Source organism: Sanguibacter sp. Leaf3 (genome assembly GCF_001425965.1).
Lineage (GTDB): Bacteria > Actinomycetota > Actinomycetes > Actinomycetales > Cellulomonadaceae > Sanguibacter > Sanguibacter inulinus.
In genome coordinates this window covers 1-114353 of the sequence record NZ_LMRH01000004.1, presented here as the reverse complement: position 1 = coordinate 114353, position 114353 = coordinate 1, and the positions used below count along the sequence as shown (strand labels likewise).

At 71.0% G+C, this 114353-nt stretch carries 100 protein-coding genes, 4 tRNA genes and 1 riboswitch (1 of these 105 running past the window's edge); of the genes, 28 read left to right on the top strand and 76 right to left on the bottom strand.

What is annotated here, in order from left to right; all coding sequences use genetic code 11:
• Window positions 1–250 carry the start of a Ykof family thiamine-binding protein gene (locus ASG53_RS17990; RefSeq protein ID WP_235533992.1) on the bottom strand. Its footprint begins 650 nt before the window's first position, so the window shows 250 of its 900 coding nt (coding positions 1–250); the start codon lies at window positions 248–250; its stop codon lies off the left edge, out of view.
• A riboswitch (TPP riboswitch) is annotated at window positions 219–319 on the bottom strand. Its footprint overlaps the gene before it by 32 nt.
• Before the next feature lie 229 nt (window positions 320–548).
• Between ASG53_RS17990 and ASG53_RS17985 the strand changes: the two genes are divergently transcribed.
• The 7 genes from ASG53_RS17985 (at window position 549) to ASG53_RS17955 (ending at window position 9763) form a co-directional block, all read left to right on the top strand.
• Window positions 549–1478 (top strand): M15 family metallopeptidase, encoded by a 930-nt coding sequence (locus ASG53_RS17985; RefSeq protein ID WP_056136656.1) that lies wholly within the window; start codon window positions 549–551, stop codon window positions 1476–1478.
• Between the two features lie 131 nt (window positions 1479–1609).
• Complete coding sequence (locus ASG53_RS17980; RefSeq protein WP_082544200.1) at window positions 1610–2494, top strand: pentapeptide repeat-containing protein; 885 nt, start codon at window positions 1610–1612, stop codon at window positions 2492–2494.
• A 468-nt stretch (window positions 2495–2962) separates the two neighbouring features.
• Window positions 2963–4249 carry an extracellular solute-binding protein gene (locus ASG53_RS17975; RefSeq protein WP_056136653.1) on the top strand — a complete coding sequence of 429 codons (1287 nt, stop codon included), beginning with the start codon at window positions 2963–2965 and terminating at the stop codon, window positions 4247–4249.
• A 9-nt stretch (window positions 4250–4258) separates the two neighbouring features.
• Window positions 4259–5278, top strand: coding sequence for a carbohydrate ABC transporter permease (locus ASG53_RS17970; protein ID WP_082544199.1), 1020 nt, complete (start codon window positions 4259–4261; stop codon window positions 5276–5278).
• A complete protein-coding gene (locus tag ASG53_RS17965; RefSeq protein WP_056136652.1) occupies window positions 5278–6153 on the top strand; it encodes a carbohydrate ABC transporter permease in 876 nt (291 codons plus the stop codon). The genes ASG53_RS17970 and ASG53_RS17965 overlap by 1 nt, the downstream gene beginning before the upstream one ends.
• 45 nt (window positions 6154–6198) lie before the next feature.
• Window positions 6199–8646, top strand: coding sequence for a glycoside hydrolase family 3 N-terminal domain-containing protein (locus ASG53_RS17960; protein ID WP_056136650.1), 2448 nt, complete (start codon window positions 6199–6201; stop codon window positions 8644–8646).
• A gap of 118 nt (window positions 8647–8764) precedes the next feature.
• Window positions 8765–9763 carry a LacI family DNA-binding transcriptional regulator gene (locus tag ASG53_RS17955; protein WP_056136647.1) on the top strand — a complete coding sequence of 333 codons (999 nt, stop codon included), beginning with the start codon at window positions 8765–8767 and terminating at the stop codon, window positions 9761–9763.
• Window positions 9764–9790: 27 nt separating this feature from the next.
• Here the strand turns inward: ASG53_RS17955 and ASG53_RS17950 are convergent.
• From ASG53_RS17950 to ASG53_RS17910, 9 genes are all read right to left on the bottom strand, one after another.
• A tRNA-Leu gene (locus tag ASG53_RS17950) sits at window positions 9791–9867 on the bottom strand.
• Between the two features lie 181 nt (window positions 9868–10048).
• Window positions 10049–11530 (bottom strand): NAD(P)/FAD-dependent oxidoreductase, encoded by a 1482-nt coding sequence (locus tag ASG53_RS17945; protein WP_056136645.1) that lies wholly within the window; start codon window positions 11528–11530, stop codon window positions 10049–10051.
• Window positions 11531–11669: 139 nt separating this feature from the next.
• Window positions 11670–12695, bottom strand: coding sequence for a Ppx/GppA phosphatase family protein (locus ASG53_RS17940; protein WP_082544197.1), 1026 nt, complete (start codon window positions 12693–12695; stop codon window positions 11670–11672).
• Window positions 12696–12751: 56 nt separating this feature from the next.
• Entirely contained in the window at window positions 12752–13273 is a 522-nt protein-coding gene (locus ASG53_RS17935; RefSeq protein ID WP_056136643.1) for a DUF501 domain-containing protein, read from the bottom strand.
• A 79-nt stretch (window positions 13274–13352) separates the two neighbouring features.
• The gene (locus ASG53_RS17930) at window positions 13353–13709 is read right to left on the bottom strand and encodes an FtsB family cell division protein (RefSeq protein WP_156382886.1); all 357 of its coding nucleotides are present in this window, start codon (window positions 13707–13709) and stop codon (window positions 13353–13355) included.
• A 470-nt stretch (window positions 13710–14179) separates the two neighbouring features.
• Window positions 14180–14452, bottom strand: coding sequence for a YHS domain-containing protein (locus tag ASG53_RS17925; RefSeq protein ID WP_056136641.1), 273 nt, complete (start codon window positions 14450–14452; stop codon window positions 14180–14182).
• A 55-nt stretch (window positions 14453–14507) separates the two neighbouring features.
• Window positions 14508–16769, bottom strand: a complete 2262-nt coding sequence (locus ASG53_RS17920; RefSeq protein WP_056136639.1) for a heavy metal translocating P-type ATPase — start codon at window positions 16767–16769, stop codon at window positions 14508–14510.
• A 45-nt stretch (window positions 16770–16814) separates the two neighbouring features.
• Window positions 16815–17783, bottom strand: a complete 969-nt coding sequence (locus ASG53_RS17915) for a hypothetical protein (protein WP_056136637.1) — start codon at window positions 17781–17783, stop codon at window positions 16815–16817.
• Complete coding sequence (locus ASG53_RS17910; RefSeq protein WP_056136635.1) at window positions 17780–17992, bottom strand: heavy-metal-associated domain-containing protein; 213 nt, start codon at window positions 17990–17992, stop codon at window positions 17780–17782. Before ASG53_RS17910 ends, ASG53_RS17915 begins: the two co-directional genes overlap by 4 nt.
• 265 nt (window positions 17993–18257) lie before the next feature.
• Between ASG53_RS17910 and ASG53_RS20460 the strand changes: the two genes are divergently transcribed.
• A complete protein-coding gene (locus ASG53_RS20460) occupies window positions 18258–18404 on the top strand; it encodes a hypothetical protein (RefSeq protein ID WP_235533991.1) in 147 nt (48 codons plus the stop codon).
• Between the two features lie 9 nt (window positions 18405–18413).
• On the top strand, window positions 18414–19853 hold the full coding sequence (locus ASG53_RS17905) for an MFS transporter (RefSeq protein WP_235533990.1): 1440 nt from the start codon (window positions 18414–18416) through the stop codon (window positions 19851–19853).
• Between the two features lie 3 nt (window positions 19854–19856).
• Here ASG53_RS17905 and eno read toward each other — a convergent pair whose 3' ends face one another.
• The 7 genes from eno to ASG53_RS20195 all read right to left on the bottom strand — a co-directional run bounded on the left by eno (window position 19857) and on the right by ASG53_RS20195 (window position 30954).
• Window positions 19857–21137, bottom strand: a complete 1281-nt coding sequence (gene eno / locus ASG53_RS17900) for a phosphopyruvate hydratase (RefSeq protein ID WP_056136632.1) — start codon at window positions 21135–21137, stop codon at window positions 19857–19859.
• A 135-nt stretch (window positions 21138–21272) separates the two neighbouring features.
• Entirely contained in the window at window positions 21273–22064 is a 792-nt protein-coding gene (locus ASG53_RS17895; RefSeq protein ID WP_082544196.1) for a MazG family protein, read from the bottom strand.
• A gap of 115 nt (window positions 22065–22179) precedes the next feature.
• Entirely contained in the window at window positions 22180–23598 is a 1419-nt protein-coding gene (gene pntB, locus ASG53_RS17890) for a Re/Si-specific NAD(P)(+) transhydrogenase subunit beta (protein WP_056136631.1), read from the bottom strand.
• 1 nt (window position 23599) lies between these two features.
• Window positions 23600–25159, bottom strand: a complete 1560-nt coding sequence (locus ASG53_RS17885; protein WP_056136628.1) for a Re/Si-specific NAD(P)(+) transhydrogenase subunit alpha — start codon at window positions 25157–25159, stop codon at window positions 23600–23602.
• Between the two features lie 326 nt (window positions 25160–25485).
• Window positions 25486–29124, bottom strand: a complete 3639-nt coding sequence (gene mfd / locus ASG53_RS17880) for a transcription-repair coupling factor (RefSeq protein WP_056136626.1) — start codon at window positions 29122–29124, stop codon at window positions 25486–25488.
• 199 nt (window positions 29125–29323) lie between these two features.
• Window positions 29324–30052, bottom strand: coding sequence for a hypothetical protein (locus ASG53_RS17875; RefSeq protein ID WP_156382885.1), 729 nt, complete (start codon window positions 30050–30052; stop codon window positions 29324–29326).
• Window positions 30053–30135: 83 nt separating this feature from the next.
• Window positions 30136–30954, bottom strand: a complete 819-nt coding sequence (locus ASG53_RS20195) for a phosphotransferase family protein (RefSeq protein WP_056136623.1) — start codon at window positions 30952–30954, stop codon at window positions 30136–30138.
• 175 nt (window positions 30955–31129) lie between these two features.
• On the opposite strand from ASG53_RS20195, the gene ASG53_RS17865 reads away from it, so the two are divergent.
• A complete protein-coding gene (locus ASG53_RS17865; RefSeq protein ID WP_082544195.1) occupies window positions 31130–31663 on the top strand; it encodes a septum formation family protein in 534 nt (177 codons plus the stop codon).
• Between the two features lie 160 nt (window positions 31664–31823).
• On the opposite strand, the gene ASG53_RS17860 is transcribed toward ASG53_RS17865, so the two are convergent.
• Together ASG53_RS17860 and ASG53_RS17855 are read right to left on the bottom strand one after the other, a co-directional pair.
• Window positions 31824–32528, bottom strand: coding sequence for an SDR family oxidoreductase (locus tag ASG53_RS17860; protein WP_235534004.1), 705 nt, complete (start codon window positions 32526–32528; stop codon window positions 31824–31826).
• A gap of 47 nt (window positions 32529–32575) precedes the next feature.
• Window positions 32576–33568, bottom strand: coding sequence for a DMT family transporter (locus ASG53_RS17855; RefSeq protein WP_056136619.1), 993 nt, complete (start codon window positions 33566–33568; stop codon window positions 32576–32578).
• Between the two features lie 72 nt (window positions 33569–33640).
• Here ASG53_RS17855 and ASG53_RS17850 point away from each other — a divergent pair, with 72 nt between their 5' ends.
• Complete coding sequence (locus tag ASG53_RS17850; RefSeq protein ID WP_056136617.1) at window positions 33641–33967, top strand: winged helix-turn-helix domain-containing protein; 327 nt, start codon at window positions 33641–33643, stop codon at window positions 33965–33967.
• A gap of 82 nt (window positions 33968–34049) precedes the next feature.
• On the opposite strand, the gene ASG53_RS17845 is transcribed toward ASG53_RS17850, so the two are convergent.
• Both ASG53_RS17845 and ASG53_RS17840 read right to left on the bottom strand, forming a co-directional pair.
• Complete coding sequence (locus ASG53_RS17845) at window positions 34050–35237, bottom strand: UDP-N-acetylmuramate dehydrogenase (RefSeq protein ID WP_056136616.1); 1188 nt, start codon at window positions 35235–35237, stop codon at window positions 34050–34052.
• A gap of 101 nt (window positions 35238–35338) precedes the next feature.
• Window positions 35339–36712 (bottom strand): MFS transporter, encoded by a 1374-nt coding sequence (locus ASG53_RS17840; RefSeq protein WP_235533989.1) that lies wholly within the window; start codon window positions 36710–36712, stop codon window positions 35339–35341.
• A gap of 260 nt (window positions 36713–36972) precedes the next feature.
• Here ASG53_RS17840 and ASG53_RS17835 point away from each other — a divergent pair, with 260 nt between their 5' ends.
• Window positions 36973–38052, top strand: coding sequence for a LacI family DNA-binding transcriptional regulator (locus ASG53_RS17835; RefSeq protein ID WP_056136614.1), 1080 nt, complete (start codon window positions 36973–36975; stop codon window positions 38050–38052).
• 490 nt (window positions 38053–38542) lie between these two features.
• Here the strand turns inward: ASG53_RS17835 and ASG53_RS17830 are convergent, their stop codons facing one another.
• From ASG53_RS17830 to ASG53_RS17810, 6 genes are all read right to left on the bottom strand, one after another.
• Window positions 38543–38977: a MaoC family dehydratase gene (locus ASG53_RS17830; RefSeq protein WP_056136611.1), complete on the bottom strand. Its 435-nt coding sequence runs from the start codon at window positions 38975–38977 to the stop codon at window positions 38543–38545.
• Window positions 38974–39480 carry an FAS1-like dehydratase domain-containing protein gene (locus ASG53_RS17825; RefSeq protein ID WP_056136610.1) on the bottom strand — a complete coding sequence of 169 codons (507 nt, stop codon included), beginning with the start codon at window positions 39478–39480 and terminating at the stop codon, window positions 38974–38976. Before ASG53_RS17825 ends, ASG53_RS17830 begins: the two co-directional genes overlap by 4 nt.
• Before the next feature lie 23 nt (window positions 39481–39503).
• Window positions 39504–39674: a 50S ribosomal protein L33 gene (gene rpmG / locus ASG53_RS19665; RefSeq protein WP_082544193.1), complete on the bottom strand. Its 171-nt coding sequence runs from the start codon at window positions 39672–39674 to the stop codon at window positions 39504–39506.
• An 85-nt stretch (window positions 39675–39759) separates the two neighbouring features.
• A tRNA-Met gene (locus ASG53_RS17820) sits at window positions 39760–39836 on the bottom strand.
• Between the two features lie 64 nt (window positions 39837–39900).
• Window positions 39901–39972, bottom strand: a tRNA-Thr gene (locus tag ASG53_RS17815).
• A gap of 405 nt (window positions 39973–40377) precedes the next feature.
• Window positions 40378–40459: transfer RNA gene (locus tag ASG53_RS17810), tRNA-Tyr, on the bottom strand.
• Between the two features lie 176 nt (window positions 40460–40635).
• On the opposite strand from ASG53_RS17810, the gene rarD reads away from it, so the two are divergent.
• The 3 genes from rarD (at window position 40636) to ASG53_RS17795 (ending at window position 43227) form a co-directional block, all read left to right on the top strand.
• Complete coding sequence (rarD, locus tag ASG53_RS17805; RefSeq protein WP_082544247.1) at window positions 40636–41652, top strand: EamA family transporter RarD; 1017 nt, start codon at window positions 40636–40638, stop codon at window positions 41650–41652.
• A gap of 190 nt (window positions 41653–41842) precedes the next feature.
• Window positions 41843–42340, top strand: coding sequence for a YajQ family cyclic di-GMP-binding protein (locus tag ASG53_RS17800; RefSeq protein ID WP_200945532.1), 498 nt, complete (start codon window positions 41843–41845; stop codon window positions 42338–42340).
• A 2-nt stretch (window positions 42341–42342) separates the two neighbouring features.
• Entirely contained in the window at window positions 42343–43227 is an 885-nt protein-coding gene (locus tag ASG53_RS17795; RefSeq protein ID WP_082544192.1) for a Cof-type HAD-IIB family hydrolase, read from the top strand.
• Between the two features lie 102 nt (window positions 43228–43329).
• Here ASG53_RS17795 and ASG53_RS17790 read toward each other — a convergent pair whose 3' ends face one another.
• The 25 genes from ASG53_RS17790 to ASG53_RS17670 form a co-directional block, all read right to left on the bottom strand.
• Window positions 43330–44931, bottom strand: a complete 1602-nt coding sequence (locus ASG53_RS17790; protein ID WP_056136606.1) for a methyl-accepting chemotaxis protein — start codon at window positions 44929–44931, stop codon at window positions 43330–43332.
• Between the two features lie 140 nt (window positions 44932–45071).
• Entirely contained in the window at window positions 45072–45974 is a 903-nt protein-coding gene (gene htpX, locus ASG53_RS17785; protein WP_056137090.1) for a zinc metalloprotease HtpX, read from the bottom strand.
• 196 nt (window positions 45975–46170) lie between these two features.
• Window positions 46171–47544, bottom strand: coding sequence for an FAD-dependent oxidoreductase (locus ASG53_RS17780; protein WP_056136604.1), 1374 nt, complete (start codon window positions 47542–47544; stop codon window positions 46171–46173).
• Between the two features lie 126 nt (window positions 47545–47670).
• On the bottom strand, window positions 47671–48150 hold the full coding sequence (locus ASG53_RS17775) for an LpqN/LpqT family lipoprotein (RefSeq protein WP_056136602.1): 480 nt from the start codon (window positions 48148–48150) through the stop codon (window positions 47671–47673).
• A complete protein-coding gene (locus ASG53_RS17770; protein ID WP_056136600.1) occupies window positions 48150–48845 on the bottom strand; it encodes a hypothetical protein in 696 nt (231 codons plus the stop codon). Before ASG53_RS17770 ends, ASG53_RS17775 begins: the two co-directional genes overlap by 1 nt.
• A 109-nt stretch (window positions 48846–48954) precedes the next feature.
• Window positions 48955–50667: a serine/threonine-protein kinase gene (locus ASG53_RS17765; RefSeq protein WP_056136598.1), complete on the bottom strand. Its 1713-nt coding sequence runs from the start codon at window positions 50665–50667 to the stop codon at window positions 48955–48957.
• Window positions 50664–52871: an FHA domain-containing protein gene (locus ASG53_RS20455; protein ID WP_056136596.1), complete on the bottom strand. Its 2208-nt coding sequence runs from the start codon at window positions 52869–52871 to the stop codon at window positions 50664–50666. Before ASG53_RS20455 ends, ASG53_RS17765 begins: the two co-directional genes overlap by 4 nt.
• 97 nt (window positions 52872–52968) lie before the next feature.
• Complete coding sequence (locus tag ASG53_RS17755) at window positions 52969–53769, bottom strand: PP2C family protein-serine/threonine phosphatase (RefSeq protein WP_056136595.1); 801 nt, start codon at window positions 53767–53769, stop codon at window positions 52969–52971.
• A 323-nt stretch (window positions 53770–54092) separates the two neighbouring features.
• On the bottom strand, window positions 54093–55106 hold the full coding sequence (locus tag ASG53_RS17750) for a polyprenyl synthetase family protein (protein WP_056136592.1): 1014 nt from the start codon (window positions 55104–55106) through the stop codon (window positions 54093–54095).
• A gap of 117 nt (window positions 55107–55223) precedes the next feature.
• On the bottom strand, window positions 55224–57029 hold the full coding sequence (gene nuoN / locus ASG53_RS17745) for an NADH-quinone oxidoreductase subunit NuoN (RefSeq protein ID WP_082544191.1): 1806 nt from the start codon (window positions 57027–57029) through the stop codon (window positions 55224–55226).
• Window positions 57026–58735, bottom strand: coding sequence for an NADH-quinone oxidoreductase subunit M (locus ASG53_RS17740; RefSeq protein WP_056136590.1), 1710 nt, complete (start codon window positions 58733–58735; stop codon window positions 57026–57028). Before ASG53_RS17740 ends, nuoN begins: the two co-directional genes overlap by 4 nt.
• Before the next feature lie 13 nt (window positions 58736–58748).
• The gene (nuoL, locus tag ASG53_RS17735) at window positions 58749–60662 is read right to left on the bottom strand and encodes an NADH-quinone oxidoreductase subunit L (protein ID WP_056137085.1); all 1914 of its coding nucleotides are present in this window, start codon (window positions 60660–60662) and stop codon (window positions 58749–58751) included.
• 28 nt (window positions 60663–60690) lie between these two features.
• Window positions 60691–60990, bottom strand: a complete 300-nt coding sequence (gene nuoK, locus ASG53_RS17730) for an NADH-quinone oxidoreductase subunit NuoK (RefSeq protein WP_012865773.1) — start codon at window positions 60988–60990, stop codon at window positions 60691–60693.
• Window position 60991: 1 nt separating this feature from the next.
• The gene (locus ASG53_RS17725) at window positions 60992–61867 is read right to left on the bottom strand and encodes an NADH-quinone oxidoreductase subunit J (RefSeq protein ID WP_056136588.1); all 876 of its coding nucleotides are present in this window, start codon (window positions 61865–61867) and stop codon (window positions 60992–60994) included.
• A complete protein-coding gene (nuoI, locus tag ASG53_RS17720) occupies window positions 61864–62667 on the bottom strand; it encodes an NADH-quinone oxidoreductase subunit NuoI (RefSeq protein ID WP_082544189.1) in 804 nt (267 codons plus the stop codon). The genes ASG53_RS17725 and nuoI overlap by 4 nt, the downstream gene beginning before the upstream one ends.
• Complete coding sequence (nuoH, locus tag ASG53_RS17715) at window positions 62660–64048, bottom strand: NADH-quinone oxidoreductase subunit NuoH (RefSeq protein ID WP_056136586.1); 1389 nt, start codon at window positions 64046–64048, stop codon at window positions 62660–62662. The genes nuoI and nuoH overlap by 8 nt, the downstream gene beginning before the upstream one ends.
• Entirely contained in the window at window positions 64048–66699 is a 2652-nt protein-coding gene (locus ASG53_RS17710; protein ID WP_056136584.1) for an NADH-quinone oxidoreductase subunit G, read from the bottom strand. Before ASG53_RS17710 ends, nuoH begins: the two co-directional genes overlap by 1 nt.
• On the bottom strand, window positions 66699–68048 hold the full coding sequence (gene nuoF / locus ASG53_RS17705; RefSeq protein WP_056136582.1) for an NADH-quinone oxidoreductase subunit NuoF: 1350 nt from the start codon (window positions 68046–68048) through the stop codon (window positions 66699–66701). Before nuoF ends, ASG53_RS17710 begins: the two co-directional genes overlap by 1 nt.
• The gene (nuoE, locus tag ASG53_RS17700) at window positions 68045–68998 is read right to left on the bottom strand and encodes an NADH-quinone oxidoreductase subunit NuoE (protein ID WP_056136581.1); all 954 of its coding nucleotides are present in this window, start codon (window positions 68996–68998) and stop codon (window positions 68045–68047) included. The genes nuoF and nuoE overlap by 4 nt, the downstream gene beginning before the upstream one ends.
• On the bottom strand, window positions 68995–70377 hold the full coding sequence (locus tag ASG53_RS17695; RefSeq protein WP_056136578.1) for an NADH-quinone oxidoreductase subunit D: 1383 nt from the start codon (window positions 70375–70377) through the stop codon (window positions 68995–68997). The genes nuoE and ASG53_RS17695 overlap by 4 nt, the downstream gene beginning before the upstream one ends.
• Window positions 70374–71168, bottom strand: a complete 795-nt coding sequence (locus ASG53_RS17690) for an NADH-quinone oxidoreductase subunit C (protein WP_056136575.1) — start codon at window positions 71166–71168, stop codon at window positions 70374–70376. Before ASG53_RS17690 ends, ASG53_RS17695 begins: the two co-directional genes overlap by 4 nt.
• The gene (locus tag ASG53_RS17685) at window positions 71165–71716 is read right to left on the bottom strand and encodes a NuoB/complex I 20 kDa subunit family protein (RefSeq protein ID WP_056136574.1); all 552 of its coding nucleotides are present in this window, start codon (window positions 71714–71716) and stop codon (window positions 71165–71167) included. Before ASG53_RS17685 ends, ASG53_RS17690 begins: the two co-directional genes overlap by 4 nt.
• Before the next feature lie 111 nt (window positions 71717–71827).
• On the bottom strand, window positions 71828–72190 hold the full coding sequence (locus ASG53_RS17680; RefSeq protein WP_056136572.1) for an NADH-quinone oxidoreductase subunit A: 363 nt from the start codon (window positions 72188–72190) through the stop codon (window positions 71828–71830).
• On the bottom strand, window positions 72187–73482 hold the full coding sequence (locus tag ASG53_RS17675; RefSeq protein ID WP_056136570.1) for a geranylgeranyl reductase family protein: 1296 nt from the start codon (window positions 73480–73482) through the stop codon (window positions 72187–72189). The genes ASG53_RS17680 and ASG53_RS17675 overlap by 4 nt, the downstream gene beginning before the upstream one ends.
• 398 nt (window positions 73483–73880) lie before the next feature.
• The gene (locus ASG53_RS17670) at window positions 73881–74576 is read right to left on the bottom strand and encodes a demethylmenaquinone methyltransferase (protein WP_056136568.1); all 696 of its coding nucleotides are present in this window, start codon (window positions 74574–74576) and stop codon (window positions 73881–73883) included.
• Between the two features lie 60 nt (window positions 74577–74636).
• Between ASG53_RS17670 and ASG53_RS17665 the strand changes: the two genes are divergently transcribed.
• Window positions 74637–76112 carry an isochorismate synthase gene (locus ASG53_RS17665; protein WP_056137081.1) on the top strand — a complete coding sequence of 492 codons (1476 nt, stop codon included), beginning with the start codon at window positions 74637–74639 and terminating at the stop codon, window positions 76110–76112.
• 247 nt (window positions 76113–76359) lie between these two features.
• Here the strand turns inward: ASG53_RS17665 and ASG53_RS17660 are convergent, their stop codons facing one another.
• The 4 genes from ASG53_RS17660 to ASG53_RS17645 form a co-directional block, all read right to left on the bottom strand.
• Window positions 76360–77967, bottom strand: a complete 1608-nt coding sequence (locus tag ASG53_RS17660) for a S1C family serine protease (protein WP_056136567.1) — start codon at window positions 77965–77967, stop codon at window positions 76360–76362.
• Between the two features lie 124 nt (window positions 77968–78091).
• The gene (gene menD / locus ASG53_RS17655) at window positions 78092–80047 is read right to left on the bottom strand and encodes a 2-succinyl-5-enolpyruvyl-6-hydroxy-3-cyclohexene-1-carboxylic-acid synthase (protein ID WP_056136565.1); all 1956 of its coding nucleotides are present in this window, start codon (window positions 80045–80047) and stop codon (window positions 78092–78094) included.
• On the bottom strand, window positions 80044–81039 hold the full coding sequence (locus ASG53_RS17650; protein ID WP_056136563.1) for an o-succinylbenzoate synthase: 996 nt from the start codon (window positions 81037–81039) through the stop codon (window positions 80044–80046). Before ASG53_RS17650 ends, menD begins: the two co-directional genes overlap by 4 nt.
• 9 nt (window positions 81040–81048) lie before the next feature.
• Window positions 81049–81753 (bottom strand): TetR/AcrR family transcriptional regulator, encoded by a 705-nt coding sequence (locus ASG53_RS17645; RefSeq protein ID WP_056136561.1) that lies wholly within the window; start codon window positions 81751–81753, stop codon window positions 81049–81051.
• 79 nt (window positions 81754–81832) lie between these two features.
• Here ASG53_RS17645 and ASG53_RS17640 point away from each other — a divergent pair, with 79 nt between their 5' ends.
• Complete coding sequence (locus tag ASG53_RS17640) at window positions 81833–82798, top strand: 1,4-dihydroxy-2-naphthoyl-CoA synthase (protein WP_056136560.1); 966 nt, start codon at window positions 81833–81835, stop codon at window positions 82796–82798.
• Window positions 82799–82887: 89 nt separating this feature from the next.
• On the opposite strand, the gene ASG53_RS17635 is transcribed toward ASG53_RS17640, so the two are convergent.
• Together ASG53_RS17635 and ASG53_RS17630 are read right to left on the bottom strand one after the other, a co-directional pair.
• A complete protein-coding gene (locus ASG53_RS17635; RefSeq protein WP_056136558.1) occupies window positions 82888–83148 on the bottom strand; it encodes a hypothetical protein in 261 nt (86 codons plus the stop codon).
• A gap of 116 nt (window positions 83149–83264) precedes the next feature.
• A complete protein-coding gene (locus ASG53_RS17630) occupies window positions 83265–84353 on the bottom strand; it encodes a DUF3048 domain-containing protein (RefSeq protein WP_056136556.1) in 1089 nt (362 codons plus the stop codon).
• Window positions 84354–84472: 119 nt separating this feature from the next.
• Here ASG53_RS17630 and ASG53_RS17625 point away from each other — a divergent pair, with 119 nt between their 5' ends.
• Window positions 84473–85693 (top strand): AMP-binding protein, encoded by a 1221-nt coding sequence (locus ASG53_RS17625; RefSeq protein WP_056136554.1) that lies wholly within the window; start codon window positions 84473–84475, stop codon window positions 85691–85693.
• A gap of 10 nt (window positions 85694–85703) precedes the next feature.
• Window positions 85704–86573: a 1,4-dihydroxy-2-naphthoate polyprenyltransferase gene (locus ASG53_RS17620; RefSeq protein ID WP_056136552.1), complete on the top strand. Its 870-nt coding sequence runs from the start codon at window positions 85704–85706 to the stop codon at window positions 86571–86573.
• Here ASG53_RS17620 and ASG53_RS17615 read toward each other — a convergent pair.
• The gene (locus ASG53_RS17615; RefSeq protein ID WP_056136550.1) at window positions 86544–86936 is read right to left on the bottom strand and encodes a DUF4229 domain-containing protein; all 393 of its coding nucleotides are present in this window, start codon (window positions 86934–86936) and stop codon (window positions 86544–86546) included. The genes ASG53_RS17620 and ASG53_RS17615 overlap by 30 nt on opposite strands.
• Window positions 86937–86966: 30 nt before the next feature.
• Here ASG53_RS17615 and ASG53_RS19660 point away from each other — a divergent pair, with 30 nt between their 5' ends.
• Window positions 86967–87509: a PLD nuclease N-terminal domain-containing protein gene (locus ASG53_RS19660; protein ID WP_082544187.1), complete on the top strand. Its 543-nt coding sequence runs from the start codon at window positions 86967–86969 to the stop codon at window positions 87507–87509.
• A gap of 179 nt (window positions 87510–87688) precedes the next feature.
• Here the strand turns inward: ASG53_RS19660 and ccsB are convergent, their stop codons facing one another.
• The 6 genes from ccsB to ASG53_RS17580 all read right to left on the bottom strand — a co-directional run bounded on the left by ccsB (window position 87689) and on the right by ASG53_RS17580 (window position 93224).
• Window positions 87689–88717 carry a c-type cytochrome biogenesis protein CcsB gene (gene ccsB, locus ASG53_RS17605; protein ID WP_056136547.1) on the bottom strand — a complete coding sequence of 343 codons (1029 nt, stop codon included), beginning with the start codon at window positions 88715–88717 and terminating at the stop codon, window positions 87689–87691.
• Entirely contained in the window at window positions 88714–90465 is a 1752-nt protein-coding gene (gene resB / locus ASG53_RS17600; RefSeq protein ID WP_056136545.1) for a cytochrome c biogenesis protein ResB, read from the bottom strand. The genes ccsB and resB overlap by 4 nt, the downstream gene beginning before the upstream one ends.
• Window positions 90465–91286, bottom strand: coding sequence for a cytochrome c biogenesis CcdA family protein (locus ASG53_RS17595; protein ID WP_082544246.1), 822 nt, complete (start codon window positions 91284–91286; stop codon window positions 90465–90467). Before ASG53_RS17595 ends, resB begins: the two co-directional genes overlap by 1 nt.
• A gap of 8 nt (window positions 91287–91294) precedes the next feature.
• A complete protein-coding gene (locus tag ASG53_RS17590) occupies window positions 91295–91873 on the bottom strand; it encodes a TlpA family protein disulfide reductase (protein WP_056136542.1) in 579 nt (192 codons plus the stop codon).
• Window positions 91874–92049: 176 nt separating this feature from the next.
• Complete coding sequence (locus tag ASG53_RS17585) at window positions 92050–92694, bottom strand: histidine phosphatase family protein (protein ID WP_056136541.1); 645 nt, start codon at window positions 92692–92694, stop codon at window positions 92050–92052.
• A 50-nt stretch (window positions 92695–92744) separates the two neighbouring features.
• On the bottom strand, window positions 92745–93224 hold the full coding sequence (locus ASG53_RS17580; protein ID WP_056136539.1) for a MarR family winged helix-turn-helix transcriptional regulator: 480 nt from the start codon (window positions 93222–93224) through the stop codon (window positions 92745–92747).
• Window positions 93225–93475: 251 nt separating this feature from the next.
• Here ASG53_RS17580 and ASG53_RS17575 point away from each other — a divergent pair, with 251 nt between their 5' ends.
• Entirely contained in the window at window positions 93476–94021 is a 546-nt protein-coding gene (locus ASG53_RS17575) for a YceI family protein (protein ID WP_056136537.1), read from the top strand.
• Window positions 94022–94229: 208 nt separating this feature from the next.
• On the opposite strand, the gene ASG53_RS17570 is transcribed toward ASG53_RS17575, so the two are convergent.
• Window positions 94230–94946, bottom strand: a complete 717-nt coding sequence (locus ASG53_RS17570; protein ID WP_056136535.1) for a redox-sensing transcriptional repressor Rex — start codon at window positions 94944–94946, stop codon at window positions 94230–94232.
• A 70-nt stretch (window positions 94947–95016) separates the two neighbouring features.
• On the opposite strand from ASG53_RS17570, the gene ASG53_RS17565 reads away from it, so the two are divergent.
• Window positions 95017–96243 (top strand): FUSC family protein, encoded by a 1227-nt coding sequence (locus ASG53_RS17565; protein ID WP_156382884.1) that lies wholly within the window; start codon window positions 95017–95019, stop codon window positions 96241–96243.
• Here ASG53_RS17565 and ASG53_RS17560 read toward each other — a convergent pair.
• Entirely contained in the window at window positions 96233–96478 is a 246-nt protein-coding gene (locus ASG53_RS17560) for a glutaredoxin family protein (RefSeq protein ID WP_056136531.1), read from the bottom strand. The genes ASG53_RS17565 and ASG53_RS17560 overlap by 11 nt on opposite strands.
• A gap of 59 nt (window positions 96479–96537) precedes the next feature.
• On the opposite strand from ASG53_RS17560, the gene ASG53_RS17555 reads away from it, so the two are divergent.
• Complete coding sequence (locus tag ASG53_RS17555) at window positions 96538–97455, top strand: HAD family hydrolase (RefSeq protein WP_082544186.1); 918 nt, start codon at window positions 96538–96540, stop codon at window positions 97453–97455.
• A 59-nt stretch (window positions 97456–97514) separates the two neighbouring features.
• Here ASG53_RS17555 and arfA read toward each other — a convergent pair whose 3' ends face one another.
• Window positions 97515–99077 (bottom strand): arabinosylfuranosidase ArfA, encoded by a 1563-nt coding sequence (gene arfA / locus ASG53_RS17550; protein ID WP_056136529.1) that lies wholly within the window; start codon window positions 99075–99077, stop codon window positions 97515–97517.
• A gap of 464 nt (window positions 99078–99541) precedes the next feature.
• Between arfA and ASG53_RS17545 the strand changes: the two genes are divergently transcribed.
• Genes ASG53_RS17545 through ASG53_RS17535 form a run of 3 tightly spaced genes read left to right on the top strand, consistent with a single transcriptional unit; the run spans window position 99542 to window position 102805 of the window.
• A complete protein-coding gene (locus tag ASG53_RS17545; RefSeq protein ID WP_082544185.1) occupies window positions 99542–100930 on the top strand; it encodes an extracellular solute-binding protein in 1389 nt (462 codons plus the stop codon).
• Between the two features lie 28 nt (window positions 100931–100958).
• Window positions 100959–101915 (top strand): carbohydrate ABC transporter permease, encoded by a 957-nt coding sequence (locus ASG53_RS17540; RefSeq protein WP_082544184.1) that lies wholly within the window; start codon window positions 100959–100961, stop codon window positions 101913–101915.
• A complete protein-coding gene (locus ASG53_RS17535) occupies window positions 101912–102805 on the top strand; it encodes a carbohydrate ABC transporter permease (RefSeq protein ID WP_056136527.1) in 894 nt (297 codons plus the stop codon). Before ASG53_RS17540 ends, ASG53_RS17535 begins: the two co-directional genes overlap by 4 nt.
• 136 nt (window positions 102806–102941) lie before the next feature.
• On the opposite strand, the gene ASG53_RS17530 is transcribed toward ASG53_RS17535, so the two are convergent.
• The 5 genes from ASG53_RS17530 to ASG53_RS17515 all read right to left on the bottom strand — a co-directional run bounded on the left by ASG53_RS17530 (window position 102942) and on the right by ASG53_RS17515 (window position 106750).
• Window positions 102942–103538 carry a dienelactone hydrolase family protein gene (locus ASG53_RS17530; protein ID WP_056137071.1) on the bottom strand — a complete coding sequence of 199 codons (597 nt, stop codon included), beginning with the start codon at window positions 103536–103538 and terminating at the stop codon, window positions 102942–102944.
• A 142-nt stretch (window positions 103539–103680) separates the two neighbouring features.
• The gene (locus ASG53_RS17525) at window positions 103681–104727 is read right to left on the bottom strand and encodes a LacI family DNA-binding transcriptional regulator (RefSeq protein ID WP_056137069.1); all 1047 of its coding nucleotides are present in this window, start codon (window positions 104725–104727) and stop codon (window positions 103681–103683) included.
• Window positions 104728–104826: 99 nt separating this feature from the next.
• Complete coding sequence (locus tag ASG53_RS19655) at window positions 104827–104925, bottom strand: 30S ribosomal protein bS22 (RefSeq protein WP_003792170.1); 99 nt, start codon at window positions 104923–104925, stop codon at window positions 104827–104829.
• 190 nt (window positions 104926–105115) lie between these two features.
• Window positions 105116–105322, bottom strand: coding sequence for a helix-turn-helix domain-containing protein (locus tag ASG53_RS17520; protein WP_056136525.1), 207 nt, complete (start codon window positions 105320–105322; stop codon window positions 105116–105118).
• 216 nt (window positions 105323–105538) lie between these two features.
• Window positions 105539–106750 (bottom strand): acetoin utilization protein AcuC, encoded by a 1212-nt coding sequence (locus ASG53_RS17515; protein ID WP_056136523.1) that lies wholly within the window; start codon window positions 106748–106750, stop codon window positions 105539–105541.
• An 87-nt stretch (window positions 106751–106837) separates the two neighbouring features.
• Here ASG53_RS17515 and ASG53_RS17510 point away from each other — a divergent pair, with 87 nt between their 5' ends.
• Window positions 106838–108214, top strand: a complete 1377-nt coding sequence (locus ASG53_RS17510; protein ID WP_056136522.1) for a TrkH family potassium uptake protein — start codon at window positions 106838–106840, stop codon at window positions 108212–108214.
• Window positions 108207–108905, top strand: a complete 699-nt coding sequence (locus ASG53_RS17505; RefSeq protein WP_056136520.1) for a potassium channel family protein — start codon at window positions 108207–108209, stop codon at window positions 108903–108905. The genes ASG53_RS17510 and ASG53_RS17505 overlap by 8 nt, the downstream gene beginning before the upstream one ends.
• Before the next feature lie 775 nt (window positions 108906–109680).
• Here ASG53_RS17505 and araA read toward each other — a convergent pair.
• From araA to araB, 3 genes are all read right to left on the bottom strand, one after another.
• On the bottom strand, window positions 109681–111189 hold the full coding sequence (araA, locus tag ASG53_RS17500; protein ID WP_056136518.1) for an L-arabinose isomerase: 1509 nt from the start codon (window positions 111187–111189) through the stop codon (window positions 109681–109683).
• Window positions 111190–111282: 93 nt separating this feature from the next.
• Window positions 111283–111984: an L-ribulose-5-phosphate 4-epimerase gene (locus tag ASG53_RS17495; RefSeq protein WP_056136516.1), complete on the bottom strand. Its 702-nt coding sequence runs from the start codon at window positions 111982–111984 to the stop codon at window positions 111283–111285.
• Complete coding sequence (gene araB / locus ASG53_RS17490) at window positions 111981–113759, bottom strand: ribulokinase (RefSeq protein WP_056136514.1); 1779 nt, start codon at window positions 113757–113759, stop codon at window positions 111981–111983. Before araB ends, ASG53_RS17495 begins: the two co-directional genes overlap by 4 nt.
• Between the last annotated feature and the right edge of the window lie 594 nt (window positions 113760–114353).

Below are 114353 nucleotides of genomic sequence, written 5' to 3'. Positions count from 1 at the left end.
CGTAGTCGGAGCTCATCACCGAGAGGGTGACGCGCGCGCCGACGCCCAGCTCGGCCGGCGTGGGGCTCGGCTGCTGGTCCGGCGTGGGGACCGGCTGCTGCGCCTGGGTGGGTGCGGATGAGGTGCGGTGCGTGGTGGTGTGCACTGTCGTGCCCTTCTCGTCTCGAGGTGGGGCACGGGCGTCACCGACGCACGCCCGCTGCTGCAGGCGTGCGTGGGTGACGTAAGAGATGCCTCCCTGCGCTGGCATGATCCAGATCAGGTTCGACGGTCGAAGGTTGAGAACCTTCCTCTCAGCCCGGCTCACCGGACTCCCGTGTTCAGGCACCACCCTAGGGGGCACCCGGGCTCGCTGACCAGCCAGGCCGTGGGTCGAGACAGGCTCAGCCCGGCACAGCGTCAGGTCCTCGCGGCGTCGGCTCGGCCGAGCATCAGCCCCAGGGTGGACCCCGGCCCCTCCCGCAGGACCGCCCGCACGCGCGGGCACCGGCGCAGATCAGCCCGCGGGCTGATGCCCTGCGGTACGTGCCGACGGGAGGATCGTCACCATGACCTCCTCCCAGGCGACGAGCCGGCCCCGCATCCCCCGGCGCGGCGCTGCCGAGAGCGCGCCGGCTGCGCAGGTCGACGGACCACCACGGCGGCGCACCCACGTCCGGGCCAACGCACCGCACGTGGTGCCCTTCGACACCCTGCGCGAGGTCGGCATACCCGCGCGCCCCCGCGCGTCGTCCGGCACGCCGGCCGTGTCACCACCCGTCCCGTCCTCAGCCGAGCGGGCCGCCAGCCCCGAGGTCCGCCCGGCTGTCCGCGTCGTGCCGTCGCCGCCTCCCCCTCCCGCCGCTCCTGCCCCTCCCGCCGCCGGGCCGCCGACCTCGAGGCCGCTGCCCGACGAGGGATCGCCCGAGCACGCGGTACGCAGCCCACGACGCACAGCCCTCCTGGTCGCCGTCCCCGTGGCCGTCGTCGTCCTCGGTCTCGCAGCCGTCGCCCTCGGCGTCTCAGGCCGCTCCGACGCACCGCAGGGAGACGGCTCGGGCAGCGGCACGGCCTCCGCACCGCAGGACGGCGGCGTCGCGGAATCTCCGGCGACAGGTCTCGACCCCGAGCTCGAGCGGCGGTTCGCGCTGGCCGTCGAGGCCGCGGCCGCCGACGGTGTCGCGCTCACGCTGACCTCCGGGTGGCGCTCTACTGAGGACCAGGCCGCTCTCGTGGAGTCGGCCGTCGAGCGCTACGGCTCGCTCGAGGAGGCCCGGCGGTGGGTGCTGCCGCCGGAACGCTCTGCGCACGTCGCCGGTCGTGCGATCGACGTCGGCCCGACAGACGGAGCCCTGTGGCTCGAGCAGCACGGAGCCGACCTCGGCCTGTGCAGGGTCTACGCGAACGAGCTGTGGCACTTCGAGCCGGTGATCGAGCCGGGCGGTGCGTGCCCGGCCCTGCTCGACGACTCGTCGAGCGGCTGGGACGGGCTGGGCTGACCGGCAGGCGCGGAGCCAGCGGGCAGGCGCGCAGCCAGCGGGCAGGCAGGCCAGCGGGCACAAAGAAGGAGACCCTGGCACGAGGGCGGTGCAAGACTGGGACCCCACATCCCCCGTCGGAGCCCCCACCCGTGACCGCTGATCGTCCACGCCCCCTCCTCCCGCTGGCCCAGACCGGCACGAGCGTCGGCCCCCGCCCCGCCGCCTCGGGCGATGCCGAGGCTCTGCGTGCCGACTGCTCACGCTGTGCTGGTCTGTGCTGCGTCGCCCTGCCCTTCGCACGGTCGGCAGACTTCGCCTTCACCAAGGCGGCCGGCGACCCCTGCGGCAACCTCACGGAGGGCTTCGGCTGCGGCATCCACACCCGGCTGCGCAGCTCGGGCATGCGCGGGTGCACGGTCTACGACTGCTTCGGTGCCGGGCAGCAGGTGGTGCAGGGCACCTACGCCGGGAAGACCTGGCGGGACGGTGCCCCCGCCGCCGAGATGTTCGAGGTGTTCCCGGTGGTCAAGAACCTCCACGAGCTGCTCTGGTACCTCACCGACGCGCTGTCCCACGAGGCTGCCGAGCCCGAGCACCCCGCCCTGCGCGCCGAGGTCACGCGCACGCAGTCGCTGACCCGCAGGACCCCTGCCGAGCTGCTGGCGCTCGACGTCGACGCCGAGCGCCAGCGGGTCAACACCGTCCTGCTCAGGGCGAGCGCCCTGGTGCGCGGCCAGGCACCCGGGAAGCCCCGAGACCACCGAGGAGCCGACCTCCTCGGGGCCAGGCTCCGCGGTGCGCGGCTGGCCGGGGCGAACCTGCGAGGCACCTACCTCATCGGTGCGGACCTGCGCGGTGCAGACCTGCGCTGGGCCGACGTCATCGGTGCGGACCTGCGCGGTGCAGACCTGCGGGGGGCGGACCTCTCGACCACGCTGTTCCTCACCCAGGCCCAGGTGGGCTCCGCACGCGGCGACGCGAGCACCCGGCTCCCGGCCCGCCTCGACGAGCCCGACCACTGGACCGCCTCCTGACCCACGGGGGCCTCGCCCACCGACCCGGACGTCTGACGCCCGGGGTGCGCTCGTCGACCGCTAGGGTGCGCACGTCGACCGCGAGGGTGCGCACGTCGACCGCGGCAGCGCGCGACAACCGCCCCAGCCCAGTCTGGCCCTGCTGAGCAGCCCCCTCCCCTGAGGGGCGTCAACCCGTGTCTCGACCGACCAGCACCGTCGATCTGCGTCAACTACTAAAACGTTATCAATAACGTTTGACACGACGCCGTCGCGCTTGCCAGACTCAACCCCACGCACCCCTGAGGGGCACCACGACAGGTCTCGACGACGACGACCGAGCAGCAGACGACGACAGTCCGCTGCACCTGTGGCACCACCGGGGAGCACGGCCGACCAGGACGCGGGACACCGCACCCGGCGGTCACCAGCGGTCGGCCTCGTGCGAGGCCCCGTCCACCGTGCAGCTCAACGAAGAGGATGAGTCTCATGAAACTACGGAAGATCCTGGCGATCTCAGCGGCCATGGCTGTGGGTGCCGGAGCGCTCGGCGCCTGCGGAAGCGACGACTCCGGTTCTGGGTCCGACGACTCGAGCATGACGTTCTGGCACAACTCGACCACCGGCGAGGGCAAGGCCTACTGGGAGAGCACGGTCGCCGACTTCGAGGCCGCCAACCCGGGCGTGACCATCTCGATCCAGGCGATCCAGAACGAAGACATGGACGGCAAGCTCCAGACCGCCCTCAACTCCGGTGACGCCCCTGACATCTTCATGGCGCGCGGCGGCGGCAAGCTCGCCGACGTGGTCGAGGCCGGACAGGTCAAGGACATTTCCGACGCGATCGACGACACCACCCGTGCCGCCCTCGGCGACGCCGCGCTCAACGCCTTCAGCGTCGACGGGAAGATCTACGGCATGCCCACGGCGATCCTCCCCGGAGGCGTCTACTACAGCCAGGACCTCTTCGACCAGGCCGGCATCACGGCAGCACCGACCACCATGGACGAGCTCGACACCGCGGTGAGCGCGCTCAAGACCGCGGGGATCTCACCTGTCGCCCTCGGCGGCAAGGACGCGTGGCCCGCCGCGCACTGGTACTACTTCTTCGCGCTGCGCGAGTGCTCGCAGCAGACCATCGAAGACGCCGCCAAGTCCAAGAGCTTCGACGACCCGTGCTGGCTCGCCGCCGGTGAAGACCTCCAGGCCTTCGCCGACACCGAGCCCTTCAACGACGGGTTCCTCACCACGACCGCGCAGCAGGGTGCTGGCTCCTCGGCCGGTCTCATCGCCAACCACCTCGCGGGCATGGAGCTCATGGGCGCCTGGAACCCCGGGGTCATCGCCAGCCTGACACCCGACGAGAAGCCCCTCGCCGACCTCGCCTGGTTCCCGTTCCCGGCCGTCGAGGGCGGTGACGGCGACCCCGGCGCCATGATGGGCGGTGTCGACGGCTTCTCCTGCTCCGTGGACGCCCCGGACGCGTGCACAGACTTCCTCAACTTCTTCATGCAGAAGGAGTACCAGGAGGGCTACGCCAACGCCTTCCACACCCTCCCGGCCAGCAAGGACGCCCAGGGCGTCGTGAGCGAGCCCGCGCTCCAGTCGATCCTCACCGCGTACAACGAGGCACCGTACGTCACGGTCTGGATGGACACCCTCTTCGGCCAGAACGTCGGCAACGCGCTCAACAGCGGGGTCGTCGACCTCCTCGCCGGCAAGGGTGACCCTGCAGGGATCGTCCAGGCCGTCGCCGACGCAGCGGCCAAGGGGTAGTCGACCACCATGAGCGAATCCTCGGACAAGGACGTCCTGACTTCGAGGACCTCGCCCGGCGCGATCGCGACGGTGGGGGACGAGCGTCCCTCGTCCCCCACCGTCCGGCCCGCTCAGCGGCGACGTCCCGACTGGCGCAAGCGGCTCGAGATCCTCCTCCTGTCGGGCCCCGCCATCTTCATGTTCCTGGCCTTCGTCATCTTCCCCGTGGTGATGGCCGCCTACTACGGGTTCTTCAGGTGGAAGGGCTACGGGGCGCCGACAGACTTCGTCGGTCTGGACAACTACCTCATCATCTTCAAGGACAGCGCCTTCCACGAGGCGCTCATGCACAACGGCTTCATCCTCGTGATGTCGCTCGTGCTCCAGGGGCCCGCTGCCGTGGCGCTCGCGCTGCTGCTCAACCAGAACATGCGCGGACGCTCGCTCGTGCGGGTGCTGATCTTCGTGCCCTACGTCATCTCCGAGGTGATCGTCGGGACCGGCTGGAGCCTCATGCTCCAGACCAACGGCGCCGTCAACGGCATGCTCGTCAAGATGGGCCTGCCCGGCTGGACCGTCGACTGGTTGTCCGACCCCAAGGTCGCCATCTGGTCGCTCATGGTGATCATCACCTGGAAGTACGTCGGCTTCGCCGTGATCCTCTTCCTCGCCGGCCTGCAGAGCATCCCCACCGAGCTCTTCGAGGCGTCCGCGATCGACGGCGCGACCTACTGGAAGACCCAGCGCTACATCACCCTCCCGCTGCTCGGCCCGACCATCCGCATCTGGGCCTTCTTGTCGATCATCGGGTCGCTCCAGCTCTTCGACCTCGTCTACATCGTCTGGGGCCAGTACGTCGCGTCGACCGCAGGGACGTCGACCATGGCCACCTACATGGTCACCAACGGCCGCATGGCCGGGAACTACGGCTTCGGCAACGCCGTCGCGGTCGTGCTCTTCTTCATCTCGCTCGCCATCGCGCTCGTCTACCAGCGCTTCGTGCTCCGCCGCGACACCGAGGGTGCGCTCACAGAAGGGAAGAAGTGATGACCACCATCGCAGCCCGACGGTCCGTCGCCCCCGTGCGACCCCGCAAGCACTCGTCGATCGACAGCGCGAGCCCGACCACCTACCTCATCGCACTGGTCTTCGTGACGGTCTGCATCGCGCCGGTGCTCTACATCATCCTCGGCGGGTTCAGGACGAACGCGCAGATCACCACGGACCCCGCAGGCTTCCCGAGCCCGTGGCAGCTCGGCAACTACGCCGACGTGCTGGCGAACTCGATCTTCTGGCGGCAGGTCGGCAACTCGGCGATCAGCGCGATCTTCACGACAGTCGGCGTCGTCGTCCTGGGAGTCATGGCCAGCTACGTCATCGCGCGGTACACGTTCAAGGGGCGCGGGGCGATGTACTCGCTCTTCGCCGCCGGTCTCATGTTCCCGATGACCGTGGCCATCACGCCGCTGTACATCCTCATCAAGAACCTCGGGCTCATGAACAGCCTCGCGGGGATCATCCTGCCGCAGATCGCCTTCGCGCTGCCCACGACCATCATCATCCTCGTGCCCTTCCTGCGGGCGATCCCCAAGGAGCTCGAGGAGGCCGCCGCGATCGACGGGACGAGCCGCCTCGGCTTCTTCTTCCGCATGGTCGTGCCGCTCTCGGTCCCCGGTGTCGTGACGACAGGGATCCTCGCCTTCATCGGCAGCTGGAACAGCTACATGCTCCCGCTGTTCATCCTCAACGACGAGTCCACCTACACGCTGCCGCTGGGCGTGCAGGCCTTCGCCTCGCAGTACTCCGTCGACACTGCGAAGGTCCTGGCCTTCACCTCGCTGTCGATGATCCCTGCGCTGGTGTTCTTCTCGCTGTTCGAGCGCCGGATCGTCGGCGGCCTCACCGGAGCGGTCAAGGGCTGAGGCCCTCGGCGCCCACCGCACGTCCCCAGATCAAGGAGAAGTACCGTGCCCGACCCCTCCCCCACGCTCCCCGAGGTCTCCGAGCAGGTCCGCGCGCTCCACGCCCGGATGACCCTCGAGGAGAAGCTCGCCCAGCTCGTGGGCTACTGGCTCGACCAGAGCGGCACCGTCGCACCGATGCAGTCCGAGATGGCCTCGGGCCAGAAGGACCCCGGTCGGCTCGCGGAGATCACCGAGCACGGGCTCGGGCACTACACGCGGGTCTACGGCACCCGGCCGGTCGACCCTGTCGAGCGGGCGGGGTGGTTGTGGTCGGAGCAGCGGCGGCTCCAGAAGGAGACCCGCCTCGGCATCCCCGCCCTCGTCCACGAGGAGTGCCTGACGGGTCTGGCCGCCTGGAAGGCCGCGACCTTCCCGACGCCGTTGGCCTGGGGGGCGTCCTTCGACCCTGACCTCGTCCACGAGATGGCCCGGCTCATCGGCACCTCGATGCGCCAGCTCGGGATCCACCAGGGCCTCGCCCCGGTCCTCGACGTCGTGCGCGACCCGCGCTGGGGACGGGTCGACGAGTGCATCGCCGAAGACCCGTACCTCGTGGGGACCGTGGGCACGGCCTACGTCCGAGGCCTGCAGGACGCCGGCGTGCACGCGACCCTCAAGCACTTCGTCGGGTACTCGGCCTCGACCGCCGGGCGCAACCACGCCCCCGTGAGCGCCGGGCCTCGGGAGATCGCCGACGTCTTCCTCCCGCCCTTCGAGATGGCCGTCCTCGACGGCCGGGCCCGGTCCGTCATGAACTCCTACACAGACATCGACGGGGTCCCCGTCGCGTCGACCCCTGCCTACCTCACCGAGATCCTGCGGGAGCGCTGGGGATTCGACGGCGTGGTCGTCGCCGACTACTTCGCTGTCGCCTTCCTCGAGGTCATGCACGCCGTCGCGGCAGACCGGGGCGAGGCCGCAGCCCTCGCGCTCCAGGCCGGCATCGACATCGAGCTGCCGACCGGCGACGCGTACCTCGAGCCGCTCGCGGCGAAGGTGCGTGACGGCTCGCTCGACGAGGCCTTCGTCGACAGGGCTGTGCTGCGGGCTCTGGCGCAGAAGGACGACCTCGGTCTCCTCGACCCCGCGGCCTTCGACGACGGTCCGCCCGAGGAGGTCGACCTGGACTCTCCGGCGCACCAGGAAGTCGCCAGGCGCCTGGCCGAGGAGTCGGTCGTGCTGCTGTCCAACGACGGTGTGCTGCCGCTGCTCCGCGACGGGGCCGCCCCAGCGCGGGTCGCTGTCGTGGGACCGAACGCGCACCGGGCGGAGGCCCTCATGGGGTGCTACTCCTTCGCCAACCACGTGCTCGCCCACCACCCCGGGCTGCCGCTCGGCTTCGACATCCCGACGGTCTTCGAGGGGCTGGCGGCCGCCTTCGCGGGGGACGGTGTCGAGCCGCCGGAGCTGCGCTTCGTGGAGGGCTGCTCGGCCGAGGGCGACGACACGTCGGGCTTCGCCGACGCCGTCTCCGCGGTCGAGTCCTCCGACGTCGCCGTGGTCGTGGTGGGTGACGACGCCGGTCTGTTCGGCCGCGGGACCGTGGGCGAGGGCAACGACACGGAGTCGCTCGAGCTGCCGGGGGTCCAGCGCCGGCTGGTCGACGCGCTGCTCGCCACGGGCACTCCCGTCGTCCTCGTCCTGCTCACAGGTCGTCCCTACGCCGTCGGCTGGGCCCTCGACGGACCTGACGGCACCGATGGTCTCGACGCCGCGGGCCCGCGCCCGTCCGCCGTGGTGCAGGCCTTCTTCCCCGGGGAGGGTGGAGGACTGGCCGTGGCCGACGTCCTCGTCGGCCGGGTCAACCCCTCCGGTCGCCTGCCCGTGTCCATGCCGCGAGCCGCCGGGGCCCAGCCGTACTCCTACCTGCACCCGCGGCTCGGCGGGCCCTCCGACGTCACGTCGACAGACCCGACACCGGTCCGTCCCTTCGGTTTCGGGCTCTCGTACACCACCTTCGACTACACAGACCTCGAGGTCAGCCCCTCGGTCGTGGCCGGTGAGGCGTTCACGGCGGCAGTCACCGTGACCAACACCGGGGCTGTCGCCGGGGTCGACGTCGTGCAGCTCTACGGGCACGACGTCGTCGGGTCGGTCGCCCGCCCGCTCGTCCAGCTGCTCGGTTATGCACGAACCGCCCTCGAGCCTGGAGAGTCCCGCCGGCTCGAGCTCACGGTGCCCACGGCACGCCTGGCCTTCTCCGACCGGCGGATGGTCCGTGTGGTCGAGCCCGGCGACGTCGAGGTCTGGTTCGGGGCGCACTCGGCCGCCTCACGCCGGGTGACCAGCACCGGGGACTCGACAGGGGGCGCCATCACGAACGTCCGGGCGACCGGCACCGCCGAGCTCCCCGGCGCGGCGACGGAACGCCACAGGCTCGCGGTCACGGGAGACGTGCACGAGGTCACCCCGGCCGACGCTCGGCTCGTGAGCGTGCGGGTCGTCGGATGAGCGACCTGGCTCAGACGTGCCCGGCGCGGTCGCTGGCACGGGGACAGGCCCCGGCCCGGACGCCTGCGGCCCAGGCCCGTCGGCACGGCACGGCCGTGATCGGGGCTACGATCCGCCTATGAAGAGCCGGGTCACGATCGTCGACGTCGCCGAGGCCGCAGGGGTCTCCGTCGCCACGGTCTCCAAGGTCGTCAACGAGAGGTACGGCGTCGCTGCAGCGACCCAGGTCCGCGTCCAGGGGGTGATCGAGACGCTGGGCTACGAGTCCAGCCTCGTCGCGCGCAGCATGCGGGCGCACAAGACGCACGTGATCGGCGTGCTGGTCGCCGAGTTCGAGCCGTTCAGCGCGGAGATCCTCAAGGGCGCCGCCTCGGCCCTCGCCGAGACCGACTACGAGCTGCTCGCCTACACGGGCGCGCAGCGCAGCCGGCGCGAGGGCTGGGAGCGTCGCTACCTGTCAAGGCTCAGCGGGACGCTCATCGACGGCGCGCTCCTCGTGACCCCGACGGTGAGCGATGCGAGCACCTCGGTGCCCGTGGTCGCGATCGACCCGCACACAGGACCCCTCGGCCTGCCGACCGTCGACTCGGACAACGTCACCGGGGCTCGCGCCGCGACAGAGCACCTCGTCGCCCTCGGGCACCGCCGGATCGCCTTCGTGGCCGGGCGGTCCGACCTCGCGTCGTCGGCCCTGCGCGAGAAGGGCTTCCGCGACGCCATGGCCGAGGCCGGTCTCGTCGTCGACCCTGACCTCGTCCGCGTCGGTGAGTACTCGAAGGAGTCGGCGCGCGCGGCGGCCACCGAGCTGCTGACGCTGCCGGCACCCCCGACGGCGATCTTCGCGGCGAACGACCTGTCGGCTCTCGAGACGATCAAGGTCGCGCACGAGCGCGGGCTCGACGTCCCCGGGGACCTGTCGGTGGTCGGCTTCGACGACATCCCTGAGTCCACGGGCGGCATCCCGCCCCTGACCACGGTCCACCAGCCGATCCAGGAGATGGGCGCCGCAGCGACCCGGCTGCTCGTCGCGCTGATGAACGGCACACCCGTCGACAGCACCTACGTCACGCTGCCGACCTCGCTCGTCGTCCGGGGGACGACGCGGAAGCTGGGCTGAGGGCGGCTCGGCTGTCCGGCGCCGAGCTGGTGCCCCCGCAGGGGTTCGAACCCTGACTGTGCCGATTTTAAGTCGGCTGCCTCTGCCAGTTGGGCTACGGGGGCCACGCTGCCCGGCCGGTCACGACCTGCACGGCAGGTGTCGGACGATACAACACCGGGCGCTGCGACGGGGGCAGGCAGACCGGAGCCGCGCCTCAGCAGACGACGACGGGGACGCACCGTCACGGTGCGTCCCCGTCGGGGTCGGGCGCTCCGCCTCAGCAGAGCACCCCGTGAGGCGTCGTCAGGACTTCGACGCGTCCTCGGTGTTGTTGGTCTCCGTCGGAGCCATCGGGGTGGTCTTCGCGGCCTCGGCCGGAGCCTCCTTCGGCTTGGCCGGCACGGAGACCGCGCGGAACTCGGCGCGCGGGTCGTGGATCGAGCCGAGGGAGACGACCTCGCGGCGCAGGAAGTACGTCCCGAACCAGTTGGTGAGGATGCGGATCTTGCGGCTCGCGGTCGGCATCGCGGCGACGTGGTACGCGCGGTGCATGACCCAGGCCGGGAAGCCCTTGAGCTTGATCGAGCCGAAGAGGATCGCGACACCCTTGTGCAGACCGAGCGAGGCGACGGTGCCGAGGTTCTTGTGCTTGTACTCGGTGACCGGGCCCGACTTCAGCGACTGGAAGAGGTTGTCGGCCATGACCTTCGCCTCACGGATCGCGTGCTGGGCGTTCGGCGGGCAGAACTTGCCCGGGTTGTAGAGGTCGGGGACCGCTGCGCAGTCACCGGCGCCCCAGGCGCCCTCGACGACGTTGCCGTCCTCGTCCGCGACCTGGAGGGTCGGCAGGACCATGAGGCGGCCCATCTTGTCGAGCGGCAGGTCCGAGGTGCCGAGCACCGGGTTGGCCTTGACGCCAGCGGTCCAGACGATGGTCTCGGAGTCGAACTCGACACCCGTCGAGGTGACGACGTGGCCGTCGACGCACGAGCTGAGGAAGGTCGAGAGGTGGAACTCGATGCCGCGCTTCTTCATCTCGGCGAGGGCGTAGTTGGCCATCTCGAGGGTGAGCTCGGGGAGGATGCGGTCCGTGCCCTCGATCATGACGAAGCGGATGTCGTCCTGCGAGACGCCCGGGAGGTTCTTGGCGGCCGCGCGGGCCATGTCCTCGGTCTCGGCGAGCGCCTCGATGCCGGCGAACCCACCACCCACGAAGGTGAAGGTGAGCATGCGGCGGCGGAGCTCGGGGTCCCAGGTGGACGACGCGAGGTTGATGCGGTTGAGGATGTGGTTGCGGAGCGCCACGGCCTCTTCGACGTTCTTGAAGCCGATGCCCTGCTCCGCGAGTCCCGGGATCGGGAGCGTGCGGGCGACCGAGCCGAGGCCGACGATGAGGTGGTCGTACGTGATCGAGTACACGTCGCCCTCTTCGGGGGTGATCTCGATCGTGCGGTTGCCGTGGTCGATGTTCGTGACCTTGCCCTGGAGCGTGTCGACGTGCTTGAGCGCGCGGCGGTGCGGCGCGACGACGTCACGGTCCTGGATCGAGCCGGCCGCGACCTCGGGGAGGAACGGCGCGTAGGTCATGTACGGGCGAGGGTCGACGACGACGATCGCAGCCTCGCGGCGCCCGAGGCGCTTGCGGAGGCGACGGGCCGAGTAGAGGCCGACCGATCCACCACCGAGCACGACGATGCGCGGAACCTTGCGCGGCTTGGGCGCGCGTGCAGGTTCCGTCGACGATGAGGAGGACGCACTAGCCGGGGTCACGTCAGTCTGAGCCATACAGCCATGATATTCGCGGGTCTTTGGTCCGCGAACCCGGAACGCAGTGATCCGCGGCACAGAAGCTCTCACATCTCGTGCACACGGCGTCCACCTGCGACGACGAGAGGTACGCCAACGGCGAACCTCCCGCCCGGGCTCACGCCTGAGCGACGCTCCAGGCGATCCCGTCGAGGATGTCGTGCTCGCTCGTGACGACCTCGGTGAGCTCTCCACCGGAGGCGGCGACCTCGTCGCGCACACGGCGGACGACCTCGGACCACACGAGGGCCCCGGCAGCGATGACGTCGACACGGCCCGGGTGCATGAAGCCGAGGGCGGCGCGCTCGTCGCGCGTCTTGGACAGGAGGTCCTCGCAGGCCGCGAGGGTCTGCTCGACGGTCAGCACAGACCCGTTGATGCGGTCACGGTCGTAGCGCTCGAGCCCGAGGGCGTGCGCTGTCACCGTCGTGACGGTGCCTGCGAGGCCGACCAGAGTCCCGGCCTGGCCGAGCGGGACGACGAGGGCAGCGGCGTCGAGCGCAGCCCTGACGTCGCTGCGGGCGGCGTCGACCTGCTCTGCGGTCGGCGGGTCGAGCGTGAGGTGGCGCTCGGTCATGCGGACGCAGCCGACGTCCATCGACCGCGCGGCGTCGGGGGCGTCGGTGCCGAGGACCACCTCGGTCGAGCCGCCACCGAGGTCGACGACGAGGTAGGGCGCCGTGTGGCCTGCTCCGAGGACGCTCGTCGCCCCGCGGAAGCTGAGCTCGGCCTCTTCGTCGCCCGAGATGACCTCGGGCTCGACGCCGATCGCCGCGAGGACCCCGTCCACGAAGTCTTGGCGGTTCTCGGCGTCACGGGACGCCGAGGTCGCGACGAAGCGCACGCGCTCTGCGCCGAGCTCGTGGCACGTCTGCGCGTAGCGGCGGGTGGCCTCGAGGGTGCGCTCGAGCGCCTCGGGGGCCAGCCTCCCGGTCTTGTCGACGCCCTGACCGAGCCGGACGACCTCCATCTCGCGGACCAGGTCCGTGAGGGTGCCGGCCTCGACGTCGACGTCGGCGACGAGCAGGCGGATCGAGTTGGTGCCGCAGTCGATCGCGGCGACGCGACGGGTTCCCGGGGCGGGCGCCTGTGCCGCTGTCGAGGTGTCGGGCGAAGAGGGGGTGGTGTGTGCAGCCGAGGTCATGAGACCTAGCCTGCCACCTCCCGCCGACACCCGCGGACCCGACCGGTCTGCTCCTGTCAGCAGGTGCAGCGGTCCTGTCGCCAGCTGTGCGCGATGAGCCCGAGCGCCTCGTCGCCGAGGGGGTTCACGCCAGGTCCGGCCGCGAGTGCGTGACCCACGAGCACGTGCAGGCACTTGACGCGGGTGGGCATGCCACCTGCGGAGATCCCGGCGATCTCCTCGACGTGACCGAGCTCTTCGCGCTGGGCCAGGTAGTGCTCGTGGGCGGCCCGGTACGCGGCGGCGAGCTCCTCGTCCTCGAGCAGGCGCTCGGACATCTCCTTCATCACGCCGTTCGCCTCGAGCGTGCTCGCGGCCGCGACGGCGCCCGGGCTCGTGAGGTAGTACGTGGTCGGGAACGGGGTCCCGTCGTCGAGCCTCGGCGCTGTGCGCACGACGAGCGGGCGCCCGCAGACGCAGCGTGCAGCGATGCCGACGACCCCGCGGGGGACGCGTCCGAGCTGCTCGGCGAGGACCTCGAGGTCACGCTCGGTGACGGCTGTCGGGTCTGGGACGACGGCGGGTGCCAGCTCGGTCACGGGGCGTTCCTTCGTTCGGGTGGGCTTCGATCGCGCGGACCATTGTCTCCCGGATCCCCCGCTGCCCGGAACCAGGAGGTCAGCCGGTCTGCCCGGCCACCCCGACGGAGTCCCAGACCGTGGAGTACCAGGGCTGGTCCTCGACGAGGCCCGAGGTGACGGCGCCGTCCTCGACGGCGCCCTGGGTCTCGGCGGGCACGGGCTCCTCGACGGACTCGGGGTCGACGACCCTGTAGGCCTGCTCCCCCGGGAACACGAAGGTCAGCCGCTCGCGCGCCTGGGCGATCACGAACCTGTCGTCCTGCCAGCGGCTGAGCTCGTTGGTCGCGTCGGCGTTCTGCTCCTGGATCTGCGCGAGCTGCGACCTCAGCTCTTCGTTGGCAGAGCGCTGCTTGAAGAACTGCAGCGCTGTCGGCAGCGTGAGGATGAACCCCATGAGCGCGACCAGGATGATGACAGCCGACCGCACCGTGAAGATGCGCACCCAGCCGCGGGGCTTCGCGACGGGCGCGGGTCCGCTCTGACGGACCGGCGCCGGCCGGACAGCACGGTTCGACCCCGTGGACCCGCCTCGGGGAGCGGAGCTCCCACGGGGCGCTGGGGCGCTGCGCGGGGTGGGCGCGCTGCGCGGGGCTGACCGTGGAGCGGCCCCGGCGGTCCGGCCGGTCGGCCGCGGGACCGAGGGGACGTCCCCGGTCCGTGACGACGCCGGGCGAGCGGCCTTCCGACCCGACCCCGGGCTCGCGGCACCGTCAGGACGGGGCGCGGGAGGGCGGGAGGAGGGAGGCACAGGGCAATCCTGCCCCGTCGGCCCGGAGGACGCAGCGCGCGACTCGCCAGCCTCCACATCCCTCACACACCCCGCACCCCGTCCGGGCGGCGCACGCGGTCAGGTGCGCCACGCGGTCACGCGGTGCTGGCGGCGTACCGCGCGGGATCTGCGTCGAAGGCCGGCCCGCAGCCTGGGCAGCAGAAGTGGTAGCGCTGGCCCTCGTGGTCGCGGAACAGTCCTGCTGCCTCGGCCGACGCCTTGCTGACAGGGGTGCCGGCCATGACCGGGCAGGTGGTCATGTCCTCGCTCGGGGGTGCGAGCAGGTTCTCGGTGCCGCTGACCGCCGCGGCGGGGTTCGCCGCTCCGGTGCTGCAACAGCTGGCTGGCTGCGGGGCGTCCTGGTTCATGGGTGGTTCCTCTCGTGCGGTGCATGGGTGGGTAGGTGTGCCGGGTCCGGGGAGCTCATCGCGTGGTGACGCTCCGGAACCCGCGCAGGCGCAGGCTGTTGCCCACGACGAAGACGCTCGAGAGCGCCATCGCAGCCCCTGCGAGCATCGGGTTGAGCATGCCGAGCGCTGCGACGGGGATCGCCGCGACGTTGTAGGCGAAGGCCCAGAACAGGTTGGTCTTGATCGTCCGGAGCGTCGCGCGAGACAGCCGGATGGCATCGACGGCGCTGCGCAGGTCGCCACGCACCAGCGTGATGTCGGAGGCCTCGATCGCGACGTCCGCTCCGGTGCCCATCGCCAGGCCGAGGTCCGCCTGCGCGAGCGCCGGGGCGTCGTTGACGCCGTCGCCGATCATCGCGACGACCCTCCCCTCGGACTGCAGGCGGGTGACGACGTCGACCTTGTCCTTCGGGAGGACCTCGGCGATCACCTCGTCGATACCCACCTCCGCGGCGATCTGCCGGGCGACGGCCTCGTTGTCCCCGGTGAGGAGCACAGGGGTCAGCCCGAGCGCCTTGAGCTGGGTGACGGCCTCGGCGCTCGTCGGCTTGACGGTGTCGGCGACCACGAGGACACCGCGTGCCTGCCCGTCCCAGCCGACAGCGACGACGGTCTTCCCCTCGCCCTCGGCCCGGGTCTTGGCAGCGACCAGCGCAGGGCTGAGCTCCTGGGACCACTCGGCGAGCAAGGACTGGCGACCGACGAGGACGGCGCGGCCGTCCACGACACCCTGCACCCCCTTGCCCTCGACGTTCGCGAAGTCCTCGGGGACCGCGAGCGCCCCGACCTCCTGCCTCGCACCCTGGGCGACAGCCTGCGCGATCGGGTGCTCGGAGGCGTCTTCGAGCGAGCCGGCGAGCCGCAGCAGCTCGGCGCGGTCTGTCCCGGGCTCGACCACGACGTCGACGAGGGTCATCTTCCCCGTCGTGACCGTCCCGGTCTTGTCCAGGACGACAGTGTCGATCGCGCGGGTCGACTCGAGCACCTCCGGGCCCTTGATGAGCACACCCATCTGCGCACCCCGGCCTGTGCCGACCAGGAGCGCCGTCGGCGTCGCGAGCCCGAGCGCGCAGGGGCAGGCGATGACCAGGACCGCGACCGCAGCCGTGAAGGCCGCGCTCACGGGGAAGCCTGCGCCCAGCCACCCGCCGAGCGCTGCGGCGGCGATCACGATGACGATCGGCACGAACACACCGGAGATCCTGTCGGCCAGGCGCTGGACCTCGGCCTTGCCGGTCTGGGCGTCCTCGACGAGACGGGCCATCTGCGCGAGCTGGGTGTCTGACCCGATGCGGGTAGCGCGGACCACGAGGCGTCCACCGGCGTTGGTCGTCGCGCCGGTGACGGCGTCCCCTGCCGAGACCTCGACAGGGACCGACTCACCCGTGAGCATCGACTCGTCCACGGCTGACGTCCCGGACACCACGACACCGTCCGTGGCGATCTTCTCACCGGGCCGCACCACGAACTCGTCGCCCGCAGCGAGGTCCTCGACCGGGATCTTCGTCTCGACGCCGCCGCGCAGCACCGAGACCTCTTTGGCGCCGAGCTCGAGCAGCGCGCGCAGGGCCGCCCCGGCCTGCTTCTTGGAACGTTTCTCGAAGTACCGACCGGCGAGGATGAACATCGTGACGCCGGCACCCACCTCGAGGTAGATGTTCGCCGCACCGTCGGACGGTGCGAGCGTGAGCTCGAAGGGGTGCGTCATGCCCGGGGTGCCCGCGGTGCCGAAGAACAGCGCGTACAGCGACCACAAGAACGCGGCGGAGGTACCCACCGAGATGAGCGTGTCCATGGTCGCGGTGCCGTGCCGGAGGTTCGCCCACGCGGCCTTGTGGAACGGCCACGCCGCCCACACGATCACCGGGGAGGCGAGGACGAGCGAGGCCCACTGCCAGTAGGTGAACTGCCAGGCCGGGACCATGGCCATCGCGATGACGGGCACCGTCAGCACGACAGCACCGATCAGCCGGTGGCGCAGCGAGACCAGCTCAGGGTCTTCGCCGTCTGCGGTCGGACCGTCCGTGCTCCCGCCCACGGGGGCGGGCAGGGCGGCGCCGTACCCGGTCTTCTCGACCTCGGCGATCAGCATCGCCGGGTCGAACCCGTCCGGGACCGTCACCCGGGCCTTCTCGGTCGCGTAGTTCACGGTCGCGACGACGCCGTCGAGCTTGTTGAGCTTCTTCTCGATCCGCATGGCGCAGGAGGCGCAGGTCATCCCGCTGATCTCCAGCTCGATGCAGGCGGTCACGCCCGGAGGGGCAGTCGTGCTCATGTCAGTTCCTTCTCTCGGCTGGTGGGAGTGGGTCCGACCTCTCGGTCAGTGCTCCTCCGGGTGCGGTCCGCTCTCGGGTCCCGCGGGGTCGGCGCCGGGTTCGGCGTCGAGCACGAGCTCGGCGGTGCGGACCTGACCGTCGACCTGGAAGTCCAGGTACAGCAGGTACCGGCCCGCGGTCGGGGTCTGGGCCGCGAAGGTGATCTCCGGCCCGGCTGTCTGACCGGGCTCCGGGTCGCCGCCCTCGGCGTGGACGTGCAGATAGGCGAGGTCGCCGTCGCGCAGCGCGACGAGGTGGCCGAAGGCCCCCAGGTACGGCTCGAGGGCGACGACAGGCTCGCCGTCCCTGGTGACGGTGAAGGTGAGCTCGCTGGCCTCCCCCACGACCAGCTCGCCGTCGACGGTCACGGTGAAGCCGTCCACCTGGTCGCTCCGGGCCGGCTGCGGGACCACGGGGACCAGGTCCCCGGCGACCTGGACCGTGCGAGTCAGCGTGAGGGACTCCTCGGCGCCGGCCGGCGTGACGTCGGCGTAGACGCGGTAGCTCCCGGCTGCTGCCCACTCCCAGGGCGTCGACCAGGTCCCTGTGGTCTCGTCCAGCTCGGGGTGGACGTGGCGGAACTGGCTGCCGTCGGCCCGCACCACGATCAGGTGCAGGTCCTTCTCGTGCGCTGTCGTGTACTGCGTGACCGGCGCCCCCGAGGCGTCCCGGACCTGGAAGCTCAGCTCGCCGGTCTCACGGACCTGCGTCGGTGCGTCGACCGACGAGAGCTCGTACCCGGCGGCGCCGAGCGCGAGGCCCGCGAGCCCGCTGTCCGCAGGTCCGGTCCCTGTGGTCTCTGTCGTCACGGCGCTCTCGGCTCCGTGGTCTTGTCCGTGCTCGTCCATCTCGTCTCCTCTGGTCCAGCTGTCGACGGTGCTCTCGGGCACGACCGCCCCGGCGACGCCGTAGGCGCCACCGAAGGTCAGCGCGATCCCGAGGCCGTAGAGACTCAGTCGCGCCCAGGTCTTCATGCGGACCGCACGGCCGAGTAGCCGGCCTCGTCGACGGCCGCCAGGACCTGTGCGTCGTCGAAGGCACCGGAGCCCGTCACGACGAGCCGGCCTGTCGCGGCGCTCACCTGGATGTCGACGACCCCGGCGACCGCGCCGACCTCCTCGCGGACCGAGAGCTCGCAGTGCCCGCAGGTCATGCCGCTCACCTGGTACTCCTTCGTGGCCATGACGGACCGTCCTCTCATGCGTCTGGATACCCCCACGGGGTATCTCGTCCCCTGGAACGTATACCCCGCTGGGGTATTCCACAAGGGCGGGTCGAGAGATGCCACGTTCGCTGCGCTCCAGAGTCTTGGATACCCCTACGGGGTACGTCCGCAGATCCGAACAAGTTGTCCACCAGCAGGTTCGTCTCGCGCTGACACCTATACCCCCCATGGGTATTCCTTGGCGAGCGCCGGGTCCGCCGGCCCATCCTCAGGAGGAGATCTCATGTCTACCCACCCCCCGTCGTCCAGGAAGCGGTGGCTCGGCCTCGCGCTCATCGCCACGGCCCAGTTCGTGGTCATCATGGACACGTCGATCATCGGAGTCGCCCTCCCGGACATCCAGGCAGACCTCGGCTTCACGCCCGAGTAGTTGTCCTGGGTGTTCAACGCCTACGTCGTCGCCTTCGGGGGCCTGCTCCTGCTGGGCGGTCGCCTTGCCGACGTCTTCGGCGCCCGCAAGATCTTCGCGCTGGGCTGGTTCGTGCTGATCGTCGGGTCTGTCCTCGCCGGAGCCGCGAGCAGCATCGGGCTCGAGATCGCCGGCCGGGCGATCCAGGGTGCCGGGTCGGCGATGATCGCCCCGGCCGCACTGACCCTGCTGATGATGCTGTTCGGCGGCACACGCGACCTGCCGAAGGCCTTCGCCGTCTACGGCGCGGCGGCTCCGGTCGGAGGCAGCGCCGGGGTCTTCCTCGGAGGAGTCCTCACCGAGTACGCGAGCTGGCCCTGGGTCTTCTACGTCACCGTGCCGATCGCGGTCCTGGTGCTCGCGTTCACGGCGTCAGCCCTCCCGCGCACCGAGAAGAAGGCCTCAGGTTCCATCGACGTCGTCGGTGCGCTCACCGTGACCCTCGGTCTGGCGGCGCTCGTCTACGCGGTCGTCAACGCCCCGGAGGTCGGGTGGCTCGCGCTGCCGACCCTCGCCGCGCTGGCCGCCGGCGTCGTGCTGCTGGTGATCTTCTTCGTGGTCCAGGCGCGGAGCCGCAACCCTCTGCTCCGGCTCGGGCTGCTGCGTGCGCCTCTGCTCGCTGCCGCGAACGGCGCACAGCTGATGCTCGGCGCCGCGTGGGTCTCGATGTGGTTCTTCCTCAACCTCTACCTGCAGCAGGTCCTCGGCGCGAGCGCCTTCGCGGCCGGCGCGGCGCTCCTGCCGATGACAGGGCTCGTCGTGCTCGTCATGCTCGCTGTCGCACCTCGGCTCCAGGAACGCTTCGGCGCGAGGTCGCTCATCGTGACGGAGCTGCTGCTGCTCGCAGCCGGGCTCGTGTGGCTGTCCTTCGTCCGTCCTGACGGCAGCTATGCCGTCGACGTGCTGCCCGCCTCGCTCCTGGCCGCCCTCGGCATGTCCCTCACCTTCGTGCCGTCCCTCGGCACGGCGATCAACGCCGCGCCACCCGCTGAGACCGGAGTCGCGTCGGGCCTCGTGAGCACGAGCTACCAGATCGGCTCCGCGCTCGGGCTCGCCGCGCTCACGGCCATCGTCTACGTGGTCGCCGGCACCGACCCCGCACCGGTCGACCTCACAGCCGGTTACTCGGCCGCCTTCGTCGGAGCGGCGGTCCTCGCACTCGTCGGCGCTGTCGTGACGGCCGTCGCGATGTCGAGGCCCCGCGTGGGCACTCACGCGACCGACGCGCCGGTCAACGACTGGCGGTCAGCGGCCGGACAGCAGCGTGTGTCTCCTGCTCTTTCCAGGTCGACGCGACCGGCCTCTCGCAGGAGACCACGACCGGTCTCTCACCGGAGACGACGACGCCCGGTGGCCCCTCACGGGACCACCGGGCGTCGTCAGCAGGTCAGCGACCTACCTGTGAGCTGATGCTCAGGCGTTCCAGCGCGGGAAGGCCGAGGCACCGGCGTAGACAGCCGAGTCGCCGAGGGACTCTTCGATACGCAGGAGCTGGTTGTACTTGTTGATGCGCTCGCCACGGGCGGGGGCACCGGTCTTGATCTGGCCAGCGTTGGTCGCGACGGCGAGGTCGGCGATCGTCGTGTCCTCGGTCTCGCCCGAGCGGTGCGAGATCATCGCGGTGAAGCCGGCGCGCTGCGCGAGCTGGACAGCGTCGAGGGTCTCGGTGAGGGTACCGATCTGGTTGAGCTTGACGAGCAGCGAGTTGGCCGAGCGGGCCTTGATGCCCTTGGCCAGACGCTCCGGGTTGGTGACGAAGAGGTCGTCACCGACGATCTGCACCTTGTCCCCCACGAGGGCGACAAGCTCGGCCCAGGAGTCCCACTCGTCCTCGGACAGCGGGTCCTCGATCGAGACGAGGGGGTAGTCGGCGACGAGCTGCGCGTAGTACGCGACCATGTCGGCCGGGCTCGTGGCCTTGCCCTCGAACTGGTAGGCACCCTCGGAGAAGAACTCGGTCGCTGCGACGTCGAGCGCGAGGCCCACGTCGACGCCCGGCTTGAAGCCGGCCTTCTCGATCGCGACGAGGATCAGGTCGAGCGCGGCACGGTTGCTCGAGAGGTTCGGCGCGAAGCCACCCTCGTCACCGAGACCGGTCGAGAGGCCCTCGCTCTTGAGGACGGACTTGAGGGAGTGGTAGACCTCGGCGCCGATGCGCAGGCCCTCGCGGAACGAGGAGGCACCGATCGGGGCGACCATGAACTCCTGGATGTCGACGTTGGAGTCGGCGTGCGACCCACCGTTGAGGATGTTCATCATCGGGACGGGGAGGACGTGGGCGTTCGGGCCGCCGACGTAGCGGAAGTACTCGAGGCCTGCGGACTCCGCAGCGGCCTGCGAGACGGCGAGCGAGACGCCGAGGATCGCGTTGGCGCCGAGCTTGCCCTTGTTCGGGGTGCCGTCGAGGTCGATCAGCGTGGAGTCGAGCTCGCGCTGCTCCTCGGCCTCGAGGCCGATGATCTCGGGGGCGATCTCTTCGTTGACGGCGTCGATGGCGCCCTGGACGCCCTTGCCGAGGTAACGGCCCTTGTCACCGTCGCGGCGCTCGACTGCCTCGAACGCACCCGTGGACGCACCGGAGGGCACGCCTGCGCGGGCGGACGAGCCGTCGTCGAGGACGACCTCGACCTCGACAGTGGGGTTTCCGCGGGAGTCGAGGATCTCGCGTGCGTAGACGACTTCGATGCTGGCCACAGATGCTCCTTCTAAGGACTACGGGTTTACGACCCAACACTAGTCGGATCCGGGCGGTCCTGGGGCGGGATGTTCGACCTATGGCGCACACGTTCACGCCCGAGCCACCCCCGCGTCACCGCTGCGCCACGTCGGTCAGGGGCCCGCGTGACGCTCCACGTCACGGATCTCAGACTCGAGCGTGCGCAGGGCCGCGCGGAGCGCACCTTCGGCGTCGACGTCTGCCGCCTGGGCCCTGCGGACGACGGCGAGCAGCTCCGCGCCGACCTCCTCGGAGGTCAGACCTACCGGGCCGGGCGCCTTTGCCGCCCCGCCGTCCGCTGCCCCGTCGTCCGGCAAGCCCGCACGCTGGGCTCGCGAGACCACCTTCTGCGCGCGCGAGAGCGCGCCCTGGTCGAGAGGGATGCCGTCGAGGACCGACGCACGAGCCTTCTCCTGCTGCTTGATCTGGTCCCAGCGCGTGGTGAGGTGCGCGGCGTCGACGTACTCGTCGTCGCCGAACACGTGCGGGTGGCGACGGTGCAGCTTGGCGACGAGGTCGGCGGCGACGTCGTCGAGGGTGAAGGGGTCGTCCTGGTCCTCCGCGGCGATCCGCGCGTGGAAGACGACCTGGAAGAGGACGTCGCCGAGCTCTTCGCGCAGCCCGGCCCTGTCCCCGGTCTCGATGGTCTCGACGAGCTCGTAGGTCTCCTCGAGCAGGTACCTCACGAGCGACTCGTGGGTCTGCTCGGCGTCCCACGGGCACCCGCCCGGGGAGCGCAGCACGTCCATCGCCTCGACGAGGTCGCGGAGCGGGTCGGCGTCGCGGAGCGGCTCGGCGTCACGGAGCCGGTCGGCGTCACGGAGCCGGTCGGCGTCGCGGAGCGGGTCGCGGACGGTGCCGGAGGGCTCGGTGCCTGACGGCTCGGTGCGGGCAGCAGAGGTCATGCTCCGATTCTGCCGCAGCCTCGACGCACGACGGGCTCGTCGCCACCACGAGGGTGGACGACGAGCCCGTCGGCGGGGCTGGGGACGGCCTGCGGTCGCAGGCCGTCCTCCTCGGTCAGACCGAGACCTTCTCCTCCGCGCCGATCGCGGCGACGATGTCGTCGACGCGCTGCTTGGCGTCGCCGAAGAGCATCGCGGTGTTCTCCTTGAAGAACAGCGGGTTCTGGACCCCGGCGTACCCGGTGGCCATCGACCGCTTGAACACGACCACCTGCTTGGCCTTCCACACCTCCAGGACGGGCATCCCGGCGATGGGCGAGCCCGGGTCGTCGAGAGCGGCCGGGTTGACCGTGTCGTTCGCACCGATGACCAGCACGACGTCGGTCTCGGGGAGGTCGTCGTTGATCTCGTCCATCTCGAGGACGATGTCGTACGGGACCCTGGCCTCGGCGAGCAGCACGTTCATGTGGCCCGGGAGGCGTCCGGCGACGGGGTGGACACCGAAGCGCACGTCGACGCCCTGGGCCCGCAGCCGCGAGACGAGGTCCGCGACAGGGTACTGCGCCTTGGCGACGGCCATGCCGTAGCCGGGCGTGATGACCACGGAGCGGGCTTCCGAGAGCATCTCGGCGACCTCGACGGCGGTGACCTCGCGGTGCTCGCCGTAGTCGGTGTCGTCGGAGCCTGCGGCGGGGGCGCCGTCGTCAGAGCCGAAGCCGCCCAGGATCACCGAGACGAAGGACCGGTTCATCGCCTTGCACATGATGTACGACAAGATCGCACCGGAGGAGCCGACGAGCGCACCGACGATGATCAGCAGGTTGTTGCTCAGCATGAACCCGGCCGCGGCGGCAGCCCACCCGGAGTACGAGTTGAGCATCGACACGACGACAGGCATGTCGCCGCCTCCGATCGACGCCACGAGGTGCCAGCCGATCGCGAGCGCGACGACCATCATGACGAGCAGCGGCCACACCGAGGGGCTGGCGAGGAACCAGACGAGCAGCCCTGCGCACGCGAGAAGCCCGGCGAGGTTGAGCAGGTTGCGCCCGGGGAGGGTGAGCGGCGAGGACTTGATGCGCGCCGAGAGCTTGAGGTACGCGACGATCGACCCTGTGAAGGTGATGGCCCCGATGAAGATCCCGAGGAACACCTCCACGAGGTGGAGCGTGTCTGCGTGGGTCTCGGTGAGGTAGGAGTTGACGCCGACCAGCACTGCGGCGAGACCGACGAAGCTGTGCAGCATCGCGATCATCTCTGGCATCTGCGTCATCTCGACGCGTCGTGCCTGCCAGGTGCCGACGCCCGCACCGACGACGAAGACCATCGCGATGAGCAGGGCTGTGACGAGGACCGGCCGCTCGCTGCTGTCGAGGCCGAGGGCCACGGTCGCGAGCAGGGCCAGCCCCATGCCCAGCATGCCGAAGATGTTGCCGCTGCGGGCTGTGCTCTGCTTCGAGAGCCCGGCCAGACTGAGGATGAAGAGGATCGCGGCGAGGACGTACACGGCCTGCGCGAGGGAGGCGAGCGTCATGTCAGGCGTCCTTCCGGAACATGGTGATCATGCGGTAGGCCACGAGGAACCCGCCGAAGATGTTGATGCTGGCGACTGTCGCGGCGACGAGGGCGAGCGAGGTGACCCACCAGTCGTCGCTGCCGATCTGCAGCAGCGCGCCGACGAGGATGATCCCCGAGATGGCGTTCGTCTGGGCCATCAGCGGGGTGTGCAGCGAGTGGCTCACGTTGGAGATGACGTAGTAGCCCACGAAGACGGCGAGCACGAAGACCGTGAAGAACCCGACGAAGGCCGGTGGGGAGAACGCCACGGCGAGCCCGAGGAGCACTGCTCCGAGCCCGTAGGTCGCCAGGCGGCGCTGGCTCTGGCGCCGGGCGGCCTCGGCGGCCAGCCGCGCCGCCACGACGGGGTCGACGGCGGGGACCACTGCGGCGACCGGGGCCGGCGCTGCTGCCGAGACCTGGACGGGCGGCGGGGGCCACAAGACCTCTCCCCCGAGCGTGACGGTCATCCCGCGCTGCACGACGTCGTCCATGTCGAGGACGATCTGGCCGTCCTTGCCGGGCGTGAGCAGCTTCATGAGGTTGACGATGTTCGTGCCGAGGAGCTGCGAGGTGTGCTTGGGCAGCCGGCTCGCGAGGTCGGTCCAGCCGATGATCGTCACGCCGTCGTCGGTGACCACGACGCTCCCGGGGACCGTGAGCTCGCAGTTCCCGCCGCCTGAGGCGGCGAGGTCGACGACGACGCTGCCTGGACGCATGGCCGCGACCATCTCGGCCGTGATGGTCCGCGGAGCAGAGCCCCGCACGAGAGCCGTCGTGATGACGATGTCGGCCCAGGCGCTCTCCTGGGCGTACATGACGGCGGTCAGCCGCTCCTGCTCGTCGGTCATCGCCTGGGCGTAGCCGTCTGAGGACACCTCTTGCTGGGCGGCCTGCGCCTGGACGAACTCTGCGCCCATCGACTCGATCTGCTCACCGGCCTCGGGCCGCACGTCGAACGCTCGGACCTGCGCGCCGAGGCTGACCGCGGCACCGATGGCCGCGAGCCCGGCGACGCCGCCGCCGATGACGAAGACCTTGGCCGGAGCGGTCTTGCCCGCTGCCGTGACCTGCCCGGCGAACATGCCGCCGTAGGCCTCGGCGGCCTCGATGACCGCGCGGTAGCCCGCGACGTTGGACATGGTGCTGAGGACGTCGAGCGCCTGGGCGCGGGAGATCCGCGGGACAGCGTCGAGGGCGAGGGCGTTGACGCCCTGCTGCCAGAAGGCCTGGACGAGGTCCGGGCGTGCGGCCGGCGCCATCATCGACACGATCGTCGCCCCCGAGCGCAGCCGCGCGATGTCGTCGTCGGCCGGCGGGTTGACACAGGTGACGATGTCGCTGGCCCACACCTCGTCGTGGCCGACGACCGACGCCCCGGCGGCGACGTAGCTCGCGTCGTCGAAGCTGGCCTCTGAGCCCGCTCCGCTCTCGACAGCGACGTCGTAGCCGAGCGCGACGAGCTGCGTGACCGTGGTGGGGGTCGCCGCGACGAGCCTCTCCCCCGGACGTGTCTCGCGGGGTGCTCCGATCTTCATCGATTCTCCTCGTTCACTGGTCCGTGGACAGGCCGGTCGGCCGGAACCGGGTGCTGGGACGGCGTACGCCCCAGCGGATGGAGCCTGGTCTACCACACACGGCGGTAAGCGTTTTCCAAGCGGCAGTCGACACTCCGTCACCGGTCTGGTCTGGAGGTGGTGGGGGGCGTCGTGCGCCGACCCACCGTCCATGGTGACGCACGACTGCCCGCGGACGCAGGGACCTAAGCCCTTGCTGACCTGCGTCGCGGACCGGTCGCGTCATCGCCGCGGGCGCTGGGCACCCGGCCTGCCGCGGGCTCCCGGCCGGCTGCCCCGCGCGCCCGCTACCGGCGCGTCCCGACCGACGCTGCTGCCGACACGTCGCCCGTGATGACGGCGTCGATGAGCTCCGTGGCCCAGGCGAGGATCTCCGCCCCTCGCAGCGGCCGACCGCCGATGCGACCGGTGGTCGGGAAGGGCACGAGGACCGAGCGGATCGCCGGCTTGAGGATCGTCCCGGGGTACAGACGCTTGAGGCGCAGCTCTGCAGACTCGGCGAGGTCGACGGGCGCGAAGCGCACGTACTTGCCCTGGGCCGTGACGTCGGAGAGACCGGCAGCCCGCGCGTGGTTGCGGAAGGCCGCCACGTCGAAGAGGTTGCCGACCACCTCGGGGACCGCACCGTACCTGTCGACGAGCTCGGCTCGGATGTCCGCGAGGTCGGCGTCGGTCTGGGCCGCCGCGATCTTGCGGTACGCCTCGAGGCGCAGCCGCTCGTGCGCGATGTACTCGTGCGGCAGGTGCGCGTCGACGGGGAGCTCGATGGTGACCTCGGGCGCCTCTTCCTCGGCCTCGCCGCGGAAGGCCGCGACGGCCTCGCCGACCATCCGCACGTAGAGGTCGAAGCCGACGCCGGCGATGTGCCCGGACTGCTCACCGCCGAGCAGGTTGCCTGCGCCGCGGATCTCGAGGTCCTTCATGGCCACGGCCATGCCCGAGCCGAGGTCGGTGTTGGCCGCGATGGTCGCGAGACGGTCGTGCGCAGTCTCCGTCAGGGGACGCTCGGGCGGGTAGAGGAAGTACGCGTACGCCCTGTCCCGCCCACGCCCCACGCGCCCGCGGAGCTGGTGCAGCTGGGAGAGGCCGAGCATGTCGGCGCGCTCGAGGATCAGCGTGTTGGCGTTCGAGATGTCGAGCCCGGTCTCGATGATGGTCGTGCAGACGAGCACGTCGAACTTCTTCTCCCAGAAGTCCATGATCACGCGCTCGAGCTGGTGCTCGCCCATCTTGCCGTGAGCCACCTCGATGCGGGCCTCGGGCACGAGCTCTTTGAGGCGCGCGGCCGTCCGGTCGATCGAGTCGACCTTGTTGTGCACGTAGAACAGCTGGCCCTCGCGGAGCAGCTCACGGCGGATCGCCGCGGTGATCTGCTTGTCGTCGTAGGCCCCGACGTAGGTGAGCACCGGGTGGCGCTCCTCAGGCGGCGTCGCGAGCGTCGACATCTCCCGGATCCCGGTGACAGCCATCTCGAGGGTCCTGGGGATCGGCGTCGCGCTCATCGCGAGGACGTCGACGTTGGTGCGCAGCTGCTTGAGCGTCTCCTTGTGCTCCACGCCGAAACGCTGCTCCTCGTCGACCACGACGAGCCCGAGGTCTTTGAAACGGATGGACCCTGACAGCAGGCGGTGCGTCCCGATGACCACGTCGACCGTGCCCTCCTTGAGACCGTCGACGACCTCCTTCGCCTCTTTGTCGGACTGGAAGCGCGAGAGGCCCTTGACCACGACGGGGAATCCCGCGTAGCGCTCGGCGAAGGTGTCGTAGTGCTGCTGGACGAGCAGGGTGGTCGGGACCAGGACCGCGACCTGCTTGCCGTCCTGCACAGCCTTGAAGGCAGCCCGGACCGCGATCTCGGTCTTGCCGTAGCCGACGTCGCCGCAGACCAGACGGTCCATCGGGATCGTCTTCTCCATGTCCTGCTTGACCTCGTCGATGGTCGCCAGCTGGTCGGGCGTCTCGGTGTACGCGAAGGCGTCCTCGAGCTCGCGCTGCCACGGGGTGTCCGGCCCGAAGGCGTGGCCCTTGGTCGCCATGCGCGCCGAGTAGAGACGGATGAGCTCGGAGGCGATCTCCTTGATCGCCTTCTTCGCCCTGCCCTTCGTCTTGGCCCAGTCCGAGCCGCCCATCTTGTTGAGGGCCGGGGACTCACCACCGGTGTACTTGGTCACCTGGTCGAGCTGGTCCGTCGGGCAGAAGAGCCGGTCTCCGGGCTGGCCGCGGCGCGAGCTCGCGTACTCGATGACGAGGTACTCACGGGTCGCGGCAGCAGCACCGCCACCCAGGGTGCGCTGGACGAGCTCGATGAACTTCCCGACACCGTGCTGCTCGTGCACCACGAAGTCGCCAGCCCTCAGCTGGAGGGGGTCGACGATGTTGCGGCGCTTCGACGGCATCTTGCGCATGTCGCGGGTCGAGGACCCGGCACGGCCTGTCATGTCCGACTCGGAGAAGACGGCGATCTTGAGGTCGGGCGCGACGAACCCTGGACCGAGCGGCGCCGGGGTCACGAGGACCACCCCGCCCTCGGGGTCCGTGGTGATCTCCCCGACGAGACGCGCGGGTGCGTCGGCGCTGCTCAGCTGCTCGACCATGCGCTTGGCCGGGCCGTGGCCCTCGGTCGTCATGATGAGTCGCCAGCCGGCGTGCTGGAGCCCGCGGACGTCGTCGAGGGCGCGCGAGACGTCACCGTGGTACGCCTCGACCTCACGGGCACCGATGCGCAGCACGTCGGCGTCAGGGTCCTGGAGGGGTGCGTCCTCGTCGCTGTCGTCCTCGGGGTTGTCGAGCCCGAAGGGGCTCAGGGTCCACCAGCCGAGGCCACGGCGGGCCGAGAGGTCCCGGGCGTCGTCGATCGTGTCGAAGGAGGCTGCGCTGAGGTCGATCGGGGTCGACCCGCCGGCCGCGGCCGAGGTCCATGCCGCAGCGAGGAACTCCTGGGTGGTCGCGACGAGGTCGTGCGCACGGCGGCGGACCCGCTCGGGGTCGCTCAGCACGACGAGGGCGTCGTCGGGGACGAGGTCGAGGACGGGCACCATGCGGTCGACGAGGACCGGGGCGAGGGACTCCATGCCCTCGACGGCGATACCGGCGCCCATCTTGTCGAGCATCTCGGCGGCGCCCGGGAGCTGCTCGACGAGGGCCGAGGCACGGTCGCGAACGTCGTCGGTGAGCAGCATCTCGCGGCACGGCGGTGCCCAGACGCCGTGGTCGGCGATCTCGAGGCTGCGCTGGTCGGCGACCGCGAACCAGCGGATCTCCTCGACCTCCTCGCCCCAGAACTCGACACGCAGCGGGTGGTCCTCGGTCGGTGGGAACACGTCGAGGATCCCGCCGCGCACGGCGAACTCGCCACGGCGCTCGACCATGTCGACGCGGGCGTAGGCGGCCGCGGACAGCCTGTCGGCGACGTCCGCGAGGTCGGCGCGGTCACGGACCTCGAGGCGCACGGGCTCGAGGTCGCCGAGGCCCTCGACGACGGGCTGGAGCAGGGCACGCACGGGCATGACGAGGACGCGGACCGGTCCTGTCATGCCGAGGTCGGCCGAGGGGTGGGCCAGCCGGCGGAACACGGCGAGTCGCTTGGCGACGGTGTCCGAGCGCGGTGACAGACGCTCGTGCGGGAGCGTCTCCCACGCGGGCAGCACCGCGACGTCGTCGTAGGGCAGGTAGCAGCGCAGCGCCGAGGCGAGGTCGTCGGCCTCGCGGCCCGTCGCCGTGACGACCACGAGCGGGCGCGAGCCGTCGGCACCGGTCTCCGGGATGAGGCCTTCACTCGCACGGGCACCGGCCATCGCGGCCAGCAACGGCGGGCGCACGCCCGCCGGGCCGATCACGTCGAGCGCGCCGCGGGCCCGCACACGGTCGACCGTGGCGCGCGCGCCCTGGTCCTCGAGGAGAGCGGAGATGATGCCCGTGAGATTCATGTGTCCTTCACCAGTGCCGACGATCGGCCGGCCAGACGCCGGTCGTGCGCTCCCGCTGCGCCCGGCACAGCCGGTCGGGGCAACGCGAACAGGCCCGAATCATGAATGATCCGGGCTACGTGCTTCTAGCGTACGACGCACCACCGACATCGCGCGGGGAGGCCCCCGCCAGGACCGAGGAGGCCCCCGGGCACCAGGGTCAGCGCTGGTCGTCGGGGATCGGGATCGGCTGCGGGCCGGGCCGCGGCGTCCGGTCCGGCGGGGTGAGAGGGCCGGGCTCACCACCGGGGCCTGTGGGCACCGGGAGCGGGAGCGGGTCGACAGTCGGTCCCGGGGCTGGTGCGACCGGGGTGCTGGTCGGCGGTGGCTGCTGCTGGAGCAACCACTCCTCGTGCGAGTCAGCGACGATCCCGGCAGCATGCTGCAGGCTCGCCGTCGTCGCGCGGAGCCTGGTCGTCGCCGTCTGCACGTCGCTGAGCCTCGTGCGGTCCACGTCGGCGTCGAGGGCGCTCTGCGCCACCGCGAGCGCGTCGACCAGCCCAGTGCGCGACGCGGGGTCGGCGACCTTGCCGTCCGTCGCCCTGAGGAGCTCGTCGGCGGAGAGGACAGCCGTCTCGAGGGTCGAGCGCGAGGAGTCGAGGTCGGCGAGCGCCGCGTCGAGGTCGGCGTCGGGGGTCGACGTGGCACTCGGCTCAGCCGTCGGTGAGCTGGTGCCTGGGTCGTCGGTCACCGTGCCTCCTGGGACAGGCTCGCGCTGGCTGGCGAGCAGCACGAGCACGACGACCGCTCCGACCACGAGCAGCACGGACAGGAGCGCGAGGAGGATCTGCCTCTGGCGGCGGGCGGACAGCGCGTCCGGTGCGCCGTCGTCGGGCAGATGGTCGAGCGGCGAGCGGTCCTGCGGCATCACGGCCCCTGTCAGTGGCATCGGTGCGGCTCGTTCGAGGGGTGAAATCTACAGGCTCGGAGAGCCTGCTGTCAGACCTCTCGTCTGCGGCTCTGGTGAACCTGTCACGCCCAGGCTGTGGACGGAGGCGATGCCTGTGCCGGCCCTGCCGTCGTCGCCAGCTCTGCCTCCGCGAGCGCAGCCCGCACGGGTGCGAGCCCGTCCTCGTCGTACCTGTCGCCGACGTCGTCGAGCATGTACCGGCACGCCCAGGCCGTGGCCCGGGCTGGCACCAGGTCCAGCTGCGCGCTCTCGGTCCACCCGTCGAGGAAGGCTCGCCAGGTCGAGTCCCCGAGCAGCGGGACGGCGTGGGGGTCGAGGTGGAAGATGCTCGCCGTACGCGCCCGGTCGAGGGCGGCAGGCCCGGCCGCGGCGTTGGTCCAGTCGATGACGGCGGTGACCTCGTCGTCGTCGCCGAGCACGATGTTGAGAGGGTGCAGGTCGAGGTGCAGCAGCACGTCCTCCTCGCTCCTGGGGTGGTCGTCGTCCCCTCGAACCCTGGCGAGCCCCGCAGGCGGGCGGACGGTGCTGATCGCGACCTGGGCTCTGCCGCACGCTGCCCCACGCCTGCGCGCCCTGTCGAGGCTCATCCCGTCGAGCGCAGCCGCGTCGGTCCCCGGCGCACGGCGGATCAGCGCCGCTGCACCGTCGCACGAGGGGCTGTCGTACCGGTCCACGAGCTCGGGCACCGGGACCACGGCTGCTGCGGCCGAGGACGCGAGCTGCTCGTGGTCGAGCACCTGCGGCCAGCTGAGACGCAGCACGACGTCGTCGACTCCGAGCACCCGCCCGGTCGCCCCACCGAGCGGCACGAGCCGCTCTGGGTCCAGCCCGAAGCTGCGCGACGCCTCGCGCACCAGCCGGGCGACGTCCTGCTCGTCCATGACATTCCCCTCCCTGCGACAGACCGGTGTCGCGCAGACCGATCATCACCCATGGTGACTTCTCCCCCAGCCTCCCACGAGAATTCAGCCCCGTGACCTGCGCTCACGCGGCTACGATCGGCGTGCCTGCAGCCCTCCGGTCGCAGAGCCCCTCACGAGAGAAGGCACTCCCACCATGTCGCCGTCCCTGTCCCGCCCCTCGGGCCTCTCCCTCCGCGGCCTGTCCGTCGTGGCACTGTCGGCCGTCGCCGCCCTCGCCCTGTCGAGCTGCTCCGTCTTCGACAGCTCGGGTTCCTCGAACGAGCCCCCGCGCGACGAGACGAACGGCCAGATCACCGAGACGGCCGACGCCGACGTCTTCTCCATCAAGGTCGGCGACTGCCTCGACTACGTGGCCCTCGGGTCGGGCGAGATCAACTCGGTCCCCGTCGTCCCGTGCGGCGAGCCGCACGACGGCGAGGTCTACGCGGAGATGTCGCTGCCCGACGGCGACTACCCCGGCGACGACGCCATCAGCCAGCAGGCAGACACGTACTGCTACGACCAGTTCGCGACCTTCGTCGGGATCCCCTGGGACGACTCGTCGCTCGACTACTCCCCGCTGACCCCCACGGCTGACAGCTGGGACGGCTTCGACGACCGTCTGATCCAGTGCGTCGTCGCCTCGCAGGACGACGTCACGGAGTCCTTCAAGGGCTCGCAGCTCTGACCCTCTCCGGACGACAGACGACGGGCCGCCCTACCTCTAGGTAGGGCGGCCCGTCGTCATCCGGCGTCGGGTGCCAGGCTAGACCCGACGTCGTCGACGGACGTCTGGTCCGCAGAACCATGGCCCGCAGACCCGTCGTCGAGCGCACCGTGAGGAACACTCACTGCCACTGCCATGCATCGAGCTGCACCAACGACACGTTGGTGCGGTCGTCGGTGTCGACCAGCTGGACCACGACCTCGGCGACCGCTCTCGGGTCCAGCATCAGGTCGCGTTGCTCCTGCGAGAGCTCCGCACCGGGCATGTTCTCTCGGAACCCCGTGTCGACCTTGTCGAGCACCACGGTCGACACCTTGACGCCGTGCGGCCGGAGCTCGAGAGCCATCGACTCGGACAGTCCGTGCACAGCGTGCTTGGTCACCGCATAGGGTGCCATCGCCTGCGAGGGAAGGTGCGCCCACACGGAGGAGAGGTTGACGACGTGCCCGCTGCCCTGTTCCTTCAGGATCGGGCTGACCGCACGAGCCACGTTGACGTATCCCATGACATTCGTCTCCCACGACCGGCGCCAGTGGTCCAGCTCCGCTCCTGACGGAGAGCCTGGGTAGGCGACCCCCGCGACGTTGAAGACCGCGTCGAGACGCCCGAACCGCTCGTGAGCCCGCAGCACCGCACTGGATACCGCCTCGTCGTCGGCGATGTCTCCCGACGCCAGGACGAGGTCTAGACCGTCGCCTTCCGCTCCGGCGAACGTCGACTGCAGTGACGGGCCGTCGAGCGAGTGGAGCAGCATGCCCGTCCATCCCCTCCGGTGGAGGGCTCGTACGATCTCTCGACCGATCCCCCGCTCGGCGCCCGTGACCATGGCGACGCGCCCCCGTGCTCCCACCGTGCTGTGATCTGCCCGAGGCGTCATGGTCCGACCTTTCGTGCTGCGCGAGATGATGGGGCCCGGCCGTCCCGGACGGGGGACGTGCCAGAGGATCCCGAGCTCGGGGGGCTGCCCGGCGCAGAGGTGCGACGCATGACGATGTTGGTGGCCAGGAGCGCACCGACAGTCACGATCGCTCCCACGACCTGTCCACCGGTCGTGTGAGATCCGCGTACCCACTCGACGCCGAACGCGGTGAGTGGCACCAGGTTCATGAACAGCACGCCGTTGCTGGCGCCCAGCACAGCGACCGCGTGGTTCCAGGTCAGCACGGCGACCACGGTCGCCGGCAAGGCCATGTACAGGATCTGCGGCGAGACCGAGACCAGGTCGTCCATCGACAGGGGCGGGCGCCCCCGGGCGAGCACCCAGGCGATCACGACCACTGACATCGAACCGAGCATGCAGGTGAGCGTCGTGAACCGGAGCAGGCTCATCTCGCCGAACCGGCCTCGACTCGTCGTGTAGACGACCCACGCGACCACACCTGCGAAGGCGAGCGCCGCACCGGCACCGACGCCTGCGTCGAGCACCGCTGCCGGGTTGCCGTCGCCGAGCACCATGGCGATGCCTACGACAGCGACCACCGCGAACGCGAACACCCCTGCGTGGGGGCGCCTCCCTGTCCGGATCCACATGACGAACAGGGTCACCATGGGCACGGTCGCCATGACGAGGGAGATCACCTGCGGCGTAGATCGCTCGAGACCGGCGTAGACGAGCAGGTTGAAGCCGGCGAAGCCGAGGGTGCCGGTCAGCCACAGAGCACCGAGCCGGCCGCTCGGGAGCAACGCGCTCGGCCCCTCCTTGGCCGCAAGAACTACCATGAGCACCACCGAGGCGATCACGAATCGCGCGGCCGTGAGTCGGAAGGGATCGATCGTGTCGAAGGCTGACTGGGCGACGGCGAACATGCCGCCCCAGGCCAGCGCAGTCACGAGACCACCCCCGACGGCGAGACCGGTCCTGCTCATCTGGAACCCCCTGTAGTATTCGAGTATTCGCGAACACTCGAACACTAGCCCTGCGAACGACTGCGAAGCAACATGAGCTACCTCCCGCACCCCCGGACCGCCGACGTCGAGCTGACGTCGGTCCTTCGCGCGCTGTCCGACACCACCCGGCTGGCCCTGCTAGACGAGATCTCTCGGCACCCGGGAAAGTCCTGCGGCACGTTCGAGACCACGATGGCCAAGTCGACGCTCTCGGCGCACTTCAAGACCCTGCGTTCAGCAGGGCTGATCCACCAGTCCGTCGGGCCCGGCAACTCGCGGCTGAACTGGCCACGCACAGACGAGATCGACGCCCGGTTCCCGCGGCTCGTCGCCACGGTGCTGGAGGCGTACTCGACGGTCGAGAGCCCCTCTCTCTGACCCGCCGGACGGGACGGACAGCCCAGCACCCAGACCGGCCCTGCCAGGCCGCTGGCCTGGACGATGGCCTGGACGATCGACCCTAGAGCGCGACCCCGACGAGCACAGGCTCGGGCACGAGCTCGATGCCGAAGGCGGCGTCGACACCGCCCCGGACCTCTCGCGCGAGCCGCACGATGTCGTTCGCGGTCGCGTGCCCACGGTTGGTGAGGGCGAGCGTGTGCCGGGTCGAGACCCTCGCGGCACTGTCCGGCCCGTCGACGCCGTATCCCTTGCCGAAGCCGGCACGCTCGATGAGCCACGCGGCCGAGACCTTGACGACGCTCGGGTCGATGGTGCCGAGGGCCGGGCCTGTCGTCGTGGTCGGGGTCGCCGTCCGCACGGGGAACACCGGGACACCCTCGGGCAGGTCCGCGACGAGGTCTGCGGGGATGATCGGGTTGGTGAAGAAGGAGCCGGCGCTCCACCGGTCGTAGTCCGGCTGGTCACCGGTGTCGAGCAGCATGCCCTTGCTGCCCCGCAGCTCGAGGACGGCGTCACGCACAGCGCTCGTCTCGGCGCGGGCGCCCTCCTCCACCCCGAGGCGGCGGGCGAGCTCGGGGTAGACGATGGGCGTCGAGAGCGTCCCGATGCGCAGCTGGAAGCTCACGTCGAGGACGACATAGCGCGGGCTCGGGTACCACGGCGCCCGCGGGTCGACATCGCCCGGCTCGCCTGCGCGCGAGTGCGGCATCTGCGTCGAGCGCTTGAGCATCGACGTGCGGTAGCCGAAGTCCAGGTCGACGAGGGACAGGGTGCGCACACGACCGCGCCCGCGGTCCCAGACCCTGACGTTGGCGACAGAGCCGGAGATCTCCTGGCCGTAGGCACCGATGTTCTGGACCGGGGCTGCGCCGACGGTCCCCGGGATGCCCGAGAGCGACTCGACACCGACCCAGCCACGGTCGATCACCTCGGCGACGAGCTCGTCCATGCTGTGCCCAGCCGGCGCCGTGAGGTTCGCACCACCGCAGGAGTCGGCGCTCTCGACCCGCAGCCCGGAGCGCTGGTCCTGGATCACGACCCCGGAGAAGCCCTCGTCGGCGACGAGCAGGTTGGAGCCGCCGCCGAGGATCAGCACGGGCTCACCCGCGTCGTCAGCAGCACGGACGGCATCGATCAGCTCGGCCTCGGTGGTCGTGCGGACCAGGGTGTCCATGTCCCCGCCGACGCGCAGCGTCGTGAGGTCGGCGAAGGTGGGCTCGGCCAGTGTTCTCAGGTCCTCGGTCACCCCGCCAGTTTAAGACTCCGAGCCCTGTCTGCGCTGCGCTGGGCAGGTGAGGATCTAGCGCAGGCGAGCTGACAGGAGCCAGACCGGCGGGGCAGCACGCCTCAGCCGCGCGAGCGGGCCTCGGCCCGGGCGACGTCGTCGTCCTCGTCCATGAGCACCTCGACGGCGAAGGCGTCGGCGACCATGTTCTCGGCCACCGCCATCTCCATGCCGAGGGTCGTGGTCTCGGTCCGGCGCTCGTCGTCGGTCGGCGCCGAACCGTCGACCCGCGTGCTGTCGCCCTGGGCACCCGTGGTGTCCTCGGGGACCAGGCGGGCGACGTGCTTGGACAGCAGGATCGATAGCACCACGAACACCGTGATCCCGGTGAGCGTCTGGCGCGCACCGATCGACTCGGCCAGCAGGCCGACCACCGGGGGCGCGACGAGCGAGGACATCGAGGCGAAGGCCGAGACCACCGAGACACGGGCGGCGGCCTTGAGCGGGTCGTCCGAGGCGGCCGCGATACCGACAGGCACAGCCAGGGCCGCGCCGAAGCCCCAGAGGACGACGCCGACGGCGGAGACCGCGAGGGTCGGGCCGAAGCCGAAGAGCAGGAGGCCGACCATCGAGACCACGCCCGAGGCCCGCAGCACGAGCACGCGCCCGTAGCGGTCGATGAGCCGGGTGCCAAAGATCCGCACGACGGTCATGGCTGTGACGAAGGCACCGAAGACCAGCGCACCGGTGCTCTCCGAGGCCGCGAAGCCGTCGACGACGCTGATCGCCAACCAGTTGTTGGCCGAGCCCTCGGACAGCGACGCGGCGAGGATGACCACACCGATGAAGAGGGTGCGCGGCTCGCGCCAGGCACCCAGTGCGGACGCCAGGCTGGCGCGCCGGGCGCGGACCACGGCACGGGCACCTGTCGTCCCCGGAGCAGCCTGGACCACGCCGCCGCGAATCTCGGCCTTCTGCACCCGACGCACCCGGGCTGTCGACGCGCGCTCCCAGCGGACCTCGCCAGCGAGGTGCGTGTCGTGGATGATGTAGCGCACCGAGACCAGGCGCCAGACGAGCGTCAGCGTGGTCATCACGAGGAACTGCACCACGACGGGGACCTCGAGAGCCGAGGACCCGGCGCCGATGAGCGACCCGAGGACGGCGCCGATCGAGAAGGCTGCGTGGAACTGGGGCACGATCGCCCGGCCCATCCGCCGTTCGACGCTCGCCGTCTCGACGTTCTGCACCACGTTGAGCAGCGCGATGCTCATACCGTTGAGGAAGATGCCCACGACCAGCACCCAGGTGTGCCCGACCGCAGGGCCGATGCCCTCGAGGGCCAGCGCGAGGAAGCTCGACGAGGCCGCGAAGACGTAGACGGGCGTCCCGCCGAAGCGCAGCACGATCGACCCCGCGAAGGTCACCATGACGAGGGAGCCGACGGCTCCGGCCAGCATCACGGCACCGAGGTCGGCTGTGGTCAGCCCGAGCATCTCCCGGATGGTCGGCAGGCGCGCCAACCAGCTCGAGGTGTTGACCCCGAGGATGAGGAAGAGCCCGAGGAGGGCGATGCGCGCGTGGTGGAGGGCGCGGTCGGGGGAGGTCGAGGCCTTGATCGTTCTGTTCCTTCGCTGTCGAATCGATTCGAACGCCCGCCACGATACTGATCGAATCGTTCCGAGGCTTGCTGACAATTGTCAGGTACGCTGGCGGCGTCCGTCAATCAGATGCGCCCAGGGGAAGCGAGGATCACATGTCGGCTCACCGTCCGACGCTCGCGAGCGTCGCCGAGGTGGCCGGTGTCTCGATCTCGACAGCCTCTCTCGCCTTCGCCGCCTCCGGGCCGATCGCCGAGAAGACCCGCGCCCGCGTCATGGCCGCAGCCGAAGAGCTCGGCTACCGCGGCCCGAACCCGCTGGGGCGCCAGCTGCGCTCCGGCCGCTCGGGCATCGTCGGCGTGGTCATCGGCGACAAGCTGCGCCGGTCGTTCCGCGACCCTGTCTCCGTCCAGGTCCTCGACGGCCTGGCCAGCACCCTCGGCTCCCTCGGCCTGGGGGTCCTGCTCATCCCCGGGACGAGCGACGAAGAAGGCCTGCAGACCGTCGACCCGCTCATCGAGACCGCCGCGATGGACGTCGCGATCCTCATCTGGGGTGTCCACGCGAACGACAAGAGCGTCGAGGCGCTCGAGCGCCGCGGGGTGCCGATGGTCGTCGGCGAGGGTCGCCCGCTCGAGGGCGCCCCGCTCGTGGGGATCGACGACCGCGGCGGCACCGCCGAGCTCACGCGCTACCTGACGGATCTGGGCCACGAGCGCATCGCCGTGGTCAGCCTGCCCTTCTCGGCCGACAGGCGCTCGGGCGAGGCCACCTCCCTCGACGACATCGAGTGGACTCCGACGCGCAACCGCCTCGCGGGGATGCACGACGCCGGGGTCGACCCGGTGCTCGTGTGGGAGACCGAGGCGTCGCTCGTCGAGCACGGCCATGCCGCCGCGATGGAGGTGCTCTCCCCCGAGCGCTGGCCTGACGTCTCCCAGCGACCGACGGCCCTCGTCGCCCAGTCAGACCTGCTCGCGGCCGGGGCGATCCTCGGCGCACGCGAGCTCGGACTGCGGGTGCCGGAGGACGTGTCGATCGCCGGCTTCGACGGCCTCGACCTCCCGTGGCTCGGGGCCGACGTGCTGACGACCGTCCGTCAGCCCCTCGCCGACAAGGGGGCCGCCCTCGGCCACGCCGTCGAGGGGATCCTCGCGGGCGACGAACCTACGGTGACGATCCTCGACGTCGAGCTCGTCGTCGGCACGACGACAGCACCCCCAGCGCAGAGCTGACCAAGCCCGCGTCTCCCAGAGTCACGAGGTCTCACCCAGAATCACGAGGTCTCCCCCGAGTCGCGAGGTCGTACCCGTAGGCACGAGGTCTCACCCGTGGGCACGAGGTCGCCCCGGAGTCGCGAGGTCGTACCCGTGGGCACGAAGTCTCACCCGTGGGCACGAGGTCGCCCCGGAGTCGCGAGGTCGTACCCGTAGGCACGAAGTCGTACCCGTAGGCACGAAGTCGTATCCCCAGTCACGAGGTCGTACTCGGTGGCACGAGGTCGTCCGGACACGCCAAAATCCTGAGGATCCGCGGGAGATACCGCGTGTCCGTACGACCTCGACGAAGAACGTGCGACCTCGTGGGTATCAGCGCGACGTCGACGAAGGACGTGCGACCTCGTGCGCGAGCGTGCGGGGTTGGACATGAGCGCGCTACCTCATGCGTGAGCGCGCTACCTCGTGCGCGAGCGCGCTCCCTCGTCAGAGGAAGACCTCACCGGGCTCAGAGGGCGACGACGGCCTGAGACTTGCCGAGGACGCGGGCACCCTCGAAGGTGACCGTGAGGTCGACGCGTGCCGTGCGAGCCTCGAGGTCGATGGCGCCGATGACGGCCGACACCTCGACCACGGCCTCACCCGGGTTCGGCACGGGGACAGGTCGTGTGAATCGCGTCTGGTAGTCGACGACCCGACCCGGGTCGCCCACCCAGTCTTCGACGAGGGCAACGGCCGTACCCATGGTGAACATGCCGTGGGCGATCACACCGGGTAGACCCACGCCCTGGGCGAAGGCGTCGTTCCAGTGGATGGGGTTGAAGTCTCCGCTGGCACCGGCGTAGCGGACGAGCCTGGAGCGGTCGACGGCGACAGTCCTGGTGCCGACGACGGACCCGACCGTGAGGGTCGTGATGTCAGGGACGGGGCTGAGCGTGGTCACAGACCCTCACCTCGGACGGCGAGCGTGGAGCTCACGCTCGAGACGAGCTCGGCACCCTCGGTGCTGGGCGCTGCCTGGCTGGTCGCGGCGTCCGCGTCGGCGGGCAGGGCGTAGATGTCGCAGCGTGTGCTCACCATGGCGAGGCCGGCGCGCTCGGTGATCGACACGACGTGCAGGACCGTCACGAGCTCGTCGCCGGCGACGATCGGACGGTGGTGCACGAACCTCTCGTCGGCGTGGACCACGCGAGAGAAGTCGACCCCCGCCTCGGGGTCCTCGATGTACTGCGCCTCAGCGCGCTGTGCCACGAGGACCGCGAAGGTCGGGGGTGCGACGATGTCCGGATACCCCAAACCCCGCGCTGTGACCACATCGTGGTGCGCGGGGTGGGACGAACCTACTGCAGCAGCGAACTCACGGATCTTCTCTCGGCCAACCGAGTACGGGGCATTGGCCGGATACTCGCGCCCGACGTAGTCGAGGTTGACCGAGGAGGATGTCATCGCTGCGCTGGTGACCGAGAAGGTCAGCGGGTCTCGCGGTGCGGGTTGTGCTTGCTGCAGCGCGGGCAGAACTTCGCGAGCTCGAGACGGTCGGGGTTGTTCCGACGGTTCTTCTTCGTGATGTAGTTCCGCTCCTTGCACTCGACACAAGCGAGCGTGATCTTGGGGCGAACGTCTGAACTCTTGCTAGCCACGGTCGTGCCACCTCTCGCGCCGCCGGGGGCGCTACGAACTTCGGATGACGCACACCGCCGGCCGGCGCGCGCGTGTTGCCAGTGCTGGTAGCGGGGGCGGGGCTCGAACCCGCGACCTCACGATTATGAGCCGTGCGCTCTGACCAACTGAGCTACCCCGCCGCATCGATGTCCAACGTCTGACGCAGGAGACATAGTCCCACGCCTGACGCCGACACACCAACAGAGCCCCCGATGGGAATCGGACCCATGACCTCAGTCTTACCAAGACTGCGCTCTACCACTGAGCTACGGGGGCAGCGCGGGAAACATTACATGCTCAGGGGCTGGTAGACGAAATCGGCTCCGTGTGGTTCCGATCACGGCCCTGACGCTCCGCGAACGACAACGATACAGCAGCCCAGGAGTGCTTCTGCACACCGCTGCCGAGAGCCCGTCGTACCCCCCGGAGAGCACCGCCAGACGGCGGGTTCGCGCGGGATCGGGCGCGGCCAGCTCGCGCCGGCCTCACAGGACCGGCAGGGTGCGCCGGGGTCCGCGCGCAAGGCCGGTGGGCGACGACAGTGCGCGCACGCCGGACCCGCGCGTGACGGCGCAGGCACTCACGACCGGTCAGAGCAGAGGAGAGCAGAGCAGGCTGCACCCCGACGCCAGACCCGGGAAGCACCGAAGGCGCCACCCTGACGGGTGACGCCTTCTCGTGTGGCAACTGAGGGATTCGAACCCACGTAGTCTGTGACGGCTGATTTACAGTCAGCTCCCTTTGGCCGCTCGGGCAAGTTGCCGTGATGACTTCTGCGGGTAGATCGCGCTGGTCAGCAGCCGGACGAGCCGGATGCAGCCACCTACGCTGCAGGAGCACCCCAACAATACAAGAGGGTCCGGCCAGGACGAAATCCGTGGCGCGAAGGTGTCGCAGGACACCCTGACCTGGCAGGCACCAGCGGCGTACGGTGGCGACGTGACGACATCTCCAGCCTCGCCCACTCCCGCCACCCCGGGGAGTGCCGACGGACCGAGCGGCACCGCCACCGACGCCTCGGCCAGCACCGCCACGACAGACTCAGCCCGCGGATCAGCGCGCTGGGGGCTCACGCTCGGCATCGCCAGCTACGCCATGTGGGGCACGCTCCCCCTCTACTTCCCGCTGCTCCAGCCAGCCGGGGCGCTCGAGATCATCGCGCACAGGATCGTCTGGAGCCTGCTGTTCTGCCTCGTGCTCCTCCTGGCCACCCGGCAGATGCGCGGCTACCTGGCGGTCATGCGCTCGGGCCGCATGCTCGCCGTCCTCTCGGCCGCCGCAGTGCTGGTCGCGGCCAACTGGACCATCTACGTCTTCGCCGTGACGTCGGACCACGTGGTCGACGCTGCCCTCGGGTACTTCATCAACCCGCTCGTCACGGTCTTGCTCGCGGTGCTCGTGCTCAAAGAACGGCTGCGCCCTGCCCAGTGGGTGGCGCTCGGCTTCGGCGGTGCCGCGGTGGTGGTCATCACCGCAGGGCTGGGGACAGTGCCCTGGGTGGCTCTCGGTGTCGCCTTCTCCTTCGGGTTCTACGGGCTGCTGAAGAACCGTGCCGGCCGGACCGTCCCGGCGATCCCCGGTCTCGCGGTCGAGACGACGGTCCTGGCCCCCGTCGCCGTCCTCTACCTCCTCTGGCTGGGCGCACAGGGCACGAGCACCTTCGTCCAGGAGGGCACGGGACACGCGCTGCTGCTCGTGTCCTCAGGCATCGTCACCGCGCTCCCCCTGCTGTGCTTCGGCGCGGCCGCCCGCCTGCTGCCGCTGAGCGTGGTCGGGATGCTCCAGTACCTGGCGCCGATCATGCAGCTCGCGCTCGGGGTGCTCGTGTTCCACGAGGAGATGCCCGTGGTGCGCTGGGTCGGGTTCTCCCTCGTGTGGTGCGCCCTGGTGCTGCTCACGGTCGACGCACTCAGGTCTCTGCGGGTCGCCCGCGTCGCCCGCGTCGCGCAGCGCTGATCTCGCCACCCCGCTCACCGTCTCACCCCGCCTGCCGCTGCTGCCGTCACGCTCTCCTCGCTGCCCTCTCGGGCCCCGCTGAGCACGTCCTGCCGGGTGCCCACGAGCGTCGTCCACACCCCCTCACGCGCCCTGCGCGCATCAGATACCGTTGCCTGAACCCCTATCCCGTCTCACGAGGAGTCTCACCGTGGCCGATTCATCGATGGACATCGTCAGCAAGGTCGACCGCCAAGAGGTCGACAACGCCCTCAACCAGGCGGTCAAGGAGGTCGCGCAGCGCTACGACTTCAAGAACATCGGCGCGTCGATCGCCTGGAGCGGCACCGAGAAGATCGTCATGATCGCGAACTCCGAGGAGCGCGTCCTCGCGATCCTCGACGTGCTGCAGTCCAAGCTCATCAAGCGTGGTGTCTCGCTCAAGCACCTCGACACCGGCGAGAACGAGCCGCAGCTGTCCGGCAAGGAGTACCGCCTCGAGGCGACCCTCAAGGAGGGCCTCGCGGGCGAGAACGCCAAGAAGGTCACCAAGCTGATCCGCGACGAGGGCCCCAAGGGCGTCAAGACGCAGATCACCGGCGACGAGGTCCGCGCCACGAGCAAGTCGCGCGACGACCTGCAGGAGGTCCAGGCGCTCCTCAAGAACGCCGACCTCGACTTCGCCGTGCAGTTCACCAACTACCGCTGACCGTGCCGCTGCCCCGCGTCGTCGCGACGGACCTCGACGGCACGCTGCTGCACTCCGACGGCTCGTTGTCGGAGCGGTCACGTGTCGCGCTGCGCGCCGTCGAGGACGCCGGGGTCCACGTGCTCTTCGTGACGGCGCGCCCGCCGCGCTGGCTCACGGGCCTGGCCGACGCGATCGGCGGGCACGGGCACGTGATCTGCCTCGGCGGCGCGGGGGTCTTCGAGGTCGCGACGTCGCGGGTCAGCGAGGTGCACGCCTTCGGCGAGACGGCGGTCCGCGAGGTCGTCGCCGACCTGCGCCGCGCGGTCCCGGGCATCGCCTTCGGCCTCGAGGGGCCTGACGGACCGTCCTTCGACCCACGGTTCTACGCCGAGGACGACCATGTCGTCGCGGAGGCGCCCCGGGTCCCTGTCGAGGACCTGCTCGACCAGCCTGTCGGCAAGCTGCTCGCACGGCACCGCGAGATGCCCGACGAGACCTTCTTCGACGCCGTCCGCGAGACCGTCGGCGACCGCGCGATGCTCGCCTTCTCGGGGGCCGCGGGTCTCGCCGAGATGACGGCTCCGGGCGTCACCAAGGCGACCGCGCTCGAGCACTGGTGCTCGAGCCGCGGCATCGACGCAGCCGACGTGTGGGCCTTCGGCGACATGCCGAACGACCTGCCGATGCTCCGCTGGGCCGGTCGCTCGATCGCCGTCGCGAACGCGCACCCCGACGTGCTCGCCGCCGCGACCCACAGCACGACCTCGAACGACGACGACGGCGTGGCCCGAGCCCTCGAGGCCCTGGTCCCCGACGTTGTCGAACCTGAGGTCGTCTCTGAGGACCTCACCGAGGAGCTCTCGGGGAGCGTCGAGCAGGACGCAGCCCCCGAGGCCGTCTCCTGACCTGGGTCCACGCCGGATCCTGACCCGGTCCGTCGATCGACGCGGCGGTGCACTCCCTCTCGGGAGGCACCACCACGCGGGCTGGACGCGTGACCGCGCTGCTCAGAAGGTGAAGCGCCGCACCTCGGTGCGCAGCGCCGACGCCATCGCGGCGAGGTCGTTGACCGCTGCCTGCGTCTGCGCGGCTGCCTCGGTCGTGAGCGTGGCGGCGCCCGAGACACCCGTGATCGTCGCGGCGATCTCGCCGCTGCCGTCGGCAGCGACCTGGACCGAGCGGCTCATCTCGGCCGTCGTGGCGGTCTGCTCCTCGACCGCCGACGCGATCGAGAGCTGGAACTCGTTGATCTCGGAGATGATCGTCGAGATCTCGCTGATCGCCTCGACGGCCCCGCTCGTGTCGGACTGGATGGACTCGACCCGGCGCGCGATGTCCTGCGTCGCGCGGGCGGTCTCCTGCGAGAGCTCCTTGACCTCGTTCGCGACGACCGCGAAGCCCTTGCCCGCCTCACCGGCGCGCGCGGCCTCGATGGTCGCGTTGAGGGCGAGCAGGTTGGTCTGCTCGGCGATGCTCGTGATGACCTTGACGACGTCCCCGATCTCCCGCGACGAGATGCCCAGACGGCTGACCCGCTCGGTGGTCTGCTCGGCCGAGGCGACTGCCTGCGCGGCGACGCGCGCCGCGTCGTTGGCGGACTGCGAGATCTCCCGGATCGCGGCTCCCATCTCGCCGGCGCCGTCGGCCACCCGGCCCACGTTCTGCGACACCTCGTCGGCCGAGGCTGCGACCACGCCCGACTGGGCCGAGGTCTCCTCGGCGGCCGAGGCGATCTGCGCAGCCGTCGCTGAGAGCTCTTCGGAGGCCGCGGCGACACCGTCGGCCGAGCCGACGACCGAGGACATGACCGACCGCACGTCGAGGATCGCGGCGTCGAGGGCCTGCGCCATGCGTCCGATCTCGTCGCCCGAGGTGACACCCGTCGTCGCGAGCAGGTCGCCCTGCGCGAGGCGGTCTGTGGCCTTCTGCACGCGGCGGACGTCGCGCAGGATCGCGCGGGTGACGAAGAAGGCCAGGAGCCCCGAGGCGAGGATCCCGACGGTGAGCGTCACGGCGACGAGGATCATCGCGGCGCGCGCGTTGGCCGCACCCTCGGCGGCGCGGCTCTCGCCCTGCGCGGCCTGGGCCGTGGTCTCGGCTGTGAAGGGCTCGACGAAGGCCGTGATCATCGGCCGGATGGTCTCCTGAAAGTTCGTCGCGAACCCGGCGTCGTCGCCGGCGTCGGCGAGCGAGAAGAGCTCACCCTCCGAGGCCTCGTAGAAGGCGTCGAGCTTGCTGCGGAAGGAGTCCATGCTCGCGCTGTCGATCTCGAAGGGCGCGTAGTCCTCGATGAGCGCGTCGATCTCGCCCCGGCGCTCGGTGAGCTCGGTGCGCAGGACCTCGCGGGTCTCCTCGTCGGCCATGCCGTACTGGGTGATGCGGGCTCGGTCGCCCTGGAACGCACGCTGGATCTCGCCGAGCACCACCATCGGGGCGACGTTCTCCGTGTAGAGCTGCGCCTGGCCGTCACGCAGCGACGCGATGCGCTGGACCGCGAGCAGTCCGGTGACGAGCGCGGCGACGGCCATGAGGGCGATCGCGGCACCGATCTTCAGACCGAGAGGTCGGTTCGACAGGGAGTGCCACGGGCGGCGGGGGGTGGACGGCATGAGCGTGCTCCTCGATGAACATGGGCGCACCCTGGCGGGTGCTCCACACTCATCGGCCACGCACGTCACGCTGTGACATGTCCCCCGGGTGATATCCGGGGGACGGTGTGACACGGCGTCGGCCGCGCTACCCCGACCTGTCAGTACCGGGTGATCGGCCCGTCCTGCGTCCCCCGGCGGCCTGCAGGTCCGCCGGCCATGCGCTCGAGCCGCTGGATGCGCTCAGGCATCGGCGGGTGGGTCGCGAAGAGCCTGCGGGCCCCACCCCCGCGGAAGGGGTTCGCGATCATCATGTGCGAGACGTCGACGAGGCGCTGGTCCTGCGGCAGCGGCGCACGCTGGGTCCCGGACTCGAGCTTGCGCAGCGCGGAGGCCAGGGCGAGCGGGTCACCGGTGAGCTTGGCACCGTCTTCGTCGGCGTCGTACTCGCGGGTCCGCGAGATCGCGAGCTGCACGACCGTCGCGGCGAGCGGGGCGAGGAAGGCCATCGCGAGCATGGCGAGCGGGTTGCCTCCGCGGTCGCGGTTCCCACCGAAGAACATCAAGAACTGCGCGATCCCGGTGATGACACCGGCGAAGGCCGAGGCGACCGACGAGGTGAGGATGTCGCGGTTGTAGACGTGCATGAGCTCGTGACCGAGCACGCCGCGGAGCTCGCGCTCGTCGAGCAGCGTGAGGATCCCCTCGGTGCAGCAGACCGCGGCGTTCTGCGGGTTGCGGCCCGTCGCGAAGGCGTTCGGCGCGGCTGTCGGCGACACGTAGAGGCGAGGCATGGGCTGGCGGGCGGCGGTCGAGAGCTCCCGCACGATCCTGTACATCGCGGGCTGCTCGATCTCGCTCACGGGGCGCGCGTGCATCGCGCGGATCGCCAGCTTGTCGGAGTTCCAGTACCCGTAGGCGGTCGTCGCGACACCGATGCCGCAGAACAGCACGAGCATCGTGCCGCTGCCCTGCCCCACGAGAGCCCACAGCCCGAGCAGCACGGCCCACATGAGACCGAACAGCACGGCCGTCTTGAGTCCGTTGTAGTGCCTGTGCCCCATCGTGCCCACCTCTGGTCTGAGTCCTGCGTCGTCTATCTGCCACAACGCACGAGCCCCCGTGGGCGTTCCCGTCTCCAGGAAGCTCACAGGGACTCGTCAGCGGCCGGTCAGCCGGGCCCGTGCAGCCGGGCCGGGGCCGTACCGACGCCGGCCAGGCCAGGGTCGGTCACGCCAGAGCCCGTCAGGCTGGCGTCGTTCAGCGCCCGAGGGTGATGTCCAGCATCTCCTCGCGCGAGACGACCTTGATGCGCTCGCGCCCGACGGCCTCGCCGAGGGCACGCTCGTGCGCGTCGAGGAGCTCCCAGCCCGACCACTGCACGACCTCGACCCCGCGGTCCGCGAGGAACCCGGTGATCGCGTCGGGCGAAGGCTGGGTCGCTGAGACGAAGCCGTCCTGGACGCTGTCCTCGACGAGGTGACGGATGGTCTCCGAGGCGTCGGACTTGGTGTGGCCGATGAGGCCGACGGGGCCGCGCTTGATCCAGCCTGTGCAGTACACGCCCTCGAGGTGCTCGCCGTCGAGGTCGAGGACCCGGCCCTCGGCGTTGGGGACGACACCCTTGACGTCGTCGAAGGGCAGCTCGGCGAGCGGAGAGCCGAAATAGCCGACCGCGCGGTAGACGGCCTGGACGGGCCAGTCGTGCGTCTCGCCGGTGCGGCTGACCGTGCCGTCGCCGTTGAGGCGGGTGCGCTCGGTGCGCAGCGCGTCGACCTTGCCGTCGCCGTCGGTGTCGAGGATCTCGGCCGGAGCGTGCAGGAAGTGCAGGTGCAGGCGACGCGAGGCGGAGAAGGTCGACGGGTCCTTGAGGGTCCAGTCGGTGAGGGTCTTGACGACCTGCTTCGTCTGGTTGGACGAGCCGATCGCGGCCATCGAGCCCTCGTCGAACTCGAAGTCCTCGGGGTAGACGATCACGTCGACGTCGGGGACGTGCCCGAGCTCGCGGAGCTCGAGCGGGGAGAACTTCGCCTGCGCGGGGCCGCGGCGGGCGAAGACGTGCACGTCGGTGACGGGCGAGGCCTTGAGGCCCTCGTAGACGTTCGCGGGGATCTCGGTGACGAGCAGGTCGTCCGCGTGCTTGGCCAAGACCCGGGCGACGTCGAGAGCGACGTTGCCGGCCCCGATGACCGCGACCTGCTGCGCCTCGAGCGGCCAGGTGGTCGGGACGTGCGGGTGGCCGTCGTACCAGGACACGAAGTCGGCCGCGCCGTAGGAGCCGTCGAGCTCGGTCCCCGGGATGTCCAGGGGGGCGTCGGTGATCGCACCCGTCGAGAAGATCACCGCGTCGTAGAACTCGCGGAGCTCGTCGAGCTTGATGTCGATGCCGTAGTCGACGTTCGACAGCAGGCGGATGTCCCCGCGCTCGAGCACCCTGTGCAGGGCGGTGATGATCTGCTTGATCCGCGGGTGGTCGGGCGCGACGCCGTAGCGCACGAGACCGAAGGGCGCGGGCAGCCGCTCGAAGAGGTCGATGGAGACGTCGAGCTCCGTCTTGGAGAGGATGTCGGCGGCGTAGATGCCGGCCGGTCCGGCCCCGACGATCGCGACGCGCAGCTGACGGTCAGTGCTCACGGAGATGCATGCCTTCCGGTAGGTGTCCCGAGCGCGGCTCGGCAGAGTGGTGCTCCTGGTACTTAGTCTAGGCTTACCCGCGCCGCTCAGGGACGACGGAGGGCCCTGGACAGGCGCACCAGGGGCTCAGCCCGCGAGGCGCAGGCTGTCCTGGATCTCACGGACCTGGCCGAAGAACGCCTCGGTCTGCGGGCCCGTGCACGTGCCCGTGACCTGCACGACGTCGAAGACCGGGCCGTTCTCGAGCACGCACATGCGCAGGGCCTGGACGAGCGTGCCGCCCTTGCCGTCGGAGAAGTACCCCTCGACCCGCATGCCGGGCGCCCCGAGGATCTCCACCGAGTCCTCACGCAGGGTCTGGCTGAACCTGGGCAGGGCCTTGAGGCTCTTGTTGACCGCCGCACGCGAGTCGGCGACGGTGTGCCCGACCCCGAACCTCTGGACTGTGACCAGCACGTTCGGCCGGAACTGCCCCGAGGGGACCTCTGCGGCGAGGGCCAGCGGCAGCCCGACACCGGCGAGGGCGACCCAGCCGTCGGGCTGGTCGATCTCGAGCGCCGGGTACGCCGGGAAGGCCTCGGACGGGAAGGCGAGCGTGCCGGGCATCAGTCTTCGGAGTCCACGTCGAGCAGAGGGAGGTCGGCCGAGGTCACCAGGCGGGAGGTCACCGCGTACTCGACGAGCCGGGCACGACGGTTGGTCGCGAGCTGCTTGGGTCCGCCGCGCAGACCCTTGACACCCATGCGGTCCAGCTTGTCGCACACGTTGTCGAGCTTGCGGTTGAAGCGGGTCGTCGCCCAGCCCAGGCGCTTGGCGGCCTCGGCGGTCGACGGGATCTCGCTCAGACCGGCGCCGTCGCGCTTGAGCATGGGCTCGCAGAGCGCGACGATCAGCTGCTTCTGGCTCGTGGTGAAGGAGATCACGCCGATGGTCGTCTCGCCGATGAGGGGGTCGTCGGTGAGGACCTCCTGGTAGGGCGAGCCCTCGAGGTGGGCCAGCAGCTCGTAGGTGGTCGGCCCTGCGGTGAAGACGATCGTGGTCGTCTTGAAGACGATGGGCAGCCTGTTGCCGGGCGAGAGCCACGACTGCACGCCGCCGCTCGCGTCGCAGATGGTCGCCGAGATGAGCGACCCGACGTTCGAGAGCCACCAGATGCCGTCCACGTGCGTGATGCGCAAGAACCTGCGGTGCAGGTAGGGGTTGTCGTCGACGGAGAGGTCGGCCTCGCGCCCGATGTCGAAGGGCTCGTCGAGGGACGGCTTGAACCACTCGCCGCAGTAGTCAATCGCCAGCTCGGTCATCGCAGAAGTCCACACTCTCTCTCGTGCCCCGTCAGGGCGTCGTGCTCGCCGCCGGGCTCGGTGCCGACGACGCGTGTGCTCGCCCGCTCGACTCTAGCGGGAAGCGCTGTCAGTCGAGGCATGCCCGCGCCGGGGAGCCGGACAACCGGCCGTCCCGGACGATCGCGACCTCGAGGCAGGGGTTCGAGACCCCGAAGGAGTTGACGCTCGCGCTGAGCACGCTCGTCTGGCGGTACTCCTCGGTCGACGCCGAGCCGATCGTCGTCACCGGGCGGTAGGCGTAGGTGTCGGAGGACCCGGGCTCGGGGTTCTCCCACGAGAACACCACCTGGCTCGAGCCGTCGCTGCCCGTCGCAGTCAGCTCGACCGGGGCGGGCACTGTCGAGGCCTCGAGCAGGTCGGGGCGGCTCATCCGCTCGACGACCACCCCGCCCGCGACGAGGAGCGCGAGCACCGCGGCGACCGACGTGATCGCCGTCGGCGACCTCCAGCGCGAGAGCCGCCTCGGCGGCTGCTGCTGCGTGGGCGCGAGCGTGCCGATGCTCAGGCCGGCCGGCTGGCCAGGCCCACCGGGCGATCCCGCCTGGGCCTGCGCGACGGCCGGGTCGACCGGACCGACGACCCCGTACCCCGTGGTCACGGGCTGCGCGGCGGGCACCGCGTCGGGGTAGGCGACGGACGGCACGTAGGGCGAGCCGCCGACGCGCCCGTAGCTGCTGCCCGTGAAGGAGTCGCTGCGGTGGCCCGAGACGGAGTCGACCATGACGCCGTCGCCCGTCGTGCCGGGCTGCAGACCCGAGCGCCAGGAGTCCTCGGAGTGGCCCACCCCGTAGCCCGGGTGGAACCTGTCGCTCGCGAGCCGGATGCGGGTGCCGCCGTCGCCGGTCTCGTCCTGGCCGTCGGTCGGGTCCCTGTCACCGGACAGGTGCGAGATGGTGGTGCTCGTCGAGTCGTCGATGATGTCGATCGACGTGGACGTGAGGTTCAGTCCCGACTGGACCCGCTGGAGGGCGCGCCCGAGGTCGAGCATCGAGGGGTACCGCATGTCGGGTGACTTGGCCATCGCCGCACCGAGCACCTGCTCGAGCTCGGCCGGGACGTCACCGCGGCCGATCGGCGGGAGCGGCTCGTGCGTGATGCGCTGGACGAGCGCTCGCTGGGTGTTGTTGCCCCCGGGGACCTCGAAGGGCGAGCGCCCTGCGAGCAGCGTGTAGATGGTCGCCCCGAGCGACCACACGTCGCTGCGCACACCGCTGCGAGGCTCGGCCGTGAGGTTCTCGGGCGGGGACCACGGGACCGACATGCCGTCGGCCCCGGCCTCGCTCTGCTCGATGGTCGCCGAGATCCCGAAGTCCGTGAGCGCCGGGTGCCCGTAGTCGGTCACCAAGATGTTCGCGGGCTTGATGTCGCGGTGCACGATCCCGTTGCGGTGCGCGGTCTCGACGGCCCCGGCGATCTGGATGCCCACGCGCAGGGTCTCCGCCACGCCGAGAGGCTCGCGCTTGTACCTCGCGGACATGGTCGAGCGGGAGCAGTACTCCATGGCGAGGAACAGCCGGCCGTCGTCGGTCACGTCGGTGTCGAAGATCGTGACGATCGAGGGGTGGCTCGACAAGATCGCCATCAGGTCGGCCTCGGCCGTGAAGGCCGCCCGGGTCGCCTCGTCGGCCCGCTGCGGGAGCAGGACCTTGATCGCGACCTTCCGACGGGGGCGCAGCTCCTGGTAGAGGAAGACGTCGGCGAACCCGCCCGAGCCGATCACGCTCAGGTACTCGTAGCCGGCGATCTCCGGCGGCGCCGAGGGCGGCCTGCGTGCTCTCATGCAAGACCCTCGAAGGTCAGCCGGACCCCGTCGCCGAGGTCGGCGACGTCACCGCTCATGACGAGGGTCGGCTCCTGCGGGTGCAGGCGGCGCGGCGGCTGGCCCGGGCGCAGCAGGGTGGTCCCGTTGACTGTCGTGAGGTCGACGAGGAGGACGTTCCAGCCCTCGAGGCGCACCTCGAGGTGCGAGCGGGAGATGTCCTGGCTCGGGCTCGGCACAGTGACCAGGCGGGGAGCCTGGGCCTGGGCCGTGACCACGTGGGCCTGCGGGTACCGGCCGAGCACGAGAGGCTGCTCGAGCTCGACGACGTCGCCCGTCGAGAGCACGACCCGGCCCAGCGACGGCCTGGGGACCACCTCGGCCTGCGGGTTGAGACCGCCGCCGCACACGGCGCAGGTCGAGCGGACGGGGGTGTTGGCGTGGCCGTAGGCACAGCTGCGGGCCAGGATGGTCGGCACCTGGGAGGGAGCCGCAGCCGGGGCGACCTCGTCTGCGGCAAGCGGGGTACCGGGCAGCTGGACGGTCCACTGCGGGCCTGAGCCCTGCGGGTACAGCGGCGCTGCCGGTGCCGGCGGTGCTGCCGGGCTCGGCGCAGACCAGCCGGCCTGCTCGGGCGCCCGGTCCGAGGTGGGCACGGGGCCGGTCCCTGCGGGGAGCGCCTCCCCCGGGGGCATCTGCGGAGCCGCCTGGTACACCGGGTACGGCGCGTGGCCTGCGGGTGCCGGCTGGTCCGGGTGCTGGTCCGCGACCGACGGCGCAGGCCACGACGCGGCGGCGGGCAGCGGAGCGGCCGGCGCCGGCTCCGGCGGGGGCGGTGGGACCGGGGGCAGCCCTGTGCTCGGAGCGGGCACGGAGGGCGTCACCGCGCTCCCGCCCGCGCTCTCGTCGCGCCCGGCCGCGTCGTGAGCGGCCTCGTCGGGAGCAGCCTTCTTGAACCGTGCCTCGTCGAAGCCTCCGGTCTCGGTCTCGGCCGAACCGGTCTCGTCGACCTGGGCTGCACCGACCGCGCCGTCTCCGCGCTCGCCCTCGTCGAGCCCGGGTTCGACGGGCTCGGCGTGGTCGGGGCCGGTCTCGGCGACTGCTGCGGCGCGCGCAGCGAGCACGCCGCGCACTCCTTCGAGGGAGAACACGGTGTCTTCGAGGTCGTCGTCCGACTCGGCCTCGTCGTCCGAGACGGCCTCGTCGGTCGAGACAGCCGCGCCTGCTGAGACGGCCTCGTCGTCGGTCTGCGCGCCCGACGGCACCACGGCGGGTGCCGCACTGCCCTGGACGTCGTCGGCCTGCGGTGCAGCCTCGTGCGCGGAGGTCCCCTCGACCTGCTGGATCTCGTCGGCAAGACATTCCGGGGGCGCGTCCTCGGCTGAGGCCTCGCCGGTCCCGGAGTCGCCGGTCACGGGTTCGTCGCCGGCCGGGTTGTCGCCCGCGAGCTCGTCGGTCGGCGCCTCCGGGAACTCCCCGAGGGTGCGGGCGAAGTCCGGCTCGGCGGGGTGGACGGGGACCATCGCCGGGTCGAGGCCGGAGACCTGCTCCTCGCGCTCGGCGTCGGCAGCCCGTGCGTCCTCGCGCAGCTCGCCACCCTCGCGCACCTCGTCGTCCGCGCCGCTGTCCCCGACGGCGGCGACGGCAGCGACGGCTGCGACAGCCGCGAGCCCGTCCTCGTCGATCGTGTCGTCTGCGGTCCCGACAGACGCGACATCCGTCGCCGACGCCCCCGCTGTCGCACCGGCCTCGTGCGGGCGCTGCCAGCTCACCGAGCGGGCCGTGACGACGCCCGTGGTGAGCGCGAGGGTCAGCGCCGCCTCGAGACCGGTCTCTCCGACGGCGAGCTCGTAGCGGTCGACGTCGGTGAAGCGCTTGTCGGCCCAGGTGGTCATGCCGAAGGCCTCGATGGTCTCGCTGCCGACCTCACCGGCCAGGTGGACCGAGACCCGGCCACGGGCCACGACGTGCAGGACCCCGGTCTCCTCGCCCTCAGGGCCGGACTCGTGGACGACCACGCCGAAGTCCGGGAGCTCGCGCAGCGACGGGTCCAGGACTGTCGTGAGGCTGTCGAGCACGTCGGCCATGCCGTCAGGGCGCCCGAGGGTCTCGAGCGCGGACCAGATGGCCGAGACCGCTGTCGGCTCGACGGCGTCGTCGAGCAGGACGACCACGCCGGGCCTGACGAGGGCGAAGGCCGTTCCGGGCGCGTAGCTGATCGACATCTCTTGTTCATCCTCACACCGGGGTCGGCAGCGCCGCGTGCTCGCGCTGCCGTGGACTTGGTTCTGCCTGGACGGTACTGCGTGGTCGCCCGCTCTGCTACGCGGAGACGGACCGTCCCGTCCAGCTTCCCTGCGGGGGCGGCGCGGGGACCTGGCCTGCGGGGGTCGGGGCGACGTCCACCACGACCACCGTGACGTTGTCCCGGCCACCGGCGAGCAGGGCCGCGTTGACGAGCTGGTCGGCGGCGAGCTGGGGGTGCGGCTGCTGGCGGAGCACCTCGGAGATCTGGGCGACCGAGACGTCCTCGGTGAGACCGTCGGAGCAGATGAGCAGTCGCTCCCCGGGCACGATCGGCAGGCTCCAGCAGTCCGGCTCGGGCTCGACGGTCCCGCCGAGCGCCCGGGTGATCACGTGCCTGCGGGCGAAGGTCCGCGCCTCTTCGGGCGACACCTCGCCGGCGGCGACGAGCTCCTGGACGAGGGAGTGGTCGACGGTGATCTGCTGGAGCTCGGAGTTCAGGAAGCGGTAGGTGCGGGAGTCTCCGACGTTCGCGACGAGCCAGGTGGGCACCCCGTCACGCTGGACGACCACGGCCCCGGTCATCGTGGTGCCGGCGTGCCGTCCGGGCTGGGTCGCGATCTGGGTGACTGCCCGGTGCGCCTCGCGGATCGTGGCGTGCAGCTCGTCGAGGGTCACGTTGTCGGACTCTGCGAGGGCGCAGAGGACCTCGACGGCCGCGGCGCTCGCCCGGGCGCCGCCCTCGTGACCACCCATGCCGTCCGCGACGAAGTAGACCCCGCGCTCGGCGTGGAAGGCGTCTTCGTTGGCGGCCCGGCGCCGGCCAGGGTGCGTGGTCGCACCCCATCGCAGGGCGCTGACGGCGTGCCGCTGATCCACTGCCCGTCACCTGCCTGTCGGTCTGTCGGTCTGTCGTGCACCGACGTCTCGCGGTCCGTGCTGGGCCGCGTCTGTCGGCGTCCTGGGGGCGCCGCTCCGCCCGTTCGGGCAGGACTGACGCTAGTCGCCTGTACGGGGTGCTGCGATGGGGACTACTCCCCCGCAGTCACGGGGCTCTCCGGCGTGCGCGGACTGACGTGTCGTGCGAGTCAGGGCCACGGTCGCCGAGCAGGACGCGAGGGGTCGCGTCGAGCGTCTCGACGTCCGCCCGGCGCACCCGGGGCGACGAGCCGTCGCCCCGTGCTGCCCAGCCTGTCGGGGGGTCAGGCTGTCCGGTCGACCAGGGACTCCGCGAAGGCCACGAGGGCGTCCTTCACAGGACCGTCCGGGAGGGGGACGAGCTCGGCGACGGCATCCTGCGCCCAGGCGACGGCCTGCGCGCGGGTCTCCTCGACGACGGGGTGAGCACGCAGGGCCGCGACGGCCCCGGCGAGCGCCTCGTCGGAGCTGAGGTCGGAGTCGAGGAGGGCGAGGATCGCGAGGTCCTCGGGCGACGGCTGGGCGCTCGCGGCGACGTGGCTGCGCAGCAGCAGGACGGGCATGGTCGGCACGCCCTCGCGCAGGTCGGTCCCCGGAGTCTTGCCGGTGAGCGCACCGTCGGAGGTGAGGTCGATGACGTCGTCGGCCAGCTGGAAGGCGACGCCGACCTTCTCGCCGAAGTTCGCGACGATCTCGACGATCTCCGGGCGGCACCCCGCGTACCTGGCACCGAAGCGCGCGGAGGTCGCGATGAGCGAGGCGGTCTTGTCCGAGAGCACCTGGAGGTAGTGCTGGACGGCGTCTTCGTCGGGCCTGGGGCCCACGGTCTCGTGCAGCTGGCCCAGGCACAGCCTCTCGAAGGTCTCGGCCTGCCAGCGGACGGCCTCGGGACCGAGCCCGGCGACGGTCACCGAGGCCCGCGCGAAGAGGAGGTCGCCGGTGAGGATCGCGACAGAGTTGCCCCACACCTCGTGCGCGGCGGGTGCGCCGCGGCGCAGGGGCGCGGAGTCCATGACGTCGTCGTGGTACAGGGTCGCCAGGTGGGTGAGCTCGACGACGACGGCTGCGTCGATGACCTCGGGCCTGGCGGACTCGCCGAGCTCGGCGGTGAGCAGCGCGAGCAGGGGGCGCAGGCGCTTGCCCCCGGCGTCCACGAGGTGGCGGGAGGTCGTGTTCGCGAGCTCGTCCGCGTGCGTCACGGAGTCGCGCAGACGCTCCTCGACGTAGGCGAGCCGTGCGGCCAGCCTCTCGGCAAGGTCAGGGTCCGGCACAGGCAGCCCGATCGAAGCAGTAGTCACGAGGTAGAACCTATCGTCTGTCGTGCCCCGAGCGTGCACTGACACCCGGCGGCAGAGGTCACACCGCTGCTGCGGCGACGATCTCGGTCACCCGAGGCCGCCACCACTGACCAGGCCTCAGCCGATGCCTGTGGCCCATCCGACGAGCTCGAGCAGCGGCGCCGGGAAGACGCCGAGCACGACCACGAGCGCAGCGCACACCGCGACGGCCACGGCTGTGGGGCCCAGGCCCGTGACGACGGTGACCTGGGGCGCACCGTCCGCGAGCAGCACAGACGTCTGCGCCGGGCTGCTGGCCAGGCCCTCCGAGTCGCCCTCGACCCGAGCGCCCGGGGTGGCGGGTCCGTCCGGGACCAGGTCGGCAGGTCCGTCCGGGAGTGTCCCGGCAGGGTCCATGAAGAACATGATGACGATGATCCTGATGTAGAAGAACACCGCCACGGCAGAGGCGAGCACACCGACGACGGCGAGCACCTCGCCCGTCCCGAGCTGCGGGTTGCCCTCGACAGCCGCCGAGAAGGCACCGAACTTCGCGATGAAGCCCGCGGTCAGCGGGATCCCGGCGAAGGACAGCAGGAACACCGAGAAGCACGCGGCGAGCCAGGGGCTGCGCTTGCCGAGCCCGGCCCACTGGCCCAGGTGCGTGGCCTCGCCGAGGACCTCTCCCCCGCTGCCCCGCTCGCGGACGAGGGAGACGACGCCGAAGGCACCGACCGTGGCGACGCCGTAGGCGACGAGGTAGAAGATCACGGCCTTGATGCCCTGGGGGTTGAAGCCGAGGATCGCGACGAGCACGAAGCCCGCGTGCGCGATCGAGGAGTACCCGAGCATGCGCTTCATGTCGGTCTGGGTGGCACCGACGACCACACCGACGGCCATCGTGGCGATCGCGACGACCCACATCGCCGTCTTGAAGGACAGCAGCATGTCGAGCGTGCCGCCGAGCCCGCCGAACCAGAGGATCCGCACGAGCGCCCCGAAGGCGGCGATCTTGGTGCACGCCGCCATGAAGCCCGTGACCGGGGTGGGTGCGCCCTGGTAGACGTCGGGCACCCAGGCCTGGAAGGGCACCGCACCGACCTTGAACAGCAGACCGCAGACGACCATGAGGAAGCCGACGAGCCACAGCAGCTCCCAGCCGTCGGGCGAACCGCCCTGCACGACCGCGGTCGACGCGTTGGACAGGTCGGCGAAGCGCACCGAGCCCGAGTAGCCGTACAGCAGGGCCGAGCCGAAGAGGAAGATCGCCGAGGCGAAGGCACCGAGCACGAAGTACTTGAACGACGCCTCCTGCGACAGCAGCCTGCGCCGACGGGCCATGCCCGACATCACGTAGAGCGGCAGGGAGAGTACCTCGAGGGCGACGAACATGGTGAGCAGGTCGGCCGCTGCCGGGAAGATCAGCATCCCGCCGATCGCGAAGAGCAGGAGCGGGAAGACCTCGGTCTGCTCGAGGCCACGACGACGCGCGAGCTCCTCGTAGTCCGAGCCCGGGATCGCTGCGACGCTCGGCGCGAAGGCGTCCTGCCCGCTCGCGCTGCGGTCGACGACCACGAGCACGGCGAGGAAGGCCACGACGAGGATCGTGCCCTGGAACATCAGCGCGATGCCCTCGATCACGAGCGACCCGCCGAGGACGACGACGGCGCCAGGCTTGTCGGGGCCGAGCCACTCGACGCACTGCCAGACGACCACGAGCAGCGCGGCGACGAGCGCCACGAGGATCAGCGGCACCTGGACCGCGCGTCGGAGCCGCGCGGGGACGAAGGCCTCGACGAGGACCGCGAGCACACCGGCCCCGAAGACGACGAGGAGCGGCGCGACGGCGGTCCACTGCACCTCGGGCGGCGTGAAGCTCCCGGCCGCGACGACGGCTGTCGTGGTCGAGCCTCCGGCTGCGCTGGCTGCTGTGGTGAGGATCATGAGTCGCTCCCCTCGGTCTGTGCGTCGGAGAGCGGGACGACGTCGGCGACGCCGACCTGCTCGAGGGTGACTGCTGCGGGGTCGCGGACCAGGTCGAGCGCAGGCCCAGGTACGAAGCCGAGCACGAGGAGCGCGACGACCAGCGGGGCGACCACCCAGCGCTCGCGCGCCGAGAGGTCCCGCGTCCCGGCGAGCTCGGGCCGCACGGGGCCTGTGAAGATCCGCTGATAGGTCAGCAGCACGTAGAGCGCCGCGAGCACGACCACGAAGGCCGAGACGATCGCGGCGACGGGATACCTGCCGAAGGACCCGACGAGCACCATGATCTCGGAGACGAAGGTCGACAGACCCGGGAGCGACAGCGCGGAGAGCCCGGCCAGCAGAAAGACCCCCGCCAGGACCGGGGTGACCTTGGCCAGACCGCCGAGCTCGCTGATCCGGCGCGAGCGGCCTGTCACGGTCCGCCGGACGACGAAGCCGCCGACGAGGAACAGCAGCCCTGTCGAGATCCCGTGGTTGAGCATGTAGAACGAGGCACCCGAGACGCTGAGCTGGGTGAAGGCGAAGATGCCCAGGACGATCACGCCGAAGTGCGACACCGAGGTGTAGGCGACCAGGCGCATGAGGTCGTCCTGCCCGAGGGCGAGCAGCGCGCCGTAGAGGATCGACACGACAGCCAGCACGATCACCACCGGCGCCGCCCACCGGCTCGCGTCGGGGAACAGCGGGAGGCAGAGCGTGAGCATCCCGAAGGTGCCGACCTTGTCGAGCACACCGACCAGCAGGACGGAGGTGCCCGCGGGTGCGTGCTCGGCGGCGTCGGGCAGCCAGGAGTGCACGGGGAACATCGGGGCCTTGATCGCGAAGGCGAGGAAGAACCCGAGGAACAGCAGGCGCTCGGTCGTCTGGTCGAGGCCGAGCCCTGTGAGGTTGTCCGTGAGGAAGCCCTGCTCGCCCCCGGGCCCCTGGACGTAGAGCACGATCACCGCGGCGAGCATGACGAGCCCGCCGGCGAGGGAGAAGATGAGGAACTTGATCGCCGCGTACCGGCGGCGGGCGCCGTCGCCGAAGCCGCCGATCATGAAGTAGACCGGGACCAGCATGGCCTCGAAGACGACGTAGAAGAGGAACACGTCGCGCGCGCTGAAGACGAGCACCATGAAGGTCTGCAGCACGAGGACCAGCGCGAGGTAGTGGCGCAGACGCCCCTCGCCGGCCTCGCGGAGGACGACGTCGGTCGTGCTCTCGGGACCGGCAGCACCGGGAAGGCCGTCCGCGCCGGAGGCGTCGTCGGCGCCGACGACGCTGCCGACGCTGCCGACGCTGCCGACGGTGACCTTCGCGCGCCGGGTGCTCGCGGCACCGCTGACGCCCTGCTCGCGCCAGGCGGCGCCGATGACGAGCGGCACGAGGGCCACGCTCAGCACGACGAGCAGGAGTCCGACCCCGTCGACGGCCACGGCATAGCTCGCGCCGATCTGCGGGATCCACGCGTGCGTCTCGGCGAGCTGGTGGACGGCGGCCCTGGAGGTGTCGAAGGCCGCGACGGCGGCGACGACGAGCAGCACCTCGACGAGCGAGAAGGCGAGCGCGACGGGCCGAGCCAGCCTGCGCGAGCCGCGGGGCAGCGCCCACAGCACGAGCGCGCCGACGAGCGGCACGACGGCCAGCAGGGTGAGCCACGGGATGTTCGGGTCGATGGTCATCTGTCCGCCCCTCTCAGTTCCACACGAGCAGGACGACGACGACGAGGACACCGAACCCTGCGAGCATCATGGCCGCATAGGACCGGACGTAGCCGTTCTGGACCTTCTTCACGGCCTCGCCGAGCAGACCCAGGGCCCCTGCGGCTCCCATGAACCCGCCGTCGACGACCTTCTTGTCGGCGTAGACGAGGGACCGCGTGAGGTACTGCCCGGGTCGCATGACGAGGTTCTCGTTGACGACGTCCTGGTACAGGTCGGCGCGCGCGGCACGGGTCAGGACGCTGCCCGCGGGCGGCTCGACGGGGACCGTCGAGGCACCGTACTGGCGCCAGGCGAGGAAGGCCCCGCCGAGCACGAGCAGCAGCGTGAGGACCATGATCACCGGGACGGGCAGCACAGGCTCGTGGTGCTCGACGTGGCCGGTCACGGGCTCGAGCCAGGAGGCGAACGCTCCCCCGACCATGAGCAGACCACCGAGGGCTGCGGACCCGACGGCGAGGACCACCATCGGCACGGTCATGAGGGCGGGCGACTCGTGCGGGTGCCGTACCGGCAGCCCCGAGCCGTCGTCGCTCTCGACCCAGCGGTGCTGGCCGTGGAAGGTCATGAAGAACAGCCTGGACATGTAGAAGGCCGTGATCCCTGCGCCGACGAGGGCGACGAGGCCGAAGACCCACGGCTGCCAGCCGTGGCCGCCGTCAGCCGCGAAGGCGCTCTCGATGATCTTGTCCTTGCTCCAGAACCCTGAGAAGGGCGGGATGCCGAGGATCGCGAGCCAGCCGAGCCCGAAGGTCACCCAGGTGACCTTCATGACCGCGGAGAGCCCTCCGAACCTGCGCATGCTCACGTCGTCGGACATGCCGTGCATCACGGAACCGGCGCCGAGGAACATACCGGCCTTGAAGAACCCGTGGGTCAGCAGGTGGAAGATCGCGAAGGCGTAACCGATCGGGCCGAGGCCCGCGGCGAGCATCATGTAGCCGATCTGCGACATGGTCGAGGCGGCGAGGGTCTTCTTGATGTCGTCCTTGGCACAGCCGACGACAGCACCGAACACCAGGGTGACGGCGCCGACGACGGCGGTGACGAGCAGGGCGTCCGGGGCCAGCGTGAAGACCGGGCCGGACCTGACGACGAGGTAGACACCCGCGGTGACCATGGTGGCGGCGTGGATGAGCGCGGAGACGGGCGTCGGGCCGGCCATCGCGTCCCCGAGCCAGGACTGCAGGGGGAACTGGGCGCTCTTGCCGCAGGCCGCGACGAGCAGCATGAGGGCGATCGCGGTGAGGCGGCCCGTGTCGGTGGTCTCGGCCCCGGCGAAGACCGAGGCGAAGTCGACGGCACCGAAGGAGCTGAACATCAGCATGAGCGCGACGATCATGCCGACGTCGGCGACGCGGTTGACGATGAAGGCCTTCTTCGCGGCTGTCGCGTTGGCAGGGACGTGGTTCCAGAACCCGATGAGCAGGTAGGACGCGAGCCCCACACCCTCCCAGCCGACGAAGAGCAGCAGGTAGGAGTCGGCGAGCACGAGCAGCAGCATCGCCGCGACGAAGAGGTTGAGGTACGCGAAGAACCTGCGCCTGTCCGCGTCGTGCTCCATGTACGCGACCGAGTACAGGTGGATGAGGGTGCCCACGAAGCTCACGAGCAGCACGAAGGTCAGCGACAGCGGGTCGACCCGCAGGCCGACGTCGACCACGAGCGAGCCGGCGTCGAACCAGCGCCCGACGTGCACGTCGACGACGCGGTCGGCCGCGTCCCAGCCGAGCAGGGTGACCAGGTACACGGCGCCGAGCACGAAGGTCGCCGCCGAGGCGAGCACACCGAGCCAGTGGCCCCACGCGTCGGCGCGGCGGCCCGCGAGCAGCAGGATCCCGGCACCGACGAGCGGCACGACGACCAGCAACCAGGCAGAGTCGATCACAGAGGTGTCCACAGGTGTCCGCTCCCCGTCAGTTCTTCAGCAGGTTGACGTCGTCGACCGACGCAGACCTGCGGGTTCTAAAGATGGACACGATGATGGCGAGCCCGACGACCACCTCGGCGGCGGCGACGACCATCACGAAGAAGGCGATGACCTGGCCGCTGAGGTCTCCGTGCATGCGCGCGAAGGTGACGAAGGCGAGGTTGGAGGCGTTGAGCATGAGCTCGATGCCCATGAACACGATGATCGCGTTGCGGCGCAGGAGGACCGTCGCGGCGCCGATCGAGAACAGCAGGGCCGAGAGCACGAGGTAGTTGGACATGTCCATGTCAGCTCTCCTCCTCGGTCGTCCGCGGCGGGGTGGTGTCGCCCGCACCCGGGGCGACAGGGTCGGCCGTCGGCTCGCCGGGCCCGTCCGTGCGGTCCACGTCGTGCGACGGGCCCGAGCCGACACCCCGTGGTCCCTGGCCGGACAGGTGCGCGATCTGCGCGTCGAGCGGCGCCTGCCGCTCCTGCCCGCGCACCCGCAGCACCCGCGAGACCGAGGCCTCGATGGGTCGGCCCTGCGGGTCGAGGGCCGGGACGTCCATCGCGTTGCGCTGGGCGTAGACGCCCGGGGCGGGCAGCGGGACGAGCGACTCTCCGCTCGCGACCCGTGCGTCGGCGCGCTCCTTCTGACCCACGCGCGGGGTGAGCCGCTGCTTGTGGGTGAGTGTGAGGGCGGCGAGGGCAGCCGTGATGAGCAGGACGCCGACGACCTCGAGGTTGAACACGAAGTCGCCGAAGAGCACCCGGGCGATCGCGACGGGGTTGGTGTCGGCGTTCGCGGCCTCGAGACCGATGCCCGCGGGGAAGGACACCCGCAGGATCACACCCACGAGCACGGCGCCGAGCCCGATGCCGAGCAACCAGCCCACGAGCCGCTGACCACGGATGGTCTCGACGAGGGAGTCCGAGGCGTCGACACCGACGAGCATGATGACGAAGAGGAAGAGCATCATCACGGCGCCCGTGTAGACGACGATCTGCACGATGCCGAGGAACGGCGCCTCGAGGGCGACGTACATGACGGCCAGGCAGACCATGACGAAGACGACGCAGAGCGTGGCGTGCACGGCCTTGCGGGCGAAGAGCAGCCCGAGCGCGGCGATCACCATGAGCGGCGCGAGGCACCAGAAGAGGACGGCCTCCGCCCCGCTCGTCACGAGCGGCCCGTCCCGGTCGGTGCGGGTGCTGTCGCGGGTGCCGGTTCTGCTGCAGGCCCCGAGGCACCCCGCCCGGCGGCGGCGCGCGCCGTCTCGAGCGTCGGGTCGTCGGGCCTGTGCTCGGCGACCCACGCGACCTGCTCGGGCGTCGGCCCGGTGACCTCGCCGCGGTAGTACTGGGTGTCCTCGGTCCCGGGGACCATCGGGTGCGGTGCGGCGAGCATGCCGTCGCGCAGCGGGGCCAAGAGGTCCTCCTTCTCGAAGATCAGCCCGGCACGTGTCGGGCCCGTCAGCTCGTACTCGTTGGTCATGGTGAGCGCGCGGGTCGGGCAGGCCTCGATGCACAGGCCGCAGAAGATGCAGCGCAGATAGTTGATCTGGTAGACGCTCCCGTACCGCTCACCTGGTGACCTGTGGCCGCCGTCGGGGAGGTCGGCGTTGCTCGCGCCCTCGACGTAGATGGCGTCCGCGGGGCAGGCCCAGGCGCAGAGCTCGCAACCGATGCACTTCTCGAGGCCGTCGGCATAGCGGTTGAGCTGGTGCCGGCCGTGGTAGCGGGGCTTGGTGGGCACCTTCTCGAAGGGGTACTGCTCCGTGACTGTGGGCCGGAACATCGAGGAGAAGGTCACGCCGAATCCCGCGACGGGCGCGATGAGCTCGCGGACCCCCGACGCGGCCGGGCGCAGCTGCTGGTACCCGGCTGCGCCGTCGGTCGAGCCTGTTGCAGGTCCGCCGGTCGTCTCGCGGTCCCCGTCACTGCTGTGCGTGCCGTGCGTGCCGTGCGTGCCGTGGTCACTCATCGTCGGTCTCCTTCGCGTGGGCCGTGGAGCTGTCGGACGCTGCTGCTGAGACGCCTGGGCCACCTGGACCTGCGGAGATCGCCGCCGTGGCTCGCTGGCGCCGCGCTGCACGCGGTGAGGGCGGGAGCGACTGACCGGGCAGCGGGGGGACGGGATATCCGCCCGCGAAGGCGTCGAAGGGCTCGCCGTCCGCAGCACCTCCGGTGCCCGCAGCCCCGCCAGCTCCCGCAGACTCCTGCGCCGACGCAGGCTGCTTCTCGGGCCAGAACCTCAGCACCAGCATCGCCAGCAGGGCGACCGCGAAGACCACGACCCCGACGGTCTGGAGGTCGACGCCGCTGAACTCGCGGACGCCGCGGACCACCGAGACGCAGACGATCCAGGCGAGGGCGGCCGGGATGAGCACCTTCCAGCCGAAGCGCATGAACTGGTCGTAGCGCAGGCGCAGGACCGTCCCGCGGATCCACACGAAGAGGAACATGAAGCCCCACATCTTCACGAGGAACCAGAGGATGGGCCACCAGCCCTCGTTGAACATGCCGTCGTTGATCGCGGAGATCGGGAAGGGGGCGCGCCACCCGCCGAGGAACAGCGTCGTGGCGACTGCGGAGACGTTGATCATGTTGATGTACTCGGCGAGGAAGAACCACGCGAACTTCATCGAGGAGTACTCGGTCATGTACCCGGAGACGAGCTCACCCTCGGCCTCGGGGAGGTCGAAGGGCAGACGGTTGGTCTCGCCGACCATCGAGATCACGTAGATGAGGAAGGCCGGGAACAGCGGCAGGATCAGCCAGTACTCGGTCTGGTAGTCGACGATGTCACCCGTCGACATCGAGCCGACCATGATGAACACGCTCACGAGGGACAGTCCCATCGCGAGCTCGTAGCTGATGACCTGCGCCGTCGAGCGGACCGAGCCGAGCAGCGGGTACGTGGAGCCCGAGGACCAGCCGCCGAGCACGATCCCGTACACGCCGACCGACGCGCAGGCGAGGATGTACAGGACAGCGACGGGGAAGTCGGTCAGCTGCGCGGGTGTCGAGATGTTCGTGAAGGGGATGGTCACCTGCGGTCCGAGCGGGATGACCGCGAAGGTCAGCAGCGCGCAGAAGACCGAGATCATCGGCGCGACGAGGTAGACGATCTTGTCGGCCGCCTTGACGGTGATGTCTTCTTTGAGGAGCAGCTTCATCGCGTCGGCGAGGGACTGCAGGAGCCCGAAGGGCCCGTGCACGTTGGGCCCGGGCCGCACCTGCATGCGGGCGACCACCTTGCGCTCGAACCAGATCGCGATGAGCACGCTCGTCAGCAAGAACACGAGGATGAGGACGGCCTTGACGAGGTAGGTCCAGAAGGTGTCGTTCGAGAAGTCGACCATCACGCACCGTGCCCTTCGACGGAGGTCGGTACGGCGCCGGCGGCGCGCACCTGGACGACTGCGCCGGGCGAGACGCCGAGGGTGCTGTGCACCTGCGACCCCGGGGAGTTGAGCGGCACCCAGACGACGTGGTCCGGCATGTCCGTCACGACGAGCGGGAGCGTGATCGCGCCTGTCGACGTGGACACCTCGACCGACGAGGGCAGGTCACCGCCGACAGGCGCCGCACCCTTGCCTGCACCGGTCACGAGCGCCGCCGCGGTCGCGGCCGACATCCGGGCGACAGGCCGCTTGGCCGTCCCGGCCAGGAAGAGCTCGCCGTCCTGGGCCCGCCCGCAGTCGAGGAGCATCCGCCACCCGGCGAGCACGGCCTGACCCGGCTGGAGCCCCGCAGGCTCGGTCACGGGCTCGGCCGGAGCCTCGACCCGCGCACCGTCCCAGCCGGCGAGCTGCTCGATCTCGGCGCGTACGGCGTCGAGCGACCCCAGACCGAGCGAGACTCCCATGACGTCAGCGACGGCGTCGAGCACCCTGTGGTCGGACAGCGCAGAGGAGTCGAGGGCCGCGGGGAAGGGCCGGATGCGCCCCTCCCAGCTCCAGTACGCGCCGGCCTTCTCGGCTGGCGGGGCGACGGGGAAGACCACGTCCGCGTGCTCGGTCACGTCGCTCGCCCGCACCTCGAGCGAGACGACGAAGTCCGCCACCTCGAGGGCACCGCGCGCCGCGACAGGGTCGGGCAGGTCGGCGAGCTCGAGACCGCCGACGACCACACCACGCAGCCGCCCCTCGGCGAGGGCCGAGACGATCCCGGCCGTGTCGAGGCCCGGGGTCTGCGGGAGGGTGTCGACCGACCACGCGGCCGCGAGGTCGACCCGCGCCGCAGCGTCGGAGACCGGTCGACCGCCCGGCAGCAGGGTGGGCAGGGTGCCGGTCTCGACACCGCCGCGCTCACCAGCACGCCGCGGGACCCAGGCGACCCGTGCGCCTGTGCGCTCGGCGAGCCGCAGCACGGCGGAGAGGCCCCCGGGGACGCCTGCGAGACGCTCCCCGACGAGGATCACGCCCCGGCCGCCGTCCGCGAGCGCGTCGTGCACGTGGGCGAGGTCGTCATCGGTCCCGACGGCGTCGAGCACCTCGGGCTCGGTCCCCGGCGCAGCGGGGAGCAGCTCGCCGCCCCGGTCGCCGATCCGCAGCAGACCGCGCGAGGCGAAGGGCGCGATGCTGAAGGCCCGCAGACCACGGGTCTTGGCGGCCTTGCGCAGCCTGAGGAACACGACCCCGGCTTCTTCCTCGGGCTCGAGCCCGACGAGCAGCACGGCCGAGGCCGACTCGAGGGCGTCGAAGGTGACACCCAGACCAGAACCGGCGACGGCGTGCCCGAGGAAGGCGAGCTCTTCGTCGGAGTGCACCCGGGCACGGTGGTCGACGTCGTTGGTGCCGAGCACCACCCGGGCGAACTTCGCGTAGGCGTAGGCGTCTTCGATCGTCAGCCGACCGCCGGGCAGCACACCGACACCGCCGGCCGAGCGCCTGTCCGCCGTGCACGCGGCCCGCAGACCGGCGGCGGCCGCGTCGAAGGCCTCCATCCAGCTGGCCGGGCGCAGCTCGCCGCGGAAGCCGTCGGCCCCGCGCTCGCGGATCATCGGTGTGGTGATGCGGTCCGGCGCGGTCTGCCACGTGAAGGCAAAACGGTCCTTGTCGGTGATCCACTCCTCGTTGACCGCAGGGTCCTCCCCCGCCAGCCGGCGCATCACGGTGCCGCGGCGGTGGTCGACGCGGATCGCCGATCCCGAGGAGTCGTGCTCGGCGACCGACGGCGTCGAGACCAGGTCGAAGGGACGGGACCGGAACCTGTAGGCGGCCCCGGTCAGGGCACCGACCGGGCAGATCTGCACGGTGTTGCCGGAGAAGTACGACGCGAAGGGCTGCCCGGACTCGTCGGGCTCGGCGCCGCCCGTGGGCCTGTCGCCCGGGCCCTCGGGGTCCGCGAAGCCGAGCACGTCGGTGTCGAAGCGGCCGATCTGCTGCTGCGCGCCACGCTTCTGCAGGTCGATGAAGGCGTCTCCGGCGATCTGCTTGGAGAACCTCGTGCAGCGCTGGCACAGCACGCAGCGCTCACGGTCGAGGAGGATCTCGGTCGAGATCGAGATCGGCTTGGGGAAGGTCCGCTTGACGTCGACGAAGCGGCTGCTCGGCCGACCGTTGCTCATGGCCTGGTTCTGCAGGGGGCACTCGCCGCCCTTGTCGCAGACGGGGCAGTCGAGCGGGTGGTTGATGAGCAGCAGCTCCATGACACCCTTCTGCGCCTTGTCGGCGACAGCCGAGGTGTGCTGGGTCTTGACGACCATGCCCGGCGTCGCCTCGAGGGTGCAGGAGGCCTGCGGCTTGGGCATCGGACGGACGTTGCCCTCGCGGTCGGGCATCGCGACGTCGACGAGGCACTGGCGGCACGCGCCGGCGGGCTCGAGCAGCGGGTGGTCGCAGAACCTCGGGATCTGCACCCCGACCTGCTCGGCTGCGCGGATGACGAGGGTGCCCTTGGGCACGGAGACCTCGACGCCGTCGAGGGTGAAGCTGATGTGGTCGGGCCGTGCCGGCGGCTCGGCCTGTGCGCCCTTGTCGACAGCGCCTTTGTTGTCGGTGACGGTCATCAGTGGCCTCCTGCGCCGGCTCCTGCGAGCGCAGCGGCCCGCGTCCTCGGCGGATAGTCGAACAGGGCGGAGCGCGCGGGTGGGAACAGCTCGCTCGCGGGGGTGTGCATCCCGGCCTCGAACTCCTCCCGGAAGTACTGGACGGCTGAGGTGATGCACGAGGTGGCACCGTCGCCGAGGGCGCAGAACGCACGACCGAGGATGTTGTCGCAGGTGTCGAGGAGCGTGTCGATGTCGCCCTGGGTGCCCTGCCCGGCCTCGAGGCGCCGGAGCACCTGCTTGAGCCAGTACGTGCCCTCACGGCACGGGGTGCACTTGCCGCAGGACTCGTGGGCGTAGAACTCGGTCCACCGGGTCACGGCACGGACCACCGAGGTGGTCTCGTCGAAGATCTGCAGCGCCCGGGTGCCGAGCATGGAACCTGCTGCGGCGACAGACTCGTAGTCGAGCGGGACGTCGAGGTGCTCGGCCGTGAAGATCGGCGTCGACGACCCGCCGGGCGTCCAGAACTTCAGCTCGTGCCCCTCCCGGACGCCCCCGGCCATGTCGAGCAGCTCACGGAGGGTGATGCCGAGCGGTGCCTCGTACTGGCCTGGACGCGTGACGTGGCCCGAGAGCGAGAACAGCCCGTGGCCAGCCGACCGCTCGGTCCCCATGGACGTGAACCAGGAGGCCCCGCGGGCGACGATCTGCGGCACGGAGGCGACAGACTCGACGTTGTTGACGACTGTCGGCCGGGCGTAGAGACCCGCGACCGCCGGGAACGGCGGCTTGAGCCTCGGCTGGCCGCGCAGCCCTTCGAGGGAGTCGAGCAGCGCGGTCTCCTCGCCACAGATGTACGCACCCGCGCCGGCGTGCACGGTGACGTCGAGGTCGAATCCCGAGCCGAGCACGTCCTTGCCGAGGAACCCCGCGGCGTAGGCCTCCTCGACGGCCTTGAGCAGCCTGCGGTAGACGTGCAGGACCTCCCCGCGGACGTAGATGAAGGCGTGGTGGCAGCCGATCGCGTAGGAGGTGATGGCCACCCCCTCGACGAGGGTCTGCGGTGTGGCGAGCATGAGCGGGATGTCTTTGCAGGTCCCCGGCTCGGACTCGTCGGCGTTGACCACGAGGTACCGCGGGCCACCGTCGGGCGCGGGCAGGAAGCCCCACTTCATGCCCGTCGGGAACCCTGCACCGCCTCGGCCGCGCAGACCTGAGTCCTTGACGGTCTGGACGACGTCGGCTGCAGGCTGGGCGAGGGCGGCGCGCAGCCCCTCGTACCCGCCGTTCGCGAGATAGGTCTCCAGCGTCCAGGAGCGCTCGGCGTCCCAGTGCGCGGAGAGGACCGGTGCGAGCTCGGTGCTCATCGCTCCCCCTCGGTGGTCGTCGACGTGGTGTCGGCGGCCGCAGGATCGGTCTTCTCGTCGGCGGCCGGGGTCGGCTCGTCGGTCGACGTGGTGGTGGCCGGCGAGGTGTCGGCCGGGGTCTCCTCGGTGCGCTCGGCGCTCGACTGCTCGGCACCCGTCGACGGTGTCGCGTCGGCGACCCCGCTGCCCTGGGCCGGAGCGTCCTCGTCGGGGGTCTGGTCTTCGGCACCGGTCCCACCCGGGCCGTCGGCACCTGCCGTCCACCCGTGCTCGCGCGCCAGCCGGGTCCCCCGGGTGGTGGGCTCACCGGCCCCGACACCCTCGTCGGCGCGGCCGTCCGTGAACCCTGCGAGCACGCGGGACATCTGCTTGAAGGAGCACACCGACGACGCACCGCGCGTCGGCGCGACGTCCTTGCCCAGACGCAGGTCGTCGACGACGCCGCGGGCGCTCGCCGGGGTCTGCTGGTCGAAGAACTCCCAGTTGACCATCATCACCGGGGCGTAGTCGCAGGCCGCGTTGCACTCGATCCGCTCGAGGGTCACCGCACCGTCGTCGGTCGTCTCGTCATGGCCGATCCCCAGGTGCTCGGACAGCTCGTCGAAGATCTCGTCGCCGCCCATGATCGCGCAGAGCGTGTTGGTGCAGACCCCGACCGTGTACTCACCGTTCGGGCGGCGCTTGTACTGCGTGTAGAACGTCGCGACAGCCGAGACCTCGGCCGGGGTGAGGTCGAGGATCCCCGCGCAGAACGTGATGCCCGAGCGGGAGACGTAGCCGTCCTCGGACTGGACGAGGTGCAGCATCGGCAGGAGCGCGGAGCGGGCCTGCGGATACCGGGCGACGATCTGGTGGGCGTCGGCGGTCAGCCGGGCGAGGGTGACCTCGTCGTAGCCGGTCCCCGTGGGGCCGACAGGTCGCTGCCCGGCGGGCTGGGTCTCGAGGCTCATCGGTCCACACCTCCCAGGACTGGGTCGAGCGAGGCGACCGCGACGACGACGTCGGCGACCTGGCCGCCCTCGCACATCAGGGCGACGGCCTGCAGGTTGTTGAAGGACGGGTCGCGGAAGTGCGCCCTGTAGGGACGGGTGCCGCCGTCCGAGACCAGGTGGACGCCGAGCTCGCCGCGGGGGTGCTCGACGGTCTGGAACACCTGCCCGGCTGGGACCCTGAAGCCCTCGGTCACGAGCTTGAAGTGGTGGATGAGAGCCTCCATCGACTGCCCCATGATCTCCCTGATGTGCTCGAAGGAGTTGCCCGCACCGTCGGTTCCGACGGCCAGCTGCGCAGGCCACGCGATCTTCTTGTCGGCGACCATCACGGGTTCACCCACGGAGCGCTCGAGCCGCTCGATGCACTGCGCAGCGATCTTGAGCGACTGATAGCACTCTTCGATGCGCAGCACGACGCGGGAGTAGCAGTCGGCGTCGGTCGAGGTCGGGACGTCGAAGTCGTAGGTCTCGTAGCCGCAGTACGGCGCGGACTTGCGGACGTCGTAGGGCAGACCCGCCGAGCGGAGCACCGGACCTGTCACCCCGAGGGCCATGCAGCCCGCGAGGTTGAGGTGCCCTGTGCCGACGAGCCTGGACTTGAAGATCGGGTTGGCGAGCATGAGGTCGCTCAGCTGCGCGAGGTACTTGCGGACCTCGGTGTCCATGTGCCAGAAGTCTTCGGACAGTCCCGCCGGCACGTCCTGCGCGACACCTCCGGGGCGGATGAACGCGTGGTTCATGCGCAGACCCGTGACTGACTCGAAGATCCGCAAGATCTCCTCGCGGGCCGTGAAGGAGATGGTCATGACCGTCGTCGCGCCCATCTCGTTGCCGCCGGTCCCCAGGCACACCAGGTGGCTCGCGACCCTGTTGAGCTCCATGAGCAGCACCCGGATCACCTGCGCGCGCTCGGGGACGTCGTCCTCGATGCCCAGCAGCCGCTCGATCCCGAGGCAGTACGCGGCCTCCTGGAAGAACGGCGCCAGGTAGTCCATCCGCGTGCAGAAGGCGACACCCTGGGTCCAGGTGCGGAACTCCATGTTCTTCTCGATGCCCGTGTGCAGGTAGCCGACCCCGCAGCGCGCCTCGGTCACGGTCTCGCCGTCGATCTCGAGCATGAGGCGCAGGACCCCGTGGGTCGAGGGGTGCTGGGGACCCATGTTGACGACGATGCGCTCTTCGCCCAGCTCGGCGATCTCGGCCGCGATCTCGTCCCAGTCCCCGCCCGAGGACTCGAAGGACGGGACCGACGTGTCCTCGACAGGCGGGCGTGCGGCGTGCGGCCGGGCGGCCCCCGGCGCCGGTCCGGTCGACCTGGCGCTGCTCTGCGTGCTCACGAGTAGGACCTCCTCTGGTCCGGCGGGGGCACCGTCGCACCCTTGTACTCCACGGGGATGCCACCGAGCGGATAGTCCTTGCGCTGCGGGTGGCCGGGCCAGTCGTCAGGCATCGCGATCCGGGCCAGAGCCGGATGACCGTCGAAGACGATCCCGAAGAAGTCCCAGGTCTCGCGCTCGTGCCAGTCGTTCGTCGGGTAGACCGTCGTGGTCGTCGGGATGTGCGGGTGGGAGTCGGGGACGGTGACCTCGAGGCGCAAGGACCGGCCGTGGGTGATCGACGTCAGGTGGTACACCGCGTGGAGCTCACGCCCGACGTCACCGGGATAGTGCACGCCCGAGACACCCAGGCTCAGCTCGAAGCGGAGGTCCTGGTCGTCGCGCAGCGCCTGGCACACCGCGACGATGTGCTCCGGCCGCACGTGGATGGTCAGCTCGGTCCGCGCACCCGAACCGGCGGGCGGGTCGACCACCACACCCTCCACAGCAGCGTCGAAGGCTGTCCCACCCTCGGCCAGCACCTCGGCGAGGACGTCGACCACCTCGTCGTACCAGCCGCCGTAGGGCCTCGGCGTCGCGAGCGGCCGGGTGACCGGGCGGACGAGACCGCCGAAGCCTGAGGTGTCCCCCGAGCCGTGAGCGCCGAACATGCCTGTGCGGACCTCGACCACCTCGAGCTCTTCACGCCCCTCGGGAGCCGCCGGGGCCGCGAGCACGTCGCCGCCGGCTGTCACGTCGGTCCGCGGCTCGGCCGCCGACCCTCCCGTCGTGCCGGGGTCTTTCTCCGTCATCGCAGCAGCCCCTTCATCGCGGAGGTCGGGGTCGCCTCGAGCGCGGCGGCCTCGGCGGCGCGGGCTGCCTCCCGGCGGTTGACGCCGAGCGGCTGGTCCTGGATCTGCTGGTGCAGCGCGAGGATCGAGTTGATGAGCATCTCGGGGCGGGGCGGGCACCCGGGCAGGTAGATGTCCACGGGAACGATGTGGTCGACACCCTGGACGATCGCGTAGTTGTTGAACATGCCGCCGCTCGACGCGCACACACCCATCGACAGCACCCACTTGGGCTCGGGCATCTGGTCGTAGACCTGACGGACCACCGGAGCCATCTTCTGGCTCACGCGTCCCGCGACGATCATGAGGTCCGCCTGGCGCGGCGACGCGCGGAACACCTCCATGCCGAAGCGCGAGAGGTCGAAGCGGCTCGCGCCCGCCGCCATCATCTCGATCGCGCAGCACGCGAGCCCGAAGGTCACCGGCCACAGCGAACCCTTGCGGAAGTACCCCGCAAGGTCTTCGACGGTGGTCAGGAGGAATCCTGAGGGAGCTTCTTCGATCCCCATGTCGTCAGTACCTCTCGTCGCGTGGCGTGGCCGAGGTCGGACAGGCTCGCAGCGCGGTCGAGACGCGCGACGGTCCTCCTCGGGAGGTGCAGGTGCGCAGGTGCGCAGTCATCAGTCCCACTCGAATCCGCCGCGGCGCCACTCATAGACGAAGGGCACGGTGATGAGGGCGAGGAAGGAGAGCATCGCGACGAGCCCGAACATCGCGAGCGTCGAGAAGTCGACGGCCCACGGGTAGAGGAACACGACCTCGATGTCGAAGATGATGAAGGTCATCGCCACGAGGTAGTACTTCACCGGGAAGCGGCCCCCGCCCGTCGCGTGCGGTGTCGGCTCGATCCCGCACTCGTAGGCGTCGAGCTTGGCGCGGTTGTAGCGCTTGGGACCGATGACAGCGCTCGCGGCGACGCCGCCGAGAGCGAGGACCATCGCGATCCCCATGAGGACCAGCAGCGGGACGTAGGGGTTGTTCATGCGTTCGGCACCACCCTCGCGAGCCCGGCGATCACGCGGTCGACGATGTCGCCGCCGTGAGGCTCGTAGCAGTCGGACAGGAGCTTGACGACGATCTTCATGACGAGCGGCCTGGGCAGCCCGTAGGTGGTGCACAGGCGCATGATGCGCGGGTGCTCGATCACCCGGACGAAGATCCGCCCGAGCGTGTAGTAGCCGCCGAGGTCACGGCTCATGGTGTCGGCGTAGGTCGACAGGGCCCGCTCGCGCGAGTCGTCCGTGGTCCGTGCGGCGGCCTGGGCGATCACGTCGGCGGCGACGCGGCCGGCCTGCATGGCGTAGGCGATGCCCTCACCGTTGAAGGGGCTGACCATGCCGCCCGAGTCCCCGACGAGCATGAGTCCGCGGGTGTAGAGCGGCTTGCGGTTGAAGGCCATCGGCAGGGCGGCCCCGCGGACCGGGCCGATCTGGTTCTCGGGGGTGAAGCCCCACTCTTCGGGGGTGTTCTCCATCCACTGCGCGAAGAGCTTCTTGTAGTCGATCTTCGTGGCGGCGGCCGTCGAGGAGACCGACCCGAGACCGACGTTGACCGTGCCGTCGCCGAGGGCGAAGATCCAGCCGTACCCGGGCAGCAGGTTGGACTTCCCCGGGGCGCCGTCCCACAGCTCGAGCTGGGACTCCATCCACGGGTCGTCGTGGCGGGGGCTGGTGAAGTAGGTGCGGACCGCGACACCCATCGGCCGGTTCATGGCCTTCTCGATGCCGAGCGACGTCGCCATGCGGGCCGAGACACCGTCGGCGGCGATGACGACAGGTGCGCGGTAGGTCGTCTCGTCGCCGGCGCGCCGTCCGTCGGAGTCGACGGGCCTCGCGGTCACGCCGACCACGCGCCCGGTGCGCTCGTCGACGACGGGTCCGGTGACGTTGGTGCGCTCCATGAGCTTGGCGCCGGTCGCCCGGGCGTGCTCGGCGAGGGTCTGGTCGAGGTTCATCCGCGAGCGTGCGAGGCCGTACGACGGGTACGAACGGAGCTCGGGCCAGGGGAACTCGAAGGACCGTCCGCCCGCGACGGCGCGCAGGCCGATGTTGCGGATCCAGCCGTCTTCCTCGCGGGTGGGCACACCCATCCGGACGAGCTCGCTCACCGCTCGCGGGGTCAGTCCGTCGCCGCAGATCTTGTCGCGGGGGAAGCCTGACTTCTCCATGAGGATGACGTCGAGGCCAGCGGCGGCGCAGTAGTGCGCAGCGGCAGACCCGGCCGGGCCCGCGCCGACGACGATGACGTCTGCGTCATCGTTGCCCGTGAGTCTCATGCCGTGCCACCTGTCCGACGCGAGCTGCCTGTGAGGTCTGGGCCGGGGGTCCCGCCGTGACAGAGGTCACCGTCGAGCCCCGTACCTGCCGTGCTGGTCCTGCGGGTCGTGCTGCTGATCCTGGCCGTCTCGCGACGACCGCTTGTGAACTTCTTCACAAGCGACGAGGCCACTCTATCCACGGTTCCCTCACATTGTCTGCTTAGGCGACCCTTGCCTGGGCGCAGGTCAGCGACCTGCGGGAGCGCACGGCCAGAGCGCGCCGGAGGACCCCACAGGGTCCGGCGGCGCCGCCCTGCACGGCGACGCAGAGCCGGGCCGCTGCGCCGGGTGCGCACCCGGGCACCGGCTCGGCCGAAGAGCCGACCGGCGCCCAGGGGGACGACCCAGGAGACGACTCAGGCCGGGCGTGTCGCCCTGTGCAGCGCGACGATCCCACCGGTGAGGTTGCGGTAGCCGACAGAGCCCCACCCGGCGTCGAGCAGGAGACGGCCGAGGCCCTCCTGGTCGGGCCAGGCGCGGATCGACTCGGCGAGGTACTCGTAGGAGCCGGAGTCCTTGGTCACGGCCCCGGCGACCTTCGGCAGGGCGCGCATGAGGTACTCGGAGTAGACGGTGCGGAACGGCTTCCACGTCGGCTGGGAGAACTCGCACACCACCAGGCGCCCGCCCGGGCGCACCACGCGCAGCATCTCGCGGAGCCCGCCCACGGTGTCCACCACGTTGCGCAGCCCGAAGGAGATGGTCACGGCGTCGAAAGACGCGTCGGCGAAGGGCAGACGGGTCGCGTCGCCGGCTGTGAAGGGGAGGTCGGGCCTGCGGGACTTGCCGACGCTGAGCATGCCGAAGGAGAAGTCGCACGGGACCACGCGCGCGCCGGCCGCGGCGAAGGGCTCGCTCGACGTGCCGGTCCCCGCGGCGAGGTCGAGGACCGTCTCCCCGGGCTGGGCGTCGACGGCCTGGAGGGTGGCGCGACGCCACGACCTCGTCTGCCCGGCCGAGACCAGGTCGTTGACCAGGTCGTAGTGCTGGGCGATCCCGTCGAACATCGACGCGACCTCGGTGGGCTTCTTGTCCAGGCTCGCACGTGACATGAGGCCATGCTCTCACCCGAGGCACGCACGCGGCACCTCGCGGTCGTACGCTTGGAGGCGATGAATCCCCTGTCGTCCGCGGACGTTGCCCCTGAACCGTCGTCACCCCAGCTCGTGGTCCGCACCACGCTGCTCGGCACCGTCCTCGACGAGCACCCCGCAGCGCTGCTCAGGCTGCTCCCCCGCACCGCCCCCCTGGCCTGGGTCCGCCGCGGCGACGGCCTGGTCGCCTGGGGCGAGGTGGCCCGCGTCGAGACGCGCGGCCCCACCCGGTTCGCGGACGCCGAGGCCGCCTGGGCGGCGTTGCGCTCGCGCGCCGTCGTGCGCGACGACGTCGACCTGCCCGGCACGGGCCCCGTGGCCTTCGGGTCCTTCGCCTTCGACGAGGGGTCGGAGCAGCGCAGCGTGCTCGTCGTCCCGCGGGTGGTCGTCGGACGACGCGGACGGACCGCGTGGATCACGACCATCACGACCTCGCAGACCTCGGCCGGCTCGGCGCCGACCCTCGCCCCTGTCCCCACGCTCGCCCACGTGCTCGAGGACGTCGAGCCGGTGACAGCACCCGGCGCCGTGACGTACAGGCAGGGAGCCGTCGCGGACGAGGCGTGGACCGACGCCGTCGAGCAGGCTGTCCAGCAGATCCGCGACGGCCGCCTCGACAAGGTGGTCATGGCGCGCGACGTCCAGGCACGGACCGAGCAGCCGATCGACCCGCGCTGGCTGCTGACCCGCCTGGCGACCGCGTACACGGGCTGCTGGACCTTCAGCGTCGACGGCATGGTCGGCGCGACCCCCGAGCTGCTGGTCCGCAGCGAGAAGGGCCTGGTCACCTCGCGGGTGCTCGCCGGCACCATCCGCCGCACCGGTGGGGAGGAGGCCGACCTCGCCAGGGCCGCGAAGCTCGCGCACTCCTCCAAGGACCTCGAAGAGCACGAGTACGCCGTCGCGTCGGTCGCCGAGGCGCTCGCCCCGTTCTGCCAGTCGCTCAACGTCCCCGAGACGCCCTTCGTGCTGCACCTGCCGAACGTGCTGCACCTCGCGAGCGACGTCACCGGCGTGCTGTGCACGCGGGGGACGGGCAGCCTGGCCGCCCAGGCGGGCTCTGCGAGCTCGACCGGGACCACGGGGCTGGCAGGCCCCTCAGGTCTGGTCGGACCGGGCAGCACGTCCACGTCCACAGTCAGCCCGACCGTCACCCCGCCGTCGAGCCTGACCCTGGCCGCCGCGCTGCACCCGACCGCCGCCGTGTGCGGTACGCCGACGCCCGACGCAAACGACCTCATCCGTGCCCTCGAAGGCATGGACCGCGCGCGCTACGCGGGTCCTGTCGGCTGGGTTGGTGGCGACGGGGACGGCGAGTGGGGCATCGCGCTGCGCTCTGCCTCGCTCGATCCCGAGGACCCTCGCTCGGCCCGGCTCTTCGCAGGATGCGGCGTGGTCGCCGCCTCCGACCCCGTCGCCGAGCTGGCCGAGACCGAGGCGAAGCTCGAGCCGATGCGGCTGGCCCTCGGCGCGGAGACCGTCGGCTCGGACTAGTCGTCCCGCACGCTCGGGCCTCGCCAGGCAGGCCCTGAGCGCAGGCACGTCCTGAGCACCAGGCACGTCGAACGCGCCGAGCGCGTCCGGTGCGCCAAGAGCTCAGTGCGTGCCGGGCACCTCACGACCTCCGGACCTGCGCCCCGGACCGTGCACGCAGAAGCGGCGCCACGCAGGGGAACGTGGCGCCGCCGGGTCCTCACCCGGCGCGAGGGGGGCGCGCCGGGGAGGAGTGTGTGTCCTGTCCTCAGCCGTTCTGGCCGGGGAACAGGTCGCCCAGGTCCGGGATGTTGCCCGGGGACTCCGAGCCGGGCAGCGTGCCCTGACCGGGGAGCGTGCTCCCGCTGTCGCCGCTGCCGTCCGAGCCCTGGTCGTTGCTGGTCGCGTCTTCGGTCTTCGTCGCCAGCGTCACGGGGACGTCGATCGACTTGCCGTCGCGGATCACCGTGAGGGTGACCTCGGTGCCTGAGGCGAGACCGCGGACGAAGCCCGTGAGCGACTCCGCGCCCGTGACCGCCTTGCCGTCGATCGCGACGACCACGTCGTCGGCCTGCAGCCCGGCCTCCGAGGCCGGCGAGCCGTCCGAGACCGTGCCCACGACAGCACCCTGACGGGTGGTGCCGTCGGCCGTGCCGGTACCGTCGCCGAGCGTGACGCCGAGGAAGGCGTGCTCTGCGGTCCCGGAGTCGATCAGCTGCCCGCCGATGTTCTTCGCGAGGGTCGAGGGGATCGCGAAGCCGAGGCCGATCGAGCCGGACTGGCTCGACGAGCTCGACTGGGACAGCGACGCGATCGACGAGGTGATGCCGATGACCTCACCACGGGAGTTGAAGAGCGGTCCACCGCTGTTGCCCGGGTTGATCGCGGCGTCGATCTGGATCGCGTTGGTGACCACGGGTGCCTGGCTGCTCGCCGAGGTCGCCGTGCTCACGGGGCGGTCGATCGCGGAGACGATGCCCGTGGTCGCGGTGTTCGACAGGCCGAGCGGGTTGCCCACGGCCATCACGGCGTCGCCGACGGTCACCTCGGCCGAGTCGGCGAAGACGGCCGACTGGAGGTCTGAGGGCGGGTCGACGATCTGCACGACCGCGAGGTCTGTCGCGGGGTCGAGACCGGTGATCTTGGCCTCGTACACCCGGCCGTCGGCGAGCGTCACCTGGACGGTGTCGTCGTTCGCGCCGCCGACGACGTGGTCGTTGGTGAGGATGTGGCCCTGGTCGTCGATGATGACGCCCGAGCCCTCGCCCTGGCCCTCGGCCGTCGTCACCTTGATCGCGACCACGGAGGGCGCGACGGCTGCGCTGACGGCCTTCCAGTCGGGCGAGCCGTCGGTCGACTCGGCGACCGGGACGGCCACCGAGCTGTCGTTCTTCTGGCCGACGCTGCTGATGCTCGTCGGGGCTGTGCCCGCGGCGTCGTCCGAGCCGAGCTGGCCCGTCAGCGCGGCGGTGCCGGCGCTGGCGAGCACGGCGGCCAGGACGGCCGTCGTGGCGATCGGCAGCACGAGGCGTCGCTTGGCCGGTGCCGTCGCGACGGCCGAGCCACCGCCCTGCGGGGGCTGCTGGCCGAAGGCCGCGCCGTAGGCCTGCTGCTGGTGCTGCTGGGGAGCGTGCTGGGCACCTGCGAAGCCGTGCTGGCCCGAGCCCTGGTGCGTGCTGTACGTGTCGTGCTGAGGCTGGTGCTCTGACCGTGCGGCGTGCGCCTGCGGCACGGCCTCGGTCCGGGGCGCCTCGGGGACTGGCGGCATCGGCCGGGTCGGCTGCATCGGCTCGATGCGCTCGGTGGGCTGGTTGCCCTGCAGACGGTCAGCGCCGTCCGCGGGGGTTCCGTCTGCTGGTGTGTGCTGAGTCGTCATGGGGGTTCCCTCTCTCCGGGTCTTTCTGCTGACCCCTACTCAACCCCCTCGATCTGTGGCGACCCTTGAACTTTCCTGGGAACTTGCTGCGAATGATGTCCGGTACGCGAGGTGCGGCGGAGCCTCAGCCGCCGAGCGCCGCCGTCACCCGGTCTGCGAGCGCCCGACCCTGCGGACCACGGTCCTGGCGGTCGACCACCACCTCGACGACGCTGATCCCCGGGCGGGGCGCGGCGAGCACCTCACGCAGGGCTCCGACGCTGCTGACGGCCTCGTGGTGCACCCCGTACCCGGCGCAGAGCGCACCGAGGTCGGCGCCGTGCGGGGTCGCGAAGACCCTCTCGAAGATGTCCGCGTGCTCGGGGCGTCCGTGCTCGAGGGTCGCGAAGATCGCTCCCCCGTCGTCGTTCACGACCACGACCTGCGCCTGGACTGCGGGTTCGTCGGGCCCGCGGAGCAGACCGCCGACGTCGTGCAAGAACGTGAGGTCGCCGAGCAGGGCTCGGACCGTCGTCGGGCCGGTGGCCTGCGCGGCGAGCGCGACGCCGACGACGGTCGAGACCGTGCCGTCGATCCCGGCGAGACCACGGTTCGACACGACGACGGGCGCGTCGTGCCAGGAGGCGACGAGCTCGAGGTCGCGGGCCGGGCTGCTCGACCCGACGACGAGCACGTCGTCAGGCTGGCTGGCCCGCGCGACCTCGGCCGCCACGGCGAGCGAGGTGGGACGTGCGCCGGTGCCGGTGCCTGCGTCTGGGCCGGTCCCCCCGCCACCAGCCACGGTCGTCTCGACGACGGTGCGGGCTGCGGTCGAGGCGGTCTGCCACCTCTCGAGCCACGAGCGCCCGGCCGCAGGGACCGCGCCAGATCCGTCGGGCTCGCCAGGTCGTCCGGGCTCGTCGGGCTCGTCGAGCCGGTCCGGCCCGCCAGCCTGGTCGAGCCAGGCGGAGGGGACCGCGGCGAGCACGACCGACGCAGAGCGCGCGGCATCAGGCCACTGCTCGGCACCGGGCGCCACGACCACGACCCTCGACCCCGAGCCGAGGAGCGTCTGGACGGGACGGGACACCGTCGGTCGGCCCAGCACCACGACCTGGTGGACCTGTGCCGTCAACGGCGAGCCGCCGAGCACGAGGCGGTGCGCAGCGACGAGGTTCGGCCCGGCCGCAGCGCCCGAGGACACCTCGGCGAGCAGGGGCCAGCCGCGGGCCTCGGCGAGGGCACGTGCGACGTCCCCGGCGCCGTCACCGGCGACGACCACCGTCGCCGGCTCGTCGGCGAGCGCGAGGATCTCCGCAGGGGCGTCGGTCGCCGTCTCCCGGGGGACCACGCGGGCGAGCACCAGGGGCGACGACCCGGCACCGCCATCGACGGCCGGCCCCCGTGAGAGCAGCTCGACGTCAGCGGCCGTCGGGACGAGCGGGTCCCTGTAGGCCAGGTTCACCTGGACCGGCCCTGGGGACGCCGTCCGGCTGCCGGTGGCCGCCGCGACGGCACGACCGAGCTGCGCACGCAGGTCGCCGAGCTCACCCGGACGACCCGTCGGCGCAGGCACGTCGAGAGCCAGCCGGGTCGCTGTGCCGAAGATCCCGACCTGGTCGCCCGTCTGGTTGGCACCGGTGCCCCGCAGCTCGTGCGGGCGGTCTGCGGTCAGCAGGAGCAGCGGGACCCCCGCGTGGTGCGCCTCGAGGACGGCCGGGTGCAGGTTGGCCACGGCAGTCCCGGAGGTCGTCACCACGGCGACAGGTGCGGTCGGCGAGGGGGCAGCCGGCGAGGGGACGTCAGACGAGGAGCCTGCCGTCACCCCACGCGCGGACCGCCCGGCCACGAGACCAGCACCCTTGGCCAGACCGAGCGCGAGGAAGCCCGCGTCGCGCTCGTCGACACGCACGTGCAGACGCAGACCCGGGTGGCAGCCCGAGCGCACGGCGTGCGCGAGGGCGTAGGCGAGGGGTGCGCTGCGCGACCCCGGTGCGAGGACGACCTCACGGACCCCCAGACCGACCAGGGTCTCGACGAGGGTGTGCGCAGCGACCACCGAGGGAGCCGATGCTGCAGGCCCGGACGGTGCGGCGCTCACGCCGCTCCCCCGCCGTGGCGGGCGGACCCGGCGCCGGGGGTGCTCGCGACGAGCGCCTCGACGCGGGTCACCCGCTCGGCCCAGCGCCGGGCGACCTCGGGCGCCAGTCTGGCGGCGTCGGTCGCCTCGAGGGACGCCGGGCTCGGGACAGGACGCCCGACGGCGATCGCGCCGTCGACTGGGAGCAACGGCTCGTCGACGGTGTCCTGCACGAGCAGCTGGGAGGTGGCCAGCCCGCAGGCGTGCTCGAGGCGCGGCAGCGCGGCCGCGAGGGCCACCCCGGCAGCCAGACCGACCGAGCTCTCGAGGGCTGACGAGACGACGACGGGCAGCCCGACCTGCTCGGCCAGCTCGAGGCAGGCACGGACCCCGCCGAGGGGCTGGACCTTGAGCACGATGATGTCGGCAGCGTCCTGCCGGACGACCTCGAAGGGATCCTCGGCCCGGCGGACAGACTCGTCGGCGGCGACGGGCACCGAGGTGCGTCGGCGCACGGCTGCGAGACCGGCGACGTCGGCGCACGGCTGCTCCACGTACTCGAGCCCGCCTGCGGCGCGGTCGAGGTGGACCAGCCTGGAGACGGCCTCGTCGACCTCCCACGCCCCGTTGGCGTCGATGCGGATCCTGCCGCCGGGTCCGAGCGCGTCCCGGACGGCCTCGAGCCGGGCGATCTCCTCGGCGAGGCTCTGCCCGCGCTCGGCGACCTTGACCTTCGCGGTCCGGCAGCCGCCCGAGGCGAGCACGATGCTGCGCGCACGCTCGGGGTCGGTCGCCGGGACGGTGACGTTGACGGGCACGTGGGTGCGCACCGGGGCGGGCCAGCCGAGGTCGGCGGCCTCGCGGGCCGCAGACCACCAGGCGGCGGACTCCGCGTCGTCGTAGTCCCAGAAGGGCGAGAACTCGCCCCAGCCGGCTGCTCCCTCGAGCAGGACGCCGTCGCGGGCGTCGAGGCCTCGGAACCGCGTGGTCAGGGGGGTCGTGTAGACGTGCACCTGACCAGGTTAGGCCCCGGCGACCGCGGGCTGGAGCGCGAGCAGCGTGCGCCGCAGGAGGAGCTCGGCGTGCACCCGCACGTCACCGCCCTCGCTGAGCGCCGACACCGCAGCCCCGTCGACGACGGCCACGACGATCTCGGGCCCCACAGGGATGTCCAGCAGGTCCACGATCTGCGTGACGGCCTCGTCGAGCCCGGCGCGCCCGGCCGCGTAGGCACCGGCGAGGGTGTCGTCGCGTCCCGCGCTCACGAGGTGCTCGTAGTGGCCGCGGACGGCGAGGGGACCGCCGGCCGGCAGGACGGCGTCGACGAGCACGGCGCACCGGCGCTCGAGCGAGAGCACCGCGGCGACGGAGCCAGGTCGCCCGAGGACTTCAGCCACCCCTGCGGTCGCACCTGCGGTCACCTCGGCTGTCAGGTCGGCTGTCACCTCGGCCGTCAGGTCGGCTGTCACCTCGGCTGTCACAGCGGCGAGCACGGCGTCGGCGTGGACCGCCCACCGCTCCGCGAGCCGGGTCCCTGCCGCGCCCACGAGGTCGTCGAGAGAGGCGAAGTAGTACGTGGTCGCCGCGAGGGGAACGTCGGCGCGCTGCGCGATGGTCCTGTGCGTGAGGGTCGAGGGGCCGGCCTCGACGACCAGGGCGGCGGCGGCCTCGACGATCGCGTCGCGGCGCGCGGCCCCCCGGGGTTGGCGGCGCAGCGGCGTGGTCACCCGCAGACCATAGCGAGGCTCTGTGACCGGCATGTTTCGGGGCGGTCGCGGCGCGGGCGCTGTCGCCTAGGGTGGGTGCGTGAGCTCTCTCCCCGCACCTGTGTCCCAGACCTTCGACCCCGAGAGGTGGCGCCTGGTCGCCGGCTTCGAGGAGCTGACCGACATCACGTACCACCGCGGCGTGGACAGGACCGGCGAGCAGGAGCGCGACCTCCCCGTGGTGCGCATCGCCTTCGACAGGCCCGAGGTCCGCAACGCCTTCCGTCCGCACACCGTGGACGAGCTGCACAGGGTGATGGACCACGCACGCATGACCTCCGACGTCGCCGCGGTGATCCTCACCGGCAACGGGCCGAGCCCCAAGGACGGCGGCTGGGCCTTCTGCTCGGGTGGCGACCAGCGCATCCGCGGGCGTGACGGCTACAGGTACACGACGGCCGACGAGTCCGGCTCTGCGGCGCAGACGGCCGACCACATCGACCCCGCCCAGGCCGGCCGGCTGCACATCCTCGAGGTCCAGCGGCTCATGCGGACCATGCCGAAGGTGGTCATCGCCGTGGTCAACGGCTGGGCGGCCGGCGGCGGTCACTCGCTCCACGTCGTGGCGGACCTGTCGATCGCGAGCCGCGAGCACGCACGGTTCAAGCAGACCGACGCGAACGTGGGGTCCTTCGACGCCGGCTACGGCTCGGCGCTCTTCGCCCGGCAGGTGGGCCAGAAGCGGGCGCGCGAGGTGTTCTTCCTCGCCCGGGAGTACTCGGCGCAGGACGCCTACGAGTGGGGCGCCGTGAACGAGGTGGCCGACCACGCCGACGTGGAAGACCTCGCCCTCGAGTACGCACGGACCATCGCGACGAAGTCGCCGCAGGCGATCCGGATGCTCAAGTTCGCCTTCAACCTCGCCGACGACGGGCTCGCGGGCCAGCAGGTCTTCGCCGGTGAGGCGACGCGTCTGGCGTACATGACGGACGAGGCCGTCGAGGGCCGGGACGCGTTCCTCGAGCGCCGGGACCCCGACTGGTCGGCGTACCCGTACTACTTCTGAGCGAGACGCCTGCTGCTCTGCGGGACGCCCAGGGGCAGCGGCTGTTCAGCGGGACGCTGGGGGCAGCGGCTGCGAGTCAGCCGTGGGGCTCAGGGCGCCGCGAGGAAAGAGCCGACGAAGGAGATCACCTCGCGGCCGAAGTACGCCGCCGCGACGCTCAGCAGGACGAGCGCCCCGAAGGCCAGCAGGACGGGGACCACGGATGCGGCGCGGCGCGGCTCGTCGGTCGAGTCGTAGCCGGTGACGGCCCGCGAGGTGACGGACCTGCGGACTGAGGGCGTCGTCGCGCGAGCTGGGCGTGCGGAGCGAGCCTGACGGATCGGGAGCCTGGGGTGCGTGAAGGTTGCCATGACTCGATCTTTCCCTCGCGCGGGCGCGGGCACATCGGGCCGACGGATGGTCGTGGTCCCCCGGCCGTCATGCGTCAGGCTGACCCCGGTGCGCCGGGGTCAGCCTGACGGATGAGTCAGCCGATCGAGAACGCCCCGCCGTTGCTCGGGACGAGCTCGACCCAGGTGTTCCCAGGAGCGAGCTGGACGGGTTGGCCGTCGGCTCCGGTGAGGACGACAGGCGTGCCCGTCCCCTCCTTGCTCCAGGTCGCCGGGACGGACTGGCCGCCGGAGACCACGAGAGCCTCACCGGAACCGATGACCTGGGTCTCGGGGACCGGGGTGCCCGCCGGGTCGAGGAAGGCCGTGTCCACGACAGGAACGCTCAGCACGACCACGTTGGTCGCCCCGAGCTGCTCTCCGGTCACCGAGACGGCGGGGGTCGTCCCCTCGGACCGCAGGTAGCGGCCCGAGGCCGCGTCCCACGCCCAGGAGGGGCTGCTGTAGCCGGACATCGTGATCGCCAGCGCGCCTGCCGGGGTGCCCGCAGCCGTCGACGCGCTCGCGGGGTCGGCCGCGAACTCGAACTGCTCGGCCGGGGAGTCCAGGTGCGTCGGGTCTGCCTGCCCGGCGAACTCGGCGAGGGCCCCGTAGACGTTGTGCGGGGCGCGACGGTCCGAGGACCTCGAGAATCCTGCGTCGCCGCGGTCGTTCGAGACGATCTGGAGCCCGCTGGTGGCCACGGCGTCGACGAAGGGCGGCTGCCCGCCGGAGAAGACCATGAGGCCGTGCAGCGGCGCGATGATGTTCGCGTCCATCGGGCGGACCGACCGGATCGGCCCGACGACCTCGGGCTGCTGAGAGTGGTAGACCGCGATGTAGCGCGTCACCCCGCCCTCGACGACCTCCTCCCAGACGACGTCGGCTGCCTCGAGCCCGGTCTGCGGGCGCGCCTCGCGCGAGTTCTCGATCTTCACGGCGATCGCCGGGCGGTTCGCGAGCTCGGCGGACTCGACACCGGTGAGCGGCCAGGTCGTCGGCAGAGCCGGGTCCGGCGCCGCACCCCTGTCGGACGTCGCGTCGGGGGTGGCTCCGGTGGTCACGGTCGCGTCGCCGTCGCCCGAGCACCCGGCCAGCAGCAGCGCGGTCGAGACGAGCGCGACGGCGAGCCTGGCGCGGCCCTGCCGTCTCGCGGTTCCGGTCGGCGTGCGGTGGTGTCGCTGCACGTGGGGGCTCCCTCGTCACGGGCTCTGAGGCCGTCTGGTGCTGAGCGCGCGGGCCTGTGCTGGGCACGGCCGCTGCGCGCGGGTCGAGACAAGAGTAGGACCCGACCTAGTCTGGTCTGGTGAAGGACCCGGCTGAAACCTCCCCGAGCGCGACCCACCTCGCGGCAGACGACGCCCGACGGCGCGTCGAGACCGCCTTCGCCGCCGCCCCGGGCGAGGCGTCCGCGTGCGTCGTGGTCCCGACCTCTGGATCGACCGGTGAACCTCGACGCGTGCAGGTCTCGGGCACCGCGCTGCGCGCCTCCGGGACGGCGACCGCCGCACGGCTCGGCGGCCACGGCTCGTGGCTCCTCGCCCTGCCCACCACGCACGTGGCCGGGCTGCAGGTGGTCGCCAGATCTGTGCTCGCAGGGACCGCGCCCGTGGTCCTCGACCTTGCGCCCACCTTCCGCGGTGCGGCCTTCGCGGCCGCAGCAGACCAGGTCGACGGCACGCGGCGCTACACCTCGCTCGTGCCCACGCAGGTGCACAGGCTGATCGCAGAGGCTCGTGGCGGGGACTCTGCAGGGCTCGACGCGCTCGCCTCCTTCGACGCCGTGCTGCTCGGCGGCGCGGCCACCCCGGCCCCTGTCCTTGCCGAGCTCCGTGCCGCAGGCGTCAGGGTGGTCACCACCTACGGCATGAGCGAGACGGCTGGCGGGTGCGTCTACGACGGCCGTCCCCTCGACGGGGTCAACGTCCGCACCGTCGACGGACGCGTCCAGATCTCCGGGCCGGTCTTGGCCGACGGCTATGTCGACGACCCAGAGGCGACCGCGGCCGCCTTCGTGACCGACCTCCCGGCAACCCCAGCAGCGGCCCCGGCAACAGGTGCGGGACCTCGTGCCCTGTCCGGCGCCGGGTCAGGTCCAGCCCGGTGGTTCCGGACGAGCGACCTCGGCGAGCTGGCCCCCGACGGGACGCTCACGGTGCTCGGACGGGCCGACGACGTCATCATCAGCGGCGGTGTCAACGTCGCCCCTGCAGCAGTCGAGGCCGTCCTCGTCGGCCTCCCCGAGGTCGGCGAGGTCTGCGTGGTCGGGCTGCCCGACCCCGAGTGGGGCGAGGTCGTCGTCGCGGTCGTCACGCCGGCGCTCGGCGGCACCGACGTGTCGCAGGACACCCTCCTCGCCGAGGCCCGGTCCCACGTCACCGATATCCTGGGAGCGCCGGCCGCACCCCGCCACGTCGTCGTCACCGACGCCCTCGCGCTCCGCGGACCCGGAAAGGTCGACCGCCGTGCGGTCGCGCTGCTCGCGGCGCGTTGTCTCGGACGACCGACCTCGACGTCCGACCGCTGAACGGAGCACCATGGCCACCTCCTCCGAGTGGGTCGCAGGGGCACGCCCCCGCACCCTCCCCGCCGCCGCCACCCCCGTGATGGTGGGCTCGGGCGCAGCGGCGCAGATCGACGCCTTCCACCTCGGTGCCGCGCTCCTCGCCCTGGTGGTCGCCGTCGCGCTCCAGGTGGGTGTCAACTACGCCAACGACTACTCCGACGGCGTGCGCGGCACAGACGCGGACAGGGTCGGCCCGCTGCGCCTGACGGGCTCGGGCGCCGCACAGGCGTCGCAGGTCAAGACCGCCGCCTTCGCAGCCTTCGGCGTCGGAGCCCTCGCCGGTCTCGCACTCGTCGTCATCACCGGGCACTGGTGGCTGATCGCCGTCGGCGTGCTCTCGATCGCAGCGGCCTGGTACTACACCGGTGGCAAGAACCCCTACGGCTACCGCGGTCTGGGTGAGGTCGGCGTCTTCGTCTTCTTCGGCCTCGTGGCCGTGCTCGGCACGACCTACACCCAGGCGGACCAGATCACCGTCCCTGCGGTCCTGGGAGCCGTCGCGGTCGGTCTGCTCGCCTGCGCGATCCTCATGGTCAACAACATCCGCGACGTGCCGACCGACATGCTCGTGGGCAAGCGGACGCTGGCCGTGCGCCTCGGAGAGTTCCGGGCACGGCGGGTCTACGTGCTGATGATCTGGCTGCCGCTGCTGCTCGGCCTGCTCTGCGCCTTCGCGAACGGCTGGGCCGTCATCGTGCTGCTGCTGGCCTTCCCGGCCGTCCTGCTCACGCTGCCCGTGATCGCCGGGGCGCGCGGCCTGCTGCTCGTGCCCGTCCTCGCAGGGACGGGCATGTACGAGCTCGGCTTCGGCCTACTTCTCGGGATCGGTCTCGCGATCTGACGTGACAGGCACCTCGCCGGGAGCGGGCGCGGCCTGAACGGCGGGGGCCTGGTCGTCGACCGGGACAGTCGCCCCACGCGCCGGCCGCCCGGCGGACGCGTCGATCGCCTCGTCCTCGTCGGCGTTGTCGCGGTCGAGGCGCTCGGTGAGCTGCACCCCGCTCGTCTGACGCTGTGTGCGACGCGTCGCGATGTACAGCGCCGCGGCCTCCCGCTGACGGCTCAGCGCGAGGTACGAGACCAGCAGCGCGACGAGGATCGCGACGACCCCGAGCAGCCAGCCGCGCATCCCCACGAGGTAGAGCACGACGCCGACGACGACGATCAGGGCGATCCGCAGCGCGGAGTAGATGATGAAGGGCACGCTCCCAGACTAAACGCTTAGGCTGGAGGGATGCTCCGAGTACTCGCAGTCATCGCCGCCTTCGCCCTGCTCGTCTATGCCCTCAGCGACTTCGCCACGAGCGACGAGCGCGACAGGGGCGGGATCCCGAAGTGGCTGTGGGTGATCATCATCGTGGTGCTCGTGTACTTCGGTCCGCTCGCCTGGATCGCGTACAGCCGGTCGCGGCGCTCCGCCGCAGCCCCCGCCTCCGGACGCGCCTCCTTCCCTGGCGCCCCGGCCCGCGGCCGCCGCCGTCCGAACCAGCCTGTCGCACCCGACGACGACCCCGACTTCTTGTGGCGCCTGGCTCGCGAGCAGCGCGAGCAGGCCCGCCGCGAGGGCGCAGCCGTCCAGCCTGACGACCTCCTGGACGGCGACCCGCGCGCCGACGGCCCGGCAGCCCCCACGGGCGACGTGGTCGACCCGCCTCGGGCCCCCCAGGACCCGAGCAGCCTCGGGACCGACGGGACGCAGGGCGACGCGAGCAGCGAGAGCACCGACGGGCACGACGACACCGACGGCAGCACCCCGAGCCGCGGCCCCTCGGTCTGACGCCGACGCAGCTCCGTGCCGGCTCGCCCCGGCGCACCCCGCACGACGGGCACAGCGCACGACAGCCATCCCGGACGACGCGCCACCGCACGACGGCTACCCCGCCGACGAGAAGACCCCCAGCACCGTGACGGTGCTGGGGGTCATCTCGTGCCGGGAGAGCTGCCGGGGAACCAGGCTCAGATGCCGGAGTAGGAGTGCTTCCCGGTGAAGAGCAGGTTCACGCCCGTGAAGTTGAACAGCACGCAGGCGTAGCCGACCACGACGAACCAGGCGGCACGTCGACCGGCCCAGCCGCGGGTCGTGCGGGCGTGGAGGTAGGCCGCGTAGACGACCCAGATGACAAAGCTCCAGACCTCCTTGGGGTCCCAGCCCCAGGCCCGGCCCCAGGCGTCCTCGGCCCAGATCGCGCCACCGATGATCGTGAAGGTCCACAGCACGAAGCCCACGGCGTTGAGCCTGAAGCTCAGGGCCTCGAGAGCCGTCGGCGTGGGGATCTGGTCGAGGAAGCGCCAGTTCATCAGGCGCCAGGCGGCGACATTGCGGCCCCGCACGACGGTGCCCTCGCCGCGGAGCAGCGTCGAGCCGTTGTCGCGGGAGTCACGGAGCAGCTGGAGCGCGCTCGTCGCGAAGGACACCGTGAAGATGCCCGTCGCTGTCACGGCGACACCGACGTGGATCACGAGCCAGTAGTTCTGCAGCGCCGGCTGGACCTCGTCGGCCACCACGTGGAACACGTTGAGCCCGAGCACCAGGAACATCGCACTGAGGAAGGTCACGACGACGCCGAGGAACCTCACGTCGACCTTGAGCTGGAGCAGCAGGAACAACCCGACGGCCACGAAGGTGCCGCTGAGCCAGAACTCGTACATGTTGGCCCACGGGACGTGCCCGGCCGCGACCCAGCGGGTCGCGAAGGCGGCCGCGTGGATCAGGAACCCGATCGTCGTGGTCGACATCGCGATGCCGAGGGCCTTGCTGCGACGACGCTCCTCGACGACCTCGGAGGGCGCGGTCGCCGACGACACGCCGTACTGCTCGGGGCCGCCGCTGCCGGCCAGGACGGTGGTCTTGGCTGCGCGTGCGGTCTTGCGCTGCACCATCGCGTCGGTCACCTGGGAGAGGTCCATCGCGAAGGCGATCATCGCGACGGTGTACGCGGTCGCGGCCCCCCACGCGAGGAGATCGCTGATCTCAGAGAGGTTCATCGGTCGGCCTTTCGGGTGCTGCTGTCGGGGGTGCTGGTGCCGTGCTGCGGGTGGGTCAGGTCCTCGGGGAGCGCCGGGAGGGCGTGGAGCAGCGCGTCGACCTCGCCCTGGAGGCCGGTGTCGTCGCCGCGCGCGAGCCCGGCCACCTCGACCACTGTACGTCGGACGGTCCGGCCGCTGCCGTCGGGGTCCGGTGCCTCGTCCTGGGTCGCGCGGACCCAGATGCGTCGGCGCGGGGTGAAGAGCGAGACAGAGACGCCGAGGAGGGCACCGAGGGAGGAGGCGAGCAACCAGCCGAGCGTCGGGTCGTGCCGCAGGTCGAGGGCGACGAAGCGGGGCAGCGCGTCGAACTCGATGGTCCCGAGCCCGTCCGGGAGGTCCACGGTCTCGCCCTGGCCGACGAGCAGCGTGACCGCCGTGCCGTCCTCCTCGAGCGACTGCGTCATGCCGTCGGTGTCGAGCCTGTACACGTTCTGCGGCACCCCGTCGTCGAGCCCGAGGTCGCCGTGGAACACGGTCAGCACGAGCATCGGGTTGATGGGGTCCGGGAAGATCGACCGGGCACCGGAGTCTGTCACCTCGGCTGTCGGGAGCAGATAGCCGACGAGGCCGACCTGCTCCCCCGTCGAGACGTCGGGGACCTTGATGACGCCCTGCGAGGTGTACACGTCGTCCTGCGGCAGGAACGGCACCGACCCCGCGAAGGCGATCTCGCCGGCAGAGTCACGGACCGTGACGCTCGGCGCGAAGCCGTTGCCCTGCAGGTAGATCTTGGCGCCCGACTGGTCGAGCGGGTGGTTCACCTTGATCTGGTCGGCACGCTCGGTGCCGTCGGTCTCGCGGACCGTGACGAAGGCCGTGAAGTCCTGCGCCTTGGCGTCGGTGATCCGGAACTGCGACTCGAAGGAGTCGAGGGTCATCGAGAAGGGCTCGAGGCTGTTCTCGTCGAAGAGCGCCCCCGACTCGAAGGTGTCGTAGTCGACGACAGAGTTGGCGAAGCCGCGACCCTCGACGACGATCGCCTGCCCGCGGTACTCGAGCATCTGCCCGGCCCCGAAGGAGATGAGGATGCCCAGCAGGCTGATGTGGAACACCAGGTTGCCGGTCTCGCGCAGGTAGCCGCGCTCCGCGCTCACGGTCAGCGCACCGCTCGGCTCGACGTCGGTGACCACGCGGAAGGCAGGCAGACCGAGATAGCGGCGGCGCAGGTGCTTCACGGCCGCGGCCGAGACGTCCTCCGGGCCCACGAGATCCGCCGGGGCGAGGTAGCGGCCCCGGGCCGGGAACCTCGCGAAGCGGCGGGGCGTGCGCGGCGGCGCCGTGCGCAGCGCGTGCAGGTGCGCCTTGGTGCGCGGCAGGATGCACCCGACGAGGGAGGTGAACAGCAAGATGTAGATGGCCGAGAACCACACCGAGGCGTACACGTCGAAGAACCCGAGGCGGTTGAGCCACTCGCCGAGCGTCGGGTTGTCGATCATGTACTGCGCGACCGCCGCAGGGTCCTGCTTCTGCTGCGGGAACACCGAGCCGGGCACGGCCGCGACGGCGAGCAGCATGAGCAGGAACAGGGCGACCCGCATCGAGGTGAGCTGGCGCCACGCGAAGCGCAGCATCCCGACCGCGCCGAGCCTGGGGACTGTCGGCCCGGGGCTGGTCGTCGAGGTGTCGGCCGCCCCGCTGAACTCGTCGGCGATGCCTTCGGGGCGGTACGAGCCGCCTGCGGTCGTCCCGCTGGTGTCGTCGGCCATCAGACCAGAGTCTCCGTCCCGCTGATGAGGCCCTGCATGGACCTCGTGAGCTCGCCCCACAGGCCGGTGACGAGGGCGAGGCCGACGAGGACGAGGAGCGCCCCGCCGATCCTCATGACGGCGAGGCGGTGCTTGCGCAGGAACGCGACGCCTCGCGTGCTGGACTGCAGCCCGAGGGCGAGCAGCAAGAAGGGCAGGCCGAGGCCGATGCAGTACGCGACCGCAAGGATGCCGCCGCGCAGCGCCGAGCCCTCCTGGAAGGCGAGGGCGTTGATCGCCACGAGGGTCGGGCCCATGCACGGGGCCCAGCCGAGCCCGAAGGCGAAGCCGAGCAGCGGCGCGCCCCACAGGCTGGCGCGGGGGCTGACGTGCATCCGCCGCTCACGCTGGAGGGCAGGCACGGCCCCGAGGAAGGCGAGACCCATGACGATCACGACGACCCCGAGGACCCGGGTGATGACGTCCTCCCAGCGGATCAGGAAGGACCCGACGGTGCCGCTGACGATCCCGATGGCCACGTACACGACCGTGAAGCCGAGGACGAAGAGGCTCACGCCGAGCAGCAGCCTGCCGCGACCGGCCGAGGCACGGCCGGGAGCGCCGGGGTCGGAGACGCTCGACGCTGACAGCCCGCTGACGAAGCCGAGGTAGCCGGGGACGAGGGGCAGCACGCAGGGCGACGCGAAGGAGATGAACCCGGCGAGCAGCGCGACAGGGACCGCGAGGATCATCGCGCCGCTGAACGCCGTGGTCGCGAAGGTCTCGCCGATGCCGGCAGCCTGGGTCTGCAGGGCCGGACCGGCCCCGATGAGCGTATGCACGGTGGAGATCAAGCCCCTGCCGGCTCGGCGAGGACGTCGTCGATCAGCCCGTCGAGCGTGGTCGCGTCGACCTGGCCGAGGACGCGTGCCGCGACCCGGCCCTGGCGGTCCAGGACGACTGTCGTCGGCACGGCGCGGACCGGCACGACCTCCTGGAGGGAGGCGACGACCGAGCCGTCGGTGTCGGCGATCGAGGGCCACGTGATGTCGTGCTCACGCTCGAAGGCGAGGGCGGCACCGGCGTCGTCGACGCCGTTGATGCCGATGAACCTCACCCCGTCGTCCGCGCGGTCTGTCGCGACGGTCAGCAGGTCGGGTGCCTCGGCGCGGCACGGCGGGCAGGCCGCGTACCAGGTGTTGAGGACGACCACGGCGTCCTCGTCGGAGCGGGTGGCCACGGCCTCGCCCTCGAAGTCGACTCCCGAGAGGTCGACCACGTCGCCCCGCTCGTCGAGCGACCAGGTCCGCAGGCTGCCGTCGCCCGACTGGTACCCCTGGCCCTGGACGTCGTCAGGGTTGGTGTTGCCGGAGTCGGAGGCGCAGCCGGCGAGCAGGAGCGCTGCGCCGGCCAGGACGGACACCGCCACGGCGGCGCGGGGTCGTCGGGCACCTCGTCGGCCGGGCTGGGAGACGGACGTCAGGCGGGGGCGGAGAAGAGCAGGGTGCACCCGCCCACTATCCCCGATGTCACTGAGAGATGTCTGAGAAGCCGGTCGTCCCACGGTGTGACGTGGGCGACCGGCCTCCCTGACGAGGACGACCGTCAGGCTCCCGAGACGCCCGAGGCACCGGGCAGCAGGGCCGCCGCAGGCTCTGTGTAGTGGAGCCCGACGAGGCGGTCACCGTCGAAGCGCAGCGAGGTCACCGAGGCGAGCGAGCACTGACGCTTGCGGGGGTCGTGCCAGAGCCGCTTGTTCTCGAAGGCCTGGCGCGCGATCCAGATCGGCAGCTGGTGGCTGACGAGCACGGCCTCGTGGCCCTCGGCCTGCTGGCGGGCGGTCTCGACGGCGGCGTGCATGCGCGCGACCTGCTCCTTGTAGGCCTCGCCCCACGACGGGCGGAAGGGGTTGATGAGGTGCGGCCAGTGCTCGGGGTGCCGCAGGGACCCGTCGCCCACGCCGAAGGTCTTGCCCTCGAAGTAGTTGCCCGCCTCGATGAGGCGCTCGTCGGTCCCGAGCTCGAGGCCGAGACCTGCGGCGATCGGGGTCGCGGTCTCCTGCGCGCGCTGGAGCGGCGACGCGGTGACGACGGTGATGTCGAAGTCCCCTGCCGAGAAGTGGTCGGCGACGCGCTGGGCCATCTGGTGCCCCAGCTCGGAGAGGTGGTAGCCCGGGATCCGTCCGTAGAGGATCTTCTCGGGGTTGAAGACTTCGCCGTGTCGCATGAGGTGCACTGTGGTGGTGGCCATGGGCCCATCCTCCCAAACTTCTCGCCCGCCCCCTTCACGCACGGCCGAGCTCAGTCCGCGTCGGACCTGCGGCACGCCCCGGCGACGAGGGACATCGCCTCGCCGAGGACCCGCATCTGCTCAGGGCTCAGGACGTCGACCATGTGGCGCCGGACCGACCTCACGTGGTGGGGCGCAGCCTCGGCGAGCGTCGCCATCCCGGCGTCGGTCAGCACGCAGTCGACCCCGCGCCCGTCGTCGAGGCAGGCCTGGCGCCGGACCAGCCCGCGGTCTTCGAGCCGTCGGACGGTGTGGGTCACGCGGCTGCGCGAGTGCGCGAGGGTGTCCGCGAGCGCCGACATGCGCAGCGTGCGCTCGGGGTTCTCGGACAGCCTGACGAGCACCTCGTACTCGTGGAGCGAGAGCTGGGACTCGGCGTCGAGGTCACGGTTGAGCGCCTCGGTGAGGCGCGCGCTGCCCTCGAGGAACGATCGCCAGCTCACCTGCTGCTCGTCGTCGAGCCACGGGATCGGTCCGCTGTCGCTGCTCATCACTCACGTATCTCCTGGTCCCAGGCCTGCGGAGGCAGGGGTCGGCCTGCCATCCCCCTCTTGGACCCTAGCGGCCCGACGCGCGTGACGGAGACTCCGGCGCAAGAATCGGGAGACGGGGGGGACTTGCGCCTCGCGGCAACTTAGTAGAAGATTCAATTATTGAAGGTGAGAGAGAACCTCCCGCCGTCCACTCGCCGCTCGTCCGGGTCCAGCCCGTCCGAGCACGGAACACCTCAGGAGCTCACATCATGACTGCACTCCCCAACGGACTCGTCGCCGGCACCTACAACGCCGACCCCAGCCACAGCACCGCGGCCTTCGTCGTCCGCCACGCCGGCATCTCCAAGGTCCGCGGCACCCTCGGCCTGAACTCCGCGACCATCACCATCGGTGAGGACGTCGAGAGCTCGACCGTCGTCGCCGAGCTCGACGCGACCGCCGTCAACACCGGCTCGCCGGACCGCGACGCGCACCTCACCAGCGCCGACTTCTGGGACGCCGAGAAGAACCCGACCTGGACCTTCACCTCCACCTCGGTCTCCTCCGACGGCGACGACTTCGTCGTGACCGGCGACCTCACCATCAACGGCGTCACGAAGTCGGTCGAGCTCGAGACCGAGTTCGACGGCACCGCGGTCGACGCCTACGGCAACCCGCGCGCAGGCTTCGAGGCCAAGACGGAGATCTCCCGCAAGGACTTCGGCCTCACCTGGAACGTGGCCCTCGAGGCCGGCGGCGTGCTCGTCAGCGACAAGGTCAAGATCTCGCTCGACATCTCGGCCATCAAGGCCTGACCCGAGCACCACGACCTGACCGCGGCGGCGCCGCAGGTCCTGTCACCCGGCCACCGGACGGAGCGACCCCCGGCTCCCCGACCGGCCCCCTGAGAGCCCGCCTGCCCCTGCGCAGGCGGGCTCTCGGCGTCTGGCGGGATCTCAGCCTGGCGGGATCTCGGCCTCGCAGGCTCTCGGTCTGGCGGCATCTCGGTCGCGAGGCGGCGACCTACAGCCCCGCGGCCTCCCGGCCCGACCGCTCGCGCGAGTGGAAGGCGAGGATCTGCAGCTCGCTGCCGAGGTCGACCGAGCGCAGCTCGACGTCGTCGGGGACCTGGAGCGCGCGCGGGGCGAAGTTGAGGATCTCCCGCACGCCGGCTGCGACGACCACGTCGCACACCCCCTGCGCGTGCTCGCCGGGGGTCGCGATCACGACGATCGACACGTCGAGGTCGCGCACGACGTCGGCGAGCCGGGCGACGTCCTCGACCACCACCCCGGCCACCTCTGTCCCCACGAGCGCGGGGTTCGAGTCGAGCAGCGCCGCGACGGTGAAGCCGCGGGCTCCGAAGCCCGAGTAGTTGGCGAGGGCGTGACCGAGGTTGCCCGCCCCGACGATCGCGACCCGCAGCTCGACGACGAGCCCGAGGGCCGACTGGACGCGCTCGCGCAGCGTGTCGACGTCGTAGCCCACCCCGCGCCGCCCGTGGGAGCCGAGATGGCTGAGGTCTTTGCGCAGCTGGGCCGGGCCCACGCCCGCGAGCTCGGCGAGCTGCTGCGAGGAGGCACTCGTCACGCCTCGGGCGGCCAGGTCGGTGAGCACCCGCAGGTACCCCGGGAGTCGCTCGACGCTCGCCGGCGGCATGGTGCGGCGGATCTCGACGACCTCGCGGAGCCCCACGGCCTCGGCTGCCGAGGTGGTGGGCTCGGGGCGGGGCGCGGTCATCCCCTCAGGGTAGGGCCGTGCACAGCCGCTCGGCGCGCGTGCCCGTCGACAGGTTCGTACGGTGGGGCTCGTGCCCCCACGTCCCGCTCAGATCACCGCCCGCGTCCGGACCAGCCGCACCGGGGTCCTCACCGGGCGCGCGCTGCGGCTGTGGGCCCTCAACCCCCGCTGGTCGATGGCCGTCAAGGCGTCGGTCGCCGCGGCCCTCGCCTGGTACGTCGGCGTGCTGGCCCCGGCCCCCTTCTCCGACTATCCCTACTACGCGCCGCTCGGCGCGGTCATCGCCACGTCGACCACGGTCGCCCGGTCGGTCCGGGAGACCGCCCAGACCACAGGCGCGATCTTGCTCGGGGTCGTGATCGCCCGGCTCGCCGACGCCTTCCTCGACCCCGGTGCGCTGTCGATCGCCGTCGTCGTGTGCCTCGCCACGCTCGGGGCAGGATGGAGCCGGCTCGGCGAGATGGGCGCGTACGTCACCACGACGGCGCTCTTCGTCCTCGTGATCGGCAGCGGCGACCCCGGCGACTTCGTCGGGGCCTACGCGGGACTCGTGGTCGCCGGGGCGCTCGTCGGCATCGGCGTGAACTTCGCCTTCCCACCCCTGCCGCTGTCCCCCTCGGACGTGGCGCTCGACGGGCTGCGCGACACGCTCGCCGACCAGCTCGACTCCCTCGCTGACGGGCTGCGCGGTGACCGGCCCCCGACCGCTGAGGAGTGGGACGACAGGCGTTTCGCGATCCGCCCGGTCCTCGAGAAGAGCCGGGCGGCCGTCGCGTACGCGGGCGAGGCCAGCAAGGGCAACTGGCACGCCCGGCGCTACAGCGCCTGGTCGGTCGCCCAGGCCAGGCGGTCGGTCATGCTCGAGAAGCACGCGAACCTCGTCGACCACCTCACGAACCTGCTGACCGAGACCGAGACGCAGACCGCACGCGACCCCGCCCTCGGCCCGGACCTGCGTCCGCCGGCGGCCGACGCCCTCGCAGAGTACGCAGCCGCGCTCCGCGCCCTCGAGGTCTCCACGGACGACTCGATCCCCGACCCGCCGACAGCCCTCCAGCATGCCGTCGACGCGCTGCGGGACGCGGTCCGCGAGCAGCGGTCGCGCCGGGAGGGCGACTTCCTCGCCGCTGGTGCGCTGGTCCTCGGCCTCGACCGCGCTCTCAGGTCGGTCGGGGCGGACGCCGACGAGCGCCGCGCCGAGGAAGAGGCCGGTGTCGACGACGTCGAGGGCGACGGTGAGAGCCAGAACGGCGAGAACGGCGAGGAGGGTGGCACCACCGAGCGGCTCAGGCCGTGAGCGACCTGCGCAGCCGCGCCTCGTCGACCCGCCAGAAGGCCTGCTGCACACCGTCGACCTCGACGACGGGCACGTGGTCGCCGTACCGCGCACGGAGCTCCTCGGAGGCGTCGACGTCGGTCGTGCGCCACGCCTCGCCGAGGTCGTCGCAGACGCGCGCGACAACCTCGAGGGCCTCGACGCACAGGTGGCAGTCGTCGCGGGTGAAGACCACGACTCGTTCTTCAGGGTTCACGCGACCCACACTAGGCGGTCGGCTCCGCCCACCTGCCCCGCAGCCCGTCCCTGGTTAGAGTGGGTGGCGTGCGCATCGACAGGACAGACCCGGAGTCGGGCGAGGTGGTGGCCGAGACGGCCCTGACGACGGCCGACGTGAGCACGACCTCCCCAGCCCCCGGCGCCTCCCCCGACGAGCAGGGCGCCGCAGCCGCACGGCCGGTCGCCGCGTTCTTCGACGTCGACAACACGATCATCCGCGGGGCGAGCTCGTTCTACCTCGCCCGCGCGCTGTGGCGCCGAGGCTTCTTCCGCAAGCGGGACATCTTCAACTTCGCGTTCCAGCAGGCGCGCTACCTCGCCTTCGGCGAGACCAACCAGCAGATCGACGAGGTGCGCTCGCGCGCGCTGTTCCTCATGACAGGCCACTCTGTCGCCGAGGTCGTGGCGATCGGCGAAGAGGTCTACGACCAGGTCCTCTCGCAGCGGATCTTCCCGGGCACGCAGAAGCTGCTCGACGCCCACCAGGCCGCAGGCCACCAGGTGTGGCTCGTCACGGCGACGCCCGTCGAGATCGGCGACCTCATCGCGCGGCGCCTGGGCGCGACGGGCGCGCTCGGGACCGTCGCCGAGCACTCGAACGGCTTCTACACAGGGCGCCTCGTCGGCGACATGATGCACGGCACAGCGAAGGCCAACGCCGTGCAGGTGCTCGCAGCGGACCTCGACATCGACCTCGAGGCCTCGTCCGCCTACGGCGACTCGATGAACGACGTGCCGCTGCTGTCGACAGTCGGCAACCCGTGCGCGATCAACCCCGACCCGCGGCTGCGCAAGCACTCCAAGACGATCGGCTGGCCGATCCGTGAGTTCCGCGGGAAGCGCCGCGCCGCCAAGCGCGGCATGAAGACCGCGAGCTGGGCGGGCCTCGCCTGGGCCGCTGGGCTCGTCGTCAGGTCGGCGACGCGCGCGGTCCGCGGGCGTCTGGGGCACTAGCAGAGTCGACGAGAGGGCCGGGGCTGCGTGCCCCGGCCCTCTCGTGGTGCGCGGCGACCTCAGCCGAGGCGGACCATCGTCCACGAGACTGCCGGCAGGTCGACGGTCAGCACACCGTCGACGACCTTCGCCGTGCTGTTGTCCTGCGGCAGGACCGAGGTCGAGTCGTCGGCCGTGGCAGCCCAGGTGTGGTCGGGGTTGGACAGGGTGAGCGCCTCGACCACGTCGACGTCAGCGCCGCCAGCAGCGTGGCGCAGGGCGCTGAGGTCCACGGTGACGCCCGTCGAGCCGTCGGTCGAGCGGTTGACGACGAAGAGGCTCACGGCCCCGGTCTCAGGGTCGCGGGTGGCGACGGCGTCGACGAGCGGGACCTCGCCGAAGCGTGCCGTCGGGTAGGTCGGCGCCTCGATGCCGACCCGCAGGACGTCGCCCACGGCGTGCTCCGACGCCTGCGCGAAGGGGTGGAAGATGGTCTGCTTCCAGGACCGCCCGCCCGGCTCGGTCATGATCGGCGCGATGACGTTGACGAGCTGGGCGAGCGACGCCGCGTGCACGCGGTCGGTGTTGCGCAGCAGCGAGACGAGCAGGTTGCCCACGACCACGGCGTCGGCGACGTTGTAGCGGTCTTCGAGCAGGACCGGCGCGACGGGCCAGTCGTCCCCCGTCGGCGGGACCGACTCCGCGCGCTTCTGGTACCAGACGTTCCACTCGTCGAAGGAGATGTTGATCCGCTTCGTGTGCTTGCCCGCGGCCCGCACGTAGTCGGCGGCAGCCGTCACGGACTCGATGAAGTGGTCCATGTCGACAGCCGAGGCGAGGAAGGACCCGAGGTCGCCGTCCTCCTCGAAGTAGTACGCGTGCGCCGAGATGTAGTCGACGAACTCGTAGGACTCCTCGAGGACCGTGGCCTCCCACGCGCCGAAGGTCGGCATCGACGAGGACGACGAGCCGCAGACGACCAGCTCGATGCTCGGGTCGATCATCCGCATGGCGCGGGCTGTCTCGGTGGCGAGCCGCGCATACTCCTCGGCGGTCTTGTGGCCGATCTGCCAGGGTCCGTCCATCTCGTTGCCCAGGCACCACATCGTGATGCGGTACGGCTCTTCGTGGCCGTTCGCCCGGCGCAGGTCGGAGTAGTAGGTGCCGCCCGGGACGTTGCAGTACTCCAGCAGGTCGAGCGCCTCCTGGATCCCGCGCGTGCCGAGGTTGACGGCCATCATCGGCTCGACACCAGCCTTGCGGGCCCACTGCATGAACTCGTCGACACCCACGAGGTTCGGGTCGCTCGAGTGCCAGGCGAGGTCGAGGCGGGTGGGGCGCTGGTCCTTCGGGCCGATGCCGTCCTCCCAGCGGTAGCCGGACACGAAGTTGCCACCGGGGTAGCGGACCGTCGAGACACCGAGCTCGCGGGTGAGCTCGACGACGTCCCCGCGGAAGCCGTGCTCGTCAGCGCTCTCGTGCTCAGGGTCGTGGATGCCTGTGTAGACGCAGCGTCCGAGGTGCTCGACGAAGGAGCCGAAGGTGCGGCGCCGGACAGGTCCGACGGTGAAGGCCGGGTCGAGCGTCAGGGTGACGGCCGAGGAGTTCGCGCCTGCGGCGTCGGTCGGGGTGGCGTGGCTCATGGTTCTCCTGTCGTGTGCACGGGCGTCGGTGCCGCGTGGGTCCCGGGCGCAGGGCGAGCCTCTGGCGCCAGGTTCTACATCGTTGTAGAGAGATCATGCACCAGCACTCTGAGAGCGTCAACAGCGGCGCTCGGCCTCGCCCGTGCGGAGCAGGACCACCCCGCCCGACCGCGTCCGGAGGTCTTGCCGATCGAGGCGCCGAGGGGTGCCGCTCCCCCGCCAGACAGTTCGGACAGAGCGGACGACTCCACGTCGGGCCGACCGAGAGGGGTCGGCAAAACCGTCCGGGTGGGGTTACTGTGCTCCTTACCCGAGGTTGTACAACGATGAAGAACGGCGGGGCGGAGGTCCCGTGGCCTCCGGACGGCAGCACGAGCAGCACCGGCGCCGCCCGCCGGAGAAGAAGCGACCGAGCAGCGCACGGCACCGGTGCCGCGCGAGAACGTAGCAACGAAGGAGTGGCTATGAACGACTGGGCGATCCCAGACCGACGGAGCCCGGGCACACCGCCCAGCAGGTTCCGGTCCGGACGAGGAACCGCGAGCGAGGCCGACGGCTTCTCCCGACGCTCCTTCCTGCGCGGCGGGGCCTTCCTCGCCGGGGGCACGGCGCTCATGGCCCTCGGCGGCTGCGGAGCCGTCGCCCGCCCGCAAGAACAGCTGAGCTTCTGGCACCTGCTGACAGGCAGCGACGGCCGGACCCTCACGACCATGATCGACGAGTTCACCGCGGCGAACACCGACGTGAAGGTCCGTCAGACGATCCTCGGCTGGGGCTCCCCGTACTACACCAAGCTCGCGATGGCCTCGGCCGGTGGCCGCGCCCCGGACATCGCCGTGATGCACAGCGCCCGGGTCCCCGGGTACGCACCCGGCGGTCTGCTCGACGCCTGGGACGCCGACCTCCTCGCCGACCTCGGTGTCTCGGCTGAGACCGTCCCCGAGCTCGTGTGGAAGAAGGGTCTCAACGGCGACCGCGTCCTCTCGGTCGCGATGGACACCCACCCCTTCGTCCTCTACTACGACAAGACGGCCGCGAGCACCGCCGGAGTCCTCGACGCGGGCGGTCTCATCACCGGCGCCGACTCCCCCGAGGGCTTCCGCGACGTCGCGCTCGCGATGGCCGAGGTGACCGGTGGCCACGGGCTGGCGTACGGCTTCCTCAACGACCCGTCGAACATGTGGCGCATGTTCTACACCTGGTACAAGCAGACCGGCGCCGAGATGTCCTTCCCCGAGGGCGGAACGGTCCAGTACGACCGCGACGCCGCGATGACGTCGCTCGAGTGGATCGTCTCGCTCCTCGACGACGAGGTCGCCTCGAGCAGCAACGACGGCGGCACCGCGATCTCCGAGTTCGCCACAGGCCGGACCGGGATGTTCCTCGGTGGCGTGTGGGAGATCGGCACCTTCAAGGAGAACGACATCGACCTGGGCATGCAGGTGATCCCCACGGTCTTCGACAACCCTGTCGCCTTCTGCGACTCGCACTCCTTCGTCCTGCCGCACCAGAGCTCGCCCGACGCGTGGAAGCGCGAGAAGTCGCACGAGTTCGTCGCCGACCTCCTCAAGTCCTCGCTCCAGTGGGCCGAGGCCGGTCACATCCCCGCGTACACCCCTGTGCTCGAGTCGCCGGCGTACCAGGAGCTCGTCCCCCAGCGCGACTACGCCGACGCCGTCGACTACGTCGTCTACGACCCGGAGGCCTGGTTCAGCGGGTCGGGGTCCGACCTGCACCGCCACTTCGGGGACGCCATGCAGAGCGTCTACATGGGGAGCGTGAAGCCCGCCGACGGGCTCGACGCCTTCGTGGACCGCATCAACACGCTGATGTCCCGGCCGAGCCCGGTCTGACCGACGAGAGGGACGAGGAAGTCTCATCATGACCACACCTGACCTGAAGGGGCGCACAGACGCGCCCCCCACCCCCGCGGCGACAGCCGCCGCGTCGCGCTCGCTGAGCGCACGCCGACGCTCGGACACCATCCGCGGCTGGATGTACATGGCGCCGTTCGCGATCGCCTTCGTGCTGTTCCTCGTCTGGCCGACGATCTCCGGCTTCTACATGAGCTTCACGGCCCGCAGCCTCACCGGCGCGGGCTCCGAGCTCGTCGGCCTGGCCAACTACTCCGAGGCCTTCGGCGACTCCGAGATGTGGAAGTCGCTGTGGAACACCGTCGTGTTCACGGTCCTGAGCACCATCCCGCTCGTCGTCGTGGCCCTCCTGCTCGCGACCCTGGTCAACATGAACCTCAAGGGCCAGTGGGTCTGGCGGCTCTCGTTCTTCATGCCGTTCCTGCTCGCCTCGACAGTCGTCTCGCAGTTCTGGCTGTGGATGTACAACCCCCAGCTCGGCCTCGTCAACGAGGTCCTCGGCTGGGTCGGCATCGAGCCCAAGGCCTGGCTCCAGGACCCCTCGACGGCCATGATGTCCGTCGTCGTCACGACGGTCTGGTGGACCGTCGGCTTCAACTTCTTGCTCTACCTGTCGGCGCTCCAGAACGTCCCTGACCACCAGTACGAGGCCGCAGCCCTCGACGGCGCGAGCACCACGCGCCAGTTCTTCTCGATCACCCTGCCGCAGCTCGGCCCGACCACGGTCCTCGTGTCGATCCTCCAGCTCCTCGCCTCGCTCAAGGTCTTCGACCAGATCTACCAGATGACCGGCGGTGGCCCCGGCGGCGCGACCCGGCCCATCCTCCAGTACGTCTACGAGGTCGGCTTCACCGGGTACCGCCTCGGCTACGCCTCGGCGATCTCGTACATCTTCTTCTTCCTCATCGTCGTCGTGTCCGTGGTCAACATCGTCGTCATCAACCGCAGAGGAGCACGGTCGTGACTGCTCAGACTCTCGAACGCACACCTGTCGCCCCTGTGCGCGGCGCCACCAAGAAGCCGCGGCGCAGGCCGCGCGCCGGCAGGATCGTCTCCTACGTCGTCATCGCCGTGCTGGCCTTCGGCTGGCTCGTGCCCGTCCTGTGGGCCGTGATGACCTCCCTCAAGACCGAGTCCGAGGCCGCTGCCGCACCGATCACCATCGTCCCCGAGAGCGGGTTCACCCTCGACGCCTACGCCCGGGTGCTCTCGTCCAGCCAGGTGCCGCGGTGGGCCCTCAACAGCCTCATCACGGCGACGGCCGTCACGCTCATCACCCTGGTCATCAGCGCCCTGGCCGGGTACGCGCTCTCCAGGCTCGACTTCAAGGGCAAGAAGATCGCGCTCGCCGTGATCATCGGCTCGATCATGGTCCCCGGGCAGATCCTCATCGTCCCGCTGTTCCAGCAGATGCTCGACTTCGACCTCGTCGACACGTACTGGGGCGTGATCCTGCCGCAGATCGTCGCGGCACCGATGGTGTTCATCCTCAAGAAGTTCTTCGACCAGATCCCGCGCGAGCTCGAAGAGGCCGCGCTCGTCGACGGCGCGAGCCGGTTGCGCATCCTGCGGCAGATCATCGTGCCGCTGTCCCGCCCGATCCTCGCGGCGGTGTCGATCTTCGTGTTCATCGGCGCGTGGAACAACTTCTTGTGGCCGTTCATCGTCATCAACGACTCGGACCTCATGACGCTCCCTGTCGGCCTGCAGACCGTCGTGAGCGCCTACGGCATCCAGTACGCGCAGAACATGGCGCAGGCCGTGCTCGCGGCGCTGCCGCTGATCGTCGCGTTCTTGTTCTTCCAGCGACAGATCATCAAGGGCATCTCGACGACCGGGATCGCCGGCCAGTAGAGACCCGATCAGCACCGCAGACTGACGGCGGCCGTGCCAGCACCCAGGTGCTGGCACGGCCGCCGCGCTGTGTCAGCGTCTGCTGCCACCGACGTGCCGGCGCCACCGACGTGCTGCGCAGCGGTGCTGCTGCAGGTCAGCCGCGCCCGGCGGCGGCGTCCACCTGGGCCAGCAGCGCGAGGACGTGGTCGGTGAGCACCCCGGCAGCCTCGGCGTCGTAGGACTCGTGCCCGGGGTCCGCGAACAGGTGGGCGCTACCCGGCAGCAGCACGAGCTCGGCGTCCGGGCTCGCGTCGACGAGCTGACGGGCTGCGTCGATGTCGCCCTCGTCGACGAAGAAGGGGTCTGCCTCGGTCGCGACCACCCTGACGGGCACACCCTCGGGCCACTCCTCGCCGAACTCGCTCACCGGCAGGCACGCACTCACCAGCACGGCGCCACCCGCCCCCGGGGTCGTCTGCGCGAGCCGCTGGGCCGACACCACCCCGAGCGAGAAGCCGATGTAGACGGCGCCGGGTGGTGTGCCCTCGGCGGCCTCAGCGCCGCGTCGCATGATCGTGCCGAAGCCGATCTCCGAGGCGTGGGCGACACCCGCGTCGATGTCGTCGAAGAGCCTGCCCTCGAACAGGTCGGGGGTCCGCACGTCGTGCCCTGCGGCGCGGAGCAGCTCCGCGAAGGTCTCGACACCGGGGGTCAGCCCCAGCGCGTGGTGGAACAGCAGCACGTCAGCCATGACGCTCCTCGTCTCGGTCGGCAGGGTCCGCGGACGGTCGTCGTCCACGCGTCCAGCCCACTCTCCCCGCCGCAGGCCCGACAGTCCAGAGGAGGTGCTCCGGCGACGCACGGTCCCCTACGCCCTGGGGAGGTCAGGCGCGTCAGAGCGTCCGGGCTCGCAGGTCCGAGCCTGCGCCCGCGCGACCCGTCGACTCGCGCACGACGATCTCGAAGCCCGCGACCACCGACGTCGGCGTCCACCCCTCGCCGCGTGCGGCGATCCGGGCCTGGAGCAGCTGGACCGCCGTCGTGGCGATCTCCTCGCGGCCCGGCGAGACCGACGACATCGGCGGCGAGGCATAGCGGGCCTCGTCGATGTCGTCGAAGCCGATCACGGCGACCTCGTCGGGGACCGAGACCCGGCGCACGTGCAGCGCGTGCATCGCGCCGAGCGCGAGGGCGTCGTTGAGGCCGAAGACGGCGTCGATCTCCGTGCCCGAGTCGAGCAGCCTGTGCATCGCCTCGGCGCCGTCGGCTCGGTGCCACAGACCAGCCTCGCCGATGAGCGCAGGGTCGGGGGCGATCCCGGCGTCCTCGAGGGCCTGGAGGTACCCCTGCGTGCGGAGGGCGGCCGTGCCGACCTGCTCGCCGAGGTGCGCCCCGATCATCGCGATCCTGCGACGCCCCTGGCTGATCAGGTGCGCCGTCGCGGCACGCGCCGCCTCGACGTTGTGCATCGTCACGTGGTCGTGGCCGGAGCCGAACATGCGCTCGCCGAGCAGGACCATCGGGAAGTCCACGTCGAAGGCCGCGCGGTCTTCGGGCCCGAGGTCGAGCGGGGAGAAGATCACCCCGTCGGTGAGGTGCTTGCGCTTGCCGGACAGCAGCTCGAGCTCGCGCTCACGGACCGCGCCGGTCTGCTCGATGAGCACCGTGAGGCCCACGGCCTCGGCGGCCCGGATGACGGAGTCGGCGAGCTCGGCGAAGTACGGGAGGCTGAGCTCGGGGACCGCCAGGCAGATCATGCCCGTGCGCCCCGAGCGCAGGTTCCGCGCCGAGACGTTCATCTGGTAGTCGAGCTCTTTGATGGCCGCGAGCACCCTGTCGCGCGTCGTGTCGCGGATGTACGGGTACCCGTTGACGACGTTGGACACGGTCTTGATCGACACGCCCGCGCGCTGGGCGACGTCGTGCATCGTCGTTGACATCCGCTGGACCACAGCCCCTTCTCCACCCCGGTCAGGTGCGGCGGCAGCGCCTACCTCCGGGAACGACTCGGGCCCGGTCGAAACCGGGCCCGGACGAGACTACTTCTTGTTACGACGCTGGTGGCGCGTCTTGCGAAGCAGCTTGCGGTGCTTCTTCTTGGCCATACGCTTGCGGCGCTTCTTGATGACGGAGCCCATGGGTCCTCGCAATGTTGATCGGGTCTGCTCGCGCAGCACGCCGTAGAACCGCTCAGAGCCTCTGCCCGGCCGCTGGCCGGAAGACTAGGAGAGGTACATGCGACGCCCACGCTCGGGAAAGTCCTGCACTAGCCTACCTTCTTCGGGAGGCTCGACGCGACGCGGTGGTCTGACCACAGCGCAGCAGCGGTCAGGAGGACAGCTGGTCGCCCTCGATCACCGAGGTCGACAGGTAGGTCGTGAGGGCGTCCTGCGGCACCCGGAACGACTTTCCGACGCGCACGGCGGGCAGCTCGCCCGAGTGCACGAGGCGGTAGACGGTCATCTTCGACACCCGCATCGCGTCGGCCACCTCGGCGACGGTCAGGAACTGAACGCGCGGTGCTTCAGAGCTCATCGTGTGAACCTTCGTGTCGCGACCCTCGAGGGGCCGTGCGGTGTGCCGCTGGAGGCGGCACGTCAGGGTGGTCGTCCTCGGCCCACGACGTCTGACGTGTGGCCCGTGTGACACCTGAGGCTCACGTGACGTTCGCCCTGGCCACACCTTAGAGGCTGGGAGGCGCGGAGGAAAGGTGGAAACTCTGCCCCCGCGCCGCTTTTGTCGTGTTGCTCCTCAGACGTCCAGGCTGACGTCGAGACCAAGCAGCGGGAAGGTGGCCTGACGGGTCGCGCGGATGGCCCTGTCGACCTCCTGCTCGGGGTCGTAGCCCTGCGCCCACGGGCTGAAGCCGACCTCGCCCTCCCGGTCGCACATGACCTCCGGGGCGCTGTGGCCGAGCACGTCCTCGACGTGCGTCCGCCAGGCGGCGGGGACCGGGGTGCTCGGCGGCACGGGGCGGTGCTGGGCGATCGCGAGGACGTGGCACCACGCGACCGGGACCACCTCGACGATCGCGTACCCGCCCCCGCCGAGAGCGACCCAGCGGCCGTCGCTCAGCTCGTGCGCGAGGTCGTGCACCCAGGAGGCCGCCTGGCGCTGCGCGTCGACGGCCACGTCGAGGTCGCTCAGCGCGTCGTGCCCGTGGGCGTCGCAGCCGTGCTGGGAGACGATCACCTCGGGCCTGAAGGCCCGCAGGGCCTCGGGGACCACGGCGTCGACCGCGCGCAGCCACTGCGACCCGCTCGTCCGCGGCGGGAGCGCGACGTTCACAGCTCCCCCGGGCGCGCCGTGACCCCCGGTGTCCGTCGCGTGACCGGTGCCGGGGAACAGCGTGGCGCCGCTCTGGTGCACCGAGACCGTCAGCACCCGGCTGTCGTCCCAGAACGCTGCCTCGACACCGTCTCCGTGGTGCGCGTCGAGGTCGACGTACGCGACCCGCTCGGCGCCGTCGTCGAGCAGGGCCTGGATCGCGACCGCGGCGTCGTTGTAGACGCAGAACCCCGAGGCTGCGCCCGGCATCGCGTGGTGCATGCCACCGGCGATGCTGACCCCGTGGCGCGTCTGGCCGCGCCACACCGACAGCGCAACGGCGACGGTCCCGGCGACGATCCGCGCGGCCGAGTCGTCCATCCCCGGGAAGATCGGGTCGTCCTCGGTGCCCAGACCACGGCTCTCGTCCTCGACCCCGCGGCCCGCAGCGTGCACGGCTGCGACGTAGGCGGGGTCGTGCACCGTCGACAGGAGGGCGTCCGACGCGATCCCCGCGTCGACCAGGCGCACGTCGTCGGGATCGATCAGCCCGAGCTCGCGCGCCAGGCGCAGGGTGAGGTCGAGGCGCAGGGGGGACATGGGGTGTCCAGGGCCGAAGTCGTGCAGCGCGAGCTCTGGGCTCCACGCGACGTCCGTCGTGTCCGGGCTGTCCGCGCGGTCCGGGCTGAAGGGCATGGTCCACGGTAGCGCGCCCACCCTCGCTCGGGCCCTTCTCGTGGCACAGTTCGGTGGTACGTGTCTATCTCGACGCAGGGAGCAGTCATGGCATCCGGGTTCTCGGGACGCCTCTGGGCAGGCCGCGAGCTGGTCGACCGCATGGCCCGCCAGTCCCCCGCCCGCCTCGCCCTCACGGTGTTCGCCGCGGTCATCGCCGTCTTCACAGGGCTCCTGTCGACGCCCTTCGCGACGACCTCCGGGGTCCGCGCCCCCTTCGTCGACGCCCTCTTCACAGCCACCTCTGCGGTGTGCGTGACGGGCCTCGTGACGGTCCCCACGGGGACGTACTGGTCGACCTTCGGGCAGGCCGTCATCCTCGTGGCCATCAAGGTCGGCGGGCTCGGCGTCATGACGCTGGCCTCGCTGCTCGGCATGGCCGTCTCGCGCCGCATCGGGCTCACGCAGAAGCTGCTCACGGCCTCCGAGACCAAGACCACCAGGCTCGGCGAGGTCGGGTCGCTGATCCGCGTCGTCATCATCACCTCGACCACGATCGAGGTGGCGCTCGCACTCCTGCTGGTGCCGCGCTTCATCGTGCTGCGCGAGACCGTCGGCGAGGCCGTGTGGCACGGCATCTTCTACGCGGTGTCGGTCTTCAACAACGCCGGGTTCATCCCGACCGAGGAGGGCCTGACCCCGCACTCGGGCGACTGGCTGCTGCTCCTGCCGATCATCGTCGGTGCGTTCATCGGAGCGCTCGGGTTCCCGGTGATCCTCAACGTCGCCCGGAACCGCCGTCAGTTCCGCAGGTGGAGCCTGCACGCCAAGCTCACCGTCGTCACCTCGGGGCTGCTCGTGGTCGCCGGGTCCCTCATGTTCGTCCTGCTCGAGTGGACGAACCCCGGGACCTTCGGTCGCATGCCCGTCGGCGAGAAGCTGCTGTCGGGCCTCTTCATGGGGGTCATGCCGCGGTCCGCGGGCTTCTCGACGGTCGACATCGGGCAGATGCACGAGGCCAGCTGGCTCGTCACCGACTCCCTCATGTTCGTCGGAGGCGGTTCGGCCTCGACCGCGGGTGGCATCAAGGTGACGACCCTCGCCGTGATGATGATCGCGATCGTCGCCGAGGCGCGCGGCGACCGTGACGTCGAGGCCTTCGGCCGGCGCATCCCGCGCGAGACCCTGCGGCTCGCCGTCGCCGTGGTGTTCGTCGGCGCGACCGCTGTGCTCGTGTCGTCGCTGCTGCTCCTCGAGATCACCGGCTGGTCGCTCGACGTGGTCTTGTTCGAGGTGATCTCCGCCTTCGCGACGGTCGGTCTGACGACAGGCGTGACGCACGAGCTCCCCGAGGCCGGGAAGTACGTGCTCGTCGCCTTGATGTTCATCGGCCGTACCGGCACCATGACCTTTGCTGCAGCTCTTGCGCTGCGCGACCGCCGCCGGGTCATCCGGCTGCCCGAGGAGAGGCCGATCATTGGTTGACAGCACTGCCGGACGCGTGGACCGCGCCGCGAAGGCGTCGAAGTCCGACGCCGGCGTCCTCGTCGTCGGCCTCGGCCGCTTCGGCTCCGCGATGGCCATGACCCTCGACAGGCTGGGGCAGGACGTGCTCGCCGTCGAGAGGTCTCCTCAGCTCGTCGCCCACTTCTCGGACCGCCTGCCGATCGTCGAGGCGGACGCGACGAGCCCCGAGGCTCTCGAGCAGCTCGGCGCGCGCGACTTCTCGGTCGCGGTCGTCGGGGTCGGCACCTCCCTCGAGGCGAGCGTGCTCATCACGGGCAACCTCGTCGACCTGGGGACCGCGCAGATCTGGGCGAAGGCGATCTCGGCCGAGCACGGGCGCATCCTCCAGCGCATCGGGGCGCACCACGTCGTCTTCCCCGAGGCCGACGCGGGCAACCGGGTCGCGCACCTCGTGTCAGGCAAGCTGCTCGACTACATCGAGGTCGAAGACGGGTTCACGATCGTCAAGATGCGTCCCCCGCGTGAGACGCAGGGCTTCACGATCGCGCAGTCGAAGGTCCGCGAACGGTACGGCGTGACGATCATCGGCGTGAAGTCGCCCGGGCAGGAGTTCGTCTACGCCGAGCCGCAGACCCGGATCGCCGCCACAGACCTGCTCGTGGTCTCGGGCCACTCTGATCTCCTCGAGAGATTCGCAGCGCGCCCCTGACCGGTGGGAGACCACCACTCAGCACCACATGTTCTGCACGGCAGATCCTTGGCTCCACCACCTATCTCCCTGCTTCTTCGCAGCCAGCACTGGCACGCTCGAGGCATTGTTGCGGAGCCCTGCGCCCGCACCCCTCGAGGAGATGCCGACCCCGATGCTCGACCGACTACCCCCGTTGCCGTCGCGCCTGCGGTTCACCCCGGACCTGAGTACGAGGTCCGTCCTGAGCCTGCCCGTGCGCGAGGCCGTCGCAGCCGCCGAGGGCCGCACGGGATGGATGTCCCGCCTGGGGGCCTACAGGCCCGCAGAGCCCCCGTCACGCCCCTGGACGGGGCCTGCTGAGCCGGAGCACGCGCCTTCGGCGGAACGTCGCCGTGACGGTGCGGGGTGCTCTCCGTGCAGCTGTGGGCGTGCGCCCCAGGCCGGGGACCACCTAGGCCGCCGGGACGGCTGAGCCACTCGCGCCGGTCTCCCGACGGAGCTGCGGCAAGCTGACGACGACGCCGCGACGCTCAGTGGCGTCGACGGGGCATCGTCCGGCCAGCGTCGGGCACAGACGGGGAGCGCCGACTGGGTGCACAGGTCCCAGAGACGACAAGACCGCCGTCGCCCTCGGTCTGCGCCCCCTGCGGCGCTCGTCGAGGACGACGGCGGGTCTGAGCTCGGGACGCAAGACGTCCCGAGAGTCTGTGACGGTTCGATCCTAGAGCCCGGGGGCGGTCCGTGCAGCGCGGTGGCTGTGGACCGCCCCTGGGCTCAGGTGCTGGTCAGGGGGTCAGAAGCCCTGCGCGAGCCTGTAGTACGCCTGGTTCCAGCGGAGCTCCTGGGCGAAGCCGCGCGACGTGGTCGTCTCGTCGATGGTCGCGAGCTCGGTCCGCGCCATGTCGGAGAAGTCCTGGAAGGCCTCGAGGCCCACAGCCGTGCTCATCACGGTGTGGTGCGCGGCGCCGGCGATCAGCCAGGCCTCCGCTGAGACCGCGAAGCTCGGCTGCGGCTTCCACACGGCGCGGGCGACGGGCAGGTTCGGCAGCTCGTGGCCGGGCTCGACGACGTCGACCACGTTGACGGTGAGGCGGAAACGCTCGCGCATGTCCGACATCGCGACCACCACGGCAGGCCCAGGGTCGGTGTCGAAGACCAGGCGGACCGGGTCCTCCTTGCCGCCGATGCCGAGCGGGTGCACCTCGAGCGAGGGCTTGGAGGTGGTGAGCGAGGGGCAGACCTCGAGCATGTGCGCCCCGAGGATCTTCTCGTCACCGGGGGTCAGGTCGTAGGTGTAGTCCTCCATGAGGGACGCCCCACCCGGGAGGCCGTAGCCCATGACCTTCGCGGCGCGCACGAGGAGCGCGGTCTTCCAGTCGCCCTCGGCACCGAAGCCGTAGCCCTCGGCCATGAGGCGCTGGACGGCGAGCCCAGGGAGCTGGCGCAGCGCGCCGAGGTCTTCGAAGTTTGTCGTGAAGGCACCGAAGTCGCCCGCCTCGAGGAAGGACCGCAGCCCGGCCTCCTGGCGCGCGCCGTAGCGCAGCGCGTCGTGCTGCGCGCCGCCTGCACGGAGCTCGGGGGCGACGTCGTAGAGCTCTTCGTACTCGGCGACCAGGGCGTCGATCACCGAGTCCTCGACGGCGTCGACAGCCTCGACGAGGTCGTTGACGCCCCAGGTGTTGACCGAGACGCCGAGGCTGATCTCAGCCTCGGTCTTGTCGCCCTCGGTGACGGCCACGTTGCGCATGTTGTCCCCGAAGCGGGCGAGGCGCAGGTTGCGGACGGCGTCGAAGCCGGCAGCGGCACGCGACCAGGTGGCGATCTTCGCGATCACGGCCGGGTTGGAGACGTGCCCGACAACGGTCTTGCGCGGGACGCCCATGCGCGTCTGGATGTACCCGAACTCACGGTCGCCGTGCGCGGCCTGGTTGAGGTTCATGAAGTCCATGTCGATGTCTGCCCAGGGCAGCTCGACGTTGGCCTGCGTGTGCAGGTGCAGCAGCGGGGTGTCGAGGGCGTCGAGACCGCGGATCCACATCTTGGCGGGCGAGAAGGTGTGCATCCAGGCGACGAGGCCGATGCACGCCGGGTCGGCGTTGGCCTCGAGGGCCGTCCGCTTGATCGACTCGGAGTCCTTGAGCACGGGCTTCCACACGACGCGGATCGGCACCTCGCCGGCTTCGTCGATGGCCGCGGCGATCGCCTGCGACTGCTCGGCGACCTGCTGGAGGGTCTCTTCTCCGTAGAGCCCCTGAGACCCGGTCAGGAACCAGATCTCTTTGCCCTCGAACGGGTTCTTCATGGTGTGTCCTCACTCCGGCTGGGTGTGCCGGTAGGCGACGCGGCACGGGGCCGCTGTCATGGGTGGTGTCACGTGCTGTGCGCTCGGGGCAGGTCAGCGTCCGTAGACGTTCTGGTACCTGTCGTAGAGCGAGTCGATCTGCTCCTGCGGGATGCGGGTGGGCTCGCCGAGCTGCCGCGAGATGTGCACCGTGCGGGCGACCTCTTCGACCATGACGGCGGCCTTGACCGCAGCCTTCGCGTCGGCACCGATCGTGAAGGGCCCATGGTTGCGCATGAGGACCGCCGGGGACCGGCTGCCGGAGAGCGTCTCGACGATCCCCTGGCCGATCGAGTCGTCGCCGATGAGGGCGAAGGGACCGACCGGGACCTCACCGCCGAACTCGTCGGCCATCATCGTCAGGACGCAGGGGACGGCCTCACCGCGGGCCGCCCAGGCGGTCGCGTAGGTCGAGTGGGTGTGCACCACGCCCCCGACCTGCGGCATGTGCCTGTACACGTAGGCGTGGGCCGCGGTGTCCGACGACGGCGACCGCGTCCCGTCGACGAGCTCGCCGTCGAGGGTGCAGACCACCATCGACTCCGGGGTGAGCTCGTCGTAGGTCACCCCCGACGGCTTGATGACGAAGAGGTCGGCCGTGGTGAGCCTCTGCGAGACGTTTCCCGCGGTCCACACGACCAGCTCCCAGCGCGGGAGCTCGGCGTGCAGGCGCGCGACGACCTCACGGACACGGGCCACCTCCTCGCGGACCTCGTCGGAATATCCTGCGAGGCCAGGAGCCTGGGCGGCGCTCACGCGTCGGCCCCGGCGGTCTTGCTGCTGGTCTGCTCGGCGCCGTCGTGCGCCGAGCCGGTCTGCGCGGCCGAGGCCGGGGCGCTCTTGGCGGCACGGCGGATGTCCTTGAGACGGTGCATGACCTCGTTGGCCCCACGGCCGAAGTAGTCGTGGAGGGCCGTGTACTCGGCGAAGAGCGCGTCGTAGCGGACGGCGTTCTCCTCGATCGGCAGGTACGCGGCGACTGTGCGCTTGCCCATCACCTGGGCCGCGGCACGGACGTCGGGGTAGGCACCGGCAGCGACGGCTGCGTGGATGGCCGAGCCGAGCGCGGGTCCCTGGTCCGAGGCGATCGTCGACAGCGGCAGGCGCGTGACGTCAGCGTAGATCTGCATGAGCAGCGTGTTCTTCAGCAGCCCACCGGCCACGACGAGCTCGGTCACGGGGACGCCCGAGCCCTGGAAGGCCTCGACGATCGTCCGGGTGCCGAAGGCTGTCGCCTCGAGGAGCGCACGGTAGGTGTCCTCCGGGGTGGTCGCGAGCGTCTGGCCGACGACCACTCCCGAGAGCTCGTGGTCGACGAGGACAGAACGGTTGCCCGAGTGCCAGTCGAGGGCGATCAGGCCGTGATCGCCGATCTGCTGCGGGCGGGCGAGCTCGGTGAGGTGCTCGTGGACCGAGCGACCGGCTGCAGCAGCGGCCTCGACGTAGGCCGGCGGCACGGCGCTCTTGACGAACCAGCCGAAGATGTCGCCGACACCGGACTGACCCGCTTCGTAGCCCCAGAGCCCGTCGACGATCCCACCCTCGACGACCCCGCACATGCCGGGGACCGAGTGCAGCTCTTCGCCGTTCATCACGTGGCAGGTGGACGTCCCCATGATCGCGGTCATCTGACCCGGCTCGACGGCGTTGGCTGCCGGGGCCGTGACGTGGGCGTCGACGTTGCCGACAGCGACCGCGATGCCCTCGGGCAGACCGGTCCAGCCGGCCGCCTCGGCGGAGAGACGACCTGCCGCGGCTCCGAGCTGTCCGATGGTGTGCTCGACCTTGTCGGAGACGAAGGAGCCGAAGTCGGGGTTGAGTGCCGAGAGGAACTCCTCGGAGGGGTACTGACCGTCCTGGTAGATGCCCTTGTACCCGGCTGTGCAGGCGTTGCGGACGTAGTCCCCGCTGAGCTGCCACACGATCCAGTCAGCAGCCTCGACCCAGTGGTCCATGCGGTCGTAGACCTCGCGGTCCTCCTCGAGGATCTCGAGACCCTTGGCGAACTCCCACTCGGAGGAGATGAGTCCGCCATAGCGCGAGATCCAGGACTCGCCGCGGCTGTGCGCGAGCTCGTTGATACGGTCCGCCTGGCCCTGCGCGGCGTGGTGACGCCACAGCTTCACATAGGCGTGGGGACGGTCGCCGAGCCCGTCGAGCTCGCAGAGCGGCGTGCCGTCGGCGGTCGTGGGGACCATGGTGCAGGCAGTGAAGTCTGTGCCGATGCCGATGATGTCGGCGACGTCGATCCCGTGGTCCGCCTGAGCCTGCGCGATGGCAGCAGGGACGGCGACCTTGAGGACGTCGACGTAGTCCTGAGGGACCTGCAGCGCCCAGTCGGGTGCGAGAGAGACGGGTGTGCCGGCCTCCCAGGCAGGGCCCGTGGTGAGCTGGCGGTCCATCACCGCGTGCGGGTACTCGTGCACCCCGGTGCCCAGCTCGGCTCCGTCGTGCACGCGCACGACGACAGCACGGCCAGAGAGAGTTCCGTAGTCCACGCCCACGACCAGGGCGCGCTGCGAGTCAGTCATTCGAAGCCTCGTTGCTTGTGAAGACGGCTGGACGACATCGACCACGACCGGACGAGCCACCCGACGTCGGGAGACAGGGGACGGAGCGCACGGGCTCCCGCCCGCCTCCGCGTCGACGAGACCGGGTATCGGACCTGACCCCCTCGACTCAGCCATGTTAACGTTCACAATCGGTGCTGCGCAAGAGCGCGGATGACCGGTTCGACCGTCTGTGGATCTCGCGGTCGACCGGGCCCGACATCCGGCCGCGGGGCCAGGGGGTCACGGGGACACGGCGTCGCGTGGTCTCGGCATCGCAGCGTCAGGGAGTTTCGCGGTCACGGCATCGCGGCACAACGCGGTCACGCAGTCACGCAGTCACGCAGTCACGCAGTCACGCAGTCACGCAGTCACGCAGTCACGCAGTCACGCAGTCACGCAGTCACGCGATCGATGTTGATGTTGATGCGAGAAACGTCACGCTCGAAGCTCAGAGTATCCGGGTACGACAAGAGCCCACCCCCGTAAAGGGGTGGGCTCTTGTTGAATGGTTGTCCGGCGGCGACCTACTCTCCCACACAGTCTCCCGTGCAGTACCATCGGCGCAGAGGGGCT

Coding starts and splice junctions, on each gene's coding strand:
- ASG53_RS17985 (WP_056136656.1), top strand. CDS start 549: ATGACCTCCTCCCAGGCGACGAGCCGGCCCCGCATCCCCCGGCGCGGC.
- ASG53_RS17975 (WP_056136653.1), top strand. CDS start 2,963: ATGAAACTACGGAAGATCCTGGCGATCTCAGCGGCCATGGCTGTGGGT.
- ASG53_RS17970 (WP_082544199.1), top strand. CDS start 4,259: ATGAGCGAATCCTCGGACAAGGACGTCCTGACTTCGAGGACCTCGCCC.
- ASG53_RS17965 (WP_056136652.1), top strand. CDS start 5,278: ATGACCACCATCGCAGCCCGACGGTCCGTCGCCCCCGTGCGACCCCGC.
- ASG53_RS17955 (WP_056136647.1), top strand. CDS start 8,765: ATGAAGAGCCGGGTCACGATCGTCGACGTCGCCGAGGCCGCAGGGGTC.
- ASG53_RS17945 (WP_056136645.1), bottom strand. CDS start 11,530: ATGGCTCAGACTGACGTGACCCCGGCTAGTGCGTCCTCCTCATCGTCG.
- ASG53_RS17940 (WP_082544197.1), bottom strand. CDS start 12,695: ATGACCTCGGCTGCACACACCACCCCCTCTTCGCCCGACACCTCGACA.
- ASG53_RS17930 (WP_156382886.1), bottom strand. CDS start 13,709: ATGGGGTTCATCCTCACGCTGCCGACAGCGCTGCAGTTCTTCAAGCAG.
- ASG53_RS17925 (WP_056136641.1), bottom strand. CDS start 14,452: ATGAACCAGGACGCCCCGCAGCCAGCCAGCTGTTGCAGCACCGGAGCG.
- ASG53_RS17920 (WP_056136639.1), bottom strand. CDS start 16,769: ATGAGCACGACTGCCCCTCCGGGCGTGACCGCCTGCATCGAGCTGGAG.
- ASG53_RS17915 (WP_056136637.1), bottom strand. CDS start 17,783: ATGAAGACCTGGGCGCGACTGAGTCTCTACGGCCTCGGGATCGCGCTG.
- ASG53_RS17910 (WP_056136635.1), bottom strand. CDS start 17,992: ATGGCCACGAAGGAGTACCAGGTGAGCGGCATGACCTGCGGGCACTGC.
- ASG53_RS20460 (WP_235533991.1), top strand. CDS start 18,258: ATGTCTACCCACCCCCCGTCGTCCAGGAAGCGGTGGCTCGGCCTCGCG.
- ASG53_RS17895 (WP_082544196.1), bottom strand. CDS start 22,064: ATGACCTCTGCTGCCCGCACCGAGCCGTCAGGCACCGAGCCCTCCGGC.
- pntB (WP_056136631.1), bottom strand. CDS start 23,598: ATGACGCTCGCCTCCCTCGCGCAGGCCGTGTACGTCCTCGCCGCGATC.
- ASG53_RS17885 (WP_056136628.1), bottom strand. CDS start 25,159: ATGAAGATCGGAGCACCCCGCGAGACACGTCCGGGGGAGAGGCTCGTC.
- mfd (WP_056136626.1), bottom strand. CDS start 29,124: ATGAATCTCACGGGCATCATCTCCGCTCTCCTCGAGGACCAGGGCGCG.
- ASG53_RS17875 (WP_156382885.1), bottom strand. CDS start 30,052: ATGCCACTGACAGGGGCCGTGATGCCGCAGGACCGCTCGCCGCTCGAC.
- ASG53_RS20195 (WP_056136623.1), bottom strand. CDS start 30,954: ATGGACGAGCAGGACGTCGCCCGGCTGGTGCGCGAGGCGTCGCGCAGC.
- ASG53_RS17865 (WP_082544195.1), top strand. CDS start 31,130: ATGTCGCCGTCCCTGTCCCGCCCCTCGGGCCTCTCCCTCCGCGGCCTG.
- ASG53_RS17860 (WP_235534004.1), bottom strand. CDS start 32,528: ATGGTCACGGGCGCCGAGCGGGGGATCGGTCGAGAGATCGTACGAGCC.
- ASG53_RS17855 (WP_056136619.1), bottom strand. CDS start 33,568: ATGAGCAGGACCGGTCTCGCCGTCGGGGGTGGTCTCGTGACTGCGCTG.
- ASG53_RS17850 (WP_056136617.1), top strand. CDS start 33,641: ATGAGCTACCTCCCGCACCCCCGGACCGCCGACGTCGAGCTGACGTCG.
- ASG53_RS17840 (WP_235533989.1), bottom strand. CDS start 36,712: ATGCTCGGGCTGACCACAGCCGACCTCGGTGCCGTGATGCTGGCCGGA.
- ASG53_RS17835 (WP_056136614.1), top strand. CDS start 36,973: ATGTCGGCTCACCGTCCGACGCTCGCGAGCGTCGCCGAGGTGGCCGGT.
- ASG53_RS17825 (WP_056136610.1), bottom strand. CDS start 39,480: ATGACATCCTCCTCGGTCAACCTCGACTACGTCGGGCGCGAGTATCCG.
- ASG53_RS17790 (WP_056136606.1), bottom strand. CDS start 44,931: ATGCCGTCCACCCCCCGCCGCCCGTGGCACTCCCTGTCGAACCGACCT.
- htpX (WP_056137090.1), bottom strand. CDS start 45,974: ATGGGGCACAGGCACTACAACGGACTCAAGACGGCCGTGCTGTTCGGT.
- ASG53_RS17775 (WP_056136602.1), bottom strand. CDS start 48,150: ATGCCCGGCACGCTCGCCTTCCCGTCCGAGGCCTTCCCGGCGTACCCG.
- ASG53_RS17770 (WP_056136600.1), bottom strand. CDS start 48,845: ATGACCGAGCTGGCGATTGACTACTGCGGCGAGTGGTTCAAGCCGTCC.
- ASG53_RS17765 (WP_056136598.1), bottom strand. CDS start 50,667: ATGAGAGCACGCAGGCCGCCCTCGGCGCCGCCGGAGATCGCCGGCTAC.
- ASG53_RS20455 (WP_056136596.1), bottom strand. CDS start 52,871: ATGTCGATCAGCTACGCGCCCGGAACGGCCTTCGCCCTCGTCAGGCCC.
- nuoN (WP_082544191.1), bottom strand. CDS start 57,029: ATGATCCTCACCACAGCAGCCAGCGCAGCCGGAGGCTCGACCACGACA.
- ASG53_RS17740 (WP_056136590.1), bottom strand. CDS start 58,735: ATGACCATCGACCCGAACATCCCGTGGCTCACCCTGCTGGCCGTCGTG.
- nuoK (WP_012865773.1), bottom strand. CDS start 60,990: ATGGACATGTCCAACTACCTCGTGCTCTCGGCCCTGCTGTTCTCGATC.
- nuoI (WP_082544189.1), bottom strand. CDS start 62,667: ATGAGTGACCACGGCACGCACGGCACGCACGGCACGCACAGCAGTGAC.
- nuoH (WP_056136586.1), bottom strand. CDS start 64,048: ATGGTCGACTTCTCGAACGACACCTTCTGGACCTACCTCGTCAAGGCC.
- ASG53_RS17710 (WP_056136584.1), bottom strand. CDS start 66,699: ATGACCGTCACCGACAACAAAGGCGCTGTCGACAAGGGCGCACAGGCC.
- nuoF (WP_056136582.1), bottom strand. CDS start 68,048: ATGAGCACCGAGCTCGCACCGGTCCTCTCCGCGCACTGGGACGCCGAG.
- nuoE (WP_056136581.1), bottom strand. CDS start 68,998: ATGAGCCTCGAGACCCAGCCCGCCGGGCAGCGACCTGTCGGCCCCACG.
- ASG53_RS17690 (WP_056136575.1), bottom strand. CDS start 71,168: ATGACGGAGAAAGACCCCGGCACGACGGGAGGGTCGGCGGCCGAGCCG.
- ASG53_RS17685 (WP_056136574.1), bottom strand. CDS start 71,716: ATGGGGATCGAAGAAGCTCCCTCAGGATTCCTCCTGACCACCGTCGAA.
- ASG53_RS17680 (WP_056136572.1), bottom strand. CDS start 72,190: ATGAACAACCCCTACGTCCCGCTGCTGGTCCTCATGGGGATCGCGATG.
- ASG53_RS17675 (WP_056136570.1), bottom strand. CDS start 73,482: ATGAGACTCACGGGCAACGATGACGCAGACGTCATCGTCGTCGGCGCG.
- ASG53_RS17670 (WP_056136568.1), bottom strand. CDS start 74,576: ATGTCACGTGCGAGCCTGGACAAGAAGCCCACCGAGGTCGCGTCGATG.
- ASG53_RS17665 (WP_056137081.1), top strand. CDS start 74,637: ATGAATCCCCTGTCGTCCGCGGACGTTGCCCCTGAACCGTCGTCACCC.
- ASG53_RS17660 (WP_056136567.1), bottom strand. CDS start 77,967: ATGACGACTCAGCACACACCAGCAGACGGAACCCCCGCGGACGGCGCT.
- ASG53_RS17635 (WP_056136558.1), bottom strand. CDS start 83,148: ATGGCAACCTTCACGCACCCCAGGCTCCCGATCCGTCAGGCTCGCTCC.
- ASG53_RS17620 (WP_056136552.1), top strand. CDS start 85,704: ATGGCCACCTCCTCCGAGTGGGTCGCAGGGGCACGCCCCCGCACCCTC.
- ASG53_RS19660 (WP_082544187.1), top strand. CDS start 86,967: ATGCTCCGAGTACTCGCAGTCATCGCCGCCTTCGCCCTGCTCGTCTAT.
- ccsB (WP_056136547.1), bottom strand. CDS start 88,717: ATGAACCTCTCTGAGATCAGCGATCTCCTCGCGTGGGGGGCCGCGACC.
- resB (WP_056136545.1), bottom strand. CDS start 90,465: ATGGCCGACGACACCAGCGGGACGACCGCAGGCGGCTCGTACCGCCCC.
- ASG53_RS17585 (WP_056136541.1), bottom strand. CDS start 92,694: ATGGCCACCACCACAGTGCACCTCATGCGACACGGCGAAGTCTTCAAC.
- ASG53_RS17580 (WP_056136539.1), bottom strand. CDS start 93,224: ATGAGCAGCGACAGCGGACCGATCCCGTGGCTCGACGACGAGCAGCAG.
- ASG53_RS17575 (WP_056136537.1), top strand. CDS start 93,476: ATGACTGCACTCCCCAACGGACTCGTCGCCGGCACCTACAACGCCGAC.
- ASG53_RS17570 (WP_056136535.1), bottom strand. CDS start 94,946: ATGACCGCGCCCCGCCCCGAGCCCACCACCTCGGCAGCCGAGGCCGTG.
- arfA (WP_056136529.1), bottom strand. CDS start 99,077: ATGAGCCACGCCACCCCGACCGACGCCGCAGGCGCGAACTCCTCGGCC.
- ASG53_RS17545 (WP_082544185.1), top strand. CDS start 99,542: ATGAACGACTGGGCGATCCCAGACCGACGGAGCCCGGGCACACCGCCC.
- ASG53_RS17540 (WP_082544184.1), top strand. CDS start 100,959: ATGACCACACCTGACCTGAAGGGGCGCACAGACGCGCCCCCCACCCCC.
- ASG53_RS17530 (WP_056137071.1), bottom strand. CDS start 103,538: ATGGCTGACGTGCTGCTGTTCCACCACGCGCTGGGGCTGACCCCCGGT.
- ASG53_RS17525 (WP_056137069.1), bottom strand. CDS start 104,727: ATGTCAACGACGATGCACGACGTCGCCCAGCGCGCGGGCGTGTCGATC.
- ASG53_RS19655 (WP_003792170.1), bottom strand. CDS start 104,925: ATGGGCTCCGTCATCAAGAAGCGCCGCAAGCGTATGGCCAAGAAGAAG.
- ASG53_RS17520 (WP_056136525.1), bottom strand. CDS start 105,322: ATGAGCTCTGAAGCACCGCGCGTTCAGTTCCTGACCGTCGCCGAGGTG.
- ASG53_RS17515 (WP_056136523.1), bottom strand. CDS start 106,750: ATGCCCTTCAGCCCGGACCGCGCGGACAGCCCGGACACGACGGACGTC.
- ASG53_RS17510 (WP_056136522.1), top strand. CDS start 106,838: ATGGCATCCGGGTTCTCGGGACGCCTCTGGGCAGGCCGCGAGCTGGTC.
- araA (WP_056136518.1), bottom strand. CDS start 111,189: ATGAAGAACCCGTTCGAGGGCAAAGAGATCTGGTTCCTGACCGGGTCT.
- araB (WP_056136514.1), bottom strand. CDS start 113,759: ATGACTGACTCGCAGCGCGCCCTGGTCGTGGGCGTGGACTACGGAACT.